Consider the following 115,343-nt stretch of genomic DNA (forward strand, 5'->3'; position numbering starts at 1 on the left):
ATTCTCGCGGACGACTATGAACCCCGGGGAAGAAGTTCTTCCCCTAGATTTTGCGGGCGGGCTGCCAGTACATTTGCCCAGGTCACCGACCTGGTCACCAACTCTTCAGATCAGGGAGCGGTGGGACGGCCGCTTCTCGCCGGTCGAGCGGGTGGCGCGCAGCATTCGGGACGGCACAGGCTTCCGTTGTCGCCGCAGCCGAAGGCGTCGGTGTCGCCACCACCGTCGGCGTATCGGTCGACCATGTCGATGATCATGTCGACGAAGCGGGGGTCGGTGCCCACCGTGTCGGCACGGGCGTAGCCCATGCCCAACTCGGCCGCCAACTCCGCAGCCTCGTTGTCGAGGTCCCAGATAACTTCGAGATGATCGGAGATGAAGCCGATCGGATACACAATGACCTGCGTGACACCTTGTGCGGCAAGATCTTCCAGGTGGTCGCAAATGTCGGGTTCCAGCCACGGAACCTGCGGTGGGCCCGACCGTGATTGCCACACCTGATCGAATTCGTCGTAGCCGAGCCGCTCGGCGACGGCGGTCGCCGAGGCCAGCACCTGTCGCGAGTACAAGCCAGAGTCGTCGGGGGGTCCCGACGATCGGTCGGCGGACATCGGCACCGAATGCGCGGTGAACACCAGTCGCGGACGGGTCGTCGCGTCAGGTAACGACGCCGCCGCACGTCGGACAGCGTCAGCACCGGCGTCGAGGAAGGCCGGCTCCGCCCAATATTGCGGCAGCTTTCGTAGGACGACGCCGGAATCGCTTGCGGTACTGGTCGGTTCGAGTCGTGCCAGCGACCGCAGCGCGCGATCGATGTCCTCGTGATACTGCCGGCATCCCGAATACCCACCCCACGCCGAGGTCGGGAACACGAGGACTCGTCGATGACCCGCGCGATACATGTCGGCTAGCGTGTCTTCGGCCATGGGGTTCCAGTTGCGATTGCCGAACCAGACCGGCAGATCTCGACCACGTGCGGCGAGACCCGCGCGCAATGCGTCGATCATGTCGAGATTGAGCCGATTGATCGGCGAAACACCGCCGAAATGCTGGTAGTGCTTCGCCACCGCCTCGAGCCGATCCCGTGGTACTCCCCGACCCCGAGTCACGTTCTCCAGGAACGGCATCACGTCGTCCGGACCGTCGGGGCCACCGAAGGACAGGAACAGCACGGAGTCGAACCCGGCGGTGACTCGCTCGTCTGCATCGAGCGTGTCTGCGCCGACCCCTTCTGCGCCTCGTCCGTTCGTCACGTTGTTCACACCTGGTCGGCGAAACCCTCTGGGAACCAAAGGTTGTGGCTTGCACCGCCGTCGACGTAGACGATCGACCCCGTGGTGCCCGGCAGCCAATCCGACAGCAACGCGCAGATCGACTTGGCCACGACAGTCGGGTCGTCGATGTCCCAACCGATCGGCGAAGCCCCGTCCCAGTAGGTGTTGAGCATGTTCAGCTGCTTGGCATCATCGGTGGCGGTGCCGGCAATCGCCTTGGCCGCCAGCGTCTTGATCGGGCCGGCCGCGACGAGGTTCGAGCGAATGTTCTTGGCCTCGCCCACTTCCCGCGCCACGTAGCGATTGACCGACTCCAGAGCAGCCTTCGCGACGCTCATCCAGTTGTAGTACGGCATCGCACGGCGCGGATCGAAGTCCATCCCGACGATCGACCCGCCCTCATTCATCACCGGCAGCATTGCCTGTGCCAGTGAGGCATAGCTCCACGCCGACACCTCGAACGCCTTCGCTGCGTCGGGCCCCGGCCCCTCGAGAAATGGCACCATGTCCGGCCCCAACAGGGTCTTCGGCGCGAAAGCGATGGAATGCAGCACCCCATCGACACCCTCAGGGGCGTGTTCGCGGACCCGATCGGCCAGAGTCGACAGACCCTCGGGGTCGGTGACGTCGAGTCCGATCGCCGGCGGCACCTCCTGCGGGAGTCGCTTGGCGATGCGGTCGATGAGGCGCAGTCGCTCGGGGATGCCGGTGATGATGACCTTGGCGCCCTGCTCCTGCGCCATGGCGGCGGCATGGAAGGCGATCGACGCGTCGGTGATGATGCCCGTGATGAGGACGGTCTTGCCGTCCAGGATTCCGGTCACTGCAGTGCTCCTGATCAGGTTGGGGGTGTCGTACTGCGAGATTTGCTGGAGGTCTTGGCTGGGGTCCGCTCAGTTGCCCATGCCCATGCCGCCGTCGACCGGGATCACGGCGCCGGTGATGTAGCCACCGTCGTCGGAGGCCAGGAAACTCACCGCGGCGGCCACGTCTTCCGGCTTTCCGGTGCGGCCCAGCGGAATAGCCTGCTTGGCCATCTCGATATAGCGGTCTTCCATGGCGGCGGTCATGTCGGTGTCGATGAAGCCCGGTGCCACGACGTTGGCGGTGATGTTGCGGGACCCGATCTCACGCGCGATCGACCGCGCCATTCCGATCAGACCCGCCTTGGACGCCGCGTAGTTGACCTGCCCGGGGATGCCCGACATCGCGACCACCGACCCGAGGAAGATCATGCGCCCCCACTTCGCGCGCTGCATGCCCTTGGTGGCGCGCTTCGCGCAACGGAAGGCGCCGGTGAGGTTGGCGTCGATGACCTTCTCGAACGACTCCTCGGACAACCGCATCAACAGCATGTTGTCGGTGATGCCGGCGTTGGCGACCAGCACCTCCACCGGACCCTGATGGGCTTCCACCTCCTTGAAGGCACGGTCGAGCGACTCGGAGTCGGTGACGTCGCACTGCACGCCGAACAGTCCTTCGGGTGCGCCGGATCCGCGGTGGGTGACCGCGACCTTGTGCCCGTCGGCAGCGAGGCGACGGGCGACCGCGAGCCCGATCCCGCGATTGCCTCCGGTCACCAAGACCGACCGCGACGGCCGCTGATCGGACTGAGCTTCGTTGCTTGCTGTCATAGATGTCAACCTATCGGGGTCGGGTTCGAGTCCTCGCTGCGGGTATGCGCCCGACGGTCAGGGCAGACGCCGGTTGATGGCGAGGGCCGCGAACGCAGACGCCAGCGCGAACAACGTACCGGCGATGAGCCATGGACGGTAATTGTCGCCGCGTCGTGTCTCGTAGCCGATCTCGCTCTGGAGCTTCTCGTAGACCCGGTTCAGCTCGTCGAGCGACTGCGCGGTGAAGAAGTTGCCACCACTCAGGTTCGCGATCTGCTTGAGCGAGGGGTCGTCGACCGGCACGGGCACCCGGTCACCGTCGAGTTCCACGGTGCCGTACGAGGTTCCGAACGAGATCGTGGAAACTGGCACCCCCTCTTCCTTCGCCTTTCGGGCCGCCGTGAATGCGCCGCGCGGGTCGGTGGGCTCGTCGGGCACGGTCTGCTTGCCGTCGGACAACAAGACGATGTGGGCCGGTGGCGCCGCCTCCGGACCGCCGAGTACCGCATTGAGTGTGCGGATCTGGTCGAGCGCGGCGAAGATGCCTTCGCCGGTCGCGGTCTTGTCGGCCAACACCAGTTTGTCGACCGCCTTCTTGGTCGCGGTGTGGTCGGGCGTCGGCGACACCAAGGTCGAGGGGGTCCCGGCGAAGGAGATGAGACCGAGATTGATGCCCTCGGTCAGATCGTCGGCGAACTTCTTGGCGGCCTCCTGGGCCGCCCGGATACGCGACGGCGCGACGTCGGTGGCGTTCATCGAGCGCGACACGTCCATGACGAGCACCACGGTGGCCTTGTTGCGCGGTACCTGCCGATCGGCCTGCGGACCCGCCATCGCAACGGTCAGCAGGATCAGCGCAACCAGCAGCAGGGCGATCGGAACATGCCGCAGCCGGTTGTGCTGCGGCGGTGAAACCTGGTCGAGCACTTCGAGGTTGGCGAAGGTGAACGCCCGTTTGCGACGCAACCGCTGAACGTAGAAGTAGGTGACCGCGAGGACGACGACAGCCAGCAGCAACAAGAGCCACCACGGGCTCGAGAAGATCCTGCTCATCCCACCCCCGCAGCCAGACCGCGCCGGCGCTGAGCGACGAACTTGATGGTGTCGGTCATCCAGTCGCGGTCGGTGCGCAACGTCAGCACCGGCCCGCCGCAACTACGGATCGTCCGATGCACCTTCTGTTGATGGGCCCGGGCGGCCGCGGCGAAGTCGGCGCGCAGCTTGTCGTTGATCGTCACCTCGCGGATCTCGCCGGACTCGGCGTCGGCCAGGGTCACCTCGCCGACGGCGGGCAGTTCGAGATCGCGTTGGTCGAGCACCTCGACGGCCAACAACTCGTGGTGAGCCGCGATCGCGCGCAGTGACCGCTCCCAGTCGATCGGACCCAGGAAGTCACTGATCACCACGGCGAGCCCCCGACGACGCTGTGGGCGCCGAAGCGCCTCGATCCCGCCCTTGAGGTCGCCGCGCACACCCGGCGCGCTGCGTCGAGTGGTGGCGATCGCCTTCAGCAGCGTCTGTGCGTGCGCGCGACCGCTGCGCGCCGGGATCCTGACGATGTCGTCACCGGTGACAACCAGCGCGCCGTGCCGGTTGCCGCCCTCGGTGGTCAGGTGGACGATCGCGGCGGCCGCTGCGACGGCAAGGTCGCGTTTGGTGCAGTTCGTCGTGCCGAAATCCAGACTCGCCGATGCGTCGACCACCAGCCAGGTCTCCAGCTCACGGTCGGCGATCATCTGCCGGACGTGCGGTTGAGTGGTCCGCGCGGTCACCGACCATTCCATCCGGCGGATGTCGTCGCCGGGCTGATACTCGCGTGCCTCACCCGGTTCGGAGCCCGGACCGGGGATCAGGCCGAGGTGCTCGCCCTGCAGCACACCGTCGAGCTTGCGGCGCACCGTCAGTTCGAGCGTGCGCAACGCAGCCGTCAGTTGGGGTTCCTCGAGCAGTCCAGCACCGAGGTTGGGCAGATCCTTGTTAGCCGCCATACCGCGCTGTCGTCTGGTTCACCTGTGCGGGATTGACCGGGCCGGGAGCACCCTGCGGGGCCGGCGCCGGGTATCCGTTGCCTGCGGGTACCTGCGCACCCGCACCGACTGTGGGCGCTCCGGCCGGATACGACGCCGCGGGCACCTGCTGCGCACCGACCTGCGGCAGTCCGACGGTCTGCAGCACCCGGTTGATGACCTGATCGGCGTCGATCTCGTCCGCGAGCGCGTCGTAGCTGAGCACCAAGCGGTGCCGCAGCACGTCGGGCATGATCTCGACGATGTCCTGGGGCACGACGTAATCGCGCCCGCGGACGAGTGCCAGCGCACGGGCGGCCGCGACGATGCCCAGCGTCGCACGCGGGGACGCACCGTAGGAGAGCCAGGCCGCGACGTCGGTGAGTCCGAGTTCGGCCGGCCGTCGGGTCGCGTTGATCACCCGCACCACGTAGTCGACGAGGGCGTGGTGGACGAACACGTTCGCGGCGGTCTTCTGCAGCCGCAGCATGGCGGCCGGATCGAGCACCTGCGACGCAGTGGGCGGCACGTTGCCCATCCGGTAGACGATCTCGCGTTCTTCCTCGACCGACGGATAGTCGACCAGGATCTTGAACAGGAAGCGGTCGCGCTGCGCTTCCGGTAGCGGATAGACGCCTTCGTTCTCGATCGGGTTCTGGGTGGCCATCACCAGGAACGGGTCGGGCATCGGGTACGTGGTGCCACCGATCGACACGTGCCGCTCGGCCATCACCTCGAGGAGCGCCGACTGCACCTTGGCGGGAGCGCGGTTGATCTCGTCGGCGAGCAGGAAGTTCGCGACCACGGGTCCGAGTTCGGTGTCGAACTCCTCGCGTCCCTGCCGGTAGATCCGGGTGCCGATCAGGTCGGTGGGCACGAGGTCGGGAGTGAACTGGACGCGGGAGAACGAGCCGCCGACCACGGTGGCAAAGGTCTCCACCGCCAGCGTCTTGGCGACGCCGGGGACGCCCTCGAGGAGGATGTGGCCGCGCGCGAGCAATCCGACCAGAATGCGCTCGACGAGCTGATCCTGTCCGACGATGACGCGCTTTACCTCGTAGATCGCTCGTTCGAGCAATTTGACGTCGGCGTCGGTCAGCACCGTCTCGCCGGCAGCGGATGCTGAACCGCTCTTGTCCAGCGAGGTCTCGCCTTGGGGGTGCGATGAGGTCAACCCGTGCTCCTGTCCGTACCGGTCTGGTCCGTGCCGGTGGGACCGTCGTCCGACGGGTACCCCCACCCGCGGGCATGCTGCCCGATGTCCGTGACACCAGCCGCCCCGTTCATCGGGAATCGACTCACGTCACACGTGTGCATGCCAGCCTAGCCGCGTCAACTGAAAACGGGCCAAGAAGGGTGGGCGCGCCGTCCGATGGTCGATCGATTGATCGTCGATCAACCGTGCGCCGGGAGACGTCCGACCCAGAGGATGTCCAACGCACAGAGTCCGACTCAGAGGAGCCGCACGACGTTGGGCATCGCACCGTCGGTCCGCAGCGGCGACACCTTGACCACGTCACCGGACTGCGGGGCCTCCACCATCTTGTTGTCGCCGAGGTAGAGCGCGACGTGCTGGCTGGCGTTGGGGCCGTAGAAGATCATGTCGCCGCGTCGTATCTGTGACAGCGGCACCTGCGGACCGGACGTGTACTGATAGCCGGTGTAGTGCGGTAGCTCGATGCCGACGCCCGCGAACGCGTAGATCATCAGGCCCGAGCAGTCGAACCCGGTCTTGTTGTAGTCGCCGAAGCTGTCGGCGACACCGCCGTCACGAATGCCCTGGGTCGGGCCGTTCGCGTTGCCGCCGCCCCACGCGTAGGGGACGTTGAGCTGCGAGAGCGCGCGATTCACCACGAGTTCGACGGCCTGCGGACCGCGCAGGCCCGGGCGGACCTGGCCGTTGCCCGACGAACTGCCGAACAGCGATCCCAGACTGCCCGATCCGAGGCGCGCGATCAGCGAGTTCCCGCTGCTGCCCGTCATGTCCGAGCCGCCGATACCGAGTTCGTTGAGCAACTGGGATTGCGGGAGTTGCTGTTGGCCGACGATGGCCGCGAGTGCCTTCTGCCCGAGGTCGAGCGCCAGCCTGGCGGCTGCTTCCGCCGCGACGGCCAGGGCCTGGTTGTCTCCCGCTGCCGGTGTGGCGCTCGGGCCTGCCGGCCGGCCCGGCATGGGCGGGAACAGGTTGGACAGCAATTCGGCGGCCGACGGGCCGGCGGCCACCTTGCGCGGCTGCACTCCCCGCAACCGGTCGAGGCGGGCCTGGGTGTTGTCGCGCTGCTGGATCAAGGTGGTTCGACGCTGACGTTCGGTGCTGAGAGCGCTGCGTGCCTGGTTGAACGCACCGAGCGCGTCGGTCCGGCGCTGTGCGGCGCTCGTTGCCGCGAAGGCCGCCTGACGTTTCGTCGCCTCGGCGGCCGCGACGCGGTTCGCCTGCTGATTGCGGGCCACCTGAAGGCGGCGGATGGTGCCCTGATGCTGCTCGCTGATCTGATCGAGCAACGTCATCCGGTCGAGTATCGACTGCGGGTCGGGCGATGACGCGTAGTTGGCCATCGAGCCCTGTTCGCCGCCCTGACGATAGGCCTGCCGGACAAAGTGGTCGAACTCGCGCTGAGCGGCGACCACTGCGCGGCCCGAGTCGCGCAGCGCACGCTGGGCGCCTTGCGCGGCGACTGTGGCCAGCCGCTGAGCGGCCACCGAGTTCTGGTAGTCGACGAGCGACCGATTCACGAACTCTTGCCGCACGGCGAGCGCGTCGTCGAGGTCGGCAATGTTCTGGTTCACCTGCGCGAGCTGATTGATGAGTCCCGACACCGGAGATGCCGGGCGGCTCGCACCGGGCGCCCCCATCGCGCCACCGACGCCGACGACCCCTAGCAGACCTGCGGCCATCAGTGCCCCCAGGCGCGCCGGCCACGACGCCCGGTGGCCCGCACCGGTTGTACCTCGCGTCACTGAGAACTCCTTGCCGATCTGTTCGGGATGAGCCATCCCGCACTCGTTCGTTGCCGGATGCGAACCATCCCCCGCCACGGTGGTCATCTACTGCACCATGCAGCACATGAGACCCTGAAAGCGACTTCTGCATCACATGTGACATCAGAACCGTACGTCACATCAGACACATCGGAAAAGCGCAATCGTGAATTACATTCACGTGATTACCTGCGAAAATGCCGTGAACTGGCCAAAAGGGCCACCCGACCGGAAGGTCTCAACTTCGCAACACTCAGCGACGGTCGGACAGGTGCACGCGTTACGCGTCGGACGCATGCGGTAGGGGCGCAGCGTCCATCTCGGCCACCACAACAGAAACCTGAACTGTGGTCAGCGACCGTCGGCAGTTCCCAAGGTCTCGGACTCCAATGCGTTCGAAACCACGTCGTCGTTGCGCCGCCGACGAAGGGTCTTCAGCCTGCCGAGAACCGCACCGACGCCGACCACGACGATCAGCACCAACGTGATGATCGTCCAATCCAGGGTCGGGGCAGTCATCTGGTCGACCATCTGCCCGGCAGCGGCTGCGGGCTGGCGAAGATCGAGGTTGTTGGTGGCCTGTTCTTGGACAAACCGACTGAACTCGGGCGAGGTACTGCCGACGGAGTTGGGACCGAGGACGATCACCGTGCCGCCGACCTCCGGTTGCAGCGTGGTCGCGATGTCGCGGTAGATCGTGTAGGTGGGCTGCTGCGTCTTCACCACGACGAGACTGATGTCGTGGCCGTTGGCCTTCGCATCGGCCACGACCTTGCGCAGAGCAGCCACCTGATCGGGATTGTCGGGCGCGGCCACGTGGTCGTCGCGGATGTCGGTGGCCAGTTGACCCATGTCGACGCCGGTGAGTCCTGGGATCGTCGGCGCATCGTTGCTTCCGGCCTCGGTTCCCGGCGAACCGGGCACCTGCGGATCGGGACTCATCGGGGGTTCCTCACGTCAACGTTTCGCCGCCATTAAATTCACGCGGACACTTCTCTCCTCGCCAAACCTAGTCAAGCACCGTACGACAGAATGAAGTGGGCTGGCGCATTCCGCTCGAAGTACTCGGGGCGGGCGTGTCGATGGGGCGTGTCGTGTCGCAACAACTTGTTAGCAGTACGCTCGTACTGTTAACATGGATGTATCGCCGCGGTGCCCTCCGCGGCCACTCGTCTCGACGGAATGCCGACGCGTCCCGGGGACGAGTGACACCGGCGCAGCCCGTCGGTGATGGTCAGTGTCGACGAACGGGCGGCGTTCGCCGACGAGATCGAGCGGGTGGCTCATCCCTGAACCACCCGCACAGTTCGAGCACCGCCGGCGCAGCCCGTCGGCACCAGAGGAGAGTGGATCAGACGTGAGTATCAATTCGTTCGACGCCCGCGGGACCCTCGAGGTCGGCGACCAGAGTTACGAGATCTTCCGGCTCAATGCCGTCAAGGGAACCGAAAAACTCCCCTATTCATTGAAGGTCCTCGCCGAGAACCTGTTGCGCACCGAAGACGGCGCGAACATCACCACCGAACACATCGAGGCAATCGCCAACTGGGATCCCACGGCTGAGCCGGACATCGAGATCCAGTTCACGCCGGCGCGTGTGATCATGCAGGACTTCACCGGTGTCCCCTGCGTGGTCGACCTGGCCACCATGCGTGAGGCCGTCGGCCGCCTCGGTGGCGACCCGACCAAGGTCAACCCGCTGGCCCCGGCCGAACTGGTCATCGACCACTCGGTCATCCTCGACGTCTTCGGCCGCGCCGACGCCTTCGAGCGCAACGTCGAACTCGAGTACGAGCGCAACGGCGAGCGCTACCAATTCCTGCGTTGGGGCCAGACCGCCTTCGACGACTTCAAGGTCGTCCCCCCGGGCACCGGCATCGTGCACCAGGTGAACATCGAGCACTTGGCGCGCTCGATCATGGTGCGTAACGGCCAGGCCTACCCCGACACCTGCGTCGGCACCGACTCGCACACCACGATGGAGAACGGCCTCGGCGTCCTGGGCTGGGGCGTCGGCGGTATCGAGGCCGAGGCCGCGATGCTCGGCCAGCCGATCTCGATGCTCATCCCGCGCGTGGTCGGCTTCAAGCTGACCGGACAGATCAGCCCCGGCGTGACCGCCACCGACGTGGTCCTCACCGTCACCGAGATGCTGCGCAAGCACGGCGTCGTCGGCAAGATCGTCGAGTTCTACGGCGAAGGTGTGGCCGAGGTCCCCCTTGCCAACCGCGCCACGCTGGGCAACATGAGCCCCGAATTCGGTTCCACCGCAGCGATGTTCCCGATCGACGAGGAGACCGTCAACTACCTGCGCCTCACCGGCCGTCCCGACGAGCAACTCGCGCTCGTCGAGGCCTACGCCAAGGAACAGGGCATGTGGCACGACCCCGAGCGCGAGCCGGTCTTCTCCGAATACCTCGAACTCGACCTCGGTTCGGTTGTTCCGTCGATCGCCGGACCGAAGCGTCCGCAGGACCGCATCGAACTGTCCGACGCCAAGACCGCGTTCCGCAAGGACATCCACAACTACGTGGAAGAGGGCAACACCCCGCAGCACACCAACGTCGACGAGGCCGTGGAGGAGTCCTTCCCGGCATCGGATCCGGCCACGCTGTCCTTCGCCGAGGAGGACGCCGTGGTGGTGCATTCGGCCGCCAACGGCGCAGAGGGCCGTCCGACGAAGCCGATCAAGGTGCTCGACGAAGAACGCGGCGAGTTCATCCTCGACCACGGCGCCGTGGTGGTCGCAGGCATCACCTCCTGCACCAACACCTCCAACCCGTCGGTCATGCTGGGCGCGGCCCTGCTGGCCAAGAAGGCCGTCGAGAAGGGCCTGTCGAGCAAGCCGTGGGTGAAGACCAACATGGCGCCGGGCTCGCAGGTGGTCAACGACTACTACGAGAAGGCCGGCGTGTGGCCCTACCTGGAGAAGCTGGGCTTCTTCCTCGGTGGCTACGGCTGTACCACCTGCATCGGTAACACCGGACCGCTGCCCGAGGCCATCTCCAAGGCCATCAACGACAACGACCTCACCGCCACCGCGGTGCTGTCGGGCAACCGCAACTTCGAGGGTCGCATCTCCCCCGACGTCAAGATGAACTATCTCGCCTCGCCGCCGCTGGTCATCGCGTACGCCATCGCGGGAACGATGGACTTCGACTTCGAGACCGACCCGCTGGGCAAGGACACCGAGGGCAACGACGTCTTCCTCAAGGACATCTGGCCGACGGCGAAGGAGATCGAGGAGGTCATCGCCGGTTCTATCAACCAGGAGATGTTCGCCGACTCCTACAAGGACGTCTTCGCCGGAGACGAGCGCTGGCAGAGCCTGCCGACGCCGGAGGGCAAGACCTTCGACTGGGACGACGACTCGACCTACGTCGCGAAGGCGCCGTACTTCGACGACATGGATCTGGAGCCCTCGCCGGTGTCCGACATCAAAGGCGCGCGCGTGATGGCGGTGCTGGGCGATTCGGTCACCACCGACCACATCTCCCCCGCCGGTCCGATCAAGCCGGGCACCCCGGCGGCGCAGTACCTCGATTCCAAGGGTGTGGCCCGCAAGGACTACAACTCGCTGGGTTCGCGGCGTGGCAACCACGAGGTGATGATCCGCGGCACCTTCGCCAACATCCGTCTGCAGAACCGTCTGCTCGACGGTGTGACCGGCGGCTACACCCGCGACTTCACCCAGGAGGGCGGCCCGCAGTCGTTCATCTACGACGCCTGCCAGAACTACAAGGAGGCCGGCACACCGCTGGTCGTGCTCGGTGGCAAGGAGTACGGATCGGGCTCGTCGCGTGACTGGGCGGCCAAGGGCACGATGCTGCTCGGCGTGAAGGCCGTCATCGTCGAGTCCTTCGAGCGCATCCACCGCTCGAACCTGATCGGCATGGGTGTGATCCCGCTGCAGTTCCCGGACGGCGAGTCCTACTCGTCGCTGGGTCTCGACGGCACCGAGGTGTTCGACATCAGCGGCATCGAGGAACTCAACGACGGTAAGACGCCGAAGACCGTGCACGTCACCGCGACCAAGGAGGACGGCTCGGTCATCGAGTTCGACGCCAAGGTTCGCATCGACACCCCCGGCGAGGCCGATTACTACCGCAACGGAGGCATCCTGCAGTACGTGCTGCGCAACATGATCAAGAGCTGATCATGATGTCGGCGATCAGGCGATCGACGATCCGGGGAGAAGTCGGTGCCCAAGGTCAGCGATGATCGTCTGGCCGCGCGTCGTCGGGAGATTCTCGACGGCGCGCGGCACTGCTTCGCCGAGTACGGCTACGACGGTGCGACAGTGAAGCGCATCGAAGAGTCGACCGGGATGTCACGCGGCGCGATCTTCCATCACTTCCGGGACAAAGAGGCGCTCTTTCTCGCCCTGGCGCGCGAGGACGCCGAGCGGATGGCCGACGTCGCAGCCGAACAGGGACTCGTGCAGGTCATGCGTGACATGCTCGCCCGCCCACAGGATTTCGACTGGCTGGGTACCCGCCTGGAGATCGCCCGCAAACTCCGGACCGACGCAGCCTTCCGGGATGCGTGGACTGCGCACTCCCTCGACCTGGAAAAGGCGACCCTCGACCGACTCGAACGCGGTCGCGAAGCCGGGCGGCTGCGCGAGGACGTCCCCACCGACGTGCTGCTGGACTACCTCGACCTCGTCCTCGACGGACTCATCACCCGGCTCGCGTCGGGACGTCCCACCGATGATCTGCACGCGGTTCTCGACCTGGTCGAGGAGTCGGTGCGCGCACCGCGTTCGGCGACCTACGACCAGGCGGCGGCGCGTACCTGAGCGTTCTCAGCAAACCTTCAGGTAGGGTACCCTAAGTTAGCTGTCGTGGACGCACCCGATCGGCCTGAACACTTCCTGCTCACACGGCGCTCGCTGCTCAAAGGAGCTGCCGCTGCGGGCGCAATCACCGCCGCCACGGCAGCTATCGGACGCGGAGCCGGCGCCACGGCCGCCGCCGAACGCGGCACCGCGATCGTCATCGGCAGCGGATTCGGCGGTGCCGTCGCGGCACTTCGCCTTGGACAGGCAGGCTTTCGGACAACGGTATTCGAACGCGGACGACGCTGGCCGATTCGTCCAGACGGCAACACCTTTGCCACTTTCGATCGGCCCGACCGCCGAGCCGCCTGGTTCTCCGACACCGCAGGCATCTCCAGCTCGTTGCAGGTCCCGGTCGAGCGTTACCCGGGCGTCCTGGATGCGATCAAGGGCAACGGCATCGAGTCCGTCTACGGCGCGGGCGTGGGCGGCGGATCTCTTGTGTTCGGCGCCTTTTCGGCTCAGCCCGACAAACCCGATTTCGAGATGCTGTTCCCCGGCGGCACCGACTACGACGGTCTCGCGCGGACCTACTATCCGCGCGCTCGGCGCATGCTCAACGCGACACCGCTGCCACCGGACATCCTCGCCCACCCCAACTACGTCGGCGCCCGATCGTGGTTGCGGACGGTCGCACGTTACGGAGTCCGGCCGAGCTTCATCGACTACTCCATCAACTGGGACCTCGTCCGCAAGGAACTCTCCGGGCGCGTCCGGCCAGGCGTCAGCATCGGCGACCTCTCCTACGGCGTGAACAGCGGGGCCAAGAACTCGGTCGACCACAACTACCTGCCGGCCGCCGAGGCCACGGGCAACGTCACCATCAAGCCGATGCACGAGGTCTTCGAGATCCGACCACGCAGCCGCCGACGGGGATTCGTCGTGCGGGCCCGGGTGATCGACGACAAGCACCGCACGCTCCGGATCGTCACCGCCGAGGCCGACTACCTGTTCCTCGCGGCCGGCTCGTATCACACGACGTCGTTGCTGGTCCGCGCCCGCGCGCACGGAACCCTGCCCCGACTGTCGCCGAGGATCGGTGACGGGTTCGGCGGCAACGGCGACTTCCTCATCGTGCGGACCGCACTGCGCGAGCAGTACGGTCCGATCCAGGGCGGACCCGGCTACAGCCGGCTTCGGGAGGACCGCCTGCCCGGCGGCCCCGCAGCGATCGTCTACCAGGCGAGTCCTTTCCCGTCTCCCCTCGGTGGCACCGCAACCACACATCTCATTCAGGTACACACCGACGAACGCGGCACCATCGACTACGACCACGCCACCAGGGGCACCCAGCTCAACTATCCGTATCCCGAGGGAACGAGCGTCCTCGATCGGCGCGGGGCCGCGTTCGCCCAGCACTTCCACGAACGCACCGAAACCCGATACGGCTTCCCGCAGAACGGCATTCCGCTGTACTCGCGCAGTTTCGGATTCGGTTCCGGTAGTACCTTCCACGGGCTGGGTGGCGTCGTCATCGGGCAAGCGGCCACAGCCGACGGCGGGGTCAAGGGCTACGACGACCTCTATGTGGTCGACGGTTCGTTCTGCCCCGGCGCCGTCGGGCTCGTCAACCCGTCCCTCACGATCACCGCACTCGCCGAGCGCACGATGGATCGTTTCCTCGCCCGACACTGACGTTGGCGGCGCGTCAGGTACTGTGATGCCGAGCACGTCCGAGCGCTCGCTCGGCTGCCATCACATGCATTCCTGACCTGCAGAGGAGAGACTGCCGTGTTTCCTGGAGTCTTCGCCAAGTCCACCCCGGACAAGCCCGCCGTGATCCGCGCCGCCACCGGAGAACAGCTCACGTACGCCGAGCTCGACCAGAACTCCACGCGCCTGGCGAATCACCTTGAGTCACTGGGACTCCGGCCGGGCGACTGCATCGCGATGGTGTCGGCGAACGACCTGCACATGTTCGAGGTGTACTGGGCCGCGCTGCGCAGCGGACTGTACGTGACGGCAATCAACCACCACCTGACCGCCGCGGAGACCAACTACATCCTCGCCGACTGCAACGCTCAGGTGCTGTTCGCCGGCGCGTCGGTGTCCGACGCCGTCGCCGACTCCGCAGAGATCGATGCGCTGAAGCGGCCCGGGCATCGACTCTCCTGGGGCGGCGAGATCCCGGGCTTCGACTCCTACGAGACTGCGCTCGCTGCTGCGTCCGACGCGTCACGCACCGATCAACCACGCGGTACCGACATGCTCTACTCCTCGGGAACCACCGGACGGCCCAAGGGCATCAAGACGCCGATGCCGCAGGGGCAGGTCGATGAAATCCCCGACGCCTACACCGCGATCTTCGCGCCGATGTACGGCTTCGACCCGACGGCGGTCTACTTGTCCCCGGCGCCGCTGTATCACGCTGCACCGCTGCGGTATTGCGGCGTGACGAATTCGGTCGGCGGAACCGTGGTGTTCCTCGACCGCTTCGATCCGCAAGACGCACTGGCCGCGATCGAGAAGTACCACGCGACACACAGCCAGTGGGTCCCGACCATGTTCATCCGAATGCTGAAACTTCCGGCCGACATCCGCGCCAAGTACGACGTCGGCAGCTTGAAGCTGGCCGTTCACGCGGCAGCGCCGTGCCCGGTTGAGGTGAAGCAGGCGATGATCGAGTGGTGGGGTCCGGTGATCCACGAGTACTACGCATCGACCGAGGCGGCAGGCGCAACCTTCATCGGACCGCAGGAAGCGCTCGACCATCCCGGCTCGGTCGGCAAGCCGCTGCTCGGCGTCATCCACATCTGCGATGAGGACGGCAAGGAAGTGCCCACCGGAGAGGTCGGGCAGGTCTACTTCGAACGCGACGAGGTGCCGTTCCAGTACCACAACGATCCGGAGAAGACACGGAAATCTCAGCACCCCGAGCACGAGAACTGGTCCACCACAGGCGATGTCGGGTATGTCGATGCCGACGGCTACCTGTATCTGACCGACCGCAAGGCGTTCATGATCATCTCCGGCGGGGTCAACATCTACCCGCAGGAGGCAGAGAATGTTCTCATCAACCACCCGGCCGTGTTCGACGTCGCGGTGATCGGAGTGCCCGACCCCGACCTCGGCGAGGTCGCCAAGGCGTGCGTCCAGCTCGCCGACGGCCGACTACCGTCCGACGAGCTCGCCGATGAGCTGATCGCTTTCACCAAGGAATCCATCGCCGCCTACAAGGCGCCGCGTTCGGTCGACTTCGTCTCTGAATTGCCACGCACACCCACCGGTAAGCTCGTCAAAGGCGAGCTGCGGAAGCAGTACTGGCCCGCAGCGGCGGTGTAGTCACGAGCGAAGGATGGGGTATGGCCGACGAAACAGACCGGGATCACGCGCTTCGAGCGGCAACCCGCAACGACATCGGCCAAGACGTCATTGCGGTACTGCGCGCCAACCGGTGGGACGACATCCTGCAGGCAGCAGGCGAAGGACTGCTGGTCGCGCTCGCGTCGAAGACCGACGGTGCCACCGAGTTGGCCGAGCAGTGTGTCGCGGCCCTTCGGGAGCGTGAATGGTATGGCGACGACGAGCTGGCCGACCAGATCGAATCTGCGCTCGGGACAGGTGCCACGCCACTGCTGAAGGAGCTGAAAGTCGATCTCGAGATGATCTCGTCGTCACTCGAAGGCGACCCGATGCAGGGCGGGGGCCGAATCGACCTGACGGACGGAACGGTCTACCCGGACTTCATGTTCGAATCCGGCGTCGCCGACCTCGACGACATGGGAATGACCGAAGACGATCTCGAGGACCCCGACCGGTGGCTCTCCATCGACTGCGAGGGGTCACGTCAGGGCTATCGCGACATGGAGAAGTTCATCGCGTGGGAGGTCGAGGACGAACACCTCGCCGAACTGCTCGGCATGGCGATCGAGGGTCGCGGCGCTTTCCGGCGCTTCCGAGATGTGCTGCACCGCAAGGCCGACTCCCACCCGGACATGCTCACCCGCTGGAACAACTTCAGCGATGAGCGCAAGACCGGCCGTGCGCGGGAGTGGCTGGCCGGCAACGGCTATCGCCCGGCGATCGGGAACCCCTTTTGATCAGGCGAGTTCGATGAGTTCCTGGTACTCGTCCGACCAGTGATCCTCGGTGCCGTCGGGCAGCAGGATCACGCGCTGCGGGTCCAGTGCCGCGGCGGCGCCGGGGTCGTGGGTGACGAGCACGACAGCCCCGGTATAGCTGCGCAATGCGTCGAGCACCTGTTCGCGCGAGATCGGGTCGAGGTTGTTGGTCGGCTCGTCGAGCAGCAGCACATTCGCCGCCGACGACACCAGACCGGCGAGCGTCAGACGGGTCTTCTCACCGCCGGACAGGGTGCCCGCCGGCTGATCGAGCTGAGCGCCGGAGAACATGAACGCACCCAGCAGTCCGCGCAGGTCCTGCTCCCCCGCGTCGGGCGCCGCATGTCGGATGTTCTCCCACACGGAGGCCATGTCGTCGAGCGTGTCGTGCTCCTGCGCGAAATACCCGACCTTGAGGCCGTACCCCGGCTCCAGTTTGCCGGTATCCGGTTTCTCCACGCCCGCAAGAAGTTTGAGGAGCGTGGTCTTGCCCGCACCGTTGAGGCCGAGGATCACGACGCGGCTGCCCTTGTCGATCGCCAGGTCGACCCCGGTGAAGATCTCCAGCGAGCCGTAGCTCTTGGACAGCCCGGCCGCCATCAGCGGGGTCTTGCCGCACGCCGCGGGCTCCGGGAAGCGGATGCGCGCGGTACGGTCGGCCACCCGCTCGTCGTCGAGGGCGTCGAGCATCCGATCGGCGCGCTTGAGCATGTTCTGCGCCGCCGTCGCCTTGGTGGCCTTGGCACCGAGTTTGGCCGCCTGCGTGCGCAGGGCCGACGCCTTCTTCTCTGCGTTGGCCCGCTCGCGCCGACGACGCTGTTCGTCGGTGGCACGCGCGTCGAGATAGCGCTGCCACCCCATGTTGTAGACATCGGCCTCGCCGCGCACCGCGTCGAGGAACCAGACCCGGTTCACCACATCGGCGAGAAGGTCGACGTCGTGGCTGATCACCACCAGGCCGCCCTCGTGGTTCTGCAGGAACCCGCGCAGCCATGCGATCGAGTCGGCGTCGAGGTGGTTGGTCGGCTCGTCGAGCAACAGGGTGGTGTCGGATTTCCCGGAGTCGTCGGACGCCGCGAACAGGATGCGTGCCAACTCGATGCGACGACGCTGACCGCCAGACAATGTGCGTAACGGCTGGGCCAGCACCCGGTCGGGCAGGCCCAGGCTGTGGCAGATGCGCGCCGCGTCGGATTCGGCAACATACCCACCGAGGTCGGCGAACCGCTCCTCCAGACGCCCGTAACGCGCCACTGCCTTGTCACGCGCGCGATCGTCGGCGGCCTCGGCCATCTGCGCCTGCTGCTTCTCCATGTCGCGCAGGATCGCGTCCAGACCGCGCGCCGAGAGCACCCGGTCCTTGGCCAGCACGTCGAGGTCGCCCTCCTTCGGATCCTGCGGAAGGTAGCCGAGATCGCCGGACCGGCGGATCTCACCGGCGTAGGGCTCGGTCTCGCCGGCCAGGATGCGCAGAGTGGTGGTCTTGCCGGCTCCGTTACGCCCCACCAAACCGATCCGGTCGCCGGGCTGGATGCGCAGTGCGTCGCCGGGCGCCGACAGCAGGGTCCGAGCGCCCGCTCGAACTTCCAGGTCGGTCGCGGTGATCACGACGGACCAGTCTACCGGTGCATGTCAGCGGGATTTTCCACCCGGACCGCACCCGGACGTCGCGACGGGAAGGATACGGTGATCGACGTGACGCAACCCACAGCAATCCCGAGCACATCCGACCTGTCCGGCAAGTCCGCGCTGGTGACCGGCGCCAGTCGCGGCATCGGTCTGGGCATCGCCACCGAACTGGCCCGACGCGGTGCATCGGTGGTCATCACCGGCCGCAAACCCGAGCCACTTGCCGCCGCTGCCGACGAGATCCGCGCTGCGGTTCCCGAGGCCCGGGTCGTCGACTGCCCCGGCAACACCGGTGATGAAACTCACCGCACCGAAGCGGTCGCCGCGACGGTCGAACTCGGCGGGGCCATCGACATCCTGGTCAACAACACCGGGATCAACCCGCTGTTCGGTCCGCTGATGGATGCCGATCTGGGGGCCTTCCGCAAGATCTTCGACACCAACGTGGTTGCGGGTCTGGGCTTCATCCAGGAGGCGTTTCGCGCCGGCATGTCCGATCGCGGTGGCGCGGTCGTGAACATCGCCTCCGTCGCCGGTCTGCGGTCGACCGGGGTGATCGCCGCCTATGGCGCGTCCAAGGCCGCGATGATCCGCCTGACATCGGAGTTGGCCTGGGAGCTCGGCAGCAACAACATCCGCGTCAACGCGATCGCACCCGCCATCATCCGCACCCGGTTCGCCAAGGACCTGATCGCCGGCGAGAACGAAGCCCGCGCCATCAAGGGCTATCCCCTCGGCCGACTCGGCGAGACCGAGGACATCGCCCGCGCCGCCGCGTTCCTGGCCAGCGACGAAGCCGTGTGGATCACCGGCCAGACGCTGGCGGTCGACGGCGGCCTGCTCTCGACCGGCAATATGTAACCGTGGCCGACGGGACCGAGGCGTGACCGAGGCGATCGTCGTCGGGGCCGGTCCGTCGGGCCGAGCCCTGGCGCATCGGCTCTTGCGCGAGGGTGTCGCAGTGACCCTCGTGGACCCGGCACCGCATCGCGCATGGCGCGCGACCTATGCCTGCTGGACCGACGAACTGCCCCACTGGCTGCCCACGGACTCCATTGCTGCCCAAGTGAATTCGGTCGACATGCGGTCCACGGAGCGGGTGGCGGTTCGACGCGGTTACACCGTCCTCGACGTCGAAGGGCTGCAGTCGGTCCTCGACGTCTCCGACGCCCACGTCATCGTCGACCGTACCGTCGCGGTACACCCCGATCGGGTCACCCTGCGCTCAGGTGAGCACATCGTGGCAGACATCGTCGTCGATGCCCGCGGAATCACCGGTCGCGGCGCCCGACAAACCGCGTTCGGGCGGATCGTGCCACGCAGCCAAGCACTCCCCGTGCTCGACGGCGCTGAAGCCATCCTCATGGACTGGGGTGTGTTCCCGGGCCTCGACTCTCAAGCCCCACCGTCGTTCCTCTACGCCATTCCGCTCGACGACAACCGCGTCCTACTCGAGGAGACGTGCCTGGCCGGCGACCCGGCGTTGCCGCCCAGCGAGCTACGCCGACGGCTCGACGCTCGCCTGGCCCATCTGTCGTTGACCCAAATCGACGACGAGATCGTCTCCTTCGGCCTCCTCGGCGAGAGCAGCCCGTGGCGCAGCGAGGTGATGGAGTTCGGCGCACGTGGCGGGCTGATGCATCCGGCCACCGGCTACAGCGTCGCAGCGTCACTGCAAGCAGCCGAGGTGGTGGCGAAAGCGGCTGCCGCACAGAAGGACCCGAACGACGCTATCTGGTCGCTCTCGGCCCGGCAGGTCTATCGGCTGCGACGCGCGGGACTGCGATCACTTCTGTCATTCGACGCTCCCCAGACCCGACGATTCTTCGACACCTTCGCCCACCTCCCCGTCGGCCGGCAACGCGCCTATCTGTCCGAGCGCGAGAACCTTTCGGGAGTGCTGACCACGATGACGAATCTGTTCACGGCGGCGGGCAGCAGTACACGCGGGGCGATGATCCGCTCGGTGCTCGGGCGGTGATTGCGTGTTCGACGACTCGGTGCCTGACCCGTCACTGATCGATCTTGCGGTGTTCGTGGAGCGGCCACCCCGGGTTGTGTGGCGCGCGCTGACGGAGCCAGAGCTGATCGCCGGATGGCTCTCGCCGGTGATCGGCTTTGCGCCCGTGGTCGGGACAACGTTCATCGTTCAAGTGGCGGTACGCGATAGACCCGACGCCGAGATGGCGTGTCAGGTCGTTGCGGCCGACGAGCCCGGGCACCTCGCCTACAGTTGGACCGACCTTCGTGGGAATCCGCCCCAGCGCTGGATGATGGACTACCGACTGCTTCCGCATGGCCGGGGTACCCGGTTGTTCTGGCAGATGAGCGGTTTCGACATTGCGGACCGCTATCAGCGATACGCGCGCAACGGGATCGAGCGGTCCTGGAATCGAACGCTACTGCCAAGGTTGGCCGACGTCGTGAACATGTTGGGAGACACGCCCTAGGGAGATCACTGCGACCGCAATGTCCGCCACTGCGCGACCACTTCATCGACGTCGACGGTATGAGCGGTGATCAGCGACGGCATGCCGGCGCGAGTCGCGAGATGCGCTTCGCGCACGCGCCGGTTGAAGTCGGTGAGGATGTCGCGGACCGCGTCCTCGTCGGCGATGCCGCGGAGCGACTCCGGGAAACCTTGTGCCTCTTTGCGCAACTGAAGAGGTGCGGGCAGCAGTGCCGACGAGTCGAGGTTCTCGTCGCGGATCTTGCGTTTGACCCACCAGTCCGGATCGTCGGCGTCGGAGAGGTCGAGGGGTTTGCCCATGCCGGGCAGGTTGTCGAACTCACCGCGCTCGGTGGCCTCGCGGATCATCTTCTCCACCCGGGACTCCCCGACCGGCGGGCGCCACCGGCGGATGCGTCGAAAATGGCCCTCGGATTCGGACATGGTTCCTCCGCCGCCATTAGTAGGTCAGGCGGCACGACACGCGCTCGTCCAGCACAGCACCAGTATGCTCGAAATCTGCAGACCTGGCGGCCAGCGTTCTGCGGGCGAGATCCTCCGGTAGCGCCGCCGAGAACATCAGCCCCTGCTCCGCGCACGAGTCGACGGTGGACAGCTGTCGATCGCTGCTCGAACGGACCGCTGCCATCCCGAGGTGATCGCAACGACCGTCAGATCCGCTGCGGCCGGATCGACTCGGCACCGATCTGCTGCCGCGCCGTCACGAGATCGCCCGCCCACACCGCGAGCGTCTGCGTCCGGTTCGCGTTGGCGCCCGTCCAGGTCCACCATCGCCAGTCGCCGCGTGTATCCCGCTCGACGATGAACGCGTCGTCGGCTACCTCGACCGAACCGCGCCGCCCGGTATCCGTCCAACGCCTCGACGTAGACACTTCGCCGCTTCCAGCCGATGTGCGCGACCAGCCGCGATCGTCTACCCAAGAGCAGCACCCGACGGCCTTCGACGGCCTGCGGCAGCAACCCCGTGTCGACCATGCCCATCGCGTTGCGACCGGCGCGAAGTGGACCCTGCGGTACCGCGAAAATGTCCGGCTGCCCAAAGTTGCCGCCGATGCGCGGGAAGACTCCGACGACGTCTGTCCGGCCAGCCGCATTGCGCACGGGTCGTGGTGGTCGCGAAGGCTGAGCTGAGAGGGAGTCGGCTGCCGAAGTGATCCGGCGGGCTGTCAGCAAATACGTCGAACAGCACTCGGCCAGGTAGACCAGGAAATCCATCCGACGTGCGGCGACAGGGCGCAACGCCGCCGAGAAAGCTTCACCGAACGAGCGCAAGCCCCGTTAGTCCGGAAGAGCCGTTAAACATTCAGCGCACCACGCGAGAAGAATGCCGGAGCACAGATCGGCGCACCCCGGGCAAAGATGTGCAGGGTTGTCGGTGGCCGACCGTAGAGTGGGCGCTAAACATCGGTGAAGGGAATGACATGTCTGCCAGTCTGCACACCGCGCCAAAGGCAGAGGTCTTCGAAGTCGAAGACCTGGTGCGGAAGGTGTGGGAAGGGCAAGTGCGTATCCCCGACTTCCAGCGGCCGCTGCGATGGGGCCGGGAAGACGCCCGCCGCCTTTTCGAGAGTATCTTGCGCGGTTACCCGATCGGCAACCTGTTGCTGTGGGCGAAACCCGCACCGAGCGGCCTTGTGCGTCTGGGAGCGTTGAGCATTGATGCCCCGGCGTATGAGCGAGCGCTGTGGGTGGTGGACGGGCAACAGCGGGTTACGACACTGGCCAACGCGCTATCCCACGACGGAGCGCACGATGATCGGTTCGGTCTAAGCGTCGACTTGGAGACCCAGGACGTTGTGCGGTCCCAGTCGGCCGCGGCCGCGAGTGTGATTCCGTTACCCGTTCTGTTCGATCTACAGACCTTGCTGCGGTGGTTCCGAGACCATCCAGAGGTCGGCGCCTATTTCGATGTCGCGACCGGAGTGGCAAAGCGAATCCGGCAGGCCCAGGTGTCCGCCTCGGTGGTCGACACCCAAGATGAGCGCGTACTGCGCGACATCTTTGACCGAATCAACAACTATGGGAAGCGACTGACCCGGGCCGAAGTCTTCTCTGCGCTGCACTCGTCTACCTCGGCCGACAGCTCTGCGTCGGGCCCGATCGAGGCGATTGCGCAACAGATCGCCGACGGAGACGACTTCGGGTTGATCGACAGTGACACTGTGTTGCGTGCCGTCCTGGCGCGGCGAGGCCCAGACATCACACGAGAGATTCGCCTGGAGTTCGACGATCAGCGGCGAGTCTCCAGCGATTTTCCCGGTGAGTCGGTGCAGACGGCCTACGCGGAGGCAGCCATCGCACTGACACACGCGGTCCACTTCCTTCAGCGTGACTGCGATGTCCCGCATTTCGCACTACTGCCCTACCGGCATCTGCTCATCGTGCTAACCAGAGTCTTCGCGCACCATGCACTGGAAAATCCGCGTGAACGCCAGCTGCTGCGTCGATGGCTCTGGCGAGCCGCGTCCGCGGGTCCTGGGGTGGTTCCGGGTTCCACGACGGGGACTGCACGAGCATTCTGCACAAAGGTCGATCCTGCGGATATCGGCACCACGCTCACCGCGCTTCTGGAAGCAGTTCCGCAGGTAATGCTGCGCATTCCCGATGTGTCGAAGTTTCGTACCAACCACGCGCAGAGCAAGATCGTGACATGTGCGATGTGGGAGAAGGGTCCCCGATCGCTCACTGATGGGCACACCATCGAGCGTCGTGAGCTTGCTGAATCTCTAGGTGATTCACAGACGCCACGCGAAGCATTGACGGCGGTGGTGCCTCGAGGTACCTCAGCGGAGGGCGAAACCGATACCGCAGCGCGCTGGCTCATGCTGCCGGGTGTCGAACTACGGCCACGCGAGATCGTCGAACTGTTGGCTGTCGGCAGTTCGTCGATCGAGACAGTCTGGCCAGACGTACTCAAGTCCCATGTCATCAGCCCTACCGCCGCTTACGCGTTCACCGCGAAGAACTGGGCGGATTTCACCGAAGAACGACAGCAAGAAATCCAGACTGTTGTGAAGGAATTCCTCGAGAGTCGGTGGGAATTGGGATTCGAGAATTCTGTCTCCCTCGACAGTTTTCTCATCGATGACGACGAGGATCTCGACCTCGACGGTTTCGACGTAGCGGGACAATAACGTGGCCGATGAGACATCGAGACTGGCGGTATTGCTTCATGACAAGAAGATCGGATATCTGAGATACTCCCAAAACTACAGCTGGTTCGAGTTCGACGACGATTACATCGACGATCCGAATCGGAACGTGCTCGGGCTCCGGTTTGAGGAATCCTTGTCGCGACGCGTATCGGCAAATCTCCGGCTTCCGCCGTGGTTTTCCAACCTTCTTCCCGAAGGGCAGCTCCGAACGTGGATCGCAATCGATCGGGGCGTCTCCAAAGATCGGGAAATCCAGCTGCTCGGACAGGTCGGCCATGATCTTCCCGGAGCCGTACGCGTCTTGGAACCTGAGGCCGACGACACCGACGTCCCATCGGATATGCAGGCGCCCACATATGCCGGGGCATCGGGAGCGGGATGGCGATTCTCCCTCGCCGGGATCGGTCTCAAGTTCTCGATGTTGCGTGACGCTGGACGATTCACCTGTCCCGCTTCAGGCGAGGGCGGTGACTGGATCGTCAAGCTGCCAGATCGCGAGTTCCCGCATGTTCCCGCGAACGAATACCATGTGATGACTCTCGCCCGAATCAGTGGCCTCGATGTACCTGAGACTAGGTTGGTACATCGTGAAGACATTAAGGGACTACCGGCATCGGCGTGGCCGGGCAAAGAGGAGTGGGCATACGCGATCCGACGTTTTGATCGCACCGCGGGCGGAACTCGTGTTCACATGGAGGATCTCGCTCAGGTCAGAGGCGTGTACCCGGAAGACAAGTATTTCGGTAACTTCGAATCGCTCGGCGGTCTGGTCTTCCGAGGTCACGATACGAAAAGCCTTCGCGAGTTTGCTCGCCGTCTCGCCTTCTTTGTCTTGGTCGGGAACGGCGACGCGCACCTGAAGAATTGGTCGCTTCTCTACAAGGACCCGCGCACACCTGTGCTCTCCCCACTGTACGATGCTGTCTGCACCGAACTGTACCGGCCTCAATTGGAAGGCAATGAGGATCTCGGTTTGCGGCTCGGTGGGACCAGACGTTTCGACCGTATCAAGTTGCGGCATTTCGCCAGGATCGAGCGCAAGCTAGGCGCGACCACAGATCTGGAGAGCATCGTCGCCGGGTATGTCCGGTCCGTTCAGGAATCGTGGCCCGCGGTTGAAGCCGAGATCGGCGACTCAGTGCCCGGACTCCGTAGCACCCTGGCTGGTCTCATCGGGCGCAGAGCAGCGCAGCTGATCGACGGGTGAACTCGTGGGGAGAGTCCCGTTCCGCGCGGCAGATCTCACCATGGAAGAAGACCTCTTCCTGGTTGAACGGTACCGCCCGCAACACCTCTTCGGGATCGAGCCTGTTCTTGCGAGCCTCTTCCTTCAGGCGCGAGGCCAGCTTCTGTGCCTTCTGTCGGGTGGTGAGCAACGCGGACCGCTGGGTGCGACTGCGTCCGTTTCGCGCGGTCAAGAGCCGATTCTTTTCGTTGCCGCTGAGCACGCCGGTGTGCGCCTTGAGCCCCACCACGTGCAGACGCCGGCCGAGGATCAGGGCGTCGACCTCGTTACAGCAGCCGTGGTTGTCCATGACTCGAAGTTCGTCCACGCACGGTACGGCGAGGCGTCGGGGCTGATGCTCCGAAGCATCGCCAAACCCTCGGCTTCGTGGGCAAACCCCGACCGGGAGACTTCGATCCATCGGTCATCCGTCGCCGCGTCACCTGCCTGTCGAAGCCGTCTCCATGCTCGGCTTACGAGGCGATCAACCCGTCGTTAATGCGTGGCGGTGGTACAGGTCGCTCGCGCTGGGCTTCGCGACGGGCACACGGGATTCGTCCGGTCGGAGGACTGTCCGTGGGCCGCCTTGTGGACATGATGTTGGCCATGCCAACTCTTCTAGACCCGAGCTCCATCGGATGTGTGCGGTGACTCCCGGCGACGCGGCGGAGCCGGACGAGGCATTCTCCGACGCCGCTGAAGATGAAGCCGTTACCCCGGTTGCCGACGCGCTCCTCTCACACATGCCGGGCCGGCAACGTGAGTTACGGGCCGAAGCCGCGAAGGCAGAGGAACGAGCTGCGCAGATCATGCGCAAGCTGGGGTTCCCGGAGGCGAAAGCAACTCAGGCCTCAGCCGACAAGGGTATCGACGTGGTTGCGCCAGCAGCTGTCGCCCAGGTCAAATGGCAGAGCAAGCCAGTGGGTCGGCCGAGCACCCAGCAGTTGGCGGGCGCTTGGCTGCAACGGAACAGCCGATGGCGCCGGAACGAGAAGATGCTCTACTTCGCCAAGGCCGGCTACTCGCGGGCAGCAATAGAGTATGCCGATGATGTCGGGATGGTGCTCTTCCAGTTCGCTGACAAGGGCAGGGTCGCGGCGGCCAACAAGCACGCGGTTGCGTTTCAGAAATCCTATCCGTCGGTAGTAGCGAAACGTGTTGAGCCCAAAACGGATCCGCGGCCGACACGTTGGCATAGGAGGGTCGAGGACGTGTTGGTGTTCGCACTCCTCGTGCTCGTGCCGCTTCTGATGGTGGGGGGAGGGTGCTACCTCGCATACTTGGGAATCCGCGATCTGCTAATTGGAGCAGTGGCAAGCGGCGCCGGATTTCTGGCTGGCGGCATTGCCCTGATTGCCGTTCTCGTGCTGAGCATCTGGTGGCTCGGCAGGCTCGACGAGTAGGTGGGCGAACTCTGCGGGAGTGCTCAGACACGAGAACACTGGATCCACCCGTGTTATCGGTTTAGTAGCCACGTCCTCTGATTGAGTTTAGTAGGCGAGCCTCACGGGGCGAGCCGTATCGGATCTGCCGAGACGGCCATGTCCGCAACCTGGTGGTCGCTGACGTTGTTACTCGCCGGGTTTCGACACGCTCACACGCGCAGGGCCGCGTTGCGCTATTCAACCAGCAAGTGAGTTTCAGCAGTTCAGGAGGCTGACGGCAGCACTCTTCAAGTCCAGCCACGAATCGCGCGTCCTCGTGAGTGGCCTCGAAGTCGGCAACTAGACAGTGAAACCCAAGGCGCGCAGCTGCTCCCGGCCGTCGTCGGTGATCTTGTCGGGTCCCCACGGCGGCAGCCAGACCCAGTTGATCTCCATGTCGGTACACAGGCCGCTGTTCACCAGGGCACCGCGAGATTGATCCTCGATGACGTCGGTCAGCGGGCAGGCCGCCGAGGTGAGGGTCATGTCGATCTTGGCGACCGCGTCGTCGGTGATCTCGATGCCGTAGACCAATCCGAGGTCGACGACGTTGATGCCCAGTTCCGGGTCGACGACGTCGCGCATCGCCTCCTCGACATCCTCCAGCGCCGGCAAAGACGTGGCCGGCGCGGAAGGGGTTCCGGCCGGACCCGTCTCGGCGGTGGGCGCCCCGGAAGACTCAGGTGCCTCGGTGGTGGTGGTTTCGTCACTCATGCTGACTCCGCTCGGTCGTCGATGGTCTGTGCGAGCGCGTCTTTGAAGGCCATCCATCCGAGGAGGGCACATTTCACGCGCGCGGGGTATTTGCTCACTCCGGCCAGGGCGATCCCGTCACCGATGATCTCCTCGTCACCGGGATCCTTGCCGCGGGAGGTCATCATGGCATTGAACGAATCCACGGTCGCCAGAGCCGATTCCACCGATTGGCCGACCAGTTGGTCGTAGAGCACCGACGTGGAGGCCTGCGAGATCGAACATCCTTGCCCGTCGTAGGAGATGTCGGCGATCGTGGCGCCGTCGTCGGAGACCGTGACGCGCAACGTCACCTCGTCGCCGCAGGTGGGGTTGACGTGGTGGACCTCGGCACCGAACGGTTCACGCAGTCCGCGCCCGTGTGGGTGTTTGTAGTGGTCCAGGATCACGTCCTGGTACATCTGCTCCATCCGCATGCACTCACCGGCTCCCGAAGAAGTCCTGGGCACGCACGATTGCTGCCGTCAGTGCGTCGACGTCGGCCAGCGTGTTGTAGGCGGCAAACGAAGCGCGCGCACTCGCGGCGATCCCGAACCGGCGGTGCAGCGGCCACGCGCAGTGATGTCCGACGCGGATGGCGACCCCTTCGTCGTCGAGGATCTGCCCGAGATCGTGGGCATGGATTCCGTCGACCACGAACGAGACTGCCCCACCACGATTCTCGGCGGTCGCCGGCCCGATGATGCGGAGTCCCTCGATCTGCGACAAGCGCTCCAATGCGTAGGCGACCAGCGCATGCTCGTGCTCGGCAATCGCGTTCATACCGATCGCCTCGAGGTAGCGCACCGCCGCGCCCAGGCCGACCGTCTGCGACGTCATCGGCACACCGGCCTCGAACCGCTGCGGAGGCGGCGCGTACGTCGACACCTCCATGGTGACGGTTTCGATCATCGACCCGCCGGTCAGGAAGGGCGGCAACGCATTCAGCAACTCCGCGCGGCCGTAGAGGACACCCACACCCGACGGACCAAACATCTTGTGCCCGGAGAAGGCGGCGAAGTCGACGTCGAGCGCTCGGAAGTCGACCCCCATGTGCGGAACCGACTGGCAGGCGTCGAGCACGACGAGAGCACCGACTGCTCGGGCCCGGCGCACGAGTTCGGCCACATCGGCGACGGCGCCGGTCACATTCGACTGATGGGTGAACGCAAGCACCTTGACGGTGTCGTCGAGTTCGAGTGAGTCGAGATCGATCCGACCGTCATCGGTGACGCCGTACCAGCGCAGCGTCGCACCCGTCCGGCGGCACAGTTCCTGCCACGGAACGAGATTCGCGTGGTGCTCGAGTTCGGTGATGACGACGGTGTCGCCTCCGCCGAGTTGCCTCCCGCCGAAGATGTCCGCACCGCGATCGTCACCGAGCGTGTAAGACACCAGATTCAACGCCTCGGTGGCGTTCTTGGTGAACACCAGCTCGTCGGCGTCGGCACCGACGAAACGCGCGATCACCTCACGCGCATCCTCATAGGCGTCGGTGGCTTCCTCGGCCAGCTGGTGCGCACCGCGGTGAACAGCGGCGTTGTGCTGGGTCAGGAACTCGCGCTCCGCGTCGAGTACCTGCACGGGCCGCTGCGAGGTGGCCCCGGAGTCCAGGTACACCAACGGTTTCGAATCCCGCACCGTGCGCGACAGAATCGGGAAGTCGGCCCGCAACGCCTCGACGTCGAACGCCGGAGCCGCGGCTTGGGTGGACAGCGTCACTGATGACACCTCCTTCGGTCGGACTCAGCCGGCCTTGGCCGGGGAGGTGAACCGCACGTAGCCGTTCTCCTCGAGTTCGTCGGCAAGTTCGGGACCGCCCGACTCGACGACCCGTCCGTTGACGAACACGTGCACGAACTCGGGCTTGATGTAGCGCAGGATCCGCGTGTAGTGCGTGATCAGCAGGATGCCGCCGTGCTCGTTCTCCTTGTAGCGGTTCACGCCCTCGGACACCACGCGCAACGCGTCGACGTCCAGGCCCGAATCGGTCTCGTCGAGAATCGCGATCTTCGGCTTGAGCAGATCGAGCTGCAGGATCTCGTGACGCTTCTTCTCGCCGCCCGAAAAGCCCTCGTTGACACTGCGTTCGGCGAACGCCGGATCGATCTCGAGCGCCGTCATCGCCTCCTTGGTCTCCTTGACCCAGTGCCGCAGCTTGGGGGCCTCGCCGCGCACGGCGGTGGCGGCGGTGCGCAGGAAGTTCGACATCGAGACTCCGGGAACCTCAACCGGGTACTGCATGGCCAGGAACAGTCCGGCGCGCGCCCGCTCGTCGACGCTCATCTCGAGAACATCCTCACCGTCGAGGGTGATGGACCCCTGGGTCACCTCGTACTTGGGGTGACCGGCGATGGCATACGACAGCGTCGACTTGCCGGAACCGTTGGGGCCCATGATCGCGTGGGTCTCCCCCGACTTCACGGTGAGGTCGACACCCTTGAGGATGTGGATGGGCTCGGCGTCGGCGTCGGTCTGTGCGACGTCGACATGCAGGTCTCGGATTTCCAGTGTGGTCATGGTGATGAACGGTCTTTCGTTGTGGGCTGTGGGCGAGATGGTCGAGTGGTCAGGCGCCGGCGAGTTCGAGTTCTTCTTCGATTGCGGCTTCGAGACGCTCGCGGATGTCCGGCACGGAGATCTTCGCGATGATCTCGCGGAAGAAGCCGCGGATGACCAGGCGGCGCGCCTGATCCTCCGGGATGCCGCGGGCCTGCAGGTAGAAGAGTTGCTCGTCGTCGAATCGCCCGGTGGCACTGGCGTGTCCGGCGCCGACGATCTCGCCGGTCTCGATCTCCAGGTTCGGCACCGAGTCGGCGCGTGCGTTGTCGGTGAGCACCAGGTTTCGGTTCAACTCGAAGGTGTCGGTGCCCTCGGCTTCCGGGCGGATCAGCACGTCGCCGATCCACACGGTGTGCGCCTCGCGAGACCGATCGCCCGAGGTGTCGCCCTGCAGCGCACCCTTGTAGACGACATTCGACCGGCAATGCGGCTGACTGTGATCGACGAGCAGGCGCTGCTCGAGATGCTGCCCCGCGTCGGCGAAGTACAGGCCCCACAGTTCGACGTCTCCGCCCGGTGCGTCGTAGTGCACCACCGGGGAGAGTCGAACCAGGTTGCCGCCCAGGCTGAATGCGAAGTGACGAACGGTCGCGTCGCGTCCGACCCGGACATGGTGAGCGGCCACGTGCACCGCGTCGTCGGCCCAGTCGTGCACATTCACCAGCGTCAGTGCGGCCTGGTCGCCGACCACGAATTCCACGTTCTCCGCGTAGGTTCCGCTGCCCTTCTGATCGAGGACGACCACCGCGCGGGCGAACGGTTCGAGGCGAACCTGGATGTGTCCGTACCCGACCTCGCCCTCACCGGGGCCGTCGAGGTGGACGACCACCGGTTCGCCGAGTTCGACCTCTTTGCCGACGGTGATCACCGTGGCCTGGGTGAACGACGAATATGCCTGCGCCGCAATGCGGTCGAAGGGCACACCACCGTCACCCAGCCGCTTGTCATCGCGGCCGACGGTCTGGACGGTCACGCCGTCGGCGACCCCGGTGACCTCGACGGTCGCCTCGGCCGAGATCGTCGCGGAACCGTCGTGCAGACCGCGAAGCCTGCGGAACGGAGTGAACCGCCACGCCTCATCGCGCGAACTCGGCACCTCGAAGGCGTTGACGTCGAAGGACGTGAACTGCTCACCCTTGTTGCCGGCAATCGAATTGGCAGCAGGTGCCAGTGTCGGGTCCGCCATCAGCCGACCGCTCCTTCCATCTGAAGCTCGATCAGCCGGTTGAGTTCGAGTGCGTACTCCATCGGGAGTTCCTTCGCGATCGGCTCGACAAAGCCGCGCACCACCATGGCCATAGCCTCGTCCTCGGTGAGACCACGGCTCATCAGATAGAAGAGTTGGTCGTCGCTCACCTTGGACACGGTCGCCTCATGGCCCATCGTCACGTCGTCCTCGCGAATGTCGACGTACGGATAGGTGTCGCTGCGGGAGATCGTGTCGACAAGCAGCGCATCGCATTTCACCGTCGACCGGCTGCCGTGGGCACCGCTGTTGACCTTGATCAGACCGCGGTAGGACGCACGTCCGCCGCCACGGGCGACCGACTTCGAGACGATGTTGCTCGACGTGTTCGGCGCAAGGTGGACCATCTTCGATCCGGTGTCCTGATGCTGACCTTCACCGGCGAACGCGACCGAGAGCACCTCGCCCTTGGCGTGCTCACCGGTCAGCCACACCGCCGGGTACTTCATGGTGACCTTGGACCCGATGTTGCCGTCGATCCACTCCATGGTGGCGCCGGCCTCTGCCTTGGCACGCTTGGTCACCAGGTTGTAGACGTTGTTCGACCAGTTCTGGATCGTCGTGTAACGGCAGCGTCCGCCCTTCTTCACGATGATCTCGACGACCGCCGAGTGCAGCGAATCCGTCTTGTAGATCGGTGCGGTACAGCCTTCGACGTAGTGCACGTAGGCACCCTCGTCGACGATGATGAGCGTCCGCTCGAACTGACCCATGTTCTCGGTGTTGATGCGGAAGTAGGCCTGCAGCGGGATGTCGACATGCACGCCCGGCGGCACATAGATGAACGAGCCACCCGACCACACCGCGGTGTTGAGCGCGGAGAACTTGTTGTCGCCTGCCGGGATCACCGACCCGAAGTACTCCTGGAAGATCTCCGGATGCTCCTTGAGACCGGTGTCGGTGTCGAGGAAGATGACACCCTGCTGCTCGAGGTCCTCACGGATCTGGTGATAGACCACCTCGGACTCGTACTGGGCGGCGACACCGGCTACGAGGCGCTGCTTCTCCGCCTCGGGGATGCCCAGCCTGTCGTAGGTGTTCTTGATGTCTTCGGGCAGCTCTTCCCAACTCGTCGCCTGCTTCTCAGTGGAGCGGACGAAGTATTTGATGTTGTCGAAGTCGATGCCGTCGAGTTCGCCACCCCAGTGCGGCATGGGCTTGCGATCGAAGATCTTCAGGGCCTTCAGCCGCTGCTCGAGCATCCACTCGGGCTCGCTCTTCTTCGCCGAGATGTCAGCGACGACTGCCGGCGACAGGCCACGCTGGGCGCTGGCACCCGCGACATCGGAATCGGACCAGCCGTAACCGTACTTGCCCAGGGAGGCAATCGTCTCCTCCTGGGTCAGCGGTGCGGCCTTGATCGGTGCACCGTCGGTTGCGGTGGGCTCGGTGACTGTCATCGCGAGACCTTTCGGGTTGTCCCTTGCGGGAGCTTCTGGGCGGGAGTCGGCGCGGGCTGTGCGTCGCTCGGGGCTTGCTCGGTCTGGACTTGCTGGGTCGGGACTTGCGGTACAGGGTGTAGCGGCACGTGGGTGGTGCACACGCAGTCGCCATTGGCGATCGTCGCGAGCCGCTGCACATGGGTCCCGAGCAATTCGGTGAAGACCGCGGTTTCGGCCTCGCACAACTCGGGGAACTCGGTTGCCACGTGCGCGACCGGGCAATGATGCTGGCAGATCTGCAACCCGGTCCCGACCTCACGGGTGTTGGTCGAGTATCCGGCGCTGGTGAGGGCGTCGGCGATGTCGCCGACCGTCTCGGCGACGCTCACCGTCTCCCCGGCGGGCCGAACACCCGCGACGATCCGCTCCACCCGTTCCCGGGCGAAGTTCTCGACCGCGTCCCCACCACCGATGTCGCGTAGCTTGCGCATCGCGGCGCCGGCGAGGTCGTCGTAGGCGTGGCGCAGCTTACCCCGGCCGGTCGCAGTGAGTTGAAACCACTTCGCCGGTCGGCCACGGCCGCGTTGACCGAAGCCCGACGACGAGATCTCCACATCACCGGTTGACGTGAGGGCATCGAGGTGCCGACGAACTCCGGCGGCGCTGATTCCGAGACGGGCCGCGATCTCACCCGCAGTGAGCGGGCCGTCCTCGACGAGCAGTGTCACCACCGCAGCCCGGGTCTCGCCATCGTGATGCGTGGCCGGATCGGCCGAACCGGACGGGACGGCACCGGAGCTGTCGGCAGACAGCACAGGATCGTTCCGCATGGTTTTCACAACACAAGTGTGACGTAATTGATTCCCGCGTTCCAGCAAGGGTGCCCTTAGCGAGCCGAGTGATCGTGCCCCGACCAACCGCCGCGGGCCGCTCACCCGGCATTGTGCAGCGCCGATTACAGTCGTCCTGTGCCCGAAACCACAGTCTTGCGCCGTGCGCTGGACTACTTCGGACTGAGCAAGACGACCACGCCATCCTCTGCAGGCGACGCGATCGACCGGCCCGGAAATTATGGCAAGGCCGTCGCACGACTTCACGACGACGAACGCGAGGTCGGTCCGCTCAATGCCGAGGAGACCCGCCGACTGCGCCGAATCAAGCTCTTCGGTGCCACCGGATCAGTGCTCATCCTGATCGGTTCCCTCGGCACGGGCGCGATCCCCGTGCTGCAGAATCCGGTGGCCGGGATGCGCGTGCTGTCGCTGCCTTCACGGATGTTCGGCACGGCGCTTGCGTTGTCCATCGGCGGCACCATCACGCTCGTCGTCGCCTGGCTGTTGCTGGGCCGGTTCGCGGTCGGCAGGTTGTCGGTCGAGGTCCGCAACGGCCGAAGTCCAGCACGCCGGATGAGCCGCCGGCAGGCCGACCGGACCCTGCTGCTGTGGATCGCGCCGATCGTCGTCGCGCCACCGCTGCTGAGCAAGGACATCTACTCGTATCTCGCCCAGAGCGCGATCGCCTACCGGGGAATGGATCCCTACACGGTCAGCCCGATGAACGGGCTCGGCATCGAGCACGTGCTCACCCGCTCGGTACCCAACCTCTGGCGTGACACCCCCGCCCCCTACGGCCCCCTGTTCCTGTGGCTCGGTGAAGGCATCACCGCGATCACCGGCGACAACATCACCGCCGCGATCTTCCTGCACCGCATGGTCGCCCTCGTGGGCATCGCCCTGATCGTCTGGGCGCTGCCCCGTCTGGCCAAGCGATGTGGGGTGTCGTCGGTGGCGGCGATCTGGCTCGGCGCGATGAATCCGCTGCTCATCCTGCATCTGGTCGGCGGCATCCACAACGAGGCGCTCATGCTCGGCCTGATGCTCGTGGGCCTCGAGTTCAGTTTCCGAGCGATCTACAGTGCCGATCTGCTCCGAAAACCCGGCACGCTCATCCCCACGCGAAGCGGATGGATTCTCATCGCCGGTGCGGCCATCCTCGCCGCGTCGACGATGGTCAAGTTCACCTCGATGCTCGCACTGGGATTCGTCGGGATCGCACTCGCGCTCCGGTGGGGTGCAACCCTGCCCGCGCTGCGGCATGCGCCGCCCAGTCAGTGGTGGTCGCGATCGAGACACACGGTCTATGCGCTGTCCATGTCGGCGGGCTTCTACATCGTGGTCGTCGGCGTGGTGATGCTCGTGATCGGATTCGGCACCGGCCTCGGTTTCGGCTGGACCGGCACACTGTCGACCGGCGCGATCGTGCGCTCGTGGATGTCGATGCCCACACTGCTGTCGGTGACCACCGGTCGAATCGGGGTCAACCTCGGCCTGGGCGACCACACCCAGGCGGTTCTCGAGGTCGGCCGCCCGATCGGCCAGCTGATCGCCGGGGTGTTCATCGTGCGATGGATGCTCGCGACCCTGGGAGGCCGCCTTCATCCGCTGGGCGCCCTCGGTGTGTCAATGGCCACAGTCGTGGTGTTCTTTCCGTTCGTCCAGGCCTGGTACTTGCTGTGGGCCGTCATCCCGCTCGCCGCGTGGGCGACCGGTCCATGGTTCCGCCTGTCGACCATCGCGGCGTCGGCGATCATCGCGATCGTGGTCATGCCGACCAGCTCCAACACCAGTGGAGTCGTACTGGCACAGGGCGTTCTGGCCGGCGTCATCATGGTCGCGGTGCTCACCGCGGTCTTTTTCGAGGACGATCCGATCACCCGCAGGCGCCGAAGACGGCAGGCCTCGGGCGACACCACCGAGCCATCGCGTACGACGACGTGAGCGCGATCGCATCCGGGTACACCGTTTTTTCGTTCGGCGTGATCGAGCGCCTAGGCTGAGCGTTGTGCACGGCACGACGTCTCACCGGTTGAACAGCGACGATCCCAAGGTGGATCGCCGCGGCAGTGACGCCGTCAAACACGTTCCCGGTCACGACGACCCTGCACTCACCGTCCGCGGACTGGTCAAGCGGTACGGCGAGCACACCGCCGTCGACGGTCTCCACCTCGAACTCCGACGCGGCGAGATCCTCGCCCTGCTGGGCCCCAACGGCGCCGGCAAGACCACCACGGTCGAGATCTGCGAAGGATTCGCCGCCCCCGACGAAGGATCGGTCCGCGTTCTGGGTCTCGACCCACGCTCGGACAACGACGAACTCCGCAGGCGCATCGGTGTGATGTTGCAAGGCGGTGGCGCCTACCCCGGGGCTCGCACCGAGGAGATGCTGCGACTTGTCGCGTCGTATTCGGCGGACCCGATCGACACCGACTGGCTGCTGGGCGCGTTGGGCCTGACCGACGTGCGCCGCACCTCTTTCCGCCGGCTGTCCGGCGGCCAGCAACAGCGACTCTCACTGGCGTGCGCCATCGTCGGCCGTCCGGAGATGGTGTTCCTCGACGAACCGACCGCCGGACTCGACGCGCACGCGCGCCTGGTCGTCTGGGATCTCGTCGACCGCCTCCGAGCCGATGGCGTGTCGGTCCTGCTGACCACCCACCTGATGGACGAGGCAGAAGAACTCGCCGACAAGGTCGTGATCATCGACCGGGGCCGCTGCGTCGCGGCCGGCACCCCTGCCGACCTCACCAGCCGCGGCGCCGAGAACGAGCTGCGCTTCACCGCGCCACGGGGTCTGGATCTGACGATGCTGGAGCTTGCCCTGCCCGAGGACTACCACTGCTCCGAATCGGCGCCGGGCACCTACCTGGTGGTCGGGAAGGTGACGCCGCAGGTGCTGGCCACGGTGACCGCCTGGTGCGCCAAGATCAACGTGCTGGCAACCGACCTGCGCGTCGAGACCCGCAGCCTCGAGGACGTGTTCCTCGACCTGACCGGGCGGGCGTTGCGTTCATGAGTTCCGGCACACTCTTCCCCGCGGGCACCTTCACCCCGCGTCCGCAGCCCGCGCGCATCGCCGCGATGATCGCGGCGCAATCGCAACTCGAACTCAAACTGCTGCTGCGTAACGGCGAGCAATTGCTCCTGACCATGTTCATCCCGATCACACTGCTGGTGGGACTGTGTCTGCTGCCCGTCGACACAGGCCTCGGCGACGGCCCGGCCGCGCGTGCGGACGTCTTCGTCCCAGCGATCCTGACCGTCGCCGTGATGTCCACCGCGTTCACCGGCCAGGCCATCGCGGTCGGATTCGACCGGCGCTACGGGGCGCTGAAACGCCTTGGTGCCACACCTATTCCACGCTGGGGCATCATCGTCGGCAAATCCGTCGCGGTCCTGCTGGTGGTGATCCTCCAGTCGATCGTGCTCGGGTTGATCGGGGCTGCCTTCGGGTGGCGCCCGGCCGTGCTGGGTCTGCTGCTGGGTGCCGCGGTCATCGCGATCGGGACGGCATGTTTTGCCGCCCTCGGACTGCTGCTCGGCGGGACCCTGAAGGCCGAGGTGGTGCTCGCACTCGCCAACCTTCTGTGGTTCGCGATGGTCGGCATCGGAAGCCTCGTGGTACTCGACTCGCGCGTACCCGACGCCGTGTGGTGGGTCGCGCGCTGCACCCCGTCGGGCGCCCTCACCGAGGCGCTCGAACGGGCATCGCATGCGACGGTGGATGTCTTCGGTATCTGTGTGTTGCTCGTGTGGACGGCGGTCGCCGGCGCACTGGCGGTGAGGTGGTTCCGGTTCGAATGACGACATCCAAACCCTTTGCGTCCAAACCCTCGGCGATCTCCGACGAATCGCGGTCGGCAATCTCCGATCGCGGCACCGACCCGGCAGGTGCCGGGCCCCGAGGCGGCGCGATGTCGCGGGTTCCGGGATTCGGCGTACCCACCGCACGATTCGTGTTTCGGTGGGCGATCGCGCTGTTGGTGGCCAACGTCGGCATCGTCGCGACCGGCGGCGCGGTCCGGCTCACCGGTTCGGGCCTCGGCTGCCCCACCTGGCCACAATGCACCGACAATTCGTTCGTGCCGCACCAAGCTCTCGGCTACCACGGCGCGATCGAGTTCGGTAACCGCATGCTCACCTGGGTGCTCATCGCCATCGCGATAGCTGCCTTCACCGCCGTGTGGCGCCACGCAGGCAGCACACGTGCCGATCGGTGGCTGGTCCTCGTTCTCGCGCTCGGAATCCCCTTCCAAGGCGTCATCGGCGGCATCACGGTCCTCACCGACCTCAACCCGTGGGTCGTCGCACTGCACTTCCTGCTGTCCATGGCGCTGGTCTCCGGGTCGACGGTGCTGGTGTACCGCACCCGCCTGACGACGCCCGTGCAGCCGGAGCCGGCGAGATCGGCGGCGGTGACCCGTCTGGGACGGCAACTCGCCTGGATCACCTACGTCGCCACCTGGGTGACCATCTACCTCGGCACCGTCGTCACCGGTTCCGGTCCGCACGCCGGGGACGCCAACGCGCCACGCAACGGCCTGGCTCCCGACAACGCGACGCAATTGCACGCAGACGCGGTGTTCGTGCTGATCGGACTGGCCCTGGCGCTGCTGGTGTTCACGCGCGTGATGAAACTGCCGCAACAGCGCGTCGCGCTCACATTTGCCGGACTACTCGCCCTGCAAGGCGTCATCGGTGCGGTGCAGTACGCGACGGACCTGCCCATCGCCCTCGTGATCGCGCACATGATCGGCAGCGCCGCACTCCTCATCGGGGCAACATGGCTGGTGCTCGAATTCACCCCGACCGCTGCTCGCGACACTGCGCCAGAGACTGCGGACAGCGCCCACTGATTCGAAGCGTCGGTGACCGGCTCGCTGACCTGGACAAATGCGTCGGTGCCGTGCTCGCAAAAATCTAGGGGAAGAGTTTCTTCCCCGGGGTTCACAGTCGTCCCCTAGAAATTTATAGGGGACGACTCTGAGGCCAGGGGAAAGAGTTTCCTCCCCTATTTTCTTGCGGGTTGACCCGGGAAAAGACCCTAGAGGATCGCGGAGTTACGGGCTTTGGGGAACCGCTTCTGGCCCGCTACCCAGCCGGCCATCTTGCGGTAGTGCGACGGCTTCACGTTCGCGGCCGAGGTGAGTTCACGGTCCCACTCGGCGATCTCGACGCCGTCGATGGCGTCGACCACGGCGTTCGCGGTGGCGATGTCGTCGACCACCCGATCGCCGAGGATGCCACCCTGCTCGCCGACGAGCGTGATGCGCACGCCCGCGTTGCCGATGGGCTGCAGTACGGCTTTGGCCTCGCCGCCTTCGCGACCGACGAAGCTGCGGATCGACGCAACCACGTCACTCGGAGCGCTCACAGTGGGCTTCTGGTCGCCGGCTCGATCGTCGGTGGGCTGGGTCGTCGCGGCGTCGCTCATGGTGGTGAGCATACCGGGCGGTAGCCTCGCCCGACGACGCACGTAGCTCCTGTCACACACTGTTATGGCCCCGTCCGCCGACGTCGACGTGTAGACAGAAGGCATGCGTGCAATCCAGGTGACTCGCCATGGCGGACCCGATGTGATGGCTTACGGCACGGCCCCCGACCCGATCCCGGGCCCGGGCGAGGCACTGGTGCGAACCACCGCGATCGGCGTCAACTTCATCGACACCTACATCCGCCGCGGCCTGTACCCGTCGACTCCCCCCTATATTCCGGGCAGCGAGGGAGCCGGTGTCGTCGTGTCGGTCGGGTCTGAGGTCACCGACATCGAGATCGGGCAGCGCGTCTGCTGGTGCGACAGTGCCGGTAGTTACGCCGAAATCGTCGCGGTCGACGCCTCCCGTCTCGTACCCGTGCCGGACGGCATCGACGACGCGGCCGCGGGCTCGTCGCTGTTGCGCGGCCTCACGGCGCACTACCTCCTCGATGGCAGCGCACATCCGTCCGCCGGCGACACCGTGCTTGTCCATGCCGGCGCGGGCGGCGTCGGTCTGGTGCTCACCCAGATGGCCAAGAATCGCGGGCTGACGGTGATCACCACCGTGTCCGGGGACGAGAAAGCCGAACTGTCGACGGCCGCGGGCGCCGACCACGTGCTCCGATACGGCGACGACCTCGTCTCGCAGGTACGAGAGATCACCGGCGGGCGCGGCGTACCGGTGACCTACGACGGCGTCGGCGCGGACACCTTCGAGCAGTCGCTCGCGGTGACCGCCGTGCGCGGCATCATCGTGCTGTTCGGTGCGGCCAGCGGGCCGGTCCCGCCGTTCGATCTGCAGCGTCTCAACCCGGCGGGGTCATTGTCGGTGACACGCCCGACGCTCGCCCACTTCATTGCCGATACCGATGAGTTGCGCTGGCGGGCGGGCGAGTTTCTCGGTGCCGTCGCCGACGGGACGGTCGACGTCCGGGTCGGCCAGCGCTACCGCCTCGCCGACGCCGCGCAGGCCCACACCGATCTCGAGGCGCGTGCGACCACCGGGTCGACGGTGCTGCTGCCCGATTGAGAGGTGGGCCCCAACACCCTGCGCGCAATGCTGTATGCCTCAGCCCGGCGGATGCACAGTGCACTCGACTCGGCTGCCACGTACTGATTCCCCGGCTGAAGCCTCGTCGCGTCAGAAGTAGTCGGCGATGGTCTGCAGGCCGATGACGGCGTCGATCGCGAGCCCGCAGAAGAGGATGGCGAGGTACTCGTTGGACTGCAGGAAGATCTTCAGCGGTGCGACCTCGGCGCCGCGTCGGGTGTCGCGGTAGAGGATGTGGACACGGCTGGCGAACCAGGCGCCGGCCAGGATCGCGACCGCGGCGTAGATCCAGCTGGTCGCGGGGATGAGCACCAACGAGCACAGCACGGTCAGCCAGGTGTAGATCACCATCTGCCGGGTGACCCGCTCCTCGGTGGCGATCACCGGCAACATCGGGACGCCGGCAGCCTTGTAGTCCTCCTTGTAGCGCATCGCCAGCGCCCAGGTGTGTGGCGGCGTCCAGAAGAAGATCACGCCGAAGAGGACGATCGGTTGCCAGCTCAGCGACCCGGTGACGGCTGCCCATCCGACCAGCGTCGGCATGCATCCCGCAGCGCCGCCCCACACGACGTTCTGCCACGTGCGGCGTTTGAGGATCATCGTGTAGACGCCGACGTAGAAGATGATCGTCGCCGACACCAGCAGCGCGCTCAGCAGATTCGCCGCCAGCCAGAGGACCGCGAAGGACGCTGCCCACAGCACGATGCCGAATATCAGTGCGCTGCGTGGAGCCACGGCACGACGCGCCAACGGCCGTCGGGCGGTGCGTTTCATCTTCTTGTCGATGTCGGCGTCGACGACCATGTTGAGGGTGTTGGCGCTCGCCGCACCCAGCCATCCGCCCAAGAGCGTGCACGCGATCACCGCGAGGTCGACATGGCCACGATCGGCCTGGAGCATCACCGGGATGGTCGCAACCAGCAAGAGTTCGATGACGCGGGGCTTGGTCAGCGCGATGTAGGCCAGCACTGTCGCCTGGAGGCGCCGTGGCCACGACGGCGTCGGGGCCGGCGACTCCTGCACCGTCGCACGGGACGCGGATTGGGATCCGGTGGGACGGGATGCGGCGGTGTGATCTCCGCTCACGCGCTCCCCAATCCTCACGGCTCTCCTCGTCTGCCTGCCCCGAACTGTGTGCAAGAGGGGCTCACGGCCCGAAAACGGGCCTGGCGGGCTACTACACAGCATGGTAGACGTATGCCAACTCGATCCGTGAATCGAGCCCTGACCACCGCGCTGACCTGCAATCGGGCCATCGGGGCGACGCATCGCCCACTCGCCGCGCAGCCCTCGGTGGCGGCCGATTACTCTGGTGACGAGTACAGGCCGACTTCCCGTATGTCGGGAAATGCTTGTCGGCCTGTTCACCGTCCAGCACCGAGCAGGCACAGGAGACACCACGACCGTGGCCGACACAGACGAGATCCGCGCACTGACCACCCCTCGCCACCCCGATGACTGGTCGGATCTCGACACTCGCGCGGTCGACACCGCCCGGGTGCTCGCGGCCGATGCGGTCCAGAAATGCGGAAGCGGACACCCCGGAACCGCGATGAGCCTGGCGCCGCTGGCCTACACGCTGTTCCAGCGGGTCATGCGGCACGATCCGGTCGACACCACCTGGGTCGGACGCGACCGCTTCGTCCTGTCCTGCGGTCATTCGAGCCTGACGCTCTACATCCAGCTGTATCTCGGTGGCTTCGGTCTGGAGCTCGCCGACCTCGAGGCGTTGCGCACCTGGGAGTCGCTGACCCCGGGCCATCCGGAGTTCCGGCACACCAAGGGTGTCGAGATCACCACCGGTCCGCTCGGACAGGGTCTGGCGTCGGCGGTCGGGATGAGCATGGCCAGCCGCCGCGAACGCGGTCTCTTCGACCCCGACGCCCCCACCGGCACGAGCCCGTTCGACCACTTCATCTACGTCATCGCCTCCGACGGCGACATCGAGGAGGGTGTCACCTCCGAGGCGAGTTCGCTGGCCGGCACACAGCAGCTGGGCAACCTGATCGTCTTCTACGACCAGAATCAGATCTCGATCGAGGACGACACCGACATCGCCCTCTCGGAGGACGTCGCCAAGCGCTACGAGGCCTACGGCTGGCACGTGCAGACCGTCGAGGGTGGCGAGGACGTCGTGGCCATCGAGGCCGCGATCGAGGCGGCCAAGGGCGTCACCGACAAGCCGTCGATCATCTGCCTGCGCACCATCATCGGCTTCCCTGCGCCGACCAAGATGAACACCGGCGGGATTCACGGTGCAGCACTCGGTGCCGACGAGGTGGCGGCCACCAAGAAGGTCCTCGGCTTCGACCCGGACAAGGACTTCGAGGTGACCGACGAGGTCATCGGCCACACCCGCAAGCTCGCCGAGCGCGGCGCCGCGGCGAAGGCCGAGTGGGCCAAGGGCTTCGACGCATGGGCAGGCAAGAACGCCGAGGCCAAGGCGCTCTTCGACCGCCTGCACGCACATGAACTGCCCGAGGGCTGGACCGACGCACTGCCCAGCTGGACGCCCGGCGACAAGGACGTGGCGACACGCAGCGCCTCCGGCAAGGTCCTCACGGCCCTGGCGCCGATCCTGCCGGAACTCTGGGGCGGCTCGGCCGATCTCGCCGGCAGCAACAACACCACCATGGACGGCGCCCTGTCGTTCGGCCCGTCGTCGATCAGCACCAAGAAATGGACCGCCGATCCGTACGGTCGCACCCTGCATTTCGGCATCCGCGAGCACGCGATGGGCTCGATCCTCTCGGGTATCGCATTGCACGGCCCGACGCGCGCCTACGGCGGCACGTTCCTGCAGTTCGCCGACTACATGCGGCCGGCGGTTCGTCTCGCGTCGCTGATGGAGATCGATCCGATCTACGTCTGGACGCACGACTCGATCGGCCTCGGCGAGGACGGTCCGACCCACCAGCCCGTCGAACACCTCGCGGCGCTGCGCGCTATCCCGCACCTCGACGTCGTCCGCCCGGCCGACGCGAACGAGACCGCTTATGCATGGCAGCACCTGCTGTCCCGCCGGAACCATCCCGTCGGCCTCGCCCTCACCCGCCAGAACATCCCGATCCTCGAGGGCACCTCCGCGGACGGTGTGGCCAAGGGCGGCTATGTGCTCAGCGACTCCGACAACGACGCACAGGTGGTCCTCATCGGCACCGGGTCGGAGGTGTACCTCGCGGTCGACGCCCAGAAGGCGTTGGCGGAGAAGGGAATCGCGGCTCGCGTCGTGTCCATGCCGTGTGTGGAGTGGTTCGACGAGCAGCCGCAGGGTTATCGCGACTCGGTACTGCCGCCGTCGACTCCGCGCGTCGCGGTCGAGGCCGGTATCGCCATGCCGTGGTACCGGATCGTGGGCACCGGCGGCGAGATCGTCTCGCTCGAGCACTTCGGTGCCTCCGCCGACTACAAGGTGCTCTACCAGCAGTTCGGCATCACCGCCGAGGCCGTGGTGGGTGCCGCGCAGCGCGCGATCGAGAACAAGAGCTGACAACTGCACATCGACGTGTCACCAGAGGAAAACCTGACCTCAGGCGCCATCGCGTTCGGCGATCCCGAGCGCACCACAAGTACGCATCCTGCGTGCGCAACCCGAAAGGGAAACCCGTGACCCAGAACAGCAAGCTCGCCGAACTGTCCGCCGCCGGAGTGTCCGTGTGGCTCGACGACCTGTCCCGTGACCTGATCTCCTCCGGCGACCTCGCCGACCTCATCGCCACCAAATCGGTGGTCGGCGTGACCACCAACCCGTCGATCTTCCAGGCCGCGCTGTCGAAGGGCACCAGCTACGACGCGCAGGTCAACGAATTGGCCGCGCGCGGAGCCGATGTGGACGCGACCATTCGCACCGTCACCACCGACGATGTCCGCAACGCGTGCGACGTCCTGGCTCCGGTGTTCGAGGAGTCCCACGGTGTGGACGGTCGAGTGTCGATCGAGGTGGATCCCCGCCTCGCTCACGACACCGAGGGCACGGTCGCACAGGCCGTCGAACTCTGGAAGATCGTCGACCGCCCCAACCTCCTCATCAAGATCCCGGCGACCAAGGCCGGGCTGCCCGCGATCACCAAGGTCCTCGCCGAGGGCATCAGCGTCAACGTCACGCTGATCTTCTCCGTGGAGCGCTACAAGGGGGTCATGGACGCCTACCTCGACGGCCTGGATGCGGCCGCCCTGGCCGGTCACGACCTGTCGTCGATCCACTCGGTGGCGTCGTTCTTCGTCTCCCGCGTGGACACCGAGGTCGACAAGCGCCTCGACGCCATCGGCACCCCCGATGCCCTCGGACTGCGCGGCAAGGCTGCCCTCGCGAACGCGCGCCTGGCCTACCAGGCGTATCAGGAGATCTTCGAGGTGGAGTCGCGCTTCCCGGACCTGCTGGCGCAGGGCGCGCGGCCGCAGCGAGCGCTGTGGGCCTCGACCGGCGTGAAGAATCCCGACTACCCCGACACCCTCTACGTCAGCGAACTCGTCGCACCCAACACGGTGAACACCATGCCGGGCAAGACGATGGATGCCTTCGCCGACCACGGCTGGGTCAACACCTCGTCGATCGTCGGGCTCGGTCAGGAGTCCCAGGAGGTGTTCGACGCGATCGCCGCGGTCGGCATCGACTTCGCGGACGTCTTCGAGGTTCTGGAGACCGAGGGCGTGAGCAAGTTCGAGGATGCCTGGAACGATCTGCTCAGCGCGACCGCCGAGCAGTTGACCGCCGCACAGGGCTGACGCGCGTGCCCAGGGGTGAGAAGCGTTGGTCCAACCCGCTTCGCGACCCACGTGACAAGCGGCTCCCCCGGATTGCCGGACCGTGCAGTCTCATCATCTTCGGTGTTACGGGCGACCTCGCCCGCAAGAAGTTGATGCCGGCGATCTACGATCTCGCCAACCGCGGTCTGCTTCCGCCGTCGTTCGCGCTGGTCGGGTTCGGGCGGCGCGATTGGGACGACGAGGATTTCGCGAAGGTCGTCCACGACGCCGTTCGTGAGCACGCCCGCACCGGGTTCCGCGAGGAGGTGTGGGAACGACTCACCGAGGGATTCCGGTTCGTCCAGGGCTCGTTCGACGACGACGCGTCGTTCGACCGGCTCAAGGACACGCTCGCGACCCTCGACAAAGAACGCGGGACCGACGGCAACCACGCCTTCTACCTGTCGATCCCGCCGAACGCATTCCCGACGGTGTGCGAACAACTGCATCGCAGTGGCCTGGCCACCTCGTCCAACCGCGACAACTGGCGACGTGTGGTGATCGAGAAGCCCTTCGGACACGATCTCGAATCCGCCAAACAGCTCAATGCCATTGTGAACAGCGTCTTTCCGGAGTCGTCGGTGTTCCGCATCGACCACTACCTCGGCAAGGAGACGGTGCAGAACATCCTTGCGCTGCGCTTTGCCAATCAGCTGTTCGATCCGCTGTGGAGTTCGCACTACGTCGACCATGTGCAGATCACCATGGCCGAGGACATCGGCCTCGGTGGGCGCGCGGGTTACTACGACGGGATCGGCGCGGCCCGTGACGTCATCCAGAACCACCTGCTCCAGCTGATGGCCCTGGTCGCGATGGAAGAGCCGATCTCCTTCGAACCCAAGCAGTTACAGGCCGAGAAGATCAAGGTGCTCTCGGCGACGAGCAACATCTTGCCGATCGCGGAGAACACCGCCCGCGGTCAGTACGGACCGGGCTGGCAGGGCAGTGAGAAGGTTCCGGGACTCAAGGACGAAGAGGGGTTCGCCAAGGACTCGACCACCGAGACCTATGCCGCGATCGCCCTCGAGGTCGATTCCCGACGATGGGCCGGCGTGCCGTTCTACCTGCGTACCGGCAAGCGGTTGGGCCGACGCGTCACGGAGATCGCGCTGGTGTTCAAACGCGCGCCACACCTCCCCTTCGACAAGACGATGACGGAGGAACTGAGCCAGAACGCTCTGGTCATCCGCGTGCAGCCCGACGAGGGCATCACACTGCGATTCGGTTCCAAGGTGCCTGCCTCCAGCATGGAGGTTCGCGACGTGAACATGGACTTCAGCTACGGCACCGCGTTCACCGAGGCGTCGCCCGAGGCCTACGAGCGGCTCATCCTCGACGTGCTGCTCGGCGAACCATCGCTGTTCCCGGTCAACGAGGAAGTCGAATTGTCTTGGGAAATACTCGATCCCGTGCTCGACTGCTGGGCGCAAGAGGGTTCGCCGGACAGCTACGAATCGGGCACGTGGGGTCCGGCGTCGGCCGACGAGATGCTCGAACGGACCGGACGGTCATGGCGTCGGCCGTGATAGCTCACTCCCGACCGCTCACTGAGGAGATCACCCGATGATCATCGAGTTGCCCGACACCTCGACCAACGAGGTGGCCAAGAAGATCGTCTCCGTCCGCGAGTCCGGCGGCGCGATCAGCCTGGGCCGTGTGCTGACGCTCGTCGTGTGCGCGGATCACGGTGAGCCGACCGAAGGCGCCATCGAAGCCGCTGTCGGTGCGAGCCGTGAACACCCCAGCCGCGTCATCGTGGTGTCGCGCGGGAGTCGAGACGAGGAATCGCGGCTCGACGCCCAGTACCGCGTCGGCGGCGACGCCGGTGCCTCGGAAGTCGTGGTGCTGGCGCTGCACGGTGAGTTGTCGGATCAGCCGGCCAGCGTGGTGACGCCGTTCCTCCTGCCAGACACCCCCGTCGTCACCTGGTGGCCCGGTGCCGCGCCCGAGTATCCGGCCGCCGATCCCCTGGGTCAGCTCGGTCGCCGACGCATCCTCGACGCGTCAAAGTCGGCCAATCCCGAGACGGTGCTCGCGCGCCGGCTGGCGACGTACTCGCCCGGTGACACCGACCTCGCGTGGACCCAGATCACCCATTGGCGAGCCCTTCTCGCCTCTACCGTCGACCGTCCGCCGCACGATCCGATCACGGCGGTCGAGGTCACCGGACCGCAACTGTCCCCCGCCGTCGACCTGCTCGCCGGCTGGATGCGCGCCGCCCTCGGGGTGCCCGTCTACCGGAGGATGGGCAGCTTCGAGGTTCGGTTGCAACGGCAGCAGGGGCCGACGATCCTCGCGATCGACCAGAACAACAACGCCGTCATCACCGAACCCGGCAAGCCCGATGGCCGAGTTGCCATGAGCAGGCGCGATCTGCCCATGTGCCTCATCGAGGAGCTGCGCCGACTCGACACCGACGAGGTGTACGCCGACGCACTGCGCGGTGCGACCGAGATCATCGTGGAAGGTATCGCCTGATGAGTACCGAGACCCTCGTCTTCGATACCAAGGACGAGCTCGTCGCTACTGCCGCAACGCGTTTCGTCGATCTGATCACCCGTGCGCAGCAGGAGCGCGGTCATGCGCACGTCGTCTTGACCGGTGGCAGCAACGGCATCGCGATCCTCGCCGCGCTGGCCGCCGACAGCGGCTCGGTCGACTGGTCACGGGTCGACGTGTACTGGGGCGACGACCGATTCGTCCCCGCCGACGATCCGGAACGCAACGACGGCCAGGCCCGCGAGGCGCTGCTCGACAAGGTCCCGCTGAACCCCGACCGCATCCATCCGATGGCACCTTCGGACGGGCCGTTCGGTGACGACATCAACGCTGCCGCAGCCGATTACGCAGCGGTATTGGCCGCCAACTCCTCCGACGGGGTTGCGCCCCTTTTCGACATCCATCTCCTCGGCATGGGCGGCGAAGGGCACATCAACTCCCTGTTCCCGCACACACCGGCCACCGCAGAGTCCGTGAAGTCGGTTGTCGCGGTTGAAGATTCACCCAAGCCGCCCCCGCGTCGCATCACCTTGACGCTTCCCGTCGTCAACCGCAGCAAGGCCGTGTGGTTCTTGGTCGCCGGCGCCGACAAGGCCGAGGCGGTCGCCGCTGCGCACGAAGGAGCCGATCCCGCCGATTGGCCGTGCGCCGGCGCACACGGCACCGAGGAGACCATCTGGTTCCTCGACGACGCCGCTGCGGAGAAGATTTCGTAGCAATAGTGCGCGCCCGCCGCCCACTACTGCTACCGATCGACCTCTACCCGCTGTTGCGCAACGCCGTCGCGAGTCCGTTCATGGTGAGCTGGATGCCGCGCGGGATGCGTGGTTCGGTGTCACCGGCGCGGAAGCGTCGGAGCAGCTCGACCTGCAGGAGATTCAGCGGCTCGAGGTACGGGAATCGGTTGTACACCGATCGCTTGAGCGCGGCGTTGTCCGAGAGCAGGTCGTCGGTGCCGGTGATCTTCGAGTACATCTCGATCGTCAGGGCATGCTCGTCGACGATCATCCCGAACACCTTGTCGCGCAACTCTTGATCGGGAACCAGCTGCGCGTAGCGGTGCGCCAGGCCCATATCCGACTTCGCGAGCACCTGCGCCATGTTCGACATGACGGTCCGGAAGAACGGCCACTCTTTGTAGTAGCGCTGCAGCGTCGCGAGCCGCTCGTCGGAATCGCCGATCCACTCCGCGAATGCCGACCCGGTGCTGTACCAGCCCGGGAGCATCACGCGCGACTGGGTCCACGACAGCACCCATGGGATCGCGCGCAGATCCGAGATCTTCTCGGTCTGCTTCCGCGACGCCGGCCGGCTGCCGATGTTGAGCGCACCGATCTCCGACAGCGGCGTGGAGGTGGTGAAGTACTCCACAAAGCCGGGGGTCTCGTGCACCAGCTTGCTGTAGGCCGACCGCGCCAGCGCCGCGATCTCGTCCATGTTCGTGTACGCGTCTTCCGAGTCGTCGCCGAGGCCTTCGACGTCGAGCAGCGACGACTCGATGGTCGCAGCGAGCAGCGTCTCGAGGTTGCGTTCCGCGCTCACCGGCTCTGCGTATTTCGCCGCGATGATCTCACCCTGTTCGGTGATGCGCAGCGAACCCTGCACGGCCCCGGGCGGCTGGGCGAGGATCGCGTCGTAGCTCGGTCCACCACCACGGCCGACGGTGCCGCCGCGACCGTGGAAGAGCCGCAACCGGATTCCGGCTTTCTCGGCGGCTTCCACCAGATCGAGCTCGCCGCGGTAGAGAGCCCAGTTGGCGGCCATGTAGCCGCCGTCCTTGTTCGAGTCGGAATAGCCGAGCATGACTTCTTGCATTCCGGACTGTGAGTCGACGAGGTCCCGGTAGAACGGCAGGTCCAGCGCGGCGAGGAGTGTCGTCGCGCCCTGCTGCAGGTCCTCGATGGTCTCGAACAACGGCACGATGCGCACCGTGGACACGAGTTTGCCCGATTCCGGGTCGATGTCGATGAGGCCCGCTTCCTTCAGCAGGATCATCGGCTCGAGCATGTCACTCACCGAGGTGCACATGCTGATGATGTAGTTCGGCACAGCCTGCGGACCGAACTTGGCAACCGCGCCGGCCGCGGCACGCACGATGTTCAGTTCCTTGATCGCGAGTTCGCTCAGGTCGGCGTCGGGTCGCGTCAGCGGGCGCCGTGCCTGAAGCTCGGCGGAGAGGATCGCCACCCGCTCGTCCTCGTCGAGCGAGGCGTAGTCGGGGTGCACCCCCGACCAGGCGAGCAGCTCGCCGATCACTTCCTCGTGCATGTCGGAGTTCTGGCGCATGTCCAGACCCGACAGGTTGAAACCGAAGGTACGCACCGATTCTCGCAGCGTGAGCAGACGGTCGTCGGCGATGATGTCGTCCTTGCCGACACGCAATGCGGCATCGAGCACGTCGAGGTCCGCGAGCAGTTCGTCGGCGGACGCATAGGCCGGCCGCCCGTTGACCAGGAACAGGTCGGAGGCCTTCATCACTTCCTCGCCGAACAGCTCGGTCGCCGTGGTGACGAGCCGAGAACGGATGTGGCGCAGGGCAAGCCGGAACGGTTCGTCGGCCGCGGCTTCCTCGGCGGACACACCGGCCAACTCGTAGAGTTCGGAGCCCGGGTTCATCAGCCGCGTCGACATGCTCAGTTCCTGCGCGAGTTTGTGCAGTTCGTCGAGGTGATGTCCGATCGCGGTGCGTGCAGCCAAAGTGGTTGCCATCTCCACGATCTCGCCGGTCACGAAGGGGTTGCCGTCGCGGTCACCACCGATCCACGAACCCATCCGGAGAATCGGATCGTCGGCCAGTCCGGCGTCGGGGTATGCGGCGCGCAGCGAGGCTCGAACCGCATTGTTGATCTTGGGCACGACGTCGAAGAACGAGGCGTCGTAATACCGGAGTCCGGAGCGGATCTCGTCCTGAATGGTCAACCGTTCCAACCGGATCAATGCGGTCTGCCACATCGTGAGGATCTGTCGCCGGATCGACTCGGTGACGGTGGCGTCCTCGTCCGGCATCAGCTCGGTGCGATTGCGGAACCGGAGCAGTTCGGTGATGCGATTCTGCGCCTCGAACACCGTCCGCCTGCGGGTCTCGGTGGGGTGAGCCGTGATGACCGGGACGACGGTGGCATCGGCGAGGGCCTTGCCGACCGCGTCGTCGGTGAGTCCGGCCGCTGCGAGCTTGGCGTAGGTGGCTTCCAGGCTGCTGTCCTGTGGTGGATCCCCGGCACGAACGTGGATCGCCCGGCGCCGTTCGCGGTGGATGTCCTCGGCCAGGTTGGCCAGCAGGGCGAAATGGCTGAAGGCCCGAATCACCGGCAGCGCCACCGAGATGTCCAGGTCGACGAACAGGCCGGCGAGTTCGTCGCGATCGATCTCGGAGTGACGGATCTTGAAGGCCGCGGTCCGTGCCGTCTCGACGATGTCGAACACCTCGTCGCCCGCGTGCTCACGGACGGTATTGCCCAGGATTCCACCCAGCAGCCTGATGTCCTCGCGCAGCGGTTCGGTGAGCGCACGACCCTCGTCGTCGACGGAGATGAGGTCGGCGATGGTGATTGTCGGACGCCATTCCGGGGCACCCCGTGACGGGAGGGATTCAGTCATGCCGTTCAGTATTCCGGCTAACGGTCGTCGGGGCATCTCGGAGGCGCCGATCCGCAGGGACACTCTCGTCACAAATGCAACAACCCGACGGCACAGGTGCCATCGGGTTGGATGCGGGGTGCGCCGTGCGCGTCAGGACAGCTTGATGTTGACGCCCACGCCGATGATGAGGATGAACCAGATGAGGCCGACGAAGATCGTCAGTCGGTCGAGGTTGCGTTCCACGACGCTCGAACCCGACAAGCTGGACTGGACACCGCCACCGAACAGGGACGACAGGCCGCCGCCCTTACCGCGGTGCAGCAGCACGAGCACGATGAGCAGGACACTCGTCACGATCAGTCCGATATCGAGCGCGGTTTCCACTGACACTGGCTTGCGATCCTGTTCTGTCGAGAAGTCTGAGGTCAGCCATCAGAAATGTCTCGAAGACACCGATGGCAGGCCGGTCACGAGGCGTCTCGAGACCAACCTGCCACAGTGTACAGATGGTGTACCCGAATCAGGGCAGCGGGCCACCCGCGGCGATCGCCGACAGCGTGGCGAACTCGTCCGATTTGAGCGAGGCCCCACCCACGAGTGCACCGTCGACGTCGGCCTGGCCGACGATGTCCCCGACGTTCTTGGCGTTCACCGATCCGCCGTAGAGGACCCGGACCGATGCCGCGGTGGCATCGTCGGCGATCTCGACGAGAGTCTCGCGAACCGCCTTGCACACCTCCTGCGCGTCGTCGGCACTGGCCACCCGGCCGGTACCGATCGCCCACACCGGTTCGTAGGCGATGACGACCTTCGCGATCTCCTCCGCCGACAACCCGGCCAGCGAGCCCTTGAGCTGCGCCACGTTGTACGCGACGTGCTCGCCGGATTCGCGGATGTCGAGTCCTTCACCTATGCAGACGATCGGCGTGAGACCGTGCTTGAGTGCCGCCTTGGTCTTGGCCAGCACCACGTCGTCGGTCTCGGCGTGCATCGTGCGACGCTCCGAATGCCCGACCACCACAAAAGTGCAGCCGAGCTTGGCGAGGAACGCACCGCTGATCTCGCCGGTGTAAGCACCGGAATCGTGTGCAGACAGATCCTGCGCACCATAGGTGAGCAGCAACTTGTCGCCGTCGACGACGGTCTGCACGCTGCGGATATCCGTGAACGGCGGGATGACCGTCACGTCGACCTTGTCGAAATACTTCGCCGGCAACGCGAACGCGATCTTCTGGACGAGCGCGATCGCCTCCAGATGATTCAGGTTCATCTTCCAGTTGCCCGCGATGAGCGGCTTACGTGAACCTGACATTCAGCTCTCCAACACCTTCAGTCCGGGCAATTCCTTGCCTTCCAGGTATTCCAACGACGCGCCGCCGCCGGTCGAGATGTGCGAGAAACCATCATCGGGCAGCCCGAGCGTCCGCACCGCAGCCGCCGAGTCACCGCCGCCGACGACGGTGAAGGCACCCTTGGCGGTGGCACCGGCGATGGCCTCGGCCACCCCCTTGGTGCCTGCCGAGAACTTCTCGAACTCGAACACACCCGACGGACCGTTCCAGAAGATCGTCTCCGCGCCGCCGAGCACGGCGGCGAACCGCTTCACCGATTCCGGCCCGATGTCCAGACCCATCCAGCCGTCCGGGATCGCATCGGTGGACACCGTGTCGGACTCGGCGTCGGCGGCGAACTTGTCGGCCACCACCACGTCCACCGGCAGGTGGATCACGTCACCGAACCGCTCCAAGAGGTCCTTGCAGACGTCGATCTGATCTTCTTGCAACAGCGACGAACCCACTGAATGTCCTTGTGCGGCAAGGAAGGTGAAGGCCATACCGCCACCGATCACCAGCGTGTCGACCTTGGGCGCAAGTGCCTCGATGACACCCAGCTTGTCCGACACCTTGGACCCGCCGAGCACCACGGCGTACGGGCGCGACACGTCGTGGGTCAGCTTTGCCAGCACATTGACCTCGGTGGCCACCAGCTCTCCTGCGTAGTGCGGGAGGAGCTTGGCGACGTCGTACACCGACGCCTGCTTGCGGTGCACCACGCCGAAGCCATCCGAGACGAACGCTCCGTCGTCGCCGACGAGCTCCACCAGCGCCTTGGCCAGGGACTCACGCTCGGCCTCGTCCTTGGAGGTCTCGCGCGGATCGAAGCGGATGTTCTCCAGCAGGAGTACATCCCCGTCGGTCAGGCCCTCGGCCCGGGCGAGCGCGTCAGAGCCGACCACGTCACCGGCGAGTTGCACGTTGCGGCCAAGCTCCGCACCGAGCCGCTCGGCGACCGGTGCCAGCGAGTACTTCGGATCGGGCTCCCCTTTCGGCCGCCCGAGGTGGGCGGTGATGATCACCTTGGCGCCGGCGTCGATCAACGCCTTCAGGGTGGGCAGGGAGGCGAGGATGCGGCCCGGATCGGTGATCGTCGACCCGTCGAGCGGGACGTTGAAATCCGATCGAACCAGCACTCCCCGACCCGAAACGCCTTCGTCCAGAAGGTCTTTCAGTGTGGGTACAGCCATTCTCGTGTGACTCCTGAGGTCGGTGGAGCGAGGCTCAGAGGGACTTGCCGACGAGGCCCGCCAGGTCGACGAGGCGGTTGGAGTAGCCCCACTCGTTGTCGTACCAGGAGCTGACCTTCGCCATGTTGCCGCCGATGACCTTGGTGAGACCGGAGTCGAACAGCGACGAATGCGGGTCGGTGACGATGTCACTCGACACGATCGGCGCGTCGTAGTACTTCAGGATGCCCTTGAGCGGTCCGTCTGCGGCGGCCTTGAGCGCTGCGTTGATCTCGTCGGCGGTGGGGCCCTTCTCGAGTTCGACGGTGAGGTCGGTGATCGAGCCGGTCGGGATCGGCACACGAAGCGCGAAACCGTCGAGTTTGCCGGTCAGTTCGGGCAGCACCAGGGAGATGGCCTTCGCCGCACCGGTGGAGGTCGGGACGATGTTGAGGGCGGCCGCACGCGCGCGACGCAGATCGGAGTGCGGTCCGTCCTGCAGGTTCTGATCCTGCGTGTAGGCGTGGATCGTGGTCATCAGACCCTTGACGATGCCGAACTCGTCGTTGACGACCTTGGCCAGCGGGCCGAGGCAGTTGGTGGTGCACGACGCGTTGGAGATGATGTTCTGACTGCCGTCGTACTTGTCGTCGTTGACGCCCATCACGATGGTGATGTCCTCGTTCTTCGCCGGAGCGGAGATGAGAACCTTCTTGGCGCCGGCGTCGAGGTGACCCTTCGCCTTGGTGCCGTCGGTGAAGATGCCGGTGGATTCGACGACGACATCGACGCCCACATCGCCCCACGGCAGCGCGGCCGGACCCTCCTTGATGGCCCATGCCTTGATCTTCTTGTCCCCGACGACGATGGTGTCGTCGCCCTCGAGGCCCACGTCTTCGGGCAGACGACCCAGGATGGAGTCGAACTTCAGGAGGGTGGCGAGAGTCGCGTTGTCGGTCAGGTCATTGACCGCAACGATCTCGATGTCGGTGGTGCCCAATGCTTTTTGTGCTTCAACGGCGCGGAAGAAGTTGCGGCCGATCCGGCCGAATCCGTTGACGCCTACCCGAACAGTCACTGTTGCGCTCCTTAGCGGTTTCCTCATCGAGCTCTGCGGGGATCGTGCCCGGGCTCGTGAGGATCGCGAACACGGACACGCCATCCTTAAGCCTAGTAGGACATGCCCCGAAGGGTGCACGTAAGGGGTGAATGGACGAGCGAACGTGAACGGGAGGTGAACCCGTCGGGGTCAGAGTCAGGCGTCGTCGAGGAGATCGGAGGTCACCGCGGATTCCGTGTCGGGAATGCCATCCTGCCGCGCCTTCTTGTCGGCCATCGACAGCAACCGGCGGATACGTCCGGCGACCGCGTCCTTGGTCATCGGCGGATCCGCGAGCTGGCCGAGTTCCTCGAGCGAGGCCTGGCGGTGGGTGATCCGCAACTGGCCGGCCGCGATCAGGTGATCCGGTACCTCGTCGCCGAGGATCTCCAGTGCGCGCTCGACGCGCGCGGCGGCGGCAACGGCGGCCCGGGCCGATCGGCGAAGGTTCGCGTCGTCGAAGTTGGCGAGCCGGTTGGCGGTCGCACGCACCTCGCGCCGCATCCGCCGTTCTTCCCAGACGAGCCTGGTGTCGTGTGCGCCCATCCGCGTCAGCAACGCGCCGATCGCCTCGCCGTCGCGGATCACCACGCGGTCGGCGCCGCGCACCTCGCGCGCCTTGGCGGCCACACCGAGCCGGCGGGCCGCGCCCACCAGGGCGAGCGCCGCCTCTGGCCCGGGACAGCTGACCTCCAACGCCGACGAACGGCCCGGTTCGGTGAGCGAACCGTGGGCAAGGAATGCTCCGCGCCAGGCCGCCTCCGCGTCCGCCACGCTGCCGCCTACGACCTGGGCCGGCAGACCGCGCACCGGGCGGCCACGCAGATCGAGCAGCCCGGTCTGCCGGGCCAGCCCCTCGCCGTCCTTGGTCACCCGCAGGATGTAGCGCGCCGACTTCCGAAGACCGCCACCGCGTAGCACGTGCACATCGGAGTTGTATCCGTACAACTCGAAGATCTCGCGACGCAGACGGCGGGCCACATTGCCCATGTCGACTTCGGCCTCGACCACCACGCGACCGCCGATGATGTGCAATCCGCCCGCGAACCGCAGGAGCGCCGACACCTCGGCTTTTCGGCAACTCACCTGAGTCACCGCGAGACGACTGAGTTCGTCCTTCACCGCCGCGGTCATCGCCACCAGTCCCTGTCCTCCTGTCACGTGGCCGTCGCCACCAGAATCGCTGGACCACCACGGGGCCCACGCTGCCCGGCAAGCCTAGCGGCTGACTTCACGTTCGCACAGTTCGTTCACCAGAGTCGCGACTTTGGCCGGGTCATGGACCTGTTGCCCGTCCTTGGCCAGGTCACCCACATGCAAATGCGCACCGAACATCTCCGCAGCGCGGATCAGATGATCACGCTCGCGTCCGGCGGGCACGGACGCAGCGTCGACCACAACGTGATCCACGCGGAACCGGTCGGCATGGGCGTGCAGCACATGCAGATGCCGTTCGACCGAAAACCCAGGTGTCTCACCCGGTTCCGGTGCCAGATTCACAAAGAGGATCTTGCGGGCCGCGGTGCGCTGCAGAGCCTGAAGTTGTTCCGGGACCAGAACGTGCGGAATCACACTGGAAAACCACGATCCCGGCCCGAGAACCACGAGATCGGCCGCGTCGATCGCGTCGATCGCGGCACGGGACGCGGGCGGTTCTGCCGGCAGCAGACGCACACGACGCACCTTTCCGGGTGTGGTCGCCACCGCCACCTGGCCACGGATGCACCGGCTGATCCGCGGATCGGATTCCAGGCCCGAGACGTCGGCCTCGATGTCGAGTGGCACCGTCGACATCGGGAGCACCCGACCGTCGATCCCGAAGACCGTCCGCAGTTCGTCGAGCGCGGCCTCGGTACCGCCGAGGACCTCGGTGAGTCCGGCGAGCAACAGATTGCCGATGGGATGGCCGGCGAGCGCGCCGCGGCCGCCGAATCGGTGCTGGAGGGCGTGCGCCCAACGATCGTGACGAGCGCGGTCTTCGCCGCTCTCATCACGGGCAGCAAGTTCGTCGAGGGCGGCGGGCGCACACATCAACGCCACCAAGGCCATTCGCAGATCCCCCGGCGGGATCACCCCGAGTTCGGCCCGAAGTCGCCCGGACGATCCGCCATCGTCGGCGACCGTCACCACCGCGGTCACGTCGGGACTCAGATATCGCATCGCGGTCAGCGTCGCGTACAGGCCGTGCCCGCCGCCGAGCGCGACGATGCGACCGACGCCGGTCATTCGCGCCCCAAATCACGATGCAGCACCCGCACGTCGTACGGGGCTGCGCCGGTGTCGTCGGTCATCTCGCCGAGTCGCCGGGCGAGTTCCTCCGAGAGCGCCACACTGCGGTGCTTGCCACCGGTACAGCCGACGCTGATCGTCATGTAGCGCTTGCCCTCTCGCAGATAGCCGCGACCCACGATGCCCACCAGCTCGGTATACAGATCGAGGAAACCCGCGGCGTCGGGGTGACCGAGCACGTAGTCGCGCACGGGCGCTTCCTGGCCGTTGTGGTCACGCAATTCGTCGACCCAGTACGGGTTCGGCAGAAAGCGCACGTCGACGACGAGATCGGAGTCGATCGGCAGGCCGTATTTGAAGCCGAACGACAGGACGGCCACCGACAGGCTGCTGTCGGAATGCGGATAGGCCTCCTCGACCACCTCCCGCAGCTTGGCCACGGTCAGCGCCGAGGTTTCCACCACCAGGTCGGCTACGTTCTTGATCGGTGCCAAGATGGCCCGCTCCCGGGCAATTCCTTCGGTGAGGGTTTCCCTGCCCTGCAACGGATGTCGTCGGCGCACCTGCTCGAATCGCCGGACCAGCGCGTGATCGCTGGCGTCGAGGTAGAGCAGTTTGGTACGGATTCCGCCGTCCTCCAAGGACGTTCGAAGTGCCTCGAGTTCCGTCGCGAGATCGGGGTCCGACGCGCGCAGCACCATTGCGAGGCGCGTGATCCCGGGGTCGCTGTCGCGAACCATCTGCACCATCTTCGAGATCAACGACGGTGGAACATTGTCGGCGACATACCAGCCGTCGTCCTCGAGAACGTTTGCGGCCGTCGACCGACCGGCGCCCGACATCCCCGCGACGAACAGAACGGTGAGGTCGTCGGTGGGCGTCTCGTCGTCAGTCGTCATCGTCGCCTCCGTGTGGTTGATCCGTGCCCGTGTGAGCTGTGCTTGGTTGAGCTGTGTTGGTGTGTTCTCGGCTCGCCTGATCCACAGTCGTCGTCCCGGACACCGACAGTGCGGTCAGCACCGCTCGCGCGGTCGAGCGCCCGATCCCCGGAACCTCCGATATGTCCTCCAAGGATGCCTCACGTAACCGTGCGACCGAACCGAAGTGGGTGACCAGCGCGGTCTTGCGCGTCCGTCCCAGACCCGGAACCCCGTCGAGCACGGACTCGGTCATCCGTTTGCTGCGCTTGCTGCGGTGGAAGGTGATCGCGAATCGGTGTGCCTCGTCCCGGACCCGCTGCAGCAGGAACAGCGCCTCGCTGGACCGCGGCAGGATCGCCGGTTCGTCATCGTCGGGCAGCCACACCTCTTCGAGTCGTTTCGCGAGACCGATGACGGACACGTCGGTGATCCCGAGTTCGTCGAGCACTGCCGCGGCAGCGTGCACCTGGGGCGCACCGCCGTCGACGACGAACAGGTTCGGCGGATAAGCGAACTTCTTCGGAACCGTCGGCGGCACGTGATCTGGTCCCGCCGCCTCGATTTGCTGATCGGCGGGTTGCTGATCGGCGGGTTGCTGATCTGCGCGGTGGCGCAGGAAGCGTCGCCGGGTGACCTCGGCGATCGACGCCACGTCGTCGGAACGCCCGTCGCCCGCGGCGTGCCGGATGGAGTAATGACGGTAGTCCGACTTGCGCGGCAATCCGTCCTCGAACACGACGAGGGAGGCCACCACGTCGGTCCCCTGCACATGGGAGATGTCGACGCATTCGATCCGCAGCGGCGCCTGATCGAGGGCGAGCGACTCCTGTAGCTCAGTGAGCGCCGCCGAGCGGGTCGTGAGGTCACCGGCGCGCCGGAGCTTGTGCTGGGCCAGAGCTTCGGAAGCGTTGCGGCCCACCGTGTCGAACAGCGCCTTCTTGTCGCCGCGCTGCGGTACCCGCAAGCGGACACGACTGCCGCGCAGTCCCGACAGCCAGTCTTCGAGTTCCTCGGCATCACCGGGCATTTCGGGAATCAGGACCTCACGCGGCACCGCTTCACCACGCGCCCGGTCGGTGCCGATGTCGACGGTCGCGTCGAGATCGACCTGCTGGCCGTAGAACTGGGTGAGGAACTCACCGACCATCTCGCCGACGGTACCGTTGTCCGAGCGTTCCACCACCCATCCGCGCTGGCCGCGCACACGTCCGCCACGCACGTGGAAGATCTGCACCGAGACCTCGAGATCGTCCCCTGCGAAGGCGATCACGTCGGCGTCGGTGCCGTCACCGAGCACCACAGCCTGCTTCTCCATGGCGCGCCGCATGGCCCCGATGTCGTCGCGCAGTCTCGCCGCGCGCTCGAAGTCGAGTTCCTCTGCGGCCGAGGACATCTCACGTTCCATCCGACGGATCATCTGGTCGGTGCGGCCGGCCAGGAAGTCGCAGAAGTCGTCGACGATCTCGCGGTGCTCGGCGGCGCTGACGCGACCCACGCACGGGGCGGCGCACTTGTCGATGTAGCCCAGCAGACACGGCCGATCGATCTGCCGATGACGTTTGAACACGCCGCCCGAGCAGGTGCGTGCCGGGAACACACGCGTCAGGAGGTCCACCGTCTCCCGGATCGCCCAGGCGTGCGAATACGGACCGAAGTAGCGAACGCCCCGACGCCGCGGCCCGCGGTAGACGAACAGGCGGGGGTACTCCTCGTTGAGGGTGACGGCCAGCATCGGGTAAGACTTGTCGTCCCGATACCGGACGTTGAACCGCGGGTCGAACTCCTTGATCCAGTTGTATTCGAGCTGAAGCGCCTCGACCTCCGTGCCCACCACCGTCCACTCCACCGAGGCAGCGGTGGTCACCATCTGGCGGGTCCGGGGATGCAGGGACGCGATGTCGGCGAAATACGACGTGAGCCGCGACCGCAGACTCTTGGCCTTCCCGACGTAGATCACCCGACCGTGCGCATCGCGGAAGCGGTAGACCCCGGGTTCGGTAGGAATCGTCCCGGGTGCGGGACGGTACGTCATCGGGTCGGCCACGGATTCCAGGCTAGTCGCCGACGCTGACAGCAGTCGCGGTGTGCCCGGCCTGCATCAGCGCGACCGTTGCACGTTTCCGTAGCGCTCCTCGAGTTCCCGATAGCGGTTCATCGCCTCGACGGCGCGGTCACCATCACCGGCCTGCACGGCCAGGACCGGGATGTGTTCGTCGGCGGGTAGTTCGAGTTGCGCGCCGAAACCGCGTTCCGGATAGGTGAGCCCGACCACGTCGTCCCAGCCGAACAGCCTCTCCCCGACCAGATTCCGCACCCCGATACCCGCCCGGCCGACCCGTAGACGGGGGCGGGTCAGCAGGAGGATGGCCCCGCAGATCAGGATGCCGATGAGGATGATCGCGGCCTGGTCGGCGGTTCCAATGTTGCGGGGCCCGGTGTCGGAGATGGTCAGCAGGATGCCGAACGTGATGTGGATCGCGAGGACGACGACCGCCGCCGCAATCGCGAACCTCGGCATCCGATGTGGCCGGTACACGAAGTCCCAGTCACCGTCGGCCGAGTTCTCCCCCGCGCTCACGCGTCCGTCGCGGCGGGTGCCGCGCCGACCGAGGGCAGATCCTCGCCGCGGGACAGCGCGCGCAGCGTGAGCGCCGACGCCAGCGCGGCGACCGTCGCCTGCGCGCCCTTGTCCTCGGTGGACCCGGGTAGGCCGGCACGCGCGATGGCCTGGTCTTCGGTCAAAACGGTGAGCACACCGTTACCGACCGGGGTCGACTCGTCGAGGGAGACCCGGGTCAGGCCGGCGGTGACCGCGTCGCACACGTAGTCGAAGTGTGGCGTCTCACCCTTGATCACCACGCCGAGCGCCACGACCGCGTCGTGCGATCGCGCCAGCGCTTGGACGATGACCGGTAGTTCGATCGCACCGGCGACGGCCACGATGGTGGGGTCGTCGATCCCGTGTTTACTCGCCGCGCGGCGCGCGCCGTCGAGCAGCGCGGTGCAGATGGTCTCGTGCCACTGAGACGACACGATCGCGAGCCGCAATTTGCCGGCGTCGGCGAGTTCCAGTTGCGGTTCGCCGTGCCCGCTCATGCCGGACTCCCGCCGTTGGAGGACGTTTCGGTGCCGAGATCAGTTCCGGGGCCGAGATCAGTTCCGGGGCCGAGATCAGTTCCGGGGCCGAGATCATGTGGGCCATGCGGATGTTCGACGTCCAAGCCCTCCAGATCATGTCCCATGCGATCACGCTTGGTACGCAGGTACCGCAGATTCTCCGGATTTGCACGAAGCGGCATGGGCACCCGTTCGACGATCTGCAGCCCGTAGCCGTCGAGGCCCACTCGCTTGGCGGGATTGTTGGTCAGCAATCGCATCGACGACACGCCGAGATCGACGAGGATCTGTGCGCCCAGTCCGTAATCCCGGGAATCCGCCGGCAGGCCCAACTGCAGGTTGGCGTCGACCGTGTCCGAGCCGGCGTCCTGCAGTTGATACGCCTGCAACTTGTGGAGGAGGCCGATACCGCGGCCTTCGTGACCGCGCATGTACAGCACGATCCCGCGACCCTCGGCGGCCACCATCTCCAGCGCCGCATCGAGTTGCGGTCCGCAGTCGCAGCGAAGCGAGCCGAAGACGTCACCGGTCAGACATTCCGAGTGAACCCGGACCAGAACGTCGTGGCCGGCACCGTCGGCACCGGCGATGTCGCCCATGACGAGTGCGACGTGCTCGACGTCATCGAAGACACTCGAATAACCGACCGCGCGGAAATCGCCGTGGCGCGTGGGGATTCGGGCGTCGGCGACCCGTACGACATGCTTTTCGTGCCGGCGCCGCCAGGCGATCAGGTCGGCGATCGAGACCAGGGCGAGGTCGTGCTCGTCGGCGAAGACCCGCAGCTCGTCGGTCTGCGCCATCGAGCCGACGTCCTTCTGACTGACGATCTCGCAGATCACGCCCGCCGGTGTCAGGCCGGCGAGCCGCGCCAGGTCGACGGCGGCCTCGGTGTGTCCGGGGCGCCGCAGCACGCCGCCGTCCTTCGCCCGCAGCGGGACCACGTGGCCGGGCCGCGTGAAGTCGCCGGCCGTGCTGTCCGGCGCGGACAGCAGCCGCATGGTGGTGGCGCGGTCGGATGCGCTGATGCCGGTGCCGATGCCCTCGCGGGCATCGACGGTCACCGTGTAGGCGGTGCCGTGCTTGTCCTGGTTCATCGAATACATCGGCGGCAGGCCGAGGCGATCGCACGTGTCGCCGTCGAGCGGGACGCAGAGATAGCCGGACGTGTACCGGACCATGAAGGCGACGAGTTCGGGGGTCGCCTTCTCGGCGGCGAAGATCAGGTCGCCCTCGTTCTCCCGGTCCTCGTCGTCGACGACGACCACGGCCTTGCCCGCCGCGATGTCGGCGATCGCGCGTTCGATCGTGTCCAGCTGCACATCGGACCCTGCAGAGTCGGCAACGTTCTCGGGGGTATCACTCATCAGGCTCTCGCTCATCACAATCACTTCACTTCCGGAACATGGGGCGAGTTCAACCGCTCCACATACTTCGCAATGACGTCGACCTCGAGGTTGACCACCGTGCCGGGTTGCGCCGACCCGAGATTCGTCTCCGACAACGTGGTCGGGATCAAGGAAATTTCGAACCAGTCCGCCGCATCGGTCACGCCGAGGGAGGAGACGGTCAACGAGACCCCGTCGACGGTGATCGACCCCTTCTCGACGAGGTAGCGGCTCAGCGCCGCGGGTACCGCGATTCGCACGACCGTCCAGTGCTGCGACGGTGAGACGGAGATGACCTCACCGGTCCCGTCGACATGTCCTTGGACGATGTGCCCGCCGAACCGTCCTCCCGCAGGCATCGCGCGCTCGAGATTGACCCGGCTGCCCGGCCCGAGATCGGACAGTGAACTGCGACGCAGAGTCTCGGCCATGACGTCGACGGTGAATCGGTCGTCGTGTTTCTCCACGACCGTGAGACAGACACCGTTGACGGCGATCGAGTCGCCGTAGCCGGCGTCTGAGGTGACGATGGGCCCGCGGACGGTGATGCGGGCGGCGTCGGGAAGGTCTTCGCGGGCGGCGATCTCGCCGAGCTCCTCCACGATTCCGGTGAACACGTGCTCCTCCTGCTTGCTCGGAGCAGACGCAGACGGCCTCGTGTCGCCTGTTCTCTCACATCCGGACTATGACCGTCGGCTCCGGAATCGCACCGGAATCTGCTGTCCCTGCGTCGGCAGGCGCTCGCGGGCTCGGTGTCACGAGCAGGACCTCGCGACATCATCACCGCCGGTGGGGAATCTCACCCCGCCCCGAGAACTGGTGCCTTCGACGCTAGCACGCGACGCAACACAGATCGCCTTGTGCTCCCGGTGAACGAAACCGGGGTGGGTCAGAGAGGCATCAGCAGATGCTTTCGTGCGCCGTGGGAACCCTCTTTGTCGGCCAGCATGGCCAATGCCCGGCGAATCTCGAGCCGGGTATGGGACGGCTCGATCACCGCATCGATATAACCGCGTTCGGCCGCCACCCACCGTTCCCGGACACTGGATGAGCCCTCCCCCTACCCAACTCATCAGTAACCTACGGTCGCGTAACGCGACTCTGAGCGACCACACATCGATCTGTCCAGCAATCGAAACGACTGGTCCGAGAAGCGAAGGTTCTGATCAAACGACCAAGTGCCGGCACTCCGCGCAGTCGCGATAGGAACTGTGGACCAACGACATTCACGGTTCGAAACGATCCTGCTGCGGTGTGCGTCGCACCGGCAGATCAGCGCGTCATCCGGATGAACACGTCCCCACCGTCGACGAGGCGTACCTCACGTGTTTCGAATCGGCGGGCACCCGCGAGGGTGGTGATGCCGGGGATGTCCACCGCGTTCCGGCCGGCGCCGAGAACCGTGGGGGCGACGAAGACCGCCAGTTCATCCACGAGGTCTGCGGCAAAGAAGGCCCCGACGAGCGTTGCGCCACCCTCCACCAGCACCCACAGTGCGTCGTCGAGCGCGTCGAGGACCGCGGCCGGATCGTGGCTTCGTACGTGGACGAAGGGTGCCACACCGTCCCGGAGTTTCGCGCCGTCCGGCACCTCGCGGTCGCCGACCACCACCCGAATCGGTTGATGGTCATACAGCGTGTCGTCGGGACGACGCGCGGTGAGCGACGGATCGTCCGCCAGCGCGGTCCCGGTACCGACGACGATCGCGTCGATGCGGGAACGTTGCCGATGCGCCACTGCTCGCGCGCCCGGCCCGGTGATCCATTTGCTCGTGCCATCCGGCGCGGCGATGCGACCGTCGATCGTCGTCGCGAGTTTCACCGTGACGAAAGGTCGGCCGTGCTGTTGCCGATGAAGCCAGGGCTGCAGCGGGCCCGATGTGATCTCGTCGGCTGCGACTCCTCCCGTGACGAGAACACCGGCGCGGCGCAGGGTCTCGGCTCCGCCCGCGGCCGCCGGATTCGGGTCGGCAACGCCGTAGTGCACCTCGGTAACCCCGGCCTCGATAAGTGCTTGCGCACACGGCCCGGTCCGGCCGGTGTGGTTACACGGTTCGAGTGTGACGATCGCGATCCCGTCCCGCGCGCGTTCCCCGGCCGCGCGCAGTGCCATCACCTCGGCGTGCGGGCCGCCGGGCGGCTGCGTATGTCCGATCCCGACCACCTTTCCGTCGGCCCCGAGGATGACGGCTCCGACGGGCGGGTTGGGGCTGCTGCTTCCCTGCGCGGCCACCGATGCGTCGATCGCTCGACGCATGAGCGCAACGACGTCCAGATCGCCGACGGCCATGGCCGGTTCAGCTCCCGGCTGCTCCGGCGCGCGCCGATGCGGCCTGCTCGCGCAGCTTGGCGACGGCGGCCCCCGGATCTTCGGCGCCGTAGACGGCGGACCCCGCGACGAAGCAGTCGATGCCCGCTTCCGCGGCTTCTTCGATGGTGTCGGCGTTGATGCCGCCGTCGATCTCGACGAGCAGTTGCAGTTCGTCGGCATCGATGCGTTCGCGGATGGCACGCGCCTTGGCGAGCACCTCGGGCATGAACTTCTGACCGCCGAAGCCCGGTTCGACGCTCATGATCAGCAGCGTGTCGAAGTCCTTGAGGATCTCCAGGTACGGCTCGAGCGGAGTGCCCGGTTTGATCGACAGCCCGGCCTTGGCGCCTGCCGCGCGGATGTCGCGCGCCACCGGGATCGGGTCCGACGTCGCCTCCGCGTGGAAGGTGACGTTGTAGGCACCCGCCTCGGCATACGGTGGCGCCCAGCGCTCGGGGTTCTCGATCATCAGGTGGCAGTCGATCGGTATGTCGGTCGCCTTGAGCAGACTCTCGACGACGGGCAACCCAAGGGTCAGGTTCGGCACGAAGTGGGCGTCCATCACATCCACATGCAGCCAGTCCGACCCTTCGACCGCTGCCGCCTCGGCCGCGAGGTTCGCGAAGTCGGCGGACAGAATCGACGGGGCGATCATGGGTGTGCTGCCAGGGTTACACATGCCGCAGATTGTATGGGTTGAGCTTCACGTGGCCTCATGCGCCATGGCCCCCGTCGCACATTGTCCGCCAAGCTCGTTGAGCCGGCGAGAGCCGCCCGCCGATTGCCGAGGTGCGCGGAGCCATGGCGACGCGCCTCCAGCTCCAGGCCAGTTGGTATGAAACCTGCCCGCAGTTTCCTCCCCAGACAAGGCGGCCATCGACGCAATGTCAACGGTGGCTTTCGCCAGGGCGGAAATCGGGGGCGGCTTTCGGGTCGGGCTACGCCCGGTCCTTCGTCACGGCAGCCAAGAACATCGCATCGGTGCCGTGCAGGTGCGGCCAGAGTTGGACATGTGGACCGTCGCCGAGCGTCGTCGCGTCCGCGCCGGCGAACCGGCCGACAGTCACCGTCGGTCGCGCGTCGAGTTGACGGGCATCGGGTACCGAGTCGAGCACCGAGGCGATCACCTCGACGGTCTCCGCCGGGTGCGGCGAACACGTCGAGTAGACGACGACGCCGCCCGGACGCACCAGTCGCACGGCTTCGGTGAGCAATTCTCGTTGCAGCACAACGAGTTCCGCGACATCCTCGGGCCGCCGACGCCAGCGTGCCTCCGGACGCCTGCGCAAGGAGCCCAGTCCAGAGCAGGGTGCATCGAGAAGTATCCGGTCGTATCCGGGGTCGAGGCCTGCATCACGGGCGTCGGCGACGCGGACATCGACCGGCAGGTCGCGCACCACCTTGCGGATCAGCTCCGCTCGATGCTCGGACACCTCGATCGCGTCGAGATGTGCGCCGTCGATGTCGGCGAGCGCGCCGATCAACGCGGCCTTTCCGCCCGGTCCGGCGCACATGTCGAGCCAGCGCCCGGCATCCGATCCGTCGATGGGTGCAACGGTCACAGCGCGGCCGACGAGTTGACTGCCCTCGTCCTGCACCCCGGCGAAACCGTCACGAACCGCGTCGAGGTCACCGGGATCGCCCCCGGGCAGGTAGACGCAGTACGGCGAGTAGTCGCCCACCTCTCCCCCGCTGGTGAGGGCCAGTTCCTCGGCGGTGATGAGCCCAGGCCGCGCCACCAGGTGTACCGGCGGGCGGGCGTCGTCGGCGGCCAGGGCAGCCTGCAATTGCCCGGCCGACCCACCAAGCGCGTCGAAGAACACCTCCGCGATCCAGCGGGGATGGGCGTACTGAAAGGCGAGATGACCGACGAGGTCGTCGGCGACGTCGGGCGCCAGCTCGTCCACCCAGAAGTCCTCGGACCGCTGAGACACCTTGCGCAGCACCGCATTCACGAATCCGGACGGGCCCATACCCTGTTCGGATCGCACCAGGTCCACCGACGTCGACACGGCGGCGTGTGCGCCGATCCGCGTGCGCAGCAACTGGTAGGCACCCATCCGCACCACGTCGAGCAGCGCCCCGTCGATGTCGGCGATGTCGCGTCCGGCGGCCGCGGCGATGATCGTGTCGAGAGTGCCCTGAGCCCGTGCGGTGCCGTAGGTCAGTTCGGTGGCCAGCGCGGCGTCGCGGCCGGTGATGTGCCGCTCGCGCAACAGTTTCGGCAACACGAGGTTGGCGTAGGCATCCCGTTCCCGGACGGCACGCAGGGTGTCGCGGGCCGCCACCCGAGCCGGGTCGAGGTCCTTCTGCCGGAACTTGCGGTCCCCGCCCCTCGAGTCCCCGCCCCGCGAGTCGCCGCTCACCGCAGCGTCGTCTCGTCGCCGAGTCGCGCCCCGCGCGCCCAGTCCGCCGCCGGCATCGGTTTCTTCCCGGGCGGCTGAGCCGTCCCGAGTCGCACCGGCGCGGTGCCGGTGCCGACGAACACCGCCTTCTTGGTGACCGCGACCGCACCCGGTGCAAGACGGTCGGCGGGCCGGTCCGGCTCGTCGTCGCCCACGACCCTGACCGGTCCCAGTTTGATCCGCGCGTCGTCGAGGCCGGTCCACGCGCCCGGCACCGGGGTGTGTGCCCGGATCAGGCGTTCGACGATGTGGGCGGGCAGTTCCCAGCGCACGCGGGCATCGTCGACCTCGATCTTGGGAGCATGACTGACGCCGTGGGCCGGTTGCGGCGTGGGAGCCAGTTCACCCGCGGCGATGCCGTCGAGAGTGCGCACGAGCAGGCCCGCGCCGGCCACCGCCAGACGGTCCAGCAGCTCTCCGCTGGTGTCACCAGGTGCGATTGTCTCGGTGAGCGCGCCGAACACCGGGCCGGTGTCCAAACCCTTCTCGAGCCGGAACGTGCTCGCGCCGGTCACCTCGTCGCCCGCTGCGATCGACGCTTGCACCGGCGCCGCTCCCCGCCACGCCGGCAGGACCGAGAAGTGCAGGTTGACCCAACCGTGGTCGGGAAGTTCGAGCAGGTCCGCCGGCACCAGGCCGCCATAGGCGACGACCGCACCACAGTCGGGATTCCATCGCGCCAGCACCTCGGCGACCTCCGGCTCAGCGAGGCGACGCGGGGTGATCACCTCCACACCGCGTTCGTCTGCCACCAACCCGACCGGTGATCGGGACACCTTGCGTCCCCGACCGGACACCGCGTCGGGCCGGGTGATGACCCCGACGACGTCGTGTTCGGGTGAGTCGAGCAACGCCTGCAACGACGGTACGGCGACGTCGGGGGTGCCCGCGAACACTATGCGCACGACTCGGTCCTCTCTGGAATGCTCATCCGATGGTAGGCGGGTCGACCTGGACGCGAATCGGCCCCGTCTCGTGTCGGGCGTTTCGACGTATCTGCGCGGCAACGAGCGCATCGGCCAGCAACCGTCCGTCACGACGTGGCACACGCACAAGAACCCGATCGAACTCGGTGTCGGCGTCGTCGCGGTCGGCACCGGCGGGGGGTCGAACGCCGGGCGGCAGCGGCACCGGACCGAGCACATCTCCGCCGGCCGGGATCTCGAGGTGACCGGTGAACTCGGTCAGCATTGCCGGGGTGCCGTCGATCGACGCCATGGTCACAGCGGGCGGAAACCCCAGTTCGTCGCGCTGGGCAAGCTCGGTCTCGGCGAAGCCGACCGGATCCCACCGGATGATCGCCTGCACTGGCGGTAATGCCGAGTCGGCCACGATCACGAGTCGTCCACCCTCGCCGTGCGCCCGCACCTGCCCACCGATCGCCATCCACCGCCGGACCGCGTTCTCGTCGGCACGCAGATCGGCGCGATCCAGTTGCGCCCAGGTGTCGAGAATGATCGCGGCACCGTAGCCGGCCGGGGCGACGGGCTCCGCACCCGGAGTGGCGACGACGACTCGTGCGCCGGCCGGGATCTCGTCGACGATCGACGACCCACCGCTCGTGACCACCGGTACCCCGGCAAATGCCCGCCCCAACTCCTCCGCGGTTCGGCGGGCCCCGGTGACCAAGGCCCGGACCTGGGTACCGCCGCATGCCGGGCATCGAAAGGAAGATTCGGCACGCCCGCACCACCGACAACTGACGTGACCGGCACCGTCGAGTTGCAACGGGCCGTGGCATGCGCGACACCGCGCATGTTCCCGGCAGCGCGTGCAGGCCAGGGACGGCAGGTATCCGCGCCTCGGCACGCTGAAGACCACGGGCAGGTCGGCGGCCAGAGCAGCACGCGCGGCGTCGAACGCGACTGCCGGAATGCGCGCCGAGCGTGCCTGCGGATCGCGGGCCACTTGGGCGTCGTCATCGGTTATCGCCTGCACCCGTGGGCTGCGGGAGCGCACCTGTGCCCGATCGGCCACCAGGTCATGCGCCCAGCCCGCGGCCACGAGCGCCTGCGCCTCCGCGGTCCGCGCGAACCCGCCGATGACCATCCCGCACTGCTCGAGGTGCGCACGCAGGACCGCTACCTCGCGAGGGTGAGGGTAGGGCGCACGGGGTTCGTCGAGGCTGTCGTCACCGTCGTCCCAGACGACGACGAGCCCGAGGTCGCGGACCGGGGCGAAGATGGCACTGCGAGTGCCGAGCACCACCTGCGCGGCGCCGCGTCGTGCGGCCAGCCAGCGTCGATAGCGCGCGGTGGGACCAAGTCCGGCCGCGAGCGTCACGCACCGGTCACCGAGCAGCGGTTCGCACGCTGCCGACAGGCGGTCGAGGTCGCGCTGGTCGGGCACCACGATGATTGCCCCGCGTCCCGCGGCGACCGTCGTCGCAGCGAGTTCGGCGAGCCGATTCGGCCAGTCCTCGCCGGGCACCGCCTGCCAGATGGCACGCGGGTGCCCCTCGGCGAGGGAATCCAGAAAGCCCTCCGCCGACCGGTAGACCTGCCAGGATGCGCGGTCGGGAGCCGTGACCACCGACGTGGGTTCCGGGGTTTGTTCCTTCTCCGTGCGCGCGTGCCGTGGCGGGATCGCCAGGCGAACGACGTCACCCATCGTGCCGGCGTACCGATCGGCGACCGCCCGGCACAGGGCGGCCAGTTCGGGTCCCAGCACGGGTTCGGCCGAGACCACGCGGTCGAGCCACCCGAGTTTGCCTGGATGGTCGCTCTCCTCGATCCGTTGCAGCAGGATGCCGTCGACGAGGCGCCCGGCGAATCGAACTCGCACACGAACCCCGGGTTGCGCGATCGCGTCCTGTTCGGCGTCGATCAGGTAGTCGAAAGGGCGGTCTAGATGTGTGAGCCCGAGGAACGGAAGCACCTGAGCCACCGGTTGCGACGAGGCGGGTGTGCGGGCGCCCTTTCGAGCGGTCCGCCCTCGCGTTGGTGCACCCTTTTCGCCGCGCCCTTCGAGGCTCGTCGCTTGCGCTCCTCGCACCTCAGGGAGCGGAAAGCTCACCTGTGGGCCGGGTGTCAGAGTCCTGCGGCTGCGCGCAGTTTGTCGGCCCGATCGGTCCGCTCCCACGGCAGATCGACGTCGGTACGCCCGAAGTGCCCGTAGGCGGCGGTCGGCCCGTAGATCGGACGCAGCAGGTCGAGATCGCGAATGATCGCCAGCGGACGCAGGTCGAAGTTCTCGGAGATGACCCGCTCGATGACAGCGGGGTCGACCTTTTCGGTTCCGAAGGTCTCCACGAACAGCCCGACGGGGGCGGCCTTGCCGATCGCGTAGGCGACCTGCACCTCGATGCGGTCGGCCAGACCCGCGGCAACGGCGTTCTTGGCCACCCAGCGCATCGCGTACGCCGCCGACCGGTCGACCTTCGACGGGTCTTTACCGGAGAACGCGCCACCGCCGTGGCGGGCCATCCCGCCGTAGGTGTCGACGATGATCTTGCGGCCGGTGAGGCCCGCGTCACCCATCGGGCCACCGAGCACGAACTTGCCGGTCGGGTTCACCAGCAGCCGGTAGCCCTCCGTGCTCAGCGTCGACACCTGTAGGTCGGCCAGAACGGATTCGACGACCTCGGACCGGATGTCCGGCGTGAGCATGTTCTCGAGATCGATGTCGGCGGCATGCTGCGTCGACAGCACAACCGTGTCGAGTCGGACGGGCTTGTCGCCGTCGTATTCGATGGTCACCTGCGTCTTGCCGTCCGGTCGCAGGTACGGCAGCACACCGGTCTTGCGGACCTCGGTGAGCCGGCGTGACAGACGATGAGCGAGCGCGATGGGCAGGGGCATCAGTTCGGGGGTCTCGCTGCTGGCGTAGCCGAACATCAGACCCTGGTCGCCCGCGCCCTGGTTGTCGATCTCGTCCTCGGAGATTCCGCTGCGGCTCTCGTGGGAGTTGAACACGCCGCCGGCAATGTCGGGCGACTGCGCACCGATCGCGACGTTGACGCCGCACGACGCGCCGTCGAATCCCTTGGTCGACGAGTCGTAACCGATGTCGAGGATCTTCGCGCGGACGATGCCGGGGATGTCGACGTAGGCAGTGGTGGTCACCTCACCGGCGACATGCACCTGACCGGTGGTCACCAGGGTCTCGACGGCGACCCGCGCCTTGGGGTCGTCGGTCAGGATGGCGTCGAGCACCGAATCGCTGATCGCATCGCAGATCTTGTCGGGATGTCCCTCGGTGACGGATTCACTGGTGAACAGGCGTGACGCGGAGGTGGTCATCGGGTCCTCTCAAGGCGGGTCGCGTTAGCACAGGTCGCAGGAGTGCATGGTTGCGTCCGGGAGGTCACCACTGTTCCCCCAGGACGCCAATGTGAGTGCGTTCCAACCTACACACCCACGCAGACAGCCCGCGCGGTGTGGGTCACGCACCCCGACCATCAGGCACCAGGCCGCGCACTTCGTCAAGTATTCGGCTCGACATGAGGGTTTTCGAACCCAGCGGAAGCGCGGTTTCGGCGCCTTGCGCAGAGAGCAGCCAGCCGGTGTTGTCCTCGGTGCCGAACGCTTTTCCGTCGCCCACTGCGTTGACGACGAGCAGGTCACAGCCCTTGCGGGCCAGCTTCGCCCGTCCGTGGTCGAGGACCCCGCCCGTTTCGTCGCCGGTCTCTGCAGCGAAACCGACGATCACGGTCTCCGCCGGGATCGCGCCCGCTGCGCGGCTCTCCACCAGGCCCCGCAGGATGTCCGGGTTGGTGGTCAGCTCGATGGGCGCGGGTCCCGCGTCGCCCTTCTTGATCTTCGCGTCGGCGACCGAGACCGGACGGAAGTCGGCCACCGCGGCCGCCATGATGACCACGTCGGCCTCGGCCGATCGCTTGGTCATCTCGTCGGCGAGTTCGCGAGCCGTGGACACCCGGACGATGTCCACGCCCGACGGATTGCCGGGGTCGGCGGTCGAGCCGGCAACGAGGGTGACCTTGGCGCCACGCTGCGCTGCGGCTCGGGCGAGGGCAAAGCCCTGCTTTCCGGAGCTGTGATTGCCCAGGAAGCGCACCGGGTCGATGGGTTCACGGGTGCCGCCGGCGCTGATGACGAAACGTACTCCCGCGAGGTCGTAGGGCAGGGCGTCGGCGTGCTCGAGCAGCAGATCGGCGAGCAGCGCGATCTCCTGCGGTTCGGGGAGCCGGCCGGGGCCCGAATCGGTGCCGGTGAGGCGGCCGGATGCCGGAGTCATCACGGTGGCACCGTGTGCGCGCAGAGTTGCGACGTTGGCCACCGTGGCGGGGTGCTCCCACATCTCGGTGTGCATGGCCGGCACGAACAGCACCGGACAGCGGACCGTCAGCAGCGAAGCGGTCAGCAGGTCATCGGCGCGGCCGCCCGCGGCCCGGGCCATCAGGTCGGCCGTGGCAGGCGCGATCACCACGAGGTCGGCACCCTGCCCCAGCCGGACATGGGCGACCTGGTCGACGTCGTCGAAGACGTCGGTGGTCACGGGATGGCCGCTGAGCGCCTCGAAGGTGGCGGCACCGACGAACTTGAGCGCCGACGCAGTGGGCACGACGCGAACGTCATGACCGGCCTCGGTGAAATGCCGGATGACCGAGCACACCTTGTAGGCGGCGATGCCGCCTCCGACACCGACGATGATGCGTCGACGTGCTCCACCCGATCTGCTCATCGCGGCAGTGTCGCTCATCGAGGCTGCGTGGACTTATTCGCCTTCGGTGTGCTCGAGCAGGTCCGAGTGGATCTCCCGCAGCGCGATCGACAGCGGCTTCTCCTGCAGACCCGGCTCGACGAGCGGACCGACGTACTCGAGGATGCCGTCGCCGAGCTGGTTGTAGTAGTCGTTGATCTGACGTGCACGCTTGGCCGCGTAGATCACGAGCGCGTACTTGGACGACGCGCGCTCGAGCAGGTCGTCGATCGGCGGGTTGGTGATGCCCAGCGGCGTGTCATAGGCCGGCGCGTCGGCGATCTCGGTCATGTCGAAGTTGGTCTGCGTGCTCACTCGATCTCCTGCTGCTGCGGTGACGTGGAAAGTCTGTGGTTCGGGTCGGTCGGGTACCGGCCGGTGGGCGGTCCTCAGCGGTTGCCTGCGGCATCCTGCCGCGGGTGTGCGGCGGGCTGAGAAGGTCCGACCAGCAAGGATACCAACTCACTGGCCGCTCGGTCGACTTCGCTGTTCACGATCACGTGATCGAACTCGTCGCGAGCTGCCATCTCTGTCCGTGCGGTGTTGAGCCGACGCTCGATGGCCTCGGGGCTCTCGGTGCCGCGACCGGTCAATCTGGCGACCAGATCGTCCCAGCTCGGCGGCGCGAGGAACACCGTTGTGGCCTCGGGAAGGTGGGCGACCACGTTGCGCGCACCGACCAGGTCGACCTCGACGAGCACCGGCGATCCGGCAGCGAGTGCGTCGAGGACCGGTCGGCTCGGCGTGCCCGAACGCTGCAGCCCACCGTGGATCTCGGCCCATTCGAGAAGCTCGTCGTCGGCGATCATCCGGTCGAACTCGTCGGAGCCGACGAAGAAATAGTCGCGTCCGTCGACCTCGCCGGGGCGCGGCGAGCGTGTGGTCGCGGAGACGCTGAAGTACAAATCCGGCACAGCGGCGCGAACTCGCGCCACGACGGTGGACTTGCCGACGGCCGAGGGGCCGACCAAAACGATCAGTCGGCCCCTCGTGCGTTCGGTCGGTTGCTCGCTCAGGAGCTGAACTTCTCGAGCAGAGCCTTGCGCTGACGATCACCGAGACCGCGCAGACGGCGGGTCGGAGCGATCTCGAGTTCGGTCATGATCTCCTGCGCCTTGACCTTGCCGACCTTGGGCAGGGCCTCGAGCAGGGCGGAGACCTTCATCTTGCCGAGGATCTCGTCGTTCTCGGCATCCTTGAGCACCTGCTGCAAGTCGGTGCCGCCGCGCTTGAGGCGCTCCTTCAGTTCGGCGCGAACTCGCCGAGCAGCAGCAGCCTTCTCCAAGGCTGCCGCGCGCTGCTCGTCTGTCAACTGGGGAAGGGCCACGATTCCTCCGTATTTCGTTCTACTTCGATCAGTCTGTCGGGATCACATGACCATGTAACCCACTCGGCCGCTGTACAAACGCGGACGCGTGCTCGACCGTACCCAACGTGAGCAGGCAATTCGAGCGCGACCCCCGCGCAGAGCTTCCGTGCACATGTTGTACTTTGCGGCACCGACAACCCGGTACGGACAGCTCGCCGGGCATGCATACCCGCAGGTCAGATCGCATTATCGACCGCGCGAGAGTCTGCCGCGACACCGCTACGGCTGTGACGCGTGTGACGCAAGCGCATCCTCGAATCTTCCTAGACTTGGTGGCCCGCTCCGGTGTGTCGTGCCGATGAACTCGCCGATTCACGCAGGTCAACCGGCGCCGGGAGCGAAGCGAGCGGGCCGAGTACCTCGGGGCACATCAGCCTCCCTGACGCACCGGAACCTCGGCGATCGCGACAGTGCCCCCGGTCGGTCGGGCGTCGACGGTCAGCGTGCCACCGGCCGCTTCGAGCCGGACCCGGCGCGACATCAGACCGAGATGCCCTTCGGTCAGCCGCTCGGCGAGCCGATCACTGCCGCCGGCGTCCGACGCGAGGTCTGCGCCGATGCCGACCCCGTCGTCGACGACCACCAGCCGAGCCTGGCCGGCGTCCCACTCGGCACTCAGCTCGAGGCGATCGGCACCGGCGTGTTTGACGACGTTGGCGACCAACTCTCGCGCAGTGGCGTACAGCAACGCATCCACCGATGTGGAACCTTCGGGCGACCATCCCGCCACGTCGACCACGACGTCGAGGCCTCCGGGCACCGCGACCGAGCGACCGAGCTCATCGAGTGCCACCGCGAGCCCGTGGTGATCGAGCACCGCCGGATTGAGCGTCGTCAACGTCGAGCGCAGCAGCCGACTGGATTCGGTGAGCGCCGCGTCGAGCCGGTCGGTGGCGTCGGGATCGTCGCCGCGCCGGACATCGGAGAGGGTGTGCCGGGCAGCGAGCACGTACTGCATCGCACCGTCGTGCAGCGCGTCGGCGAGATCACGGCGTTCCCGGTCCTCGATCAGCAGCGTTTCGCTCAGCAGATGGGCCCGGTCGGCCGCGAGCGACCCGATCGTCATCACCCGGGAGCGTTGCAGCAGTGACAGCAGAACGCTGGCCAGCGCGAGTGCACCGATCACCACGGTGTGCAGGATGACCAGCGACCACGGCTCACCGTTGGCGGGACGTGCGGCGGCGGTCGTCGCGAAGTAGACCACCACGGTGGGTACTGCGATGACGGTCGGGACCCATGGGCGCAGCGACGTCGCACCCATCATCGGGATGATCGCGAAGCCGGTCAGTAATACGTCGGAGGTCCAACTGATCGAGTCGGAGCGACTGGCGAGGACGGCGAGCACCGTGAGCGCACCCAGGTCGACGAACACCGCCGACCACATCAGCCGCACCGTCACCGCGTCTCCGCGGCGGGCCAACAGGACGGTGATCACCGACCAGATCACGTAGCAGCCCACCACGATCCAGGTTGCGACGAGATAGTCGGCGGGCGGATCGAAGGCGATCACGAGCACGACGAACGCCGCGAGGATCACTCGCAACAACACCTGGATCCGGATTCCGCGCAATCCGTGGTCCAGCAGGATCTCGCGGATCGCGCCCTCGTCGGCCACCGCTGCAAGACCGCGCTCGTCGTCGGCCATCGGCGTCAGTCGATGAGCCCGCGCCGCAGGCCTTCGGCGACCGCGGCGGCGCGGTCGGAGACCCCAAGCTTCTCGTACAGGCGCTGGGTGTGGGTCTTCACCGTCGACGCCCCGATGAACAGTTCAGCCGCAAGCTGCGGGATCGACAGCCCACGCGCAAATCCGGCGAGCACCTGCGACTCCCGCTCACTCAGTGCCGGGGTCTCGGGCGCGGTGTGCATGCGGATCTGGTCGACGAGACCACCGGCCAGTTCGGCCGGCACCACGGTCTCCCCTTTCGCGACGCGCATCACGCCGCCGACGATCGCGTCCCGATCCGAGTCCTTGGACAAGTAGCCACTCGCGCCGCGCTGCAGGGCCTCGAAGACGATCGGCGCGTCGGTCACCGCGGACAGCAACAGGACCCGGGTGCTCAGTCCGTCGCGGGTCACTGCATGCGCGACGTCGGCCCCGGTCATCCCCGGCATCTGGTAGTCCACGACCGCGACATCCGGTGCGGTCTCGCGGATCATGTCGAGCCCGGCACGCCCGTCGCCGGCCTCCCCGACCACCGAGATGCGACCGCTGCTCGTCAGTCCACGCGCGAGGCCGTCACGAAAGAACGGATGATCATCGACGACGACCACTGTCACCAGCGCATTCACCTCGGCTCCCCAATCACCCGCCGAGTCTATCGCCGACGCGTCACCCGCAACGTAGATCCCGGACGAGGGCGTCGCGTCACCTCGACAGCGCGGCTTCGACCTCGTCGATGGTCTGTTCACACGCCGCGCGCAACGTGACCACATCGGGGCCATGCCGCAGGACGCCGCGGGAACTGGCGGGCAGCACCCAGCGCAGGTGTGCACCGTAAAACACCGCGGGCAGGTCGGACGGGGTGGCGCCCTGCGCACCGAGTCCGGGCGCGAGGATCGGCGCCGTGAAGCCACTCAGGTCGAGGCCATGGTTTCGGGTGGCGCCGACGACGAGGCCGACCGTCACACCCTCGCCGTTCTCCGCCGCGGCGGCGTCGACCATCGACTGCGCGACAAATCCGGCCCCGGTGTCGGCGAGCTGCACCCCAACGCCCTCCGGGTTGGACGTCCGAGCCAGGACGAACACCCCGCGATCCGACCGTCGAGCCGCGTCGAGCGCAGGACGGAGCGACTCGAATCCCAGGTAGGGCGAGGCCGTCACCGCGTCCGAGCACAGCGGCGAGGTGTCGTCGAGCCACGCGTGTGCATAGGCGGCCATGGTGGTGCCGATGTCACCGCGTTTGGCGTCGGCAAGCACCAGGGCGCCGAGTTCCCGGCAGCGACGGATGGTTTCTTCGAGCACCGCGAAACCGCCCGAACCGAACGCCTCGAAGAACGCGACCTGCGGTTTGATCACGGCGGCCACCGGCCCGAGTGCTTCGGCACACACCTCGGCGAACCGGGCGAGCCCGTCCACGGACACCGGCAGACCCCACTGCGCGAGCAACTCGGCGTGTGGATCGATACCCGCGCAGAGCCGGCCGCGCGTGTCGACGGCCTGCCGGTAGCGCGCCGCGAAGCCCGAATCGGTCACCTATCCCTCACCCACCAGCGCGCGGTGACGTTCCTGCAGCGACTGCACGCCCACCTGGCCGCGAATGGCTGCCTCGATGCCCTGCACCGCGGCGCTCGCACCCTGCACCGTGGTGATGCACGGAATACCCACCGTCACAGCGGCGCTGCGGATCTCGTAGCCGTCGACGCGAGGTCCGGACTGGCCGTACGGGGTGTTGATCACCATGCTCACCTCGCCGGCCCGAATGGTGTCGACGATGTTGGTCTCCCCCGGTCCCGACTCGAAGTGCTTGCGGACCGTGGTGGCCTCGATGCCGTTGCGCCGCAGGACATCCGCGGTGCCCTCGGTGGCCAGGATGGTGAACCCGAGGTCGGCGAGGTGCTTGACCGGGAAGATCAGCGCCCGCTTGTCCTTGTTGGCCACCGACACGAAGATCGCGCCCGACGTGGGCAGCGACCCGTAGGCCGCCGTCTGCGACTTGGCAAAGGCTCGACCGAAGTCGGCGTCGATACCCATCACCTCGCCGGTCGACTTCATCTCCGGCGAGAGCAGGGAGTCCACCCCGGTGCCGTCGTAGCGGCGGAACCGGTTGAACGGCAGCACCGCTTCCTTGACCGAGATGGGCGCATGCGCCGGGGCCTCGCCGCCGTCGCCCTCGGCGGGCAGCAGTCCACTCGCGCGCAGGTCGGCGATCGACTCACCCAGCATCACCCGGGCGCACGCCTTGGCCAGCGGCACGGCGGTCGCCTTGGATACGAACGGAACGGTCCGGCTTGCGCGCGGGTTCGCTTCGAGGACGTAGAGGATGTCGTCCTTCAGCGCGTACTGCACGTTGAGCAGTCCTCGTACGCCGATCCCCTTGGCGAGTGCTTCGGTGGATTCGCGCACCATCGCCAGGTCGGCGCGGCCGAGCGTCACCGGGGGCAGCGCGCACGCGGAGTCGCCGGAGTGGATGCCCGCTTCCTCGATGTGCTCCATCACACCGCCGATGTAGACCTCGTCGCCGTCGCACAGCGCGTCGACGTCGATCTCCACCGCGTCCTCGAGGAACCGGTCGACGAGGACCGGATGGTCGGGCGTCAATTCCGTTGCGCGGGAGATGTAATCAGCCAGCGACTGCTCGTCGTAGACGATCTCCATGCCGCGCCCGCCGAGCACGTACGACGGACGCACGAGCACCGGATAACCGATCCGGGCAGCAGTGTCACGAGCCTCGTCGAAGCTGGTCGCGGTGCCGAAGGCAGGGGCGGGCAACCCCGCCGCGGTCAACACCTTGCCGAATTCGCCACGGTCCTCGGCGAGGTCGATCGCGGCCGGCGAGGTGCCGACGATCGGCACCCCCGCGCCCTGCAGACGGTCGGCGAGACCCAGCGGTGTCTGGCCGCCGAGCTGCACGATGACACCGGCGACCCGACCCGACTTCGACTCCGCGTAGAACACCTCGAGAACGTCCTCGAAGGTGAGGGGCTCGAAGTAGAGACGGTCGGCGGTGTCGTAGTCGGTGGACACCGTCTCGGGGTTGCAGTTGACCATCACGGTCTCGTAGCCCGCTTCGGACAACGTGAGCGCCGCGTGCACGCAGGAGTAGTCGAATTCGATGCCCTGCCCGATGCGGTTGGGGCCCGAACCGAGGATCAGCACCTTCTCCCGTTCGGTCTGCGGTGCGATCTCACTCGTCGCGGCGGGATCGAGTTCGTAGGTGGAGTAGTGATACGGCGTACGCGCCTCGAACTCGGCCGCGCACGTGTCGACGGTCTTGTAGACCGGACGCACGCCGAGACCCACCCGGAATTCGCGCACGGCGTCCTCGTCGGCGAAATCGTCACGCAGCGCGGCGATCTGCTTGTCGGAGAAACCGGTGCTCTTGGCTTCGCGCAGCAGATCCTCATCGAGGCGTCCGGCGTCGCGGATATCGGCCCCGAGTGCCGCGATCCCGCCGATCTCGGCCAGGAACCACGGGTCGATGGCGGTCGCCTCGTAGAGCTGCTCGATGGTGGCGCCGGCGTCGAACGCCAGCATCAGCCCGTAGAGCCGACCGTCCTTCGGCGTACGAAGCTCCTCCAGAAGTGCGGGCAGGTCGATGGTGGCCGGATCTTGGCGGGCCGGTTCGGTCCAGAACCCGGCGGCCTTGGTCTCCAGCGAGCGCATCACCTTGCCGAGCGCCTCGGCGAAGCTGCGTCCGAGGCTCATCGCCTCGCCCACCGACTTCATGGTGGTGGTGAGGGTGTCGTCGGCACCCGGGAACTTCTCGAAGGCGAACCGCGGCGCCTTGACGACCACGTAGTCGAGGGTCGGCTCGAAGCAGGCCGGGGTTTCCTTGGTGATGTCGTTGACGATCTCGTCGAGGCTGTAGCCGATGGCGAGCTTGGCGGCGATCTTGGCGATCGGGAAACCCGTTGCCTTGGAAGCCAATGCCGACGACCGCGACACACGCGGGTTCATCTCGATCACCACGAGCCGACCGTCGCGCGGGTCCTGGGCGAACTGGATGTTGCAGCCGCCGGTGTCGACGCCGACCTCGCGCAGGATGTCGATCGAGAGGTCACGCATGATCTGGTATTCGCGGTCGGTGAGCGTCATCGCCGGCGCGACGGTCACCGAGTCGCCGGTGTGCACGCCCACCGGGTCGAGGTTCTCGATGGAGCAGACCACCACGACGTTGTCGCGGTTGTCGCGCATCAGCTCGAGTTCGTATTCCTTCCAGCCGAGGATCGACTCCTCGATCAGCACGTTCGCAGTCGGCGAGGCGGCCAGACCGCCGCCGGCGATCCGCTCGAGGTCGGCGTCGTCGTAGGCCATGCCGGAGCCGAGCCCGCCCATCGTGAACGACGGCCGCACGACGACCGGGAAGCCCAGTTCGGCGACGGTGTCACGCACCTCGTCCATGGTGTGACATACCCGCGATCGGGCGCTCTCACCGCCGACCTTCTCGACGATGTCCTTGAACATCTGCCGGTCCTCGCCGCGCTGGATGGCGTCGAAGTCGGCACCGATCAGCTCGATGCCGTACTTCTCCAGCGATCCCCGATCATGCAGTGCGACAGCGGTGTTGAGTGCGGTCTGCCCACCGAGGGTGGCCAGCACGGCGTCGATCGGGTGACCGGCGTCGCGTTCGGCCTCGATCACCTTCTCCACGTATTCGGCGGTGATCGGCTCGATGTAGGTGGCGTCGGCGAACTCCGGGTCGGTCATGATGGTCGCCGGGTTGGAGTTGACCAGGCTGACGCGCAGCCCCTCGGCCTTGAGCACCCGGCATGCCTGCGTGCCCGAGTAATCGAACTCGCAGGCCTGTCCGATGACGATCGGTCCGGAACCGATGACCAGGACGTGGGAGATGTCGGTACGGCGTGGCATCAGGCCCCACGTCCTTCCAGCAGTGTCACGAATTTGTCGAAGAGGTAGGCGGCATCGTGCGGACCGGCCGCGGCCTCCGGGTGGTACTGCACCGAGAAGGCCCGGCCGGACATCAATTCGACGCCCTCCACGGTGCCGTCGTTGGCGCACACATGGCTGACGCGGGCGCGGCCGAAGTCGGTGTCGAACTCCTCGCCCGCCTCGCCGTCGAGGGCGAAGCCGTGGTTCTGTGCCGTGATCGACACCTTGCCGGTGGCAGAGTCGATGACCGGGATGTTGATCCCGCGGTGGCCGAACTTCATCTTGTAGGTGCCGCGGCCGAGCGCGCGGCCGAGGATCTGGTTACCGAAGCAGATGCCGAAGAGCGGCAGGTCGGCGCCGAGGACATCCCGGGTGAGGTTCACGATCGCGTCGGCCGTCGCGGGGTCGCCGGGACCGTTGGACAGGAACACACCGTCGGGATTGCGGGCGGTGATGGCCGCGAGGTCGGTGTTCGACGGCAGCACGTGGACCCGCACGCCTCGCTGCGCGAACATCCGCGGGGTGTTGGTCTTGATGCCCAGATCGATTGCGGCGACGGTGAATCGGGCCGGCGCCTTCGGCTCCACCACGTAGCCGGTGTCGGTGGTGACCTCCCCGGCCAGGTTGGCGCCCTTCATCTCCGGCTGGTTGCGCACCCGGCTGAGCAACTCGTCGGTGTCGGAGACAGCCGCGCCGGAGAAGACGCCGGCACGCATCGAGCCGTGGTCGCGCAGGGTGCGCACCGCGGCACGCGTGTCGATCCCGGCGATGCCGACGATCCCCTGCCGCACCAGTTCGTCCTCCAGCGAGGTCGTCGCGCGCCAATTCGACACCCGCCGAGTGGGATTGCGCACCGCGTACCCGGCGACCCAGATCTTTCCGGAATCGCCGTCGGCGTCGGAACTGCCTGCGCTTCCGGTGGATTCGCCGTCCTCGCGGTTCCATCCGGTGTTACCGATCTGCGGCGCGGTGGCCACCACGATCTGGCGGTGGTAGCTCGGATCGGTCAGCGTCTCCTGATACCCGGTCATTGCGGTACAGAACACCGCCTCACCGAGGGTCTCGCCGACTGCACCGAAAGCCCGGCCGGTGAACACCTGGCCGTTCTCCAGCACCAGAACCGCTGTGCTCATTGCTCTTTCCCCTGTTCCTCTGAACCCGATCCCGGGGCATCGGCTTCGCTCGATGGCTGATCGGCGAAGGCATGCACCCAGTCGGGGTAGATCGTCTTGTCGTCTGCGCGCAGACCGGAATCGATCTCGGTGCCGGTCGGCAATACCCAACGGACCACCAGGACGCCGTCGGCGGTCATCACCTTGCCCGCGAGTCCCCGCTCGGTCCGCACCGCGGTGATGGACTCGCGCGGAATCCAGATTGTGCTGGCGCCCCTGCGCTCGAGCAGGATTCCCGCCGCGTAGGCGCTCATCGACGCGCTTGCCCGGTCACCGACGTCCCCGACAGCGATGCGGTTCTGCCAACTCGGCGCCAACGTGCTGCCGACGTACAGTCCGGTGTGCGGGCCCAGTTGCGCCTCGCCGAGATCTGCCGGCGGCGTGGGCATCTCACCGATGAGATCGGCCTGCCGACGGCCACGGTTGCGCCAGCCGCGCAGAATCAGGGCCACCAAACCGGCCCAGGCCACCACCACGATGACGACGATGACGATGTCGTATGCGGCGTCGCTCACGCACTCACCCGCCCGTCGACTGCGGTCACCACGCCGCGCAGCAGTGTCGCGGTGACGGTGGCGGGCATGGTCATCGCCTCGTAAGGCGTATTGCGGGACAGGCTCGCCAGGTCGGCGCCACGGACCACCCACGAGGTGTCCGGGTCGACGATGGCCAGGTTGGCCGGCTCGCCGACCTCGATCGGGCGCCCCTGATCGGTCAGGCCCACGATGGCGGCCGGGCGTTCACTCATCACCCGAGCGACACCGCGCCAGTCGAGCAGACCCGGCTTCACCATGGTCTCGACGATGATCGGCAGAGCGGTCTCCAGACCGAGCATGCCGGGGCGAGCGAGGGCGAACTCGCAGCACTTCTCCTGCGCAGCGTGAGGTGCGTGATCGGTGGCGACGCAATCCACCACACCGTCGGCAAGCGCCTGCCGCAGGGCAAGATTGTCGCTGGGCTCGCGCAACGGCGGATTGACCTTGTTCACCGGGTCATAGGTGGCCAGACGGTCGTCGGCGAGCAGCAGGTGATGCGGGGTGACCTCGGCGGTGATCGAGATGCCCTGGTCCTTGGCCCAGCGCAGCAGTTCCACGGTGCCCGCGGTCGACGCGTGGCAGATGTGCACGCGGGTCCCGGCGTCGCGTGCGAGCAATGCGTCGCGCACGACGATGGACTCCTCGGCGGCGCGTGGCCAGCCCGCGAGACCCAGCCGTGCGGCTGTCGGCCCCTCGTGCGCGACCGCACCCACCGTGAGACGCGGTTCCTCGGCGTGCTGGGCGATCAGGACGTCGAGTCCCTTTGCGTACTCGAGGGCGCGCCGCATGAGCAGCGGGTCGGACACACATTTGCCGTCGTCGCTGAACATGCGCACACCGGCGGCACCGGCCGCCATCATGCCCATCTCGGCCAGTTGCTTGCCCTCGAGTCCGACGGTGACGGCCCCGACCGGGTGGACGTCGACGAGTCCGACCTCCCGGCCGGTGCGCCAGACGTTGTCGGTGATGGTCGAATTATCGGCGACCGGGTTGGTGTTGGCCATCGCGAACACGGCGGTGTAACCGCCCAATGCCGCTGCGGCAGAACCGCTTCGGATGGTCTCGGTGTCTTCACGACCGGGTTCGCGCAGGTGTGTGTGCAGGTCGACGAACCCCGGCAGCGCCACGCCGCCGTTGCCGTCGACCCGCTCGATGTTCTCGGGCGCGTCGAGGTCGGTGCCGATCGCGGTGATGGTGCCGTCCTCGACGAGAACGTCGACCGCATTGCCCTCGCCGTACGGCCGGACGCTCGAGATCAGCACCGATCCACTCGCCGGGGTGTTCACAATTGCGCTCCTGCCGAATCGCTTCCGACGAGGAGTCGGAAGAGCACCGCCATGCGGACGTGCACGCCGTTACGTACCTGTTCGAGCACCGCCGCCCGTGGCGAGTCGGCGACCGAATAGCCGATCTCCATCCCGCGCAGCATCGGCCCGGGATGCAGGACCACGGCGTCGTCGGACAGCAGCGCGAGTCGTCGTTCGTTGAGGCCGAACCGCACCGAGTATTCGCGTGCACTCGGGAAGAACCCGCCGTTCATCCGCTCGGCCTGCACCCGCAGCATCATCACCGCGTCGACGGCGGCGAGTTCGGCGTCGAGATTCCCCGACACCGCAACCGGCCACTGTTCGACACCGACCGGGAGCAGCGTCGGCGGTGCAACCAGCACCACCTCGGCGCCCAGCGTGGCCAGCAGGTGCGCGTTCGAGCGCGCCACCCGCGAGTGCACCACGTCGCCGACGATGGCGATCCGTCGGCCGTCGAGCGAACCGAGGCGTTGGCGCAGGGTCAGCGCATCGAGGAGTGCCTGCGTGGGGTGTTCGTGAGTGCCGTCGCCGGCATTGATCACCGCAGGTCCGTCACCATCGGGACCGGTGGTCCAGTCCGCGATCTGGGCCGGCGCACCCGACGCCGGATGGCGCACGATCAGCGCGTCGGCACCCGCGGCGCGCAGCGTCTTCGCGGTGTCGCGCAGCGACTCCCCCTTGCCCGCAGACGAACTCGAGGCGCTGACGTTGATCACGTCGGCACTCATCCACTTGCCGGCGACCTCGAAGGACACGCGCGTGCGGGTGGAGTTCTCGTAGAACACGGTCATCACCGTGCGGCCGCGGAGCGTCGGTAGCTTGCGGACCTCCCGGCCCATCAGTGCCTGCTCGAACCGCTCCGCGTCGTCGAGCAGTTCGGTGGCCTCGTCGAGGGTCAGGTCCGCGGTCGACAGCAGATGTCGCATCACGCATCAGCCTCGTCGGATGCCGGACCCGATGCCGGACGCAGGACCACCTCGTCGACGCCGTCGTGCTCCACGAGGTGCACGGCGACGTTCTCGTCGCGCGAGGTCGGGATGTTCTTGCCGACGTAGTCGGCCCGCAGCGGCAGCTCACGGTGACCACGATCGACCAGCACCGCCAGTTGCACCGCGGCCGGTCTGCCGAGGTCGCGCAGGGCGTCGAGCGCCGCGCGAACTGTCCGGCCCGAGTAGAGGACGTCGTCGACGAGGATGACGACGGCGTTGTCGACACCACCGCGCGGCACCATGGTCCGTTCGAGCGGACGGTGCGGTTTGGCGCGCAGGTCGTCGCGATACAGCGTGATGTCGAGGTAGCCGACGGGAATGTCGGTGCCCGCGAACTCATTGATCTTGGCTCCCAGCCGAGTCGCAAGAGTTGTTCCGCGGGTGGGGATTCCGATGAGAACGACGCGAGGTGCGTCGGGTGAGTCGAGCGCTGTCTTCTCGATCACCTGATGGGCGACCCGGGCGATCGTCCGGGACACATCGGCGGCGTCGAGCAAGACCCTGCCATGCGGGCTGGCCAAAGCCGACCTCCTTCTCCGCCTCTCGGGACGGATCGTTAAAGGATGTCTGTCTCGCGACACTCTACACGGACCGGCGACCCGGCCGTGCGGCGCGGCGGCACGAGCAGCGCATGCGAGCGTCCCGAAGGGTGCGGGCCTGCCTCGAAGCTGTCATCAGCCGGCCGTCACGAGCGAGAGCGCGATCGGCCACGAACGCTCGGATCAGCGACCCACCCGCCGCCTGCGGCGGCGATCGTGGAGGCGGGAAGAGGGCCGTGGAGCGCGACGCGGCAACGATGATCCACGAAAAATAGGGGAAGAAACTCGTCCCCTATCCCTGGAGTCCTCCCCGCGAATTTTCTCGCGGACGACTCAACAAGCAGGGACAGAAAGTAGGGGAAGAACCTTCCCCTACTTTCAGTGGCCCGGCGCCTCGCTGACGTGGCCCGTTCACCTGCCCTTCGAGGCATCCCTCGGCCGGCGCCTCGGGCACCTCAGAGAGCGGTGGGGTGGTGGACGCTTATGTGCAGGTCAGAGCGCTAATCACCGAACTCTTCGGATCAGCGCGCGGGTCCGTCGGTTCTGCCGTCAGCATCACCTGCGGCGGCCGCGGCCCGCACTTGCGGGGCAAGCTCGGCGATCTTCCCGAGCACGCCGTTGACGAACGCGGGCGAGTCGTCGGTGGAGAGTTCCTTGGCGAGCTCGACCGCCTCGTCGACGACGACGATGGTGTCGACGTCGACCGAATTGAACAGCTCCCACGTCGCGAGACGCATGATCGCGCGGTCGACGGCGGGCAGCCGTTCGAGCGTCCAGTCACGCAGGTGCGATGACAGGACGGCGTCGATCTGTGGCTGATCGGTGGCGAGTCCCTCGATCACCGTCGCGGTGTAGTCGTGGATGGCGCCGACACTCTCATCGTCGCGCACGAGTTCGCGGCGTTCGGCGACGAGCGCAGCGGGGCTGACCTGCTTGGCTTCCGCCTCGAAGAGCAGGTCGACGGCTCGGCGTCGCGCCTTGTGCCGGGTTCCGGGTTGTTTCACTGGCTACTACGAGTTGACGCGGCCGAGGTAGCTGCCGTCGCGCGAATCGACCTTCAGCTTGTCTCCGGTGTTGATGAACAGCGGCACGTTGATCTCGGCACCCGTCTCCAGCTTCGCGGGCTTGGTGCCACCGGTCGAGCGGTCACCCTGCAGGCCGGGATCGGTGTGCTCGACGATGAGCTCGACGGTGACCGGGAGCTCGACGAACAGCGGGTTGCCCTCGTTGAGCGAGACCTGGACGGTCATGTTCTCGAGCAGGAACCGCGCGCCGTCGCCGACGGTGGCCGGCGGGATCGCGAACTGCTCGTAGTCCTGCTGATCCATGAAGACGTAGTCGGTGCCGTCGTTGTACAGGTACTGCATGTCGCGACGGTCGACGGTCGCGGTCTCCACCTTGACGCCCGCGTTGAAGGTCTTGTCGACGGTCTTGCCCGACAGCACGTTCTTGATCTTGGTGCGCACGAATGCGGGTCCCTTGCCGGGCTTGACGTGCTGGAACTCCAGGATCTGCCAAAGCTGATCGTCCATGCGCAGCACGAGGCCGTTCTTGAAATCGGCGGTGGTCGCCATAATCGTCAGTCTCTTCTCTCTACATCGAAATGCCCGTCAGATGACGGTGAACGTCTTGTCGGTGGCGGTCAGCAGGTCCGGTTCACCATCGGTGACGACGAGTGTGTCCTCGATGCGTACTCCACCACACCCTGGGAGGTATACGCCGGGCTCCACGGTCACCGCTGCGCCGCATGGCAGTGTACCCGCAGCGAGTTTCCCGATTCCCGGCGCTTCGTGGATTTCCAGGCCGACGCCGTGTCCGAGGCCGTGCACATAGCGCTCACCGTGTCCGGCCGCGTCGATGACGTCGCGTGCGGCGGCATCCACCGCGCGCAGGTCTGCGCCCGGCCGCAGGGCCGCTCGACCGGCCGCCTGCGCGGTCGCCACCAGCTCATAGAGCTCGCGCTGCCAATCGGCCGCCCGGTTCAGCACAAGAGTCCGGGTCATGTCGGAGTGGTATCCGGCATAGACCGCCCCGAAGTCGATCTTGACCAGGTCGCCGTCGGCCAGCGCGGCATCGGTCGGACGATGATGCGGAACAGCCGAGTTGGCGCCCGCTGCGACGATGGTCTCGAACGCTATCCCGTCGGCACCGAGCCGGTACATCGCCCATTCGAGCGCCCTCGCGACCTCGCGTTCGGTGGCGCCCGCCCGGATCACCCCGTCGGCGATGATCCTGGCCAGTGCGGCGTCGCCGATCGCGCATGCCGCTCGGAGCAGGGCGATCTCGTGGGCGTCCTTGACCGCTCGGAGTTCCTGGACCAGGCCCGAGATGCCGATCAGCTCGATGCCGGCGTCGGCGAACCGCTCGCTCAAGCCGTGGTGTGCGGCGACGGTCATCGTGTCGGATTCGAAACCGATCCGTGTCCGACCGGCACTGCGTGCCTGCTCGATGAGCGCGGGAGGACAGTTGCGTTCGATCACGGCTTCGAGGTCGGGCACCTGACGGGCCACCTGGGTCAGGTAGCGGCCGTCGGTGCAGATCCGGTCGAGTCCGGGATCCTCGGCGTCGATGAGAACTGCGGCGTTGGACCCGGTGAATCCGGTCAGGTAGCGGACGTTGATCAGGTTCGACACCACGAAGGCCGCCACCGGCTCATCCGCCCCCGCCAGCTGGTCACGGACCCGCTGTCGCCGAGCCTGGGTCGTTGCCGTGCTTGTCGTTGCCACGACTGCCACGCTACGACGGTGCACGGCGCGGTGTCGTATTCGGGTCCCGCCGAAGTCATCCCCCGTCGCTCCGCTCGCCCCGGCGGGGGCATGTGTTCCGTAACACGTCGACGCTGGGTAGCCTGTCCGCTATGACTTCGTGGTTGCCCCGTGGCCTGGTGATGGCCGCTGTTCACATCCTCGCGCGTGTCCTGCTCGGTGTGGCCGTGGTCCAGGCCCCGCTGCACTCGACCGTGTGGAAGACCATCGCGGTCGCTGCCGTCGTGCTGGTCGCCCTGGTGTGGGGTGGCATCGACGGCATTCGCGACGCCCGGGCCAACCCCGACCCCGACGACTACGAGGACCTCACCGTTCGCTGGCTGCAGGCCGGTCTGGTTGCGGGCGTTCTGTCCGGTCCCATCTGCTGGCTGCTCGGCACCCTGTGGTTCGCCGGCATCGGACAGTCCAGCTTCTTCGTCGAACTGATCGCAGGTGGTTCATTCACCGCATTGCTCGTGTTCGTTCCCGCGTTCGTGGGCGCCGCTGTGGGTCGCTGGATCATCCGTCGCGATCAGAACAAGAACCGCGACGACGATTGGTCGGTCCGTGAGGACAACGACCACGACGACGCCGAGACCACCGAGGTCGCCACGCGCTGACTCTAAGAGCACTGCCTTCGGCCCCCTGAACTGCGGAAACGTATTGCTGGTTGAGTAGCGCCGTGTGAGCCTGCGAGCACGCGCGTATCGAAACCACGCAAGCCGACAATGTCAGCGACCGCAGGGCGTGGACACATCTGTCTCGCCGGATTTCGATATACAACGTTTCCAATGACCTACGCCGTAGATTTCAGTCACCACCTGGCGCAGATCTACGGCGTTGATTCCTGCCTCCACGGTCGCCGACGATGGCGGGTAGGTCGCGTATCCGAATAGTCGGGTGGCCAGCGCCGAAACACGAGAAATACGCTGGGGAATACGACCTGACGATCAGAGCAGCACGGACGACCCGTGGTCGGTGCTGTCGCCGGCGACCACCGAGTATGCGGCGGCGATCAGCGACGGGTCGGGGCCTTCGAGGCGGCCAGGGTTGGCCAGGCCGTCGAGCACCACGAAGCGCAGAACACCCGACCGGTTCTTCTTGTCCCCCGCCATCCCCTCCATGAGGTCGCCGAGCGCCTCGGGGTCATAGCTGGTGGGCAGGCCGACGAGTTGGAGGACCGACTTGTGGCGATCCGCGGTGGCGTCGTCGAGACGCCCGGCCATTCGGGCGAGCTCGGCCGCGAAGACCAACCCCACCGACACTGCCGCGCCATGGCGCCACCGATAGCGTTCGCGACGTTCGATCGCATGCCCGAGCGTGTGCCCGTAGTTCAGGATCTCGCGCAGCGACGATTCCTTGAGATCCGCCGACACGACGTCCGCCTTGACCTGGACAGACCGACGGATGAGCTCCGGCAGGACGTCGCCCGTCGGATCGAGCGCCGCCTCCGGGTCGGCTTCGATGATGTCGAGGATGGTCGGGTCGGCGATGAAGCCGGTCTTGATGACCTCGGCGAGCCCCGCGATCACTTCGTTGCGGGGCACCGTTTCCAGGGTTCCGATGTCGATCAGCACCGCGTCGGGCTCGTGGAACGAGCCGACCAGGTTCTTGCCGGCGTCGGTGTTGATTCCGGTCTTTCCGCCGACCGCAGCGTCGACCATGGCCAGCAGCGTTGTCGGGACGTGGATGACGCCGATGCCCCGCATCCAGGTGGCGGCGACAAAACCGGCGAGATCCGTGGCGGCGCCGCCGCCGAGGCTGACCACCTTGTCGTTGCGCTTGAGCCCGATCCGCCCGAAGACCTCCCAGCAGAAGGCAGCCACCGACAGGTCCTTGCCCGCCTCGGCATCCGGGATCTCAATGCGATGTGCCTCAAACCCCTTGTTGGCCAGGAACTCTCGGATCTGTTCGGCGGTCTTCGCAAGCGGCGGTTGGTAGAGGATCGCGATTCGGTCGGCACCGGCGGCCGCCGTGGCCAGCTCGCCGAGCAGGCCGCGTCCGATGATCACGTCGTACGGTGCACCCGCATCGACCCGGATGGAGACGGGCTCGGGTGAGATGGGTTCAGCCGAGTTCGGCTCGCTCATGTCGTCCTCTCGGGTAGCAGTTCACGGGCGAGTGCGGTGACGATCTCGTCGGCGACCGACTCCGGGTCGGCATGCGCGTCGACCTCGATGGTGGCGACCCCGGCATAGGTGTCGGCGCGCTCGGCAAGCAGTTCGGCGTAGCGGGCCCTGGGATCGTCGGTGCCCAGGAGCGGACGGTCGGTGCCGGCGACCCGGGCGAATCCGGCGTCGGGTCCGATGCGCAGATGCACGACGCGGTGTCCGATCAGCGCCTCGCGGATCTCCGGGGTCGTGACCGCTCCGCCACCGAGCGAGACGATCCCGGCATGATTGCGCAGGACGTCGGCGACGACGTTGCGCTCGATCTTCCGGAAACCCGAATTGCCGTCGGCGACAAAGATCTCCGGGATACTGCGACCGGTTCGCCGGACGATCTCGGTGTCGGTGTCGACGAAGTCGACGCCCAGACGGTCGGCGAGCAGGCGACCGACGGTCGACTTTCCCGCACCCATGAAGCCCACGAGCACCGCCGCGGGTTGCCTGCCCGACGGGCGCGCCGGTGTCGGGGTCTCGCTGTCAGCCACGAGGCGGCCGGGCCTCGATGACGGCGCGATAACGCTGCGCGTTGTCCGCGGTCTCGGCCGCCGAATCGCCACCGAACTTCTCGAGCGCAGCCTGGGCGAGCACCAGCGCGACCATCGCCTCCGCGACCACACCCGCGGCGGGCACCGCACACACGTCCGAGCGCTGGTGGATCGCGCTCGCCGTCTCACCGGTCGACATGTCGACGGTCGACAGCGCCCGGGGCACCGTCGAGATGGGCTTCATCGCGATCCGGACGCGCACGTCCTCGCCGTTGGTCATACCGCCCTCGAGTCCTCCTGCACGGTTGGTCGATCGCAGCACGCCGTCCGGGCCGGGCACCATCTCGTCGTGCGCCTGACTCCCCCGCCGACGCGCCGTGGTGAACCCGTCACCGACCTCCACGCCCTTGATCGCCTGAATGCCCATGAGCGCACCGGCAAGTCGCGCGTCGAGTCGGGTCTCGCCGCTGACATGGGACCCGAGTCCGACCGGCACCCCGGTCGCCACGACCTCGACCACGCCACCGAGTGTGTCGCCGTCCTTCTTGGCGGCTTCGATCTCGGCGATCATCGACTGTTCGGCGTCGGCGTCGAAGGCCCGCACCGGACTCGCGTCGATCGCGACGAGGTCGTCGTAGCGCGGTGGCATGCCGGCGTACGGTTCGCTGTCGCCGATGGAGATGACGTGCGAGAGAACCTCGATACCGAGAACTTGCCGCAGGAAGTTGCGTGCGACGGTACCGGCGGCGACGCGGGCCGCCGTCTCCCGTGCGCTCGCGCGTTCCAGGACGTTGCGAGCATCGTCGAAGCCGTACTTGAGCATCCCGGAATAGTCGGCGTGGCCGGGCCGAGGACGCGTCAGCGGCGCATTGCGCGCACTGCCCTCCAGTTCGGCCGGGTCGACGGGATCGGCCGACATCACGGTCTCCCACTTCGGCCACTCGGTGTTGCCGATCTCGATGGCGACCGGACCGCCCATCGTCGCGCCGTGCCGTAGCCCGCCGATCAGGGTCACCTTGTCGGCCTCGAACTTCATCCGCGCGCCACGGCCGTAGCCCAGACGGCGACGGGCCAATTGTTCGGCAATGTCGGACGAGGTGACCTCGACTCCGGCCACCATGCCTTCGACGAGGGCGACGAGTGCCGGGCCATGTGACTCTCCGGCGGTTATCCAGCGCAACACAGTCGTCAATTGTTCCATGCGCGCCAAAACTCAGCGGCACCCGTCCGGCACCCGTCGATCACGCCCGATCACCACCTTGATCACCAGGGCCCGGCGATCACGATCGTCGCCGCGACCAGGAACGGACCATGGGCGCCTGCCGCCCCGCCACGACGCAGCGCAAACGCACCGGCGTTGGTCAGCGCCGCGACGGCCACCAGGACCAGTGCGGCATCCCAGTGCGCCGCGAGGCCTCCACACACCAGGGCGAGCTTGACGTCTCCTCCCCCGCACCAGCCCGCGCGATGGCACCACAGGTACGGCGTCAGGGCGACCGCCGCCGCGACGCCGACCTGCGGGTGCACGACCGCGGTGGCCGATACCGCACAGATCCCCGGCCACACGAGAACATTCGGAATCCGACGAGTGCGGCGATCATGCTCGCCGATGCTCACCAGCCAGATCAGGACCGCCCAGGAAGCCATCGCCTCAGCATGGGGGCACGGTCGACCTCTGGCGTTCGACCATCCACAGGGTTCTCCCGACGCCGCGCACTCTGTGTTGAATCGGGCCATCTGTGTGCTGCAGCACACAGATTCTCCAACAGGACACAGAGTGTCAGGGGTCGAGCGCGGCGGTCATCGCCTCTCGTGGGGCGGGCAGGCCGGTGAACTGTTCCACCTGGCTGAAGGCCTGGTTCAGCAGCATCACCAGGCCCCCGACGACCTGCCCGCCCGCGGCGGTGACCGCCTGCGCCAACGGGGTCGGCCATGGGTCGTAGATGACGTCGACGACGCGGCTCGCATGCGCCACCGAGGTGGCCACGGTGGCCGCCCCCGAGGCCGGGACGGTCGACACCGCGACCCCCGCGTCGCGACACCGCTCATCCAGCGTCGGCGTCGGTTCGAAGGGCAACACCGTGGTCGCGATTCCCAGCCGATCGCACAACTCGATCACCGACCGGGCGCGGGCCGCGTCGCGCGCCACCACGGTGATCTCCTCGAAGCCCGTGGCAGCCAACGCGGCCACCGTCGGGAGTGCGGTGCCACCGGCGCCGACGAGTACCGCAGTAGGCTGCGCCGCATCGACATCCAGTGCGCGCAGCGCGCCCAGCATTCCGTCGATGTCGGTGCAGTCGGCACGCCAGCCGTCCGCGGTCCGCACCAGGGTGTTGGCCGAGCCGACCAGACGCGCGCGCTCGGTACTGACGTCGGCGTGGTCGAGCGCAGCCAGCTTGCCGGGCATCGTCACCGACAGGCCGACGAACTCGGCGTCGAGTGCGTCGACCAGAGCCGGCAATTGCTCCGCCGTGCACTCGATGCGCTCATAGGACCAGTCCGGCAGACCGAGAGCCCGATACGCGGCGAGGTGCAGATCGGGTGATCGCGAGTGCGAGACCGGTGATCCGAGCACCGCCGCACGACGAGCCGTGCGGCCGCCGGCCGGGTCGCTGAGGTCGGGACGCCCGAGTACCACCGCCGAGTCCATGTGTCGTCCGGTCAGTTGCACGTGATGAAACCGTTCGCGCAAGCGCGACCGATGTTGCGGCGATGCTGGTTGAAGTCCGCGGTGAACAGCGTGGTGCCGTTGGAATCGATGGTCACGAAGTAGAGCCAGTTTCCTTGTGCCGGACGCTCCATCGCCTCGAGCGCCTGCTCATCCACCGCGCCGATCGGCGTCGGCGGCAATCCCTTGTGCACGTAGGTGTTCCACGGCGTGTCGCCCTTGAGAACGTCGCTGTGCACATTCAGATCGGTGACCTTGGCCGCATAGTTGGCGGTCGAGTCGAACTGCAGCCGTTGGCCTTTGTCGAGGCGGTTGATGATGACGCGGGCGACCTTGGCGTAGTCGTCGGGCTGACTCACCTCACCCTGCACCAAGGACGCGGCGATCAGCGTGTCGTACGGCGAGAGGCCGGATTGGATCTGCCCCGGCAGACCCCACTGGGCGAACTGACGGGCGCTCTGCGTGATCATGTCGTGCAGGATCTGGAGCGCGGAATGAGACGGGTCGATCCGCTCCCAGGCGATCGGCACGATCAGACCCTCGATCCGCCGATGGTCGCCGGTGAGTGCGTTCACCGGTTCACGGGCCCAACTCGGCACGCCGAGGGCTTCCGGAGATGCGGTCGCCGCGGTCTGCTCGAGTTCCTCGACGGTCACACCCTCTTGCACTCCGTTGACCGTGACACCCGTTGCGGTGGCGATCATCTGGAAGATGCCCGGCGTCACCATGCCGTCGGCGCGGGTCTTCGTATCGAGTTGCCGGCCGGCGGGAATCACCACACGGCCGACCCGGTTCTGGGTGCCGTCGGTCAGCATGTCGACGGCGGTGGCGGCCGGGATCTCGGTGCGCAGCTTGTAGATTCCGCCCGAGATTGCTTGTCCGTCGGCGGCTTTCGTAAAAGCACGGACACTCCCGACAACATTCTTGTCGACGAGGATTTCTCCGAAGTCCTGCAGCGTCGAGTTGTCCGGGATGTCGACGATGACGTCCGCCGTGCCGGCCGCATTGGTGTAGTCCTTGCGCGAATCGAGCAGCCCGAAGCTGCGCGCTCCGACATAGCCCACGCCGATCACCAGGACCAGCATGCAGGCGAGCGCGAGAGCGATCACCACACGCCGACGCTTCCGCTTGCCCCGCCGACGCGGACGCCCTGCGAGCAACGTGTCGGCCTCTGCGACATCGAGATCAGCGGCGTCGAGATCAGCAGCGTCGGGTGTGGCGGCGTCGAACGTGTGAGTTGCGTGCGGATCTGCGTCCACATCGTCATGTCCGAAGTACTCGGTGTCATGTCCGAAGTACTCGGTGTCGAGCAGATCGGTGTCGTGCAGGTCGAGGTCATGCAGGTCGGTGTCGGTGACGTCGGCATAGACAGCACCGTTGCGAGGACCCGTCACGGTACGGGCGTGTGTGGCATCCACCTGTTCGGTGTCGGCGGCGACAACGTCTTCGGTACGCGGTTCGACAAGCGGCCGCGACCGCTCGCGCATGCTCGTCGTCTCCGGCGTCGCGATCCGGCCGGTTTCGGCGACGGGCACAACCGTGGGGCGGTTGTCGACCGGCCGGGTTTCGACAGTCTGGGTGTCGGCGGGCTGTGCCTGGGTGTCGAGCTGATCTGTGACCGCACTCGGCTCACGATCTCGACGCGGTTCGGGAGCGGACGGCTCGGCGGGAACGGGCGGCTCGACCGTCGGCGGCCGCGGCGGAATCCGCTGCGGCATGGCCCGCTCGGTGGGCCGTACCACCGGCACCGGACCGGTGGTGGCAGAGCCTCGCCTGCGCCGATGGCGCGTGTGGGACGTCCCGGCCGCCGGCTGGGTGAAATACCGCAACCGTTCGAGGTCCACGCCCTCCTGGTCGGCATGCTCGCGGTGTCGGCTGCGACGCCGCTCTTCGCTCACCGGATGGTCCCTCCCCCGATCATCGTCGCGCATCCAACCACCCCTGCAGAATAGCGACCGCCGCAGCCTGGTCAATCACCGCGCGAGACGATTTCGCATTTCGGCCGCTGGCCCGCATGGCCTGATGTGCGGTGACCGTGGTCAGCCGCTCATCGTGATATTCGACGCCGACCGGCGCGATACGGGCCGCGAGCCGGTCACCGAAGTCCTGTGCGGCGACGGCCGCGGCGCCGGTCTCGTTGCGCAGGGTCTTCGGCAGCCCGACCACCACCCCGACCGCCTCGTACTCGCCTGCCAACGCCGCTATCCGTGCCACATCTGCATCGCCGTCCGGGGTCCGCGCCACCGTCTCCACCGGGGTGGCCAGGATGCCGTCCGGGTCACACACGGCGACACCGATGCGGACGCTGCCCACATCGACGCCCAGGCGACGTCCGCGAGTCAAGGTCATCGGGCGATGAGCTCCCGCACCCGGGCAATGGCGGCGTCGATACCGCCCGGCTCGGTTCCGGAGCCCTGCGCGAGATCGGGCTTACCGCCGCCCCGTCCGCCGACCAGGGGCGCCGTCTCCCGCACCAGGTCGCCGGCCTTGATGCCCTTCTCGCGCGCGCCGGCCGTGGTCGCGATCGCGAACGGCACCTTGGCCGCAGCGGCGTCACCGTCGCCCGTCGCGGAGAACAGTGCGATCACCGCAGCACGATCACCGATCCGACCACGCAGATCCGTCGCGATGGTGCGCAATCCGTTGGCGTCGAGCCCATCCGGCAGCCGACCGCCCACCAGCAGCGTCGAACCGAGCGTCTCAGCGGTGTCGAGGAGTCCACCCGCCGCCGATCGTGCCGCCTCGGCACGAACCTTCTCGAGTTGCTTCTCCGCGTCCCGCAATCGGGTGACGAGTTGTTCGACCCGGCCCGGCACCTCCTCCGACGGCACCTTCAGCGACGACGCGAGGCCGGCGAGCAGGGCGCGTTCCTTGGACAGGAACCGGAACGAGTCCATGCCGACATAGGCTTCGACGCGGCGCACACCCGAACCGATCGACGACTCGCCGATCAGGGTCACCGGACCGATCTGCGCGGAGCTCGCGACATGGGTGCCACCACAGAGCTCCATCGAGAACGGACCGCCGATCTCGACCACACGCACCACATCGCCGTAGTTCTCGCCGAACAGTGCGAGCGCGCCCATCGCCTTGGCCTCGTCGAGGCCGGTCTCGAAGGTGTGCACCGGATGGTTGGCCTCCACTGCGGCGTTGGAGATCTCCTCGATCTCACGCTTCTGACTCTCGGACAGCGGCGACGCCTGGTGAAAGTCGAAGCGCAGGTAGCCCGGACGATTGAGCGAACCGGCCTGGGTGGCCCCGGGACCGAGTACTTGACGCAGGGCGGCATGCACCATGTGCGTGCCGGAATGGCCCTGTGTCGCACCGTGCCGCCAGTGCGCGTCGACAGCGGCGATGACCTCGTCGCCGACGGCGACCTCGCCCTCCTCGACGACCACCTTGTGCAGCCACACCGACTTGCCGAGCTTCTGCACGTCCTTGACGCTCAGCCGTACTCCGGAGCCCGTCGTGATGGTGCCGATGTCGGCGATCTGACCACCCGATTCGGCGTAGAGCGGAGTGCGGTCGAGGATGACCGTCAATTCCTGGCCCGGGGTCGCGACGGGCACCGTGACACCGTCCGAGACGAGGCCGAGAACCTTTGCCTCCGAGATCAATTCGTCGAAGCCGGTGAACTCGGTGGGTCCGCGGTCGAGGAACTCTCGGTACACGGCCGCGTCGGCGTGGCCGGTCTTGCGGGCGGTCGCGTCGGCCTTCGCGCGCTGCTTCTGCTCGGCCATGAGGTCGGTGAACCCGGCCTCGTCCACGTCGAGACCGGCCTCCGACGCCATCTCGAGCGTCAGGTCGATGGGGAATCCATAGGTGTCGTGCAGCGTGAACGCATCGCTGCCGCTGATCGTGGCCTTCTTGGCGGCCTTGGTGGCCGCCGCCGCGTCGGCGAAGAGTTTGGAGCCGGCCGCGAGAGTCTTGCCGAAGGTGTTCTCCTCACCCACCGCGACGTTCACGATGTGGTCACGCTGCGCGGCCAGTTCCGGGTACGACGGCGACATGAGCTCGATTGCCGCGCCGATGAACGCACCCATGGTGGGCTGGTCTGCCCCCAGAAGTCGGGCCGATCGCACGACGCGACGCAACAACCGCCGGAGAACGTAGCCGCGCCCGTCGTTGCCGGGCAGCACTCCGTCGCCGATGAGCATCGCCGCGGTCCGCGTGTGGTCGGCGATGACCCGGAACTTCACGTCATCATCGTGCTGTTTGCCGTAGGCGCGACCGGTCACCTCGGCGGCCAGGTCGATGATCGGTTTGAGCAGATCGGTCTCGTAGACGTTGTCGACGCCTTGCAGCAGGCACGCGACGCGTTCGATACCCATGCCGGTGTCGATGTTCTTCTTCGGCAGCGGGCCGAGGATCTCGTAGTCCTCCTTGCCGCCGCCTGCCCCGCGCTCGTTCTGCATGAACACGAGATTCCAGATCTCGATGTAGCGATCCTCGTCGGCCTCGGGACCACCCTCGACACCGTATTCGGGGCCGCGGTCGTAGAAGATCTCCGAACACGGACCGCACGGGCCGGGTACGCCCATCGACCAGTAGTTGTCCTTCATCCCGCGACGCTGGATCCGCTCGGCGGGCACACCGATCTCGTCACGCCAGATGGCCTCGGCCTCGTCGTCGTCGAGATAGACGGTCGGCCAGAGCTTCTCGGGGTCGATGCCGTAGCCGCCGTTCTCGACGCTGCCGGTCAGCAGGGTCCAGGCGAAGGTGATCGCCTCTCGTTTGAAGTAGTCACCGAACGAGAAGTTGCCGGCCATCTGGAAGAAGGTGTTGTGCCGGGTGGTGATGCCGACCTCGTCGATGTCGAGGGTGCGCACACACTTCTGCACGCTGGTGGCGCGGTCGAACGGCGGTGTCTGCTCGCCGAGGAAGTACGGCTTGAAGGGCACCATTCCGGCGTTCACGAACAGCAGGTTGGGATCGTCGAGCAGCAGCGATGCGCTCGGCACCTCGGTGTGACCGGCCTTGATGAAGTGATCCAGGAATCGCTTGCGGATGTCATGCGTCTGCACTGGGTTGTCTTCCTCGATCGGTGTGGTGCGTGTGGTCTCGTCGTCGGCTCGCCGGCTCGTTCACCAGCTTGAACACTTGATGTCGAACATGCATGCGGGCCGGGAACTGCGACTCACCAGAGTACCGCCACGCCGTCGATCCACCCACGACGCACCCGGCGTCGGCGCGGTCGACGTGGGCGTGACCGCCAACTTCGCGGCAAATCCCGTAAACGCTCGGCGAGGTACAGCGATACGGTTAGCAGAGCTAATAAGTCTCGTAGGCCGCAACGATAGGACTGCCATGACCCAGCGCAAACGACTTCTCACGTCCGTTCTCGCCGTTCTGTTCACCGTGACCGTCTCCGCACTCGGAGTCGGCGCCGCCACCGCCAAGACCTATTCGATGCCAAGCCCGCGCACGCTCTGGCAATACTCCACCAACCGCTGCAACGCACTGAGCCCCAACATCGTCGACAACACCTACTCCGGTGGCATCTCCACCACGCAGAACCTGCGTAATCGTGGAGTGATCGACATCTCCGTGACCGCCAGCCAGAGCTTCTGGGGGTACAACAACCGAGTCGCCCTGCGCTGGGACAACCTGAACACGCACCGGTCGGGCGTCCTGCGGACGTCCATGCGCACCACCGGGGCGTCCGGTGGTTCGATCCACGACTTCCGAAACGTACGCACCGGCGCCGGCAAGGTGCGTATCGCACTGGCGCCCGTGAACCAGGGCGCGTTCCTGACGCTGTCCGGCGGCAACTGCTCGGACGTCTTCATCGTGAGGTAACCGACCGGAGGCTCAGCGCCGCTTCGAGACACGCCGGATGATCGAGCGCAACTTCACCAACCGCGGACCGAGTTCACGCTCGAACCCGTGATCGGTTGGCCGGTAGTAGTCGATGCCGACGAGATCGTCGGGCGGATATTGCTGTGCCAGCACCCCATCGGGATCGTCGTGCGGATACCGATACCCGACCCCGCTGCCCATCTTGGTGGCGCCCGGGTAATGACTGTCGCGCAGGTGCGCAGGGACCGCGCCCGCCTTGCCGGCCTCGACGTCGGCAAGCGCGGCACCGATCGCGGACACGACCGCACCGGATTTGGGGGCCGTCGCGAGGTGAATGGTCGCCTGGGACAGCGCCAGTTTCGCCTCCGGCATCCCGACCAGCGCAACCACCTGGGCGGCCGCGACCGCGGTCTGCAGCGCGGTCGGATCGGCCATCCCGATGTCCTCGCTGGCGTGGATCATGAGCCGACGCGCGATGAATCTCGGGTCTTCGCCGGCCGCGATCATCCGGGCCAGGTAGTGCAGCGCCGCGTCGACATCCGATCCGCGAATCGACTTGATGAACGCACTCGTGACGTCGTAGTGCTGATCGCCGTCGCGGTCGTAGCGCACCGCGGCGCGGTCGATCGCGGCCTCGACGTCGGGCAGGTCGATGACGGCGGTTGCATCGCCCTCGGTCGACAGTTCGGCACCGTCCGCGCTCGCCTCGAGCGCCGTGAGCGCACGACGCGCGTCGCCCCCGGACACCGCGACCAGATGGTCATAGGCCGCGTCGGTCAGCTCGAATCGGCCGTCGAGCCCGCGCGCATCGGCGACAGCTCGCGCCAGGACCTCACGGACGTCGTCATCGGAGAGCGACCGCAGTTGCAGCACCAGCGACCGGGAAAGTAGCGGCGCGACGACCGAGAACGACGGGTTCTCCGTGGTCGCGGCCACGAGGAGCACGATCCGGTTCTCCACGGCGTCGAGCAGTGCGTCCTGCTGTGTCTTGGAGAACCGATGGACCTCGTCGATGAACAGCACCGTCTGCTGACCGTCGATCAGCCGCCGACGCGCGATGTCGATCACGCCGCGCACCTCTTTGACACCGGCGGACAGCGCCGACAACGCCTCGAAACGCCCTCCCGTCGCACGCGAGATCAGCGAGGCCATGGTGGTCTTACCGGTGCCGGGTGGTCCATACAACAGGACCGACGCCGCACCGGAACCGCTGATCAGACGCCGCAGCGGCGACCCGGGGCCCAGAAGGTGCTGCTGCCCGACGATCTCGTCCAGCGATTGCGGCCGCATCCGCACCGCCAGCGGGGCCGACGGTGAAACGACTCCTGGTTGCGCCGTCGCGCTGCCGTCCGCGGCGTCACCGGGCGGATCGAACAGTCCGTCCATGGCGGGTCCCGTCAGGACAGCCAGGTGCGCTGCAACGCAGACCCCACCGCCACGGAGAACGCCGCGATGGCCTCATCGCCGCCGCGTCCCGCTGCCGCGGCGAGGTCGGTCCATCGCGCGACGATGACGCGCGGGTCGTTGGTGTGCAGGGCCCAGTCGTGGGCGTAGCCGGGATCGGAGATCGACACCTCACCGGGCAGCATCCACACCGTGGACAGCCAGACCCAGAGCAGCCGGGCGATCAGCACCTTGTGCTGCATCTCGCGTTCGTGGCCCAGCGCAGGCCAGATGCCCATGACCTCCGACCGCCACGCGTCCACCATCGACACCTCGAGATCGGTGGCCCGGGCGACGCCGCTGGGCCCGAGCTGGGCGGTGAAGGTGACCAGTGCGTACGCGATGTCGAGCGTCGAGTCGCGGAAGCCACCCCACTCGTAGTCCATGAACTGCACGCCATCCTCGTTGAGCAGGATGTTCTCCGGACCGACATCCGACGGGCTGAAGGCACGGTGGTCGCCCTCGTCGAACAGGTCAGACGCACTGCGCAACGCTGCGACGACCGGGTCGGGCAAGTCGACGTCGATCAGCGCGGTGTCGCGGCCGACCTCGGACACGGCACGACGTGCGGTGTCTCGGACGATGTCGTGCTTGTCGGCGCCGGACGGTCCGCGACGCAGCAGGGCCAAGAAGTCGCCCTCACCGCCGACCGTCGCCGCGTGCATGCGGCCCAGCGCCTGACCCCACGCGCTCACCGCGCGAGACGTCTCGACCGGATCGACGCCCGAGAGCAGGCTCGTCATCGACTTGCCATGGCCCAGATCGGACAGCACCATCAGCCGGATGTCGGAATCGGAGGCGATGAGTTGCGGGCCCGGGCGGGATTCGTTGGGCAGCGCGGTGGCGTACTTGTAGGACGCGATCTCCCGGTGGAAGGCGTGCGGATCCTCGTGTTCGGGGAGCGCCTTGATGACCAGGGAACGGTCGAGGGAAAGCGGGTTCTGGGCCACTCGAACCCGAACCACCGTGGTTCGCCCGCTGCCGCCGAGATCCTCGGGATCGTCGAGTACAACCGCTGATCCGGCGCGATGTGACAGCAGCGCCTCTGCCGCCCGCACCACGCTCATGATGCGGCTTTCTGTTAGGACCGTCATGTCGCCTTCCAACCTACCCAATCGGTCCGACGGACGTCACGACTGTTGTCCCAACTGCAATATGGTTGCCGGTGGTAAAGCCCGGTCGGCACCGGAACCGCAACGCGCACAAAGCCGGTCATGTCCGTCGAACGATCGACAACCGCGCTGATCACCGGCTCTCGCCGAGTTCGACCACCCCTGCAGGGTCGTCCTGCGAAAGGGGGCTGACGTCGACGGAGACGTCGATTCGACTCTTCTTGGACTCGGTGTAGATGACACCGCGCAAGGGCGGCACATCGTCGTAGTCACGTCCCCACGCGAGGGTCACGTGTCGTTCGTCGACCAGCTTGTCGTTGGTCGGGTCGAAGGCGATCCAGCGATCGCCGGGCAGCCACACGGCAGCCCACGCGTGACTCGCGTCGGCACCGAAGATGCGTTCGCGTCCCGGCGGCGGATCGGTGGCCAGGTAACCCGACTCGTACCGCGCGGCGAGGCCCACCGATCGCAGACAGGCGATGGCCACGCGAGCGAAGTCCTGACAGACGCCCTCGCGCCGTGCCATCACCGTGTCGACCTTGGTGCTGATGGCGGTAGAACCGGACCGGTAGGTGAAGTCGGTGAAGATACGGGTGGTGAGGTCGGTGATCGCCTCGATCAGCGGACGCCCCGGGGTGAACACCGATGCCGCGTAGGCGACCACGGCCGGGCTGATCTCCGGCGGGTCCAGATCCAGGACGAACTCGGCCGCGAGACCTCGCTCGGGACGCGCGGCCTCCCAAGGTCCTCGGGCGGCGTCGGACAGCAGCAGCTGCGGATCCACCGGGTCCACGTCGACCAGTGATTCCGCGGTCACCTCCAACGCTCGATGCGGCGATCGGACGTGGAAGTAGGTGTCGTTGTTGCCGTACACGTCGACGCCGGTCGAGCGGTCGTCGGGCTCCGGATCGATCTTCACGCTGCTGGTGTGCACACGCTGATGCGGCAGCTCGCGCGGCGTCAGATAGCAGCGCCCGTACGACGAGGACACCTCGTCGTCGTAGGTGTAGCAGGTTCGGTGCAGTACGCGGTAGCGGCGGGGCGCGGTCACGATTCCCCACCACCCCAGATCGGCTGCGCCTGGCGAGGCGGCGCGAAGCGCGTCCGCGTCAGCAACTCGGACAGCTCCTTGGCACCGTCGCGCAGTGTCGTCATGAGCTCGACGAGATCGCCACGACGCCGCGCGGTGTCGACGTGCACCAGGTCGGCCGGGTCGCTGCGGCGCAATCCGGCGATCATCTCCTCCACCGACCGCTCACAGCCCGCCGAACGCAGGGTTTCGGGCACACCGGCCAGATCGCGTCGAATCCGGTCGAGCTGGTAGATCATCGACCGGGGGTTGGTCTCGTCGAACAGCAACAACTCGGCCACCGACGCCAACTGATACATACCGCGATTACGTCGCCGGTAGATCACCGACGACTCGCTCGCGGTGAGATACGACTCGAGCAGTGCCTGTTCGATGTCGATGTCGCGGGCCTGTCCGAACATTGCGACGGTCAGATCGGCGAGGGTGATGACACGCTCGATGCGCCGGCCGACGTCCATGAACATCCAGCCGGCGTCGTGCACCATCGACTCCGACTGCAGACCCGACAGCGCCAGCACGCCGTGCAGGATCTCCTCGTGGGTGCGGGCGAGGTCCGGGCCGAGATCGAGTGCGGCGTCGCCGAGAATGCCGCCCGGGGCGGTCGGCTCCGAGCGGGCACGCGTGACCTGACGCGTCAACGCCTCGACCGCCCGCTCCACCGGTGTGAGCACCATCCACGTGCTCGTCGACATCTGGTCGCGGACGGCGCGCACGGTCCCGACCAGCCGGTCCACCGAGTGGGCGACGGTGCCCGGGATCGCCCGGGCGATGGTGAGATCGGCGATCTTCACGATCGCCTCGTTGACCTGCTCCGGCGATGGCGGAGTGTCGGTCCCGGAGCTCAACAGATCCGCGGTTGCCAGGTAGCCGGCAGTGCCGGTCACCGTCGCGACCGCGTGCAGCAGCAGTGGTACGGCGGCGGTTCCGGTCATCCACGGGCGGTACTGGAAGTCCTGATAGCGCTCGCGCGACACCTTGGCCATCCGCGTGACCAGTTCGGTGCGTTCCCCGTACCGGCCGAACCAGAACAGGTCGGCGAGAACCCGCGGGCTCGCGGCGGCGGCCACATCGGAGTAGCCGATGGCTGCCGGACGGTTGGTGCGGATGACCGCCATTTCCTCGGCCGGTTCGGTCCGCGACTCCGGTCGGCGCGACACGTGCCCACCGACCTCGGCGCTGGTCACCCAGACGTCCTTGGCGGCGACCGCTTGATGAGCGGCACCCGCCACACCGTCGGCAAGTACCGAACCGAGCCCGCCGGGCAGCACCGCATAGCTCGGACCCTGGGCGACGCTGAAGACGCGCAGCGAGACCGGCGCAGCCCGGACCGGGGACCCCGGAGGGCCGGGCAGGATTCCGGGCGTCATGGTCGGTGCCACCGAGTACTGCTCGAGCGCTCGGCCGACCCACTGCCAGGACTCGACGTCCAGGCGGGCGGCGAGGTCCTCCCGGGTGGCGTTGTCGGCATAGGCCCCGATGTGTTCTTCGCCGGTCCGGATGTTGGTGAGCACCAGGCCACCGAGATCGGCGAGCATCTTCGATCGTTCTCGGTCGTCGCCGGCCCAGTACGTGGTCACCGAGCCGAGCGCGAGTTCCTCGTCGATCAGTGCCGGCGCAATCCGCTCGAGCACGGTGTGCAACGCCGGATTCTCGAGCACACCACTGCCGAGCGTGTTGAGGACGGTCACATTTCCGCGGGAGATCGCCTCCACCAGACCGGTGACCCCCAGCCGGGAGTCGGTGCGCAGATCGAGCGGATCGGCGAACGCAGCGTCGAGGCGTCGGAGCAGGACGTCGACCCTCTTGTAGCGACCCATCGACCGCATGTACACGGCGCCGTCCCGGACGGTCAGGTCGGCGCCCTCCACCAGAGGGAAACCCAGCACGGAGGCGAGGTAGGCCTGATCGAAGGCCGTCTCGGACATGCTGCCCGGGCTCAGCACCGCCACGGTCGGGTCGTCCACCCCCGGCGGCGCGTAGTCGAACAGCGCCAACCGCAGGGTGCCCGCGAACGTCGTCATCGGGCGGGGCGCACACGACTGGAACAGCTGCGGATAGGTGCGCGACACCAGCCGGCGGTCGACGATGGCAAAGCCGATGCCCGACGGCGCCTGGGTGCGGTCGCCGTACACCACGAACCGGCCGTCGGAGGTGCGGGCGATGTCGGCAGCATGCATGAACAAGGCGTGCGGACCGGACACCTCGAGTCGGGCGGCCTTCCGGATGTACCCCGGATGACCGAAGACGATCTCCGGGGGGATCAGTCCGGTGCTGATCGTGCGCTGGTCACGGTAGAGATCACGCAGCAGCAGGTCGAGAAGCATCGACCGCTGCGTGAGGGCCTTCTCCAACTCGGCCCACTCGACACCGTCGATGATCAGCGGGACGGCGTCGACCTGCCAGTCGCGGGTGACCGTCTGCCGGCCGTCGAAATCGTTGTAGACGACACCGTCGTCGCTGACCGCGGTCGCCAGACGCGCCGCGGCAACCTGGAGTCGGGAATCTCCGCGCAGCCGATAGCCGGATGCCAGTTCTTCCCACGCGGGTCGCACACCGCCGGTCGGGTCCAGCATCTCGTCGTAGTGCCGGCCGCTCGTGCCCGATGCCGGCGCGCCGAACTGTTCGACGTCGAACAGGGTGCCGCCATCGGTGCGATACCGATCGAACACCCCGGGCGTCTCGCCCGACGAAACAGTCACCGGAGAACTGTACGTGCCCGCCGCAGATCAAGAATCCCGGGGACCCCGAAGTCGGTGGCCAGGCGTGCTTGTCGCTCACGGAGCAGTCCGGTGTCGACGGTGCCCGAGGTGTGTCCCGATGCCTCGAAACGCCCGTTGCGGCGCGATTCCGCCTCGACCGCGTTGACCGGCGGACGGTCGTAGGCGCGACCGCCGGGGTGGATCACGTGGTAGGTCGCGCCACCGATCGACCGGCCGTTGACCGTGTCGACCAGGTCGAAAGTCAACGGGGTGTCGATCGAGATCGTCGGATGCAGGGCACTCGGCGGCTGCCAAGCGCGGAACCGGATGCCCGCGACCCGCTCGCCGGTTCGCCCGGTGGAGCGCAGCGGGATGGGATATCCGTTGCAGGTCAACAGGAATCGGTCGTCCTCGCCACCGAGTACGCGCACCTGCACCCGCTCGATCGAGGAGTCCACGTATCGTGCGGTGCCGCTGCCGGTCGACTCCTCGCCCAGGGTGTTCCACGGCTCGATCGCACCGCGCAGCTCGACCTCCTGGTCGCGGATCTGCACGGTACCCAGCCGGGGGAACCGGAATTCGGTGAAGGGGTCGAGCCACGATGTGTCGAAGGCATAACCCGCGGCACGCAGTTCTTCGGCGACCGCGGCGATGTCGGCGATCACGTAGTGCGGCAGGAGATGTTTGCCGTGCAGGTCGGCGCCGTGCCGGATCAGCCGGCTGCGGTACGGGTTCTCCCAGAACCACGAGACCAGGCTGCGCACCAGCAGCGACTGCACCATCGCCATTTGGTGATGAGGCGGCATCTCGAACGCGCGCAACTCGAGCAATCCGAGTCGGCCACGAGCCGAATCCGGACTGTAGAGCTTGTCGATGCAGAACTCGGCGCGGTGCGTGTTGCCGGTGATGTCGGTGAGCAGGTGACGCAGCGCCCGGTCGGTGACCCACGGATTCGGCGGTGCCTCGGTCTCGCCGCCGAACGCGCCCTTCGCCGACAGCCGGTCGATCTCGGCGAAAGCGATCTCCAGCTCGTAGAGCGACGATTCCCGGCCTTCGTCGGCCCGGGGTGCCTGGGAGGTGGTGCCGACGAACTTGCCCGAGAACAGATAGGACAGCGAGGGGTGCCGCTGCCAGTACGTGAGCATCGAGACGAGCAGATCGGGGCGGCGCAGCATCGGTGAGTCGGCCGGGGTGGTGCCACCCAGGGTGATGTGGTTGCCGCCGCCGGTGCCGCCGTGGCTTCCGTCGAGGTCGAAGGTCTCGGTGCCCAGGCGAGCGTGCCTCGCGTGGTCGTAGAGCGATTCCAGCAACTCCGACTGCTCGGCGAAACTGCTGGTCGGCTGGATGTTGACCTCGATGACACCCGGATCGGGGGTCACGGTGAGACTCGTCAGTCGACCGTCTGCGGGTGGACCGTAGCCCTCGATGACGACCGGCGTGCCGGTGGCCTCGGCCGCCTCCTCGACGATGCCGATGATGGCGAGGAACTCCTCGAGTTCCGAGGTCGGCGGCATGAACACGTGCAACACGTCACCACGCACCTCGGCGACGAGCGCCGTCCGCGGAAGGAACTCCTTCGGGTCGGCCTCGACGACCTTGTGGCCGAGTGCCGCGGCGGGATCGGCAGGTAGATCGTCGGGGCGCGCGGTCGGATCGGCCTCGAAGAATGTCGGGGCCGGCCCCCACGAGAGCGAGTTCAGCGGCAGACGCAGGCCGGCCGGCGACGTGCCGGGGGTCAACACCACACGTCCGCGGCGGGTGGTCCACTTGGCGCTCTGCCATGCGGTTCCGTCCTCCGAACGGCTCAGCGGCAGGAGATATGCGGTGGGCTGATTGACCGCGGCGTCGAGCTTGGCCAGGAGCTCTTCTCGTGCGGCGGTCGAGTCGGCGGGTGGGTCGATGTCCTCGTCGTCCTCCGCCTCCGCTGCGGCCTCGGCCAGTGCGGCCGCACGGGCCGTCTGCACGGTCGGATCGGCGCTGGGCTTGCCCGGTGGCAGGGCCACGAGCTCCCCCATCCGGACAAGTGGGTCCTCGTAGGCGGCGAGCACCTGCTCGGTCGGCAGGCCGAGGGCTTTCGCGAACGCCGTCAGCAGCTTCTGCGCCGGTGTCGCGTCACCGGGCGAATCCGGCGACGGTCCACTGGTCTCCACGTCGATGCTGCGGGCGCAATCCTCGGCGGTCGCCCACGGATCGGCCAGCAGGTCGGGGTTGCGCCAGATCGGCTCGCCGTCCTCGCGCCACATCAACGCGATCTGCCAGCGCGGCAGGGGTTCACCCGGATACCACTTGCCCTGGCTGCGCTGGACGAGTCCGGACGGCGCGTATGCCTCGCGAAGTCGTTCGGACAGCCGCGAGGCCAGCAGGCGCTTGTGCGGACCGTCTGCGGCGGTGGTCCACTCCGGGTCCGTCTGGTTGTCGATCGATACGAACGTCGGTTCGCCGCCCATCGTCAGCCGGACATCCCGGCGTTTCATCAGCGCATCCACCTTGGCGCCGAGTTGCACCACCCGATCCCACTGATCGGGGGTGTAGGGCAAGGTGACCCGCGGATCCTCATGGAACCGGGTGACCGTGTTGGAGAAGTCGAGGGTGGCGTGGCACGGACCGGTCGCACCCGTGATCGGCGCCGCACCGCCCGGATTCGGTGTGGCGGCCAGCGGGATGTGGCCCTCACCGGCGAACAGACCCGACGTCGGATCCATGCCGACCCAACCGGCACCGGGCAGGTACACCTCGGTCCAGGCATGCAGATCGGTGAAGTCCGCGTCGGGACCCGACGGGCCGTCGAGGGATTTGACGTCGGAGGTCAGCTGGACCAGGTATCCCGAGACGAACCGGGCCGCCAGACCGAGCTCACGCAGCAGCGCGACCAGCAGCCAGGCCGAGTCGCGGCACGACCCGATGGCACTCGACAGCGTGAATTCCGGTGTCTGCACACCGGACTCGAGTCGAACGGTGTACCCGACAGCGTCGCGAACCGCCTGGTTGAGGGCGACCAGGAAGTCGATGATGCGGACCTTGCCGACCGGCTTGTGCTCGGCGGCGAACGCGGCTATCGACGGGTGGACGGGGGCCCCGGCGAACTCCCCTTCGGTCACGCCGACGGGCCTCAGGAAGATCTCGAGATCTGCGTGCAAGTCTTCGGGATACTCAAACCCGTAGTGCTCGGCCCAGTCTTCGATGAAGAAGTCGAACGGGTTGATGGCGGTCAGGTCGGCGACCAGACTCACGGTGATGCTCAGCGTCGTCGAGGGGTCCGGGAACACCAGGCGCGCCATGTAATTGCTGAACGCATCCTGCTGCCAGTTGAGGAAGTGATCGCCCGGTTCGACCTTGAGCGAGTAGGCCTCGATGGGCGTGCGCGAATGGGGTGCCGGCCGCAGCCGCACCACATGGGGGTGGATCGTCGTCGGGCGGTCGAATGCGTAGCTCGTCCGATGTTCCAACGCAACCTTGATCGTCACCTGATCGCCTCCCGACTCGAGCCCCGAAACCTACTACCCATGGTCTGAAATCTCATCACACATGAGACGCAGATGCCGAGTGGACAGAGTCCGGCTCGCGGCCGGGTGTACCCAAGATCACCGTCGAAGTCAGGAGCCCGACATCAGGCCGTCGGCTCGGCTCCAGGCGCCTTCTCCCCTGCCGCTGCACGGACCACCGGCTTGGCGTCGATGCCCGACTCCTTGCGCTGCTCCGGCGTGATGGGGGCCGGCGCGTCGGTGAGCGGGTCGACGCCACCGCCGGACTTGGGGAACGCGATCACCTCGCGAATCGACGATTCGCCGGCAAGCAGGGCGGTGATGCGGTCCCAGCCGAAGGCGATGCCGCCGTGCGGCGGCGCGCCGAACGCGAACGCGTCGAGCAGGAAGCCGAACTTCTCCTGCGCCTCGTCATGGTCGATCCCCATGATCGCGAACACCCGTTCCTGGATGTCGCGACGATGGATACGAATGGAGCCGCCGCCGATCTCGTTGCCGTTGCACACGATGTCGTAGGCGTAGGCCAGCGCAGATCCGGGATCGGTCTCGAGCGCGTCGACCGACTCGGGCTTGGGTGCGGTGAACGCGTGGTGCACCGCGGTCCACGCCCCCGAGCCCACCGCGACATCGCCGGATGCGGTGGCGTCGCCGGCCGGCTCGAACAGCGGCGCGTCGACGACCCACGTGAATGCCCAGGCCCCACTGTCCGTATTCGGCCCGCTCGCTTCGCTCCCGGCGCCGGGGATCAACCCCAGACGGGACGCGATCTCGCCGCGCGCGGCACCGAGCAACGCTCGCTGGGCATTGGCGGGGCCCGCTGCGAAGAACACACAGTCACCCGGGGCGGCGCCGACGTGGGCGAGGAGACCGTCGCGCTCCGCGTCGGACAGGTTCTTGGCCACCGGTCCGCCCAACGTGCCGTCCTCCTGCACGAGGACGTAGGCGAGCCCCTTGGCCCCACGTTGCTTGGCCCACTCCTGCCACGCGTCGAGCTGCCGGCGCGGTTGCGAGGCACCACCCGGCATGACGACCGCACCGACGTAGGGGGCCTGGAAGACGCGGAAAGGGGTGTCGGAGAAGAACTCCGTGCACTCGACCAACTCGATGCCGAAGCGGAGATCGGGCTTGTCCGAACCGAATCGGCGCATGGCGTCTGCGTAGGTCATGCGCGGGATGGGTGTGGTGATCTCCACCCCGATCAGCCGCCACAGCGCCACCAGGACGTCTTCGGCCAGCGCGATCACGTCGTCTTGGTCGACGAAGCTCATCTCGATGTCGAGCTGGGTGAACTCGGGTTGGCGGTCGGCGCGGAAGTCCTCGTCGCGGTAGCAGCGCGCGATCTGGAAGTAGCGTTCCATGCCCGCCACCATCAGCAACTGCTTGAACAGCTGCGGGCTCTGTGGCAGGGCGTAGAAAGTGCCGGGTTGCAGACGTGCGGGCACCAGGAAGTCGCGGGCGCCCTCCGGCGTCGACCGCGTCAGGGTGGGGGTCTCGATCTCCACGAAGTCGTGTGCAGCGAGCACGCCACGCGCGGCCGCATTCACCTTGGAGCGCAGACGGATCGCGGCACTGGGCCCCTCCCGGCGCAGATCCAGGTAGCGGTAGCGCAGGCGGGTCTCCTCACCGGGCGTCTCGTCGAGCTGGAACGGCAGCGGCGCCGACTCGTTGAGCACCTCGAGGGAGGCGGCGTTGATCTCGATCTCACCCGACGCGAGGTTGGGGTTCTCGCTGCCGTCGGGCCGCACCTCGACGACGCCGGTCACCGCGACACAGAACTCCGCACGCAGCCGGTGCGCCGCGGCGGCCACCGCCTCGTCGCGGAACACCACCTGCACGAGTCCGGTGGAATCGCGCAGATCGATGAACACCACACCGCCGTGGTCTCGACGCCGCGCCACCCAGCCGGCGACGGTGACGGTCTGCGTCGCGTCGGCGCGACGAAGCGAACCTGCGGAATGCGTGCGAAGCACTGAAGGGTCCTTCCCCAGAGAGATCAAAGCGGGCGCGGCGGCGCACGACACTCGTGCACCTGACCGGTATTCCATGGTGCCCCATCCCCGCAGGCACGCCACACCCGGCCACCGGAAACGACGCTCGCCGCGGCGCGGGGAATCGGCGTCGCGACAATCTCCGGGGAAACCGAGTCGCACGTGCCAGAATCAGGAGGTGACCTTCCAAGGCAGTGGATCGATCGAGGGTGCCGACGTCTCCGGTGGCGGAGGTGCGCGGCGGCGGTGGGCGCATCGCACTCGGCGGCGGCGCCGGCCTGATCATCACAATCGTCGCCCTGCTGTTCGGGGTGAACCCCGGACAGATCCTGGGCAACTCGACCAACGACCAGAGTTCGACCACGTCGTCGCAGACCGCGATCGATCAGCATCTGGCCTCCTGCACCTACGAGATGGCCAATCAGGGGGACGCGATCTGCCGGATCAAGGCGACCGCGGCCAGCCTCAACGTCGTGTGGCCGAACCTGATGGACGGCTACACCGCCCCGCGCACCAAGGTCTTCTCGGGCTCGGTGAACACCGGCTGCGGTGCCGCGACGTCGGCCACCGGTCCGTTCTACTGCCCGGCCGACCAGACCGTCTACGTCGATCCGACCTTCTTCGACGATGTTCTCGTCGGTCAACTCGGTGGCAGCAACGACGCCCTGTCCCAGGAATACGTGATCGCCCACGAGTTCGGACATCACGTCGAGAACCTGACCGGCGTGCTGACAAAGGGACAGCGGATGGGCAACAACGGGTCGGTACGCATCGAATTGCAGGCCGACTGTCTGGCCGGGGTCTGGGCCAACCACGCCGACGATGGCAGCGGAGATGCCTTGCTCAAGCCACTCACCCCGGCCGACATCCAGCGTGTCGGGCAGACCGCCAAGGCCATCGGCGACGATTCCATCCAGGGAGCCAACTCCAACCGAGAGGGCTGGACCCACGGGTCCGCCGAGCAACGGTCCCGCTGGTTCGGAATCGGTTACCAGTCCGGTGACCCACGCAAATGTGACACCTTCGCCACCAACGACCTGTGACGACGATCCCGGCTCCTGAGGATGCCAGACGCTCACCCACCGCGGTCGACGCCGTCGCCGAACGTCACCTGTACCGGCTGGCCACCCTGGATCCGCTGTTCGCCACCGAGGTCGGCATCGCCGAGCACGATCATCTACTCACCGATTTCTCTGCTGCCGCGCAGGCCGGCCGTCGGGCCGCGGCCGCCGACACCCTCGCAGCGCTGGGCGTGGCCCCGATCGCCGACCATGTCGACGCCGTGACCGTCGCCACGATGCGCGCGACCCTGACACGTGAGATCGCGCTGGCCGACGCCGGCGAGAGCACCGGGGTGTGCAATGTCATCGCGTCGCCGCTGCAGGCGATCCGCGACATCTTCGACCTCATGGCCACCGATACCGAGGAGCAACGCGAGGTGTTCGTCGAGCGCGTCGCAGGGATTCCGGCGTGCCTCGAATCCGTTGTCGACGGTCTCGAACACCGGCGCAGATTCGGGCCGCCGTTGGCCCGCAGACAGGTCGAACGAGTCGCCGAGCAGGCCGTCGGCGCCGCGCGGGCGATTGCCGCGAACACGTCGTCGATCGCTGCTGATCCGGCAATGTCGCATTCCCTTCGCCGCGCACTCGACGCAGCCGACGATGCGTTCCACCGGTTTGCCGACCATCTTCGATCCGACGTATTGCACGATGCCCAGGTCGCCGACGGCGTCGGCCGCGACCGGTACCTGCTCCATCTCCCGGTCTATCTCGGCGCCGACATCGACCCGGACGAGGCGTATCACTGGGCGTTCGACCGGCTCGACGCGATCGTCGCCGAACAACGCACCATCGCAGCGGATCTCGTGACGAGCGGCGAGGTCGCCGAGGCGCTCGAGCACCTGGACACCTTGCCGCAGTACCAGATCAACGATCGTCACGCCTTCGTCGCGTGGATGCAGGAGACGTCGGACGCCGCGGTGGCGGGCCTCGCCGGACGTCATGTGGAGATACCCGAACGACTCACTCGGCTCGAATGCCGTCTCGCCCCGTCGGCAACCGGGATCATCTACTACACCCAGCCGACGGCCGACCTGTCACGCCCGGGCCGCATGTGGTGGTCGGTGCCCCCGGGTCAGACGGTCTTCCACACGTGGCGCGAGAAGACGACCGTCTACCACGAGGGTGTGCCCGGCCATCACCTGCAACTGGGTTCGTCGATTGTCGATCCCGATCTGAATTCCTGGCGCAAACTCGCGTCCTTCACCTCGGGCCACGGCGAGGGATGGGCACTCTATGCCGAACGTCTGATGGCCGAACTCGGCTGGCTCGACGATCCGGGCGACCGCATGGGCATGCTCGACGGTCAGCGGTTCCGTGCCGCCCGGGTTGTGGTGGACATCGGCGTGCACTGCGGACTACCGGCTCCCGCGTCGCTCGGCGGCGGTGTCTGGGATGCCGAGAAGCCATGGGTGTTCCTCAACAACTCGGTGGCGATGGACGCCGCGGTGCTCCGGTTCGAACTCGACCGCTACCTCGGGTGGCCCGGCCAGGCCCCGTCCTACGCACTCGGACAGCGGGTGTGGGAACAGGCCCGGACCGACGCACTCGCCGCCCACCCCGACTGGACCCTCAAGGACTTCCACACTCGCGCACTGGCATTGGGCGGCGTGACCCTCGACGTCCTGTCGGCCGAGATGGCCCGCTGACGGCCGCCCCCGGCGTCGTTCCGCCGCTTCGCTCGCACCTCGGCCCCGATCCGTGGAAGGCAGAGCTGAGCCCGAAATTCCGCTGCCTGAGGTGCGACGAGCGCTGGCGAGGAGCCTCGAAGGCCTGGTGACCGTCGCTACTTGGTCACCGAATTGCCCTGTCTCACCAGCCCTTCGAGGCTCTCGACTAGCGCCTCGAGCACCTCAGGGAGCGGAGGTGGGCCGGTCTGCGTCGTTGCGGACATCCTTCGAGACGCTTCCACGGATCCAGGCGCAGGGAGCGGGAGAGGCAGACGCGTTAGCGCGGTCAACCGGCGAGCGCGCCGACCACCTCGTCGACGATTCGGTCGAGCGACACCCGACGCTGCTCCCCGTTGGTGAGGTCCTTGACCTCGACCACCCGTTCCTCCAGTTCACGGTCCCCGAGCACCAGCGCCAATCGCGCACCGGAACGGTCCGCGGCCTTCATCGCGCCCTTGAGCCCGCGGTCGCCGTAGGCCAGGTCGACGCTGACTCCGGCGGCACGCAGTTGTCCTGCGACGCCGACCAATTCGGCCTTGGCGGCCGCTCCGAGCGGCACACCGAAGACCGCGCATCGCGCGGCCTCGACACCGGCCACACCTTCGGCCTCCAAAGCCAGCATGGTCCGGTCGACACCGAGACCGAAGCCGATCCCGGACAGGTCCTGTTTGCCGCCGAGTTGCTTCATCAAACCGTCGTAACGTCCGCCGCCACCGATGCCGGACTGCGCACCGAGTCCATCGTGGACGAACTCGAAGGTGGTCTTCGTGTAGTAGTCGAGGCCGCGCACCAGACGAGGGTTGAGTTCGTAGGGCACCCCGAGACGGTCGAGGTGGGCCAATACGAGGTCGAAGTGGGCCCGCGCGTCGTCGGTGAGGTAGTCGATCAGCAGCGGCGCGTCGGCGGTCGCGGCCTTGATCTCGGGCCGTTTGTCGTCGAGGACCCGCAACGGGTTGATCTGTGCCCGCTGCCGGGTCGGTTCGTCGAGGTCGAGCCCGAAGAGGAACTGCTGCAATGCTTCTCGATAACGAGGCCGACTCTCGTCGTCCCCCAGCGAGGTGATCTCCAGGCGGAAGCCCGACAACCCGAGCCGCCGGTACCCTTCGTCGGCGATCGCGATCACCTCGGCGTCCAGCGCCGGATCGTCGACGCCGATCGCCTCGACGCCCACCTGCTGCAGTTGCCGGTAACGACCGGTCTGCGGCTTCTCGTAGCGGAAGAACGGGCCGGCGTAGCTGAGTTTCACCGGCAGTTGCCCGCGGTCGAGGCCGTGCTGGATCACCGCGCGCATCACGCCGGCGGTGCCCTCGGGGCGCAGCGTCACCGAACGGTCGCCGCGGTCGGCGAAGGTGTACATCTCCTTGCTCACCACATCGGTGGACTCGCCGACGCCGCGGGCGAACAACGCGGTGTCCTCGAACACCGGCAGTTCGATGTGGCCGTATCCGGCACGACGCGCCGCGTCGGTGAGGGTGTCGCGCACGCGCCGGAAATCCGCGGATGCCGGCGGGTAGTAGTCGGGAATGCCCCGAGGCGCCTGAAAGCCTCCGCTCACAGTCCGAATCGTCCCTTCTTGATTGCCGCCGACGACGACGGGTCGCCCTGCGGTGCGAGATCGACCAGGAACGGGTTGGTGGCCCGTTCCGCACCGATCGACGTCTGGGGTCCGTGCCCGGGCAACACCTGGGTGTCATCGGGCAACGGCAGCAGCTTCGTCGCGATCGACGTCAGCAACTGCTGATGATCTCCCCCGGGCAGGTCGGTGCGCCCGATGGACCCCGCAAACAAGACGTCACCGGCGAAGCACACCCCGATCACTTCCGGGGTGGAGTCGGGCGCCGCGTCCTGCGCCACGACCGGCACATCGAGACCCAACAGGACCGAACCCTGTGTGTGGCCGGGCGCGAGGTCGACGGTGAACCGCAGGCCGGCCAATTCGACGGGCTCGCCGTCGACGAATTCGATCACCTTCTCCGGTTCGCGAAAACGCAGTGCACCGACCATCGGAGCCAGGGCGCGTCCGAGACCCTTGCCGGGATCGGCGAGCATCGGCCG

At 66.9% G+C, this 115,343-nt stretch carries 96 protein-coding genes, 2 pseudogenes and 1 riboswitch (1 of these 99 running past the window's edge); of the genes and pseudogenes, 25 read left to right on the top strand and 73 right to left on the bottom strand.

Annotated features, from left to right (window positions below):
• Positions 1–110: 110 nt before the first annotated feature.
• The 8 genes from MKW15_RS12540 to MKW15_RS12575 form a co-directional block, all read right to left on the bottom strand.
• The gene (locus MKW15_RS12540) at positions 111–1,172 is read right to left on the bottom strand and encodes a ferrochelatase (RefSeq protein ID WP_240858635.1); all 1,062 of its coding nucleotides are present in this window, start codon (positions 1,170–1,172) and stop codon (positions 111–113) included.
• Positions 1,173–1,258: 86 nt separating this feature from the next.
• Positions 1,259–2,098 (bottom strand): NADH-dependent enoyl-ACP reductase InhA, encoded by an 840-nt coding sequence (gene inhA, locus MKW15_RS12545; RefSeq protein ID WP_240858014.1) that lies wholly within the window; start codon positions 2,096–2,098, stop codon positions 1,259–1,261.
• A gap of 69 nt (positions 2,099–2,167) precedes the next feature.
• The gene (gene fabG1, locus MKW15_RS12550) at positions 2,168–2,908 is read right to left on the bottom strand and encodes a 3-oxoacyl-ACP reductase FabG1 (protein ID WP_240858019.1); all 741 of its coding nucleotides are present in this window, start codon (positions 2,906–2,908) and stop codon (positions 2,168–2,170) included.
• 57 nt (positions 2,909–2,965) lie between these two features.
• Entirely contained in the window at positions 2,966–3,934 is a 969-nt protein-coding gene (locus tag MKW15_RS12555) for a VWA domain-containing protein (RefSeq protein ID WP_240858637.1), read from the bottom strand.
• Between the two features lie 5 nt (positions 3,935–3,939).
• Positions 3,940–4,878: a DUF58 domain-containing protein gene (locus MKW15_RS12560; RefSeq protein ID WP_240858021.1), complete on the bottom strand. Its 939-nt coding sequence runs from the start codon at positions 4,876–4,878 to the stop codon at positions 3,940–3,942.
• Positions 4,868–6,070 carry an AAA family ATPase gene (locus tag MKW15_RS12565; protein ID WP_240858023.1) on the bottom strand — a complete coding sequence of 401 codons (1,203 nt, stop codon included), beginning with the start codon at positions 6,068–6,070 and terminating at the stop codon, positions 4,868–4,870. The genes MKW15_RS12560 and MKW15_RS12565 overlap by 11 nt, the downstream gene beginning before the upstream one ends.
• A gap of 278 nt (positions 6,071–6,348) precedes the next feature.
• A complete protein-coding gene (locus tag MKW15_RS12570) occupies positions 6,349–7,854 on the bottom strand; it encodes an NlpC/P60 family protein (RefSeq protein WP_240858032.1) in 1,506 nt (501 codons plus the stop codon).
• A gap of 372 nt (positions 7,855–8,226) precedes the next feature.
• Positions 8,227–8,817 (bottom strand): Rv1476 family membrane protein, encoded by a 591-nt coding sequence (locus tag MKW15_RS12575; protein ID WP_240858034.1) that lies wholly within the window; start codon positions 8,815–8,817, stop codon positions 8,227–8,229.
• Between the two features lie 421 nt (positions 8,818–9,238).
• On the opposite strand from MKW15_RS12575, the gene acnA reads away from it, so the two are divergent.
• From acnA to MKW15_RS12600, 5 genes are all read left to right on the top strand, one after another.
• A complete protein-coding gene (acnA, locus tag MKW15_RS12580; protein WP_240858642.1) occupies positions 9,239–12,031 on the top strand; it encodes an aconitate hydratase AcnA in 2,793 nt (930 codons plus the stop codon).
• 45 nt (positions 12,032–12,076) lie between these two features.
• Positions 12,077–12,676, top strand: a complete 600-nt coding sequence (locus MKW15_RS12585; RefSeq protein ID WP_240858036.1) for a TetR/AcrR family transcriptional regulator — start codon at positions 12,077–12,079, stop codon at positions 12,674–12,676.
• A 45-nt stretch (positions 12,677–12,721) separates the two neighbouring features.
• Complete coding sequence (locus tag MKW15_RS12590) at positions 12,722–14,350, top strand: GMC oxidoreductase (protein ID WP_240858038.1); 1,629 nt, start codon at positions 12,722–12,724, stop codon at positions 14,348–14,350.
• Positions 14,351–14,446: 96 nt separating this feature from the next.
• The gene (locus MKW15_RS12595) at positions 14,447–15,997 is read left to right on the top strand and encodes an acyl-CoA synthetase (RefSeq protein WP_240858042.1); all 1,551 of its coding nucleotides are present in this window, start codon (positions 14,447–14,449) and stop codon (positions 15,995–15,997) included.
• Between the two features lie 20 nt (positions 15,998–16,017).
• Positions 16,018–16,755 carry a UPF0158 family protein gene (locus MKW15_RS12600; RefSeq protein ID WP_240858044.1) on the top strand — a complete coding sequence of 246 codons (738 nt, stop codon included), beginning with the start codon at positions 16,018–16,020 and terminating at the stop codon, positions 16,753–16,755.
• Here the strand turns inward: MKW15_RS12600 and MKW15_RS12605 are convergent, their stop codons facing one another.
• Positions 16,756–18,384: an ABC-F family ATP-binding cassette domain-containing protein gene (locus MKW15_RS12605; protein ID WP_240858046.1), complete on the bottom strand. Its 1,629-nt coding sequence runs from the start codon at positions 18,382–18,384 to the stop codon at positions 16,756–16,758.
• An 87-nt stretch (positions 18,385–18,471) separates the two neighbouring features.
• On the opposite strand from MKW15_RS12605, the gene MKW15_RS12610 reads away from it, so the two are divergent.
• The 3 genes from MKW15_RS12610 to MKW15_RS12620 are packed head-to-tail and all read left to right on the top strand — an operon-like array spanning position 18,472 to position 20,855.
• Positions 18,472–19,266, top strand: a complete 795-nt coding sequence (locus tag MKW15_RS12610) for an SDR family oxidoreductase (RefSeq protein ID WP_240858048.1) — start codon at positions 18,472–18,474, stop codon at positions 19,264–19,266.
• Positions 19,267–19,288: 22 nt separating this feature from the next.
• Positions 19,289–20,386 (top strand): lycopene cyclase family protein, encoded by a 1,098-nt coding sequence (locus MKW15_RS12615; protein WP_240858063.1) that lies wholly within the window; start codon positions 19,289–19,291, stop codon positions 20,384–20,386.
• Between the two features lie 4 nt (positions 20,387–20,390).
• Positions 20,391–20,855 carry an SRPBCC family protein gene (locus MKW15_RS12620; RefSeq protein WP_240858065.1) on the top strand — a complete coding sequence of 155 codons (465 nt, stop codon included), beginning with the start codon at positions 20,391–20,393 and terminating at the stop codon, positions 20,853–20,855.
• A gap of 5 nt (positions 20,856–20,860) precedes the next feature.
• Here MKW15_RS12620 and MKW15_RS12625 read toward each other — a convergent pair whose 3' ends face one another.
• Both MKW15_RS12625 and MKW15_RS12630 read right to left on the bottom strand, forming a co-directional pair.
• A complete protein-coding gene (locus MKW15_RS12625) occupies positions 20,861–21,298 on the bottom strand; it encodes a DnaJ family domain-containing protein (protein WP_240858067.1) in 438 nt (145 codons plus the stop codon).
• Positions 21,299–21,525: 227 nt separating this feature from the next.
• Positions 21,526–21,747, bottom strand: coding sequence for a hypothetical protein (locus tag MKW15_RS12630; RefSeq protein ID WP_240858069.1), 222 nt, complete (start codon positions 21,745–21,747; stop codon positions 21,526–21,528).
• 348 nt (positions 21,748–22,095) lie between these two features.
• Here MKW15_RS12630 and MKW15_RS12635 point away from each other — a divergent pair, with 348 nt between their 5' ends.
• On the top strand, positions 22,096–24,009 hold the full coding sequence (locus MKW15_RS12635; RefSeq protein WP_240858071.1) for a DUF262 domain-containing protein: 1,914 nt from the start codon (positions 22,096–22,098) through the stop codon (positions 24,007–24,009).
• 1 nt (position 24,010) lies between these two features.
• On the top strand, positions 24,011–25,237 hold the full coding sequence (locus MKW15_RS12640; protein ID WP_240858077.1) for a type II toxin-antitoxin system HipA family toxin: 1,227 nt from the start codon (positions 24,011–24,013) through the stop codon (positions 25,235–25,237).
• Here the strand turns inward: MKW15_RS12640 and MKW15_RS12645 are convergent.
• On the bottom strand, positions 25,200–25,583 hold the full coding sequence (locus MKW15_RS12645; RefSeq protein ID WP_240858091.1) for an NERD domain-containing protein: 384 nt from the start codon (positions 25,581–25,583) through the stop codon (positions 25,200–25,202). The two genes, MKW15_RS12640 and MKW15_RS12645, sit on opposite strands and share 38 nt — an antisense overlap.
• Positions 25,584–25,902: 319 nt before the next feature.
• On the opposite strand from MKW15_RS12645, the gene MKW15_RS12650 reads away from it, so the two are divergent.
• Positions 25,903–26,658 carry a restriction endonuclease gene (locus MKW15_RS12650; protein WP_240858092.1) on the top strand — a complete coding sequence of 252 codons (756 nt, stop codon included), beginning with the start codon at positions 25,903–25,905 and terminating at the stop codon, positions 26,656–26,658.
• Positions 26,659–26,979: 321 nt separating this feature from the next.
• On the opposite strand, the gene MKW15_RS12655 is transcribed toward MKW15_RS12650, so the two are convergent.
• The 7 genes from MKW15_RS12655 to MKW15_RS12685 are packed head-to-tail and all read right to left on the bottom strand — an operon-like array spanning position 26,980 to position 33,431.
• Positions 26,980–27,393 carry a metal-sulfur cluster assembly factor gene (locus tag MKW15_RS12655; protein WP_240858096.1) on the bottom strand — a complete coding sequence of 138 codons (414 nt, stop codon included), beginning with the start codon at positions 27,391–27,393 and terminating at the stop codon, positions 26,980–26,982.
• Positions 27,390–27,848, bottom strand: coding sequence for a Fe-S cluster assembly sulfur transfer protein SufU (gene sufU, locus MKW15_RS12660; protein ID WP_240858643.1), 459 nt, complete (start codon positions 27,846–27,848; stop codon positions 27,390–27,392). Before sufU ends, MKW15_RS12655 begins: the two co-directional genes overlap by 4 nt.
• 4 nt (positions 27,849–27,852) lie before the next feature.
• Positions 27,853–29,133: a cysteine desulfurase gene (locus MKW15_RS12665; protein ID WP_240858101.1), complete on the bottom strand. Its 1,281-nt coding sequence runs from the start codon at positions 29,131–29,133 to the stop codon at positions 27,853–27,855.
• A gap of 24 nt (positions 29,134–29,157) precedes the next feature.
• On the bottom strand, positions 29,158–29,931 hold the full coding sequence (sufC, locus tag MKW15_RS12670) for a Fe-S cluster assembly ATPase SufC (RefSeq protein ID WP_240858110.1): 774 nt from the start codon (positions 29,929–29,931) through the stop codon (positions 29,158–29,160).
• 49 nt (positions 29,932–29,980) lie between these two features.
• Positions 29,981–31,159 carry a Fe-S cluster assembly protein SufD gene (gene sufD / locus MKW15_RS12675; RefSeq protein ID WP_240858121.1) on the bottom strand — a complete coding sequence of 393 codons (1,179 nt, stop codon included), beginning with the start codon at positions 31,157–31,159 and terminating at the stop codon, positions 29,981–29,983.
• Complete coding sequence (gene sufB, locus MKW15_RS12680) at positions 31,159–32,619, bottom strand: Fe-S cluster assembly protein SufB (protein ID WP_240858127.1); 1,461 nt, start codon at positions 32,617–32,619, stop codon at positions 31,159–31,161. Before sufB ends, sufD begins: the two co-directional genes overlap by 1 nt.
• The gene (locus MKW15_RS12685) at positions 32,616–33,431 is read right to left on the bottom strand and encodes a helix-turn-helix transcriptional regulator (protein ID WP_240858128.1); all 816 of its coding nucleotides are present in this window, start codon (positions 33,429–33,431) and stop codon (positions 32,616–32,618) included. Before MKW15_RS12685 ends, sufB begins: the two co-directional genes overlap by 4 nt.
• 138 nt (positions 33,432–33,569) lie before the next feature.
• On the opposite strand from MKW15_RS12685, the gene mptB reads away from it, so the two are divergent.
• The 4 genes from mptB (at position 33,570) to MKW15_RS12705 (ending at position 38,293) form a co-directional block, all read left to right on the top strand.
• Positions 33,570–35,378 carry a polyprenol phosphomannose-dependent alpha 1,6 mannosyltransferase MptB gene (mptB, locus tag MKW15_RS12690; RefSeq protein WP_240858135.1) on the top strand — a complete coding sequence of 603 codons (1,809 nt, stop codon included), beginning with the start codon at positions 33,570–33,572 and terminating at the stop codon, positions 35,376–35,378.
• A gap of 109 nt (positions 35,379–35,487) precedes the next feature.
• On the top strand, positions 35,488–36,453 hold the full coding sequence (locus MKW15_RS12695) for an ABC transporter ATP-binding protein (protein WP_240858645.1): 966 nt from the start codon (positions 35,488–35,490) through the stop codon (positions 36,451–36,453).
• Positions 36,450–37,241, top strand: a complete 792-nt coding sequence (locus MKW15_RS12700) for an ABC transporter permease (protein ID WP_240858139.1) — start codon at positions 36,450–36,452, stop codon at positions 37,239–37,241. Before MKW15_RS12695 ends, MKW15_RS12700 begins: the two co-directional genes overlap by 4 nt.
• Entirely contained in the window at positions 37,238–38,293 is a 1,056-nt protein-coding gene (locus tag MKW15_RS12705; RefSeq protein WP_240858145.1) for a COX15/CtaA family protein, read from the top strand. Before MKW15_RS12700 ends, MKW15_RS12705 begins: the two co-directional genes overlap by 4 nt.
• A gap of 188 nt (positions 38,294–38,481) precedes the next feature.
• Here the strand turns inward: MKW15_RS12705 and MKW15_RS12710 are convergent, their stop codons facing one another.
• Positions 38,482–38,871, bottom strand: a complete 390-nt coding sequence (locus MKW15_RS12710) for a hypothetical protein (RefSeq protein ID WP_240858147.1) — start codon at positions 38,869–38,871, stop codon at positions 38,482–38,484.
• A 103-nt stretch (positions 38,872–38,974) separates the two neighbouring features.
• On the opposite strand from MKW15_RS12710, the gene MKW15_RS12715 reads away from it, so the two are divergent.
• Positions 38,975–39,943: a quinone oxidoreductase family protein gene (locus MKW15_RS12715; RefSeq protein WP_240858150.1), complete on the top strand. Its 969-nt coding sequence runs from the start codon at positions 38,975–38,977 to the stop codon at positions 39,941–39,943.
• A 111-nt stretch (positions 39,944–40,054) separates the two neighbouring features.
• Here the strand turns inward: MKW15_RS12715 and MKW15_RS12720 are convergent, their stop codons facing one another.
• A complete protein-coding gene (locus MKW15_RS12720) occupies positions 40,055–41,050 on the bottom strand; it encodes a heme o synthase (RefSeq protein ID WP_374247055.1) in 996 nt (331 codons plus the stop codon).
• A gap of 319 nt (positions 41,051–41,369) precedes the next feature.
• On the opposite strand from MKW15_RS12720, the gene tkt reads away from it, so the two are divergent.
• The 5 genes from tkt to pgl all read left to right on the top strand — a co-directional run bounded on the left by tkt (position 41,370) and on the right by pgl (position 47,925).
• Positions 41,370–43,454 (top strand): transketolase, encoded by a 2,085-nt coding sequence (tkt, locus tag MKW15_RS12725; protein WP_240858172.1) that lies wholly within the window; start codon positions 41,370–41,372, stop codon positions 43,452–43,454.
• Positions 43,455–43,570: 116 nt separating this feature from the next.
• Positions 43,571–44,689, top strand: a complete 1,119-nt coding sequence (gene tal / locus MKW15_RS12730) for a transaldolase (protein WP_240858187.1) — start codon at positions 43,571–43,573, stop codon at positions 44,687–44,689.
• A 5-nt stretch (positions 44,690–44,694) separates the two neighbouring features.
• Entirely contained in the window at positions 44,695–46,236 is a 1,542-nt protein-coding gene (gene zwf, locus MKW15_RS12735) for a glucose-6-phosphate dehydrogenase (RefSeq protein ID WP_240858196.1), read from the top strand.
• A 37-nt stretch (positions 46,237–46,273) separates the two neighbouring features.
• Positions 46,274–47,188 (top strand): glucose-6-phosphate dehydrogenase assembly protein OpcA, encoded by a 915-nt coding sequence (locus MKW15_RS12740; RefSeq protein WP_240858198.1) that lies wholly within the window; start codon positions 46,274–46,276, stop codon positions 47,186–47,188.
• Positions 47,188–47,925, top strand: a complete 738-nt coding sequence (gene pgl, locus MKW15_RS12745; protein ID WP_240858208.1) for a 6-phosphogluconolactonase — start codon at positions 47,188–47,190, stop codon at positions 47,923–47,925. Before MKW15_RS12740 ends, pgl begins: the two co-directional genes overlap by 1 nt.
• 43 nt (positions 47,926–47,968) lie before the next feature.
• On the opposite strand, the gene ppc is transcribed toward pgl, so the two are convergent.
• The 36 genes and pseudogenes from ppc to MKW15_RS12925 form a co-directional block, all read right to left on the bottom strand.
• Positions 47,969–50,806 carry a phosphoenolpyruvate carboxylase gene (ppc, locus tag MKW15_RS12750; protein ID WP_240858213.1) on the bottom strand — a complete coding sequence of 946 codons (2,838 nt, stop codon included), beginning with the start codon at positions 50,804–50,806 and terminating at the stop codon, positions 47,969–47,971.
• 132 nt (positions 50,807–50,938) lie between these two features.
• Positions 50,939–51,172: a preprotein translocase subunit SecG gene (gene secG, locus MKW15_RS12755; RefSeq protein WP_240858655.1), complete on the bottom strand. Its 234-nt coding sequence runs from the start codon at positions 51,170–51,172 to the stop codon at positions 50,939–50,941.
• 136 nt (positions 51,173–51,308) lie between these two features.
• Positions 51,309–52,100, bottom strand: a complete 792-nt coding sequence (gene tpiA, locus MKW15_RS12760; protein WP_240858220.1) for a triose-phosphate isomerase — start codon at positions 52,098–52,100, stop codon at positions 51,309–51,311.
• Positions 52,101–53,312, bottom strand: coding sequence for a phosphoglycerate kinase (locus MKW15_RS12765; protein WP_240858226.1), 1,212 nt, complete (start codon positions 53,310–53,312; stop codon positions 52,101–52,103).
• Between the two features lie 34 nt (positions 53,313–53,346).
• Positions 53,347–54,369, bottom strand: a complete 1,023-nt coding sequence (gene gap / locus MKW15_RS12770; RefSeq protein WP_240858233.1) for a type I glyceraldehyde-3-phosphate dehydrogenase — start codon at positions 54,367–54,369, stop codon at positions 53,347–53,349.
• Between the two features lie 177 nt (positions 54,370–54,546).
• Entirely contained in the window at positions 54,547–55,524 is a 978-nt protein-coding gene (whiA, locus tag MKW15_RS12775; protein ID WP_240858659.1) for a DNA-binding protein WhiA, read from the bottom strand.
• An 84-nt stretch (positions 55,525–55,608) separates the two neighbouring features.
• On the bottom strand, positions 55,609–56,616 hold the full coding sequence (locus MKW15_RS12780; protein ID WP_240858247.1) for a gluconeogenesis factor YvcK family protein: 1,008 nt from the start codon (positions 56,614–56,616) through the stop codon (positions 55,609–55,611).
• On the bottom strand, positions 56,613–57,518 hold the full coding sequence (gene rapZ / locus MKW15_RS12785; protein ID WP_240858250.1) for an RNase adapter RapZ: 906 nt from the start codon (positions 57,516–57,518) through the stop codon (positions 56,613–56,615). Before rapZ ends, MKW15_RS12780 begins: the two co-directional genes overlap by 4 nt.
• Positions 57,508–59,583, bottom strand: coding sequence for an excinuclease ABC subunit UvrC (gene uvrC / locus MKW15_RS12790; protein ID WP_240858258.1), 2,076 nt, complete (start codon positions 59,581–59,583; stop codon positions 57,508–57,510). The genes rapZ and uvrC overlap by 11 nt, the downstream gene beginning before the upstream one ends.
• A 54-nt stretch (positions 59,584–59,637) precedes the next feature.
• Positions 59,638–60,057, bottom strand: coding sequence for a PH domain-containing protein (locus tag MKW15_RS12795; RefSeq protein WP_240858660.1), 420 nt, complete (start codon positions 60,055–60,057; stop codon positions 59,638–59,640).
• Positions 60,058–60,113: 56 nt separating this feature from the next.
• Positions 60,114–60,635, bottom strand: a complete 522-nt coding sequence (gene ribH, locus MKW15_RS12800; RefSeq protein ID WP_240858262.1) for a 6,7-dimethyl-8-ribityllumazine synthase — start codon at positions 60,633–60,635, stop codon at positions 60,114–60,116.
• Complete coding sequence (locus MKW15_RS12805; RefSeq protein WP_240858270.1) at positions 60,632–62,023, bottom strand: bifunctional 3,4-dihydroxy-2-butanone-4-phosphate synthase/GTP cyclohydrolase II; 1,392 nt, start codon at positions 62,021–62,023, stop codon at positions 60,632–60,634. Before MKW15_RS12805 ends, ribH begins: the two co-directional genes overlap by 4 nt.
• Before the next feature lie 20 nt (positions 62,024–62,043).
• A complete protein-coding gene (locus MKW15_RS12810) occupies positions 62,044–62,661 on the bottom strand; it encodes a riboflavin synthase (protein WP_240858274.1) in 618 nt (205 codons plus the stop codon).
• A gap of 45 nt (positions 62,662–62,706) precedes the next feature.
• Positions 62,707–62,865: riboswitch (FMN riboswitch) on the bottom strand.
• Between the two features lie 68 nt (positions 62,866–62,933).
• Positions 62,934–63,074, bottom strand: a pseudogene (locus MKW15_RS12815) (carboxyl transferase domain-containing protein); the annotation flags it as partial.
• Positions 63,075–63,316: 242 nt separating this feature from the next.
• A complete protein-coding gene (gene ribD / locus MKW15_RS12820; RefSeq protein ID WP_240858664.1) occupies positions 63,317–64,318 on the bottom strand; it encodes a bifunctional diaminohydroxyphosphoribosylaminopyrimidine deaminase/5-amino-6-(5-phosphoribosylamino)uracil reductase RibD in 1,002 nt (333 codons plus the stop codon).
• A gap of 22 nt (positions 64,319–64,340) precedes the next feature.
• Positions 64,341–65,033, bottom strand: a complete 693-nt coding sequence (gene rpe / locus MKW15_RS12825) for a ribulose-phosphate 3-epimerase (protein WP_240858290.1) — start codon at positions 65,031–65,033, stop codon at positions 64,341–64,343.
• A gap of 259 nt (positions 65,034–65,292) precedes the next feature.
• Positions 65,293–66,720 (bottom strand): RsmB/NOP family class I SAM-dependent RNA methyltransferase, encoded by a 1,428-nt coding sequence (locus MKW15_RS12830; RefSeq protein WP_374247063.1) that lies wholly within the window; start codon positions 66,718–66,720, stop codon positions 65,293–65,295.
• Positions 66,717–67,664, bottom strand: coding sequence for a methionyl-tRNA formyltransferase (fmt, locus tag MKW15_RS12835; RefSeq protein ID WP_240858296.1), 948 nt, complete (start codon positions 67,662–67,664; stop codon positions 66,717–66,719). Before fmt ends, MKW15_RS12830 begins: the two co-directional genes overlap by 4 nt.
• 22 nt (positions 67,665–67,686) lie before the next feature.
• Positions 67,687–69,636 carry a primosomal protein N' gene (locus MKW15_RS12840; protein WP_462476165.1) on the bottom strand — a complete coding sequence of 650 codons (1,950 nt, stop codon included), beginning with the start codon at positions 69,634–69,636 and terminating at the stop codon, positions 67,687–67,689.
• A gap of 152 nt (positions 69,637–69,788) precedes the next feature.
• A complete protein-coding gene (metK, locus tag MKW15_RS12845; protein WP_240858311.1) occupies positions 69,789–71,000 on the bottom strand; it encodes a methionine adenosyltransferase in 1,212 nt (403 codons plus the stop codon).
• Positions 71,001–71,142: 142 nt separating this feature from the next.
• Positions 71,143–72,402 (bottom strand): bifunctional phosphopantothenoylcysteine decarboxylase/phosphopantothenate--cysteine ligase CoaBC, encoded by a 1,260-nt coding sequence (gene coaBC, locus MKW15_RS12850; RefSeq protein WP_240858670.1) that lies wholly within the window; start codon positions 72,400–72,402, stop codon positions 71,143–71,145.
• A gap of 33 nt (positions 72,403–72,435) precedes the next feature.
• On the bottom strand, positions 72,436–72,735 hold the full coding sequence (gene rpoZ, locus MKW15_RS12855; RefSeq protein ID WP_240858323.1) for a DNA-directed RNA polymerase subunit omega: 300 nt from the start codon (positions 72,733–72,735) through the stop codon (positions 72,436–72,438).
• Between the two features lie 74 nt (positions 72,736–72,809).
• Positions 72,810–73,436 (bottom strand): guanylate kinase, encoded by a 627-nt coding sequence (gene gmk, locus MKW15_RS12860; protein WP_240858671.1) that lies wholly within the window; start codon positions 73,434–73,436, stop codon positions 72,810–72,812.
• On the bottom strand, positions 73,433–73,747 hold the full coding sequence (mihF, locus tag MKW15_RS12865; RefSeq protein ID WP_004021989.1) for an integration host factor, actinobacterial type: 315 nt from the start codon (positions 73,745–73,747) through the stop codon (positions 73,433–73,435). The genes gmk and mihF overlap by 4 nt, the downstream gene beginning before the upstream one ends.
• Positions 73,748–74,159: 412 nt before the next feature.
• Complete coding sequence (locus MKW15_RS12870; RefSeq protein ID WP_240858327.1) at positions 74,160–75,434, bottom strand: sensor histidine kinase; 1,275 nt, start codon at positions 75,432–75,434, stop codon at positions 74,160–74,162.
• Positions 75,435–75,439: 5 nt separating this feature from the next.
• Complete coding sequence (locus MKW15_RS12875; RefSeq protein WP_240858337.1) at positions 75,440–76,078, bottom strand: response regulator; 639 nt, start codon at positions 76,076–76,078, stop codon at positions 75,440–75,442.
• A gap of 76 nt (positions 76,079–76,154) precedes the next feature.
• The gene (gene pyrF, locus MKW15_RS12880) at positions 76,155–76,982 is read right to left on the bottom strand and encodes an orotidine-5'-phosphate decarboxylase (RefSeq protein ID WP_240858344.1); all 828 of its coding nucleotides are present in this window, start codon (positions 76,980–76,982) and stop codon (positions 76,155–76,157) included.
• The gene (gene carB, locus MKW15_RS12885; RefSeq protein WP_240858367.1) at positions 76,983–80,318 is read right to left on the bottom strand and encodes a carbamoyl-phosphate synthase large subunit; all 3,336 of its coding nucleotides are present in this window, start codon (positions 80,316–80,318) and stop codon (positions 76,983–76,985) included.
• Positions 80,318–81,472 (bottom strand): glutamine-hydrolyzing carbamoyl-phosphate synthase small subunit, encoded by a 1,155-nt coding sequence (gene carA / locus MKW15_RS12890; RefSeq protein WP_240858388.1) that lies wholly within the window; start codon positions 81,470–81,472, stop codon positions 80,318–80,320. Before carA ends, carB begins: the two co-directional genes overlap by 1 nt.
• On the bottom strand, positions 81,469–82,026 hold the full coding sequence (locus MKW15_RS12895; RefSeq protein WP_240858395.1) for a PH-like domain-containing protein: 558 nt from the start codon (positions 82,024–82,026) through the stop codon (positions 81,469–81,471). The genes carA and MKW15_RS12895 overlap by 4 nt, the downstream gene beginning before the upstream one ends.
• On the bottom strand, positions 82,023–83,333 hold the full coding sequence (locus MKW15_RS12900; protein ID WP_240858404.1) for a dihydroorotase: 1,311 nt from the start codon (positions 83,331–83,333) through the stop codon (positions 82,023–82,025). The genes MKW15_RS12895 and MKW15_RS12900 overlap by 4 nt, the downstream gene beginning before the upstream one ends.
• Complete coding sequence (locus MKW15_RS12905) at positions 83,330–84,280, bottom strand: aspartate carbamoyltransferase catalytic subunit (protein ID WP_240858413.1); 951 nt, start codon at positions 84,278–84,280, stop codon at positions 83,330–83,332. The genes MKW15_RS12900 and MKW15_RS12905 overlap by 4 nt, the downstream gene beginning before the upstream one ends.
• Complete coding sequence (gene pyrR, locus MKW15_RS12910) at positions 84,280–84,864, bottom strand: bifunctional pyr operon transcriptional regulator/uracil phosphoribosyltransferase PyrR (protein WP_240858421.1); 585 nt, start codon at positions 84,862–84,864, stop codon at positions 84,280–84,282. Before pyrR ends, MKW15_RS12905 begins: the two co-directional genes overlap by 1 nt.
• A gap of 539 nt (positions 84,865–85,403) precedes the next feature.
• The gene (nusB, locus tag MKW15_RS12915; protein ID WP_240858427.1) at positions 85,404–85,886 is read right to left on the bottom strand and encodes a transcription antitermination factor NusB; all 483 of its coding nucleotides are present in this window, start codon (positions 85,884–85,886) and stop codon (positions 85,404–85,406) included.
• 6 nt (positions 85,887–85,892) lie between these two features.
• Complete coding sequence (gene efp, locus MKW15_RS12920; RefSeq protein ID WP_240858445.1) at positions 85,893–86,456, bottom strand: elongation factor P; 564 nt, start codon at positions 86,454–86,456, stop codon at positions 85,893–85,895.
• A 36-nt stretch (positions 86,457–86,492) separates the two neighbouring features.
• Entirely contained in the window at positions 86,493–87,608 is a 1,116-nt protein-coding gene (locus MKW15_RS12925) for a M24 family metallopeptidase (protein WP_240858450.1), read from the bottom strand.
• Positions 87,609–87,739: 131 nt separating this feature from the next.
• On the opposite strand from MKW15_RS12925, the gene MKW15_RS12930 reads away from it, so the two are divergent.
• Positions 87,740–88,246, top strand: coding sequence for a B-4DMT family transporter (locus tag MKW15_RS12930; RefSeq protein WP_240858452.1), 507 nt, complete (start codon positions 87,740–87,742; stop codon positions 88,244–88,246).
• 330 nt (positions 88,247–88,576) lie between these two features.
• Here the strand turns inward: MKW15_RS12930 and aroB are convergent, their stop codons facing one another.
• The 8 genes from aroB to alaS form a co-directional block, all read right to left on the bottom strand.
• The gene (gene aroB / locus MKW15_RS12935; RefSeq protein ID WP_240858464.1) at positions 88,577–89,716 is read right to left on the bottom strand and encodes a 3-dehydroquinate synthase; all 1,140 of its coding nucleotides are present in this window, start codon (positions 89,714–89,716) and stop codon (positions 88,577–88,579) included.
• A complete protein-coding gene (locus tag MKW15_RS12940; protein WP_240858673.1) occupies positions 89,713–90,207 on the bottom strand; it encodes a shikimate kinase in 495 nt (164 codons plus the stop codon). Before MKW15_RS12940 ends, aroB begins: the two co-directional genes overlap by 4 nt.
• A 64-nt stretch (positions 90,208–90,271) precedes the next feature.
• Complete coding sequence (aroC, locus tag MKW15_RS12945; RefSeq protein WP_240858475.1) at positions 90,272–91,480, bottom strand: chorismate synthase; 1,209 nt, start codon at positions 91,478–91,480, stop codon at positions 90,272–90,274.
• A gap of 62 nt (positions 91,481–91,542) precedes the next feature.
• Positions 91,543–91,926, bottom strand: coding sequence for an A24 family peptidase (locus tag MKW15_RS12950; RefSeq protein WP_240858481.1), 384 nt, complete (start codon positions 91,924–91,926; stop codon positions 91,543–91,545).
• 133 nt (positions 91,927–92,059) lie between these two features.
• Positions 92,060–92,929: a shikimate dehydrogenase gene (locus tag MKW15_RS12955; RefSeq protein WP_374247080.1), complete on the bottom strand. Its 870-nt coding sequence runs from the start codon at positions 92,927–92,929 to the stop codon at positions 92,060–92,062.
• A gap of 11 nt (positions 92,930–92,940) precedes the next feature.
• The gene (locus MKW15_RS12960) at positions 92,941–94,845 is read right to left on the bottom strand and encodes an endolytic transglycosylase MltG (RefSeq protein WP_240858497.1); all 1,905 of its coding nucleotides are present in this window, start codon (positions 94,843–94,845) and stop codon (positions 92,941–92,943) included.
• Positions 94,846–94,864: 19 nt separating this feature from the next.
• Positions 94,865–95,296, bottom strand: coding sequence for a Holliday junction resolvase RuvX (gene ruvX / locus MKW15_RS12965; protein WP_240858503.1), 432 nt, complete (start codon positions 95,294–95,296; stop codon positions 94,865–94,867).
• A complete protein-coding gene (gene alaS / locus MKW15_RS12970) occupies positions 95,293–97,971 on the bottom strand; it encodes an alanine--tRNA ligase (RefSeq protein WP_240858518.1) in 2,679 nt (892 codons plus the stop codon). The genes ruvX and alaS overlap by 4 nt, the downstream gene beginning before the upstream one ends.
• Before the next feature lie 283 nt (positions 97,972–98,254).
• Between alaS and MKW15_RS12975 the strand changes: the two genes are divergently transcribed.
• The gene (locus MKW15_RS12975; protein ID WP_240858536.1) at positions 98,255–98,746 is read left to right on the top strand and encodes a hypothetical protein; all 492 of its coding nucleotides are present in this window, start codon (positions 98,255–98,257) and stop codon (positions 98,744–98,746) included.
• Positions 98,747–98,758: 12 nt separating this feature from the next.
• Here the strand turns inward: MKW15_RS12975 and MKW15_RS12980 are convergent, their stop codons facing one another.
• The 6 genes from MKW15_RS12980 to aspS all read right to left on the bottom strand — a co-directional run bounded on the left by MKW15_RS12980 (position 98,759) and on the right by aspS (position 110,542).
• Positions 98,759–100,132: a replication-associated recombination protein A gene (locus MKW15_RS12980; protein WP_240858542.1), complete on the bottom strand. Its 1,374-nt coding sequence runs from the start codon at positions 100,130–100,132 to the stop codon at positions 98,759–98,761.
• An 11-nt stretch (positions 100,133–100,143) separates the two neighbouring features.
• The gene (locus MKW15_RS12985) at positions 100,144–101,283 is read right to left on the bottom strand and encodes a phosphotransferase (protein WP_240858548.1); all 1,140 of its coding nucleotides are present in this window, start codon (positions 101,281–101,283) and stop codon (positions 100,144–100,146) included.
• 151 nt (positions 101,284–101,434) lie between these two features.
• Entirely contained in the window at positions 101,435–102,352 is a 918-nt protein-coding gene (locus MKW15_RS12990; RefSeq protein ID WP_240858550.1) for a transglutaminase family protein, read from the bottom strand.
• A complete protein-coding gene (locus tag MKW15_RS12995) occupies positions 102,349–105,060 on the bottom strand; it encodes a circularly permuted type 2 ATP-grasp protein (protein WP_240858676.1) in 2,712 nt (903 codons plus the stop codon). The genes MKW15_RS12990 and MKW15_RS12995 overlap by 4 nt, the downstream gene beginning before the upstream one ends.
• A 26-nt stretch (positions 105,061–105,086) precedes the next feature.
• The gene (locus MKW15_RS13000) at positions 105,087–108,554 is read right to left on the bottom strand and encodes a transglutaminase family protein (protein WP_240858552.1); all 3,468 of its coding nucleotides are present in this window, start codon (positions 108,552–108,554) and stop codon (positions 105,087–105,089) included.
• Positions 108,555–108,697: 143 nt separating this feature from the next.
• Complete coding sequence (gene aspS, locus MKW15_RS13005) at positions 108,698–110,542, bottom strand: aspartate--tRNA ligase (RefSeq protein WP_240858556.1); 1,845 nt, start codon at positions 110,540–110,542, stop codon at positions 108,698–108,700.
• 196 nt (positions 110,543–110,738) lie between these two features.
• Here aspS and ypfJ point away from each other — a divergent pair.
• Both ypfJ and MKW15_RS13015 read left to right on the top strand, forming a co-directional pair.
• A pseudogene (gene ypfJ, locus MKW15_RS13010) lies at positions 110,739–111,603 on the top strand (KPN_02809 family neutral zinc metallopeptidase).
• Between the two features lie 5 nt (positions 111,604–111,608).
• A complete protein-coding gene (locus MKW15_RS13015; RefSeq protein WP_374247082.1) occupies positions 111,609–113,267 on the top strand; it encodes a DUF885 domain-containing protein in 1,659 nt (552 codons plus the stop codon).
• A 307-nt stretch (positions 113,268–113,574) separates the two neighbouring features.
• On the opposite strand, the gene hisS is transcribed toward MKW15_RS13015, so the two are convergent.
• Positions 113,575–114,843, bottom strand: a complete 1,269-nt coding sequence (hisS, locus tag MKW15_RS13020; protein ID WP_240858574.1) for a histidine--tRNA ligase — start codon at positions 114,841–114,843, stop codon at positions 113,575–113,577.
• A protein-coding gene (locus MKW15_RS13025; RefSeq protein ID WP_240858579.1) for an MBL fold metallo-hydrolase crosses the window boundary here: on the bottom strand, positions 114,840–115,343 show its 3' portion. Its footprint extends 249 nt past the window's final position; 504 of the gene's 753 nt are visible here — the last part of the coding sequence; its start codon lies off the right edge, out of view; its stop codon occupies positions 114,840–114,842. Before MKW15_RS13025 ends, hisS begins: the two co-directional genes overlap by 4 nt.

It is taken from the genome of Gordonia gummivorans, assembly GCF_022513585.1.
In the GTDB taxonomy this organism is placed as follows: domain Bacteria; phylum Actinomycetota; class Actinomycetes; order Mycobacteriales; family Mycobacteriaceae; genus Gordonia.

Coding starts and splice junctions, on each gene's coding strand:
- fabG1 (WP_240858019.1), bottom strand. CDS start 2,908: ATGACAGCAAGCAACGAAGCTCAGTCCGATCAGCGGCCGTCGCGGTCG.
- MKW15_RS12560 (WP_240858021.1), bottom strand. CDS start 4,878: ATGGCGGCTAACAAGGATCTGCCCAACCTCGGTGCTGGACTGCTCGAG.
- MKW15_RS12575 (WP_240858034.1), bottom strand. CDS start 8,817: ATGAGTCCCGATCCGCAGGTGCCCGGTTCGCCGGGAACCGAGGCCGGA.
- MKW15_RS12600 (WP_240858044.1), top strand. CDS start 16,018: ATGGCCGACGAAACAGACCGGGATCACGCGCTTCGAGCGGCAACCCGC.
- MKW15_RS12625 (WP_240858067.1), bottom strand. CDS start 21,298: ATGTCCGAATCCGAGGGCCATTTTCGACGCATCCGCCGGTGGCGCCCG.
- MKW15_RS12655 (WP_240858096.1), bottom strand. CDS start 27,393: ATGAGTGACGAAACCACCACCACCGAGGCACCTGAGTCTTCCGGGGCG.
- sufU (WP_240858643.1), bottom strand. CDS start 27,848: ATGCGGATGGAGCAGATGTACCAGGACGTGATCCTGGACCACTACAAA.
- sufC (WP_240858110.1), bottom strand. CDS start 29,931: ATGACCACACTGGAAATCCGAGACCTGCATGTCGACGTCGCACAGACC.
- sufD (WP_240858121.1), bottom strand. CDS start 31,159: ATGGCGGACCCGACACTGGCACCTGCTGCCAATTCGATTGCCGGCAAC.
- sufB (WP_240858127.1), bottom strand. CDS start 32,619: ATGACAGTCACCGAGCCCACCGCAACCGACGGTGCACCGATCAAGGCC.
- MKW15_RS12685 (WP_240858128.1), bottom strand. CDS start 33,431: ATGCGGAACGATCCTGTGCTGTCTGCCGACAGCTCCGGTGCCGTCCCG.
- MKW15_RS12700 (WP_240858139.1), top strand. CDS start 36,450: ATGAGTTCCGGCACACTCTTCCCCGCGGGCACCTTCACCCCGCGTCCG.
- MKW15_RS12705 (WP_240858145.1), top strand. CDS start 37,238: ATGACGACATCCAAACCCTTTGCGTCCAAACCCTCGGCGATCTCCGAC.
- MKW15_RS12710 (WP_240858147.1), bottom strand. CDS start 38,871: ATGAGCGACGCCGCGACGACCCAGCCCACCGACGATCGAGCCGGCGAC.
- MKW15_RS12715 (WP_240858150.1), top strand. CDS start 38,975: ATGCGTGCAATCCAGGTGACTCGCCATGGCGGACCCGATGTGATGGCT.
- MKW15_RS12740 (WP_240858198.1), top strand. CDS start 46,274: ATGATCATCGAGTTGCCCGACACCTCGACCAACGAGGTGGCCAAGAAG.
- pgl (WP_240858208.1), top strand. CDS start 47,188: ATGAGTACCGAGACCCTCGTCTTCGATACCAAGGACGAGCTCGTCGCT.
- ppc (WP_240858213.1), bottom strand. CDS start 50,806: ATGACTGAATCCCTCCCGTCACGGGGTGCCCCGGAATGGCGTCCGACA.
- tpiA (WP_240858220.1), bottom strand. CDS start 52,100: ATGTCAGGTTCACGTAAGCCGCTCATCGCGGGCAACTGGAAGATGAAC.
- MKW15_RS12765 (WP_240858226.1), bottom strand. CDS start 53,312: ATGGCTGTACCCACACTGAAAGACCTTCTGGACGAAGGCGTTTCGGGT.
- whiA (WP_240858659.1), bottom strand. CDS start 55,524: ATGACCGCGGCGGTGAAGGACGAACTCAGTCGTCTCGCGGTGACTCAG.
- MKW15_RS12780 (WP_240858247.1), bottom strand. CDS start 56,616: ATGACCGGCGTCGGTCGCATCGTCGCGCTCGGCGGCGGGCACGGCCTG.
- rapZ (WP_240858250.1), bottom strand. CDS start 57,518: ATGACGACTGACGACGAGACGCCCACCGACGACCTCACCGTTCTGTTC.
- MKW15_RS12795 (WP_240858660.1), bottom strand. CDS start 60,057: ATGCCGAGGTTCGCGATTGCGGCGGCGGTCGTCGTCCTCGCGATCCAC.
- ribH (WP_240858262.1), bottom strand. CDS start 60,635: ATGAGCGGGCACGGCGAACCGCAACTGGAACTCGCCGACGCCGGCAAA.
- MKW15_RS12805 (WP_240858270.1), bottom strand. CDS start 62,023: ATGAGTGATACCCCCGAGAACGTTGCCGACTCTGCAGGGTCCGATGTG.
- rpe (WP_240858290.1), bottom strand. CDS start 65,033: ATGTGTAACCCTGGCAGCACACCCATGATCGCCCCGTCGATTCTGTCC.
- metK (WP_240858311.1), bottom strand. CDS start 71,000: ATGACCACCTCCGCGTCACGCCTGTTCACCAGTGAATCCGTCACCGAG.
- coaBC (WP_240858670.1), bottom strand. CDS start 72,402: ATGAGCAGATCGGGTGGAGCACGTCGACGCATCATCGTCGGTGTCGGA.
- MKW15_RS12870 (WP_240858327.1), bottom strand. CDS start 75,434: ATGGCCGACGACGAGCGCGGTCTTGCAGCGGTGGCCGACGAGGGCGCG.
- carB (WP_240858367.1), bottom strand. CDS start 80,318: ATGCCACGCCGTACCGACATCTCCCACGTCCTGGTCATCGGTTCCGGA.
- carA (WP_240858388.1), bottom strand. CDS start 81,472: ATGAGCACAGCGGTTCTGGTGCTGGAGAACGGCCAGGTGTTCACCGGC.
- MKW15_RS12905 (WP_240858413.1), bottom strand. CDS start 84,280: ATGCGACATCTGCTGTCGACCGCGGACCTGACCCTCGACGAGGCCACC.
- efp (WP_240858445.1), bottom strand. CDS start 86,456: ATGGCGACCACCGCCGATTTCAAGAACGGCCTCGTGCTGCGCATGGAC.
- MKW15_RS12930 (WP_240858452.1), top strand. CDS start 87,740: ATGACTTCGTGGTTGCCCCGTGGCCTGGTGATGGCCGCTGTTCACATC.
- aroB (WP_240858464.1), bottom strand. CDS start 89,716: ATGAGCGAGCCGAACTCGGCTGAACCCATCTCACCCGAGCCCGTCTCC.
- MKW15_RS12940 (WP_240858673.1), bottom strand. CDS start 90,207: ATGGGTGCGGGAAAGTCGACCGTCGGTCGCCTGCTCGCCGACCGTCTG.
- aroC (WP_240858475.1), bottom strand. CDS start 91,480: ATGGAACAATTGACGACTGTGTTGCGCTGGATAACCGCCGGAGAGTCA.
- MKW15_RS12950 (WP_240858481.1), bottom strand. CDS start 91,926: ATGGCTTCCTGGGCGGTCCTGATCTGGCTGGTGAGCATCGGCGAGCAT.
- MKW15_RS12955 (WP_374247080.1), bottom strand. CDS start 92,929: ATGGACTCGGCGGTGGTACTCGGGCGTCCCGACCTCAGCGACCCGGCC.
- ruvX (WP_240858503.1), bottom strand. CDS start 95,296: ATGACCTTGACTCGCGGACGTCGCCTGGGCGTCGATGTGGGCAGCGTC.
- MKW15_RS12975 (WP_240858536.1), top strand. CDS start 98,255: ATGACCCAGCGCAAACGACTTCTCACGTCCGTTCTCGCCGTTCTGTTC.
- MKW15_RS12980 (WP_240858542.1), bottom strand. CDS start 100,132: ATGGACGGACTGTTCGATCCGCCCGGTGACGCCGCGGACGGCAGCGCG.
- MKW15_RS12985 (WP_240858548.1), bottom strand. CDS start 101,283: ATGACGGTCCTAACAGAAAGCCGCATCATGAGCGTGGTGCGGGCGGCA.